General features: G+C 68.2%; 88 protein-coding genes, 2 tRNA genes and 4 pseudogenes (1 of these 94 running past the window's edge). 43 read left to right on the top strand and 51 right to left on the bottom strand.

Annotated features, from left to right (window positions below; all coding sequences use genetic code 11):
- Together ABZ297_RS04825 and ABZ297_RS04820 are read left to right on the top strand one after the other, a co-directional pair.
- On the top strand, positions 1 to 271 hold a 271-nt coding region (locus ABZ297_RS04825), incomplete at its 5' end, for a hypothetical protein (RefSeq protein WP_355339434.1).
- 156 nt (positions 272 to 427) lie between these two features.
- A complete protein-coding gene (locus ABZ297_RS04820) occupies positions 428 to 1,579 on the top strand; it encodes a DUF418 domain-containing protein (RefSeq protein ID WP_355339431.1) in 1,152 nt (383 codons plus the stop codon).
- A 233-nt stretch (positions 1,580 to 1,812) separates the two neighbouring features.
- Here the strand turns inward: ABZ297_RS04820 and ABZ297_RS04815 are convergent.
- Positions 1,813 to 1,895: transfer RNA gene (locus tag ABZ297_RS04815), tRNA-Leu, on the bottom strand.
- Positions 1,896 to 2,090: 195 nt separating this feature from the next.
- Here ABZ297_RS04815 and ABZ297_RS04810 point away from each other — a divergent pair.
- From ABZ297_RS04810 to pknB, 7 genes are all read left to right on the top strand, one after another.
- Positions 2,091 to 2,831 (top strand): DUF3662 and FHA domain-containing protein, encoded by a 741-nt coding sequence (locus ABZ297_RS04810; RefSeq protein ID WP_350809742.1) that lies wholly within the window; start codon positions 2,091 to 2,093, stop codon positions 2,829 to 2,831.
- Between the two features lie 17 nt (positions 2,832 to 2,848).
- Positions 2,849 to 3,319 (top strand): FHA domain-containing protein, encoded by a 471-nt coding sequence (locus ABZ297_RS04805; protein ID WP_355339427.1) that lies wholly within the window; start codon positions 2,849 to 2,851, stop codon positions 3,317 to 3,319.
- Positions 3,316 to 4,602 (top strand): Stp1/IreP family PP2C-type Ser/Thr phosphatase, encoded by a 1,287-nt coding sequence (locus ABZ297_RS04800; RefSeq protein WP_355339424.1) that lies wholly within the window; start codon positions 3,316 to 3,318, stop codon positions 4,600 to 4,602. The genes ABZ297_RS04805 and ABZ297_RS04800 overlap by 4 nt, the downstream gene beginning before the upstream one ends.
- Positions 4,603 to 5,982, top strand: a complete 1,380-nt coding sequence (locus tag ABZ297_RS04795; protein WP_355339421.1) for an FtsW/RodA/SpoVE family cell cycle protein — start codon at positions 4,603 to 4,605, stop codon at positions 5,980 to 5,982.
- Positions 5,979 to 7,442: a penicillin-binding protein 2 gene (locus ABZ297_RS04790; RefSeq protein ID WP_355339418.1), complete on the top strand. Its 1,464-nt coding sequence runs from the start codon at positions 5,979 to 5,981 to the stop codon at positions 7,440 to 7,442. Before ABZ297_RS04795 ends, ABZ297_RS04790 begins: the two co-directional genes overlap by 4 nt.
- Before the next feature lie 21 nt (positions 7,443 to 7,463).
- Complete coding sequence (locus ABZ297_RS04785; RefSeq protein ID WP_355339415.1) at positions 7,464 to 8,867, top strand: serine/threonine-protein kinase; 1,404 nt, start codon at positions 7,464 to 7,466, stop codon at positions 8,865 to 8,867.
- Positions 8,868 to 8,987: 120 nt separating this feature from the next.
- On the top strand, positions 8,988 to 10,844 hold the full coding sequence (pknB, locus tag ABZ297_RS04780) for a Stk1 family PASTA domain-containing Ser/Thr kinase (RefSeq protein ID WP_355339412.1): 1,857 nt from the start codon (positions 8,988 to 8,990) through the stop codon (positions 10,842 to 10,844).
- A gap of 121 nt (positions 10,845 to 10,965) precedes the next feature.
- Here the strand turns inward: pknB and ABZ297_RS04775 are convergent, their stop codons facing one another.
- From ABZ297_RS04775 to ABZ297_RS04765, 3 genes are read right to left on the bottom strand one after another with little or no spacing between them, the layout of a single operon-like run.
- Positions 10,966 to 11,538: a gamma-glutamyl-gamma-aminobutyrate hydrolase family protein gene (locus ABZ297_RS04775; protein WP_355339409.1), complete on the bottom strand. Its 573-nt coding sequence runs from the start codon at positions 11,536 to 11,538 to the stop codon at positions 10,966 to 10,968.
- Complete coding sequence (locus ABZ297_RS04770) at positions 11,535 to 11,693, bottom strand: hypothetical protein (RefSeq protein ID WP_355339406.1); 159 nt, start codon at positions 11,691 to 11,693, stop codon at positions 11,535 to 11,537. Before ABZ297_RS04770 ends, ABZ297_RS04775 begins: the two co-directional genes overlap by 4 nt.
- A gap of 1 nt (position 11,694) precedes the next feature.
- Complete coding sequence (locus ABZ297_RS04765; protein WP_355339403.1) at positions 11,695 to 12,309, bottom strand: class E sortase; 615 nt, start codon at positions 12,307 to 12,309, stop codon at positions 11,695 to 11,697.
- Positions 12,310 to 12,453: 144 nt separating this feature from the next.
- On the opposite strand from ABZ297_RS04765, the gene ABZ297_RS04760 reads away from it, so the two are divergent.
- On the top strand, positions 12,454 to 12,699 hold the full coding sequence (locus ABZ297_RS04760) for a cell division protein CrgA (protein WP_355339442.1): 246 nt from the start codon (positions 12,454 to 12,456) through the stop codon (positions 12,697 to 12,699).
- Positions 12,700 to 12,741: 42 nt separating this feature from the next.
- On the opposite strand, the gene ABZ297_RS04755 is transcribed toward ABZ297_RS04760, so the two are convergent.
- On the bottom strand, positions 12,742 to 13,620 hold the full coding sequence (locus ABZ297_RS04755) for a rhomboid family intramembrane serine protease (protein ID WP_355339400.1): 879 nt from the start codon (positions 13,618 to 13,620) through the stop codon (positions 12,742 to 12,744).
- Between the two features lie 198 nt (positions 13,621 to 13,818).
- On the bottom strand, positions 13,819 to 14,394 hold the full coding sequence (locus tag ABZ297_RS04750) for a peptidylprolyl isomerase (protein WP_355339397.1): 576 nt from the start codon (positions 14,392 to 14,394) through the stop codon (positions 13,819 to 13,821).
- A gap of 146 nt (positions 14,395 to 14,540) precedes the next feature.
- On the opposite strand from ABZ297_RS04750, the gene ABZ297_RS04745 reads away from it, so the two are divergent.
- Positions 14,541 to 15,017, top strand: a complete 477-nt coding sequence (locus tag ABZ297_RS04745) for a hypothetical protein (protein ID WP_355339394.1) — start codon at positions 14,541 to 14,543, stop codon at positions 15,015 to 15,017.
- Between the two features lie 97 nt (positions 15,018 to 15,114).
- Positions 15,115 to 16,191 (top strand): hypothetical protein, encoded by a 1,077-nt coding sequence (locus ABZ297_RS04740; RefSeq protein ID WP_355339391.1) that lies wholly within the window; start codon positions 15,115 to 15,117, stop codon positions 16,189 to 16,191.
- 415 nt (positions 16,192 to 16,606) lie between these two features.
- On the opposite strand, the gene ABZ297_RS04735 is transcribed toward ABZ297_RS04740, so the two are convergent.
- Positions 16,607 to 17,086 (bottom strand): hypothetical protein, encoded by a 480-nt coding sequence (locus ABZ297_RS04735; protein ID WP_355339388.1) that lies wholly within the window; start codon positions 17,084 to 17,086, stop codon positions 16,607 to 16,609.
- Positions 17,087 to 17,210: 124 nt separating this feature from the next.
- On the opposite strand from ABZ297_RS04735, the gene ABZ297_RS04730 reads away from it, so the two are divergent.
- From ABZ297_RS04730 to ABZ297_RS04720, 3 genes are read left to right on the top strand one after another with little or no spacing between them, the layout of a single operon-like run.
- Complete coding sequence (locus tag ABZ297_RS04730; protein WP_355339385.1) at positions 17,211 to 17,882, top strand: response regulator transcription factor; 672 nt, start codon at positions 17,211 to 17,213, stop codon at positions 17,880 to 17,882.
- Positions 17,879 to 19,561 carry an ATP-binding protein gene (locus ABZ297_RS04725; RefSeq protein WP_355339382.1) on the top strand — a complete coding sequence of 561 codons (1,683 nt, stop codon included), beginning with the start codon at positions 17,879 to 17,881 and terminating at the stop codon, positions 19,559 to 19,561. The genes ABZ297_RS04730 and ABZ297_RS04725 overlap by 4 nt, the downstream gene beginning before the upstream one ends.
- Positions 19,540 to 19,932 (top strand): Rieske (2Fe-2S) protein, encoded by a 393-nt coding sequence (locus ABZ297_RS04720; RefSeq protein ID WP_355339379.1) that lies wholly within the window; start codon positions 19,540 to 19,542, stop codon positions 19,930 to 19,932. Before ABZ297_RS04725 ends, ABZ297_RS04720 begins: the two co-directional genes overlap by 22 nt.
- 113 nt (positions 19,933 to 20,045) lie before the next feature.
- On the opposite strand, the gene ABZ297_RS04715 is transcribed toward ABZ297_RS04720, so the two are convergent.
- The 6 genes from ABZ297_RS04715 to ABZ297_RS04690 all read right to left on the bottom strand — a co-directional run bounded on the left by ABZ297_RS04715 (position 20,046) and on the right by ABZ297_RS04690 (position 24,196).
- Positions 20,046 to 20,411, bottom strand: a complete 366-nt coding sequence (locus ABZ297_RS04715) for a hypothetical protein (protein ID WP_355339377.1) — start codon at positions 20,409 to 20,411, stop codon at positions 20,046 to 20,048.
- Entirely contained in the window at positions 20,408 to 20,785 is a 378-nt protein-coding gene (locus tag ABZ297_RS04710; RefSeq protein ID WP_355339374.1) for an SgcJ/EcaC family oxidoreductase, read from the bottom strand. Before ABZ297_RS04710 ends, ABZ297_RS04715 begins: the two co-directional genes overlap by 4 nt.
- Before the next feature lie 121 nt (positions 20,786 to 20,906).
- Entirely contained in the window at positions 20,907 to 21,506 is a 600-nt protein-coding gene (locus ABZ297_RS04705) for a PadR family transcriptional regulator (protein ID WP_355339371.1), read from the bottom strand.
- 101 nt (positions 21,507 to 21,607) lie between these two features.
- A complete protein-coding gene (locus tag ABZ297_RS04700; protein ID WP_355339368.1) occupies positions 21,608 to 22,414 on the bottom strand; it encodes an MBL fold metallo-hydrolase in 807 nt (268 codons plus the stop codon).
- Between the two features lie 71 nt (positions 22,415 to 22,485).
- On the bottom strand, positions 22,486 to 23,127 hold the full coding sequence (locus tag ABZ297_RS04695) for a response regulator transcription factor (protein ID WP_355339365.1): 642 nt from the start codon (positions 23,125 to 23,127) through the stop codon (positions 22,486 to 22,488).
- A gap of 163 nt (positions 23,128 to 23,290) precedes the next feature.
- Positions 23,291 to 24,196, bottom strand: coding sequence for an alpha/beta hydrolase (locus ABZ297_RS04690; RefSeq protein ID WP_355339362.1), 906 nt, complete (start codon positions 24,194 to 24,196; stop codon positions 23,291 to 23,293).
- Between the two features lie 245 nt (positions 24,197 to 24,441).
- Between ABZ297_RS04690 and ABZ297_RS04685 the strand changes: the two genes are divergently transcribed.
- Positions 24,442 to 25,134 carry a DUF4097 family beta strand repeat-containing protein gene (locus tag ABZ297_RS04685; protein ID WP_355339359.1) on the top strand — a complete coding sequence of 231 codons (693 nt, stop codon included), beginning with the start codon at positions 24,442 to 24,444 and terminating at the stop codon, positions 25,132 to 25,134.
- 86 nt (positions 25,135 to 25,220) lie between these two features.
- Entirely contained in the window at positions 25,221 to 26,189 is a 969-nt protein-coding gene (locus ABZ297_RS04680) for a hypothetical protein (protein WP_355339356.1), read from the top strand.
- A gap of 153 nt (positions 26,190 to 26,342) precedes the next feature.
- Here the strand turns inward: ABZ297_RS04680 and ABZ297_RS04675 are convergent, their stop codons facing one another.
- From ABZ297_RS04675 to ABZ297_RS04665, 3 genes are read right to left on the bottom strand one after another with little or no spacing between them, the layout of a single operon-like run.
- Complete coding sequence (locus tag ABZ297_RS04675; protein ID WP_355339353.1) at positions 26,343 to 27,230, bottom strand: CDP-alcohol phosphatidyltransferase family protein; 888 nt, start codon at positions 27,228 to 27,230, stop codon at positions 26,343 to 26,345.
- Between the two features lie 14 nt (positions 27,231 to 27,244).
- Positions 27,245 to 28,396: a CU044_5270 family protein gene (locus ABZ297_RS04670; protein ID WP_355339350.1), complete on the bottom strand. Its 1,152-nt coding sequence runs from the start codon at positions 28,394 to 28,396 to the stop codon at positions 27,245 to 27,247.
- Positions 28,389 to 28,985: an RNA polymerase sigma factor gene (locus ABZ297_RS04665; RefSeq protein ID WP_355339347.1), complete on the bottom strand. Its 597-nt coding sequence runs from the start codon at positions 28,983 to 28,985 to the stop codon at positions 28,389 to 28,391. The genes ABZ297_RS04670 and ABZ297_RS04665 overlap by 8 nt, the downstream gene beginning before the upstream one ends.
- A 161-nt stretch (positions 28,986 to 29,146) precedes the next feature.
- Here ABZ297_RS04665 and ABZ297_RS04660 point away from each other — a divergent pair, with 161 nt between their 5' ends.
- The 4 genes from ABZ297_RS04660 (at position 29,147) to ABZ297_RS04645 (ending at position 32,231) form a co-directional block, all read left to right on the top strand.
- On the top strand, positions 29,147 to 29,605 hold the full coding sequence (locus ABZ297_RS04660; protein ID WP_355339344.1) for a GNAT family N-acetyltransferase: 459 nt from the start codon (positions 29,147 to 29,149) through the stop codon (positions 29,603 to 29,605).
- A gap of 121 nt (positions 29,606 to 29,726) precedes the next feature.
- Positions 29,727 to 30,659 carry an ATP-binding cassette domain-containing protein gene (locus ABZ297_RS04655; protein ID WP_355339341.1) on the top strand — a complete coding sequence of 311 codons (933 nt, stop codon included), beginning with the start codon at positions 29,727 to 29,729 and terminating at the stop codon, positions 30,657 to 30,659.
- Positions 30,656 to 31,438 carry an ABC-2 family transporter protein gene (locus ABZ297_RS04650; RefSeq protein WP_355339338.1) on the top strand — a complete coding sequence of 261 codons (783 nt, stop codon included), beginning with the start codon at positions 30,656 to 30,658 and terminating at the stop codon, positions 31,436 to 31,438. Before ABZ297_RS04655 ends, ABZ297_RS04650 begins: the two co-directional genes overlap by 4 nt.
- A 4-nt stretch (positions 31,439 to 31,442) precedes the next feature.
- Positions 31,443 to 32,231: an ABC-2 family transporter protein gene (locus ABZ297_RS04645; RefSeq protein ID WP_355339335.1), complete on the top strand. Its 789-nt coding sequence runs from the start codon at positions 31,443 to 31,445 to the stop codon at positions 32,229 to 32,231.
- A 1,402-nt stretch (positions 32,232 to 33,633) separates the two neighbouring features.
- Here ABZ297_RS04645 and ABZ297_RS04640 read toward each other — a convergent pair.
- Positions 33,634 to 34,485: a DUF72 domain-containing protein gene (locus ABZ297_RS04640; protein ID WP_355339332.1), complete on the bottom strand. Its 852-nt coding sequence runs from the start codon at positions 34,483 to 34,485 to the stop codon at positions 33,634 to 33,636.
- 169 nt (positions 34,486 to 34,654) lie between these two features.
- Positions 34,655 to 34,909: a hypothetical protein gene (locus ABZ297_RS04635; RefSeq protein WP_355339329.1), complete on the bottom strand. Its 255-nt coding sequence runs from the start codon at positions 34,907 to 34,909 to the stop codon at positions 34,655 to 34,657.
- A gap of 230 nt (positions 34,910 to 35,139) precedes the next feature.
- Between ABZ297_RS04635 and ABZ297_RS04630 the strand changes: the two genes are divergently transcribed.
- Positions 35,140 to 36,039 carry a M23 family metallopeptidase gene (locus ABZ297_RS04630; RefSeq protein WP_355339440.1) on the top strand — a complete coding sequence of 300 codons (900 nt, stop codon included), beginning with the start codon at positions 35,140 to 35,142 and terminating at the stop codon, positions 36,037 to 36,039.
- A gap of 151 nt (positions 36,040 to 36,190) precedes the next feature.
- On the opposite strand, the gene ABZ297_RS04625 is transcribed toward ABZ297_RS04630, so the two are convergent.
- From ABZ297_RS04625 to ABZ297_RS04580, 10 genes are all read right to left on the bottom strand, one after another.
- Positions 36,191 to 37,240: a hypothetical protein gene (locus ABZ297_RS04625; RefSeq protein ID WP_355339326.1), complete on the bottom strand. Its 1,050-nt coding sequence runs from the start codon at positions 37,238 to 37,240 to the stop codon at positions 36,191 to 36,193.
- Positions 37,237 to 37,782: a SigE family RNA polymerase sigma factor gene (locus tag ABZ297_RS04620; protein WP_355339438.1), complete on the bottom strand. Its 546-nt coding sequence runs from the start codon at positions 37,780 to 37,782 to the stop codon at positions 37,237 to 37,239. The genes ABZ297_RS04625 and ABZ297_RS04620 overlap by 4 nt, the downstream gene beginning before the upstream one ends.
- A gap of 200 nt (positions 37,783 to 37,982) precedes the next feature.
- Positions 37,983 to 38,582 carry an ATP/GTP-binding protein gene (locus ABZ297_RS04615; protein WP_355339323.1) on the bottom strand — a complete coding sequence of 200 codons (600 nt, stop codon included), beginning with the start codon at positions 38,580 to 38,582 and terminating at the stop codon, positions 37,983 to 37,985.
- Complete coding sequence (locus ABZ297_RS04610; protein ID WP_355339320.1) at positions 38,563 to 38,958, bottom strand: DUF742 domain-containing protein; 396 nt, start codon at positions 38,956 to 38,958, stop codon at positions 38,563 to 38,565. Before ABZ297_RS04610 ends, ABZ297_RS04615 begins: the two co-directional genes overlap by 20 nt.
- A complete protein-coding gene (locus tag ABZ297_RS04605) occupies positions 38,955 to 39,386 on the bottom strand; it encodes a roadblock/LC7 domain-containing protein (RefSeq protein ID WP_355339436.1) in 432 nt (143 codons plus the stop codon). Before ABZ297_RS04605 ends, ABZ297_RS04610 begins: the two co-directional genes overlap by 4 nt.
- Entirely contained in the window at positions 39,386 to 41,662 is a 2,277-nt protein-coding gene (locus tag ABZ297_RS04600; protein ID WP_355339318.1) for a nitrate- and nitrite sensing domain-containing protein, read from the bottom strand. Before ABZ297_RS04600 ends, ABZ297_RS04605 begins: the two co-directional genes overlap by 1 nt.
- 560 nt (positions 41,663 to 42,222) lie before the next feature.
- Positions 42,223 to 43,014 (bottom strand): hypothetical protein, encoded by a 792-nt coding sequence (locus ABZ297_RS04595; RefSeq protein ID WP_355339315.1) that lies wholly within the window; start codon positions 43,012 to 43,014, stop codon positions 42,223 to 42,225.
- A 120-nt stretch (positions 43,015 to 43,134) separates the two neighbouring features.
- Positions 43,135 to 44,376 carry a VWA-like domain-containing protein gene (locus ABZ297_RS04590; protein ID WP_355339312.1) on the bottom strand — a complete coding sequence of 414 codons (1,242 nt, stop codon included), beginning with the start codon at positions 44,374 to 44,376 and terminating at the stop codon, positions 43,135 to 43,137.
- Positions 44,373 to 45,632: an AAA family ATPase gene (locus tag ABZ297_RS04585; protein WP_355339309.1), complete on the bottom strand. Its 1,260-nt coding sequence runs from the start codon at positions 45,630 to 45,632 to the stop codon at positions 44,373 to 44,375. Before ABZ297_RS04585 ends, ABZ297_RS04590 begins: the two co-directional genes overlap by 4 nt.
- A 74-nt stretch (positions 45,633 to 45,706) precedes the next feature.
- Positions 45,707 to 47,092, bottom strand: a complete 1,386-nt coding sequence (locus ABZ297_RS04580) for a hypothetical protein (protein ID WP_355339306.1) — start codon at positions 47,090 to 47,092, stop codon at positions 45,707 to 45,709.
- Positions 47,093 to 47,620: 528 nt separating this feature from the next.
- On the opposite strand from ABZ297_RS04580, the gene ABZ297_RS04575 reads away from it, so the two are divergent.
- From ABZ297_RS04575 to ABZ297_RS04565, 3 genes are read left to right on the top strand one after another with little or no spacing between them, the layout of a single operon-like run.
- Complete coding sequence (locus tag ABZ297_RS04575) at positions 47,621 to 49,483, top strand: serine hydrolase domain-containing protein (RefSeq protein ID WP_355339303.1); 1,863 nt, start codon at positions 47,621 to 47,623, stop codon at positions 49,481 to 49,483.
- 18 nt (positions 49,484 to 49,501) lie between these two features.
- Positions 49,502 to 50,641 carry a sensor histidine kinase gene (locus tag ABZ297_RS04570; RefSeq protein ID WP_355339300.1) on the top strand — a complete coding sequence of 380 codons (1,140 nt, stop codon included), beginning with the start codon at positions 49,502 to 49,504 and terminating at the stop codon, positions 50,639 to 50,641.
- Positions 50,638 to 51,294 carry a response regulator transcription factor gene (locus ABZ297_RS04565; RefSeq protein WP_355339297.1) on the top strand — a complete coding sequence of 219 codons (657 nt, stop codon included), beginning with the start codon at positions 50,638 to 50,640 and terminating at the stop codon, positions 51,292 to 51,294. The genes ABZ297_RS04570 and ABZ297_RS04565 overlap by 4 nt, the downstream gene beginning before the upstream one ends.
- A 114-nt stretch (positions 51,295 to 51,408) precedes the next feature.
- On the opposite strand, the pseudogene ABZ297_RS04560 reads toward ABZ297_RS04565, so the two are convergent.
- From ABZ297_RS04560 to ABZ297_RS04545, 4 genes and pseudogenes are all read right to left on the bottom strand, one after another.
- A pseudogene (locus ABZ297_RS04560) lies at positions 51,409 to 51,564 on the bottom strand (IS5/IS1182 family transposase); the annotation flags it as partial.
- Between the two features lie 12 nt (positions 51,565 to 51,576).
- Positions 51,577 to 52,614, bottom strand: a complete 1,038-nt coding sequence (locus ABZ297_RS04555) for a hypothetical protein (RefSeq protein WP_355339294.1) — start codon at positions 52,612 to 52,614, stop codon at positions 51,577 to 51,579.
- Between the two features lie 891 nt (positions 52,615 to 53,505).
- Positions 53,506 to 54,297: a hypothetical protein gene (locus ABZ297_RS04550; protein ID WP_355339291.1), complete on the bottom strand. Its 792-nt coding sequence runs from the start codon at positions 54,295 to 54,297 to the stop codon at positions 53,506 to 53,508.
- 334 nt (positions 54,298 to 54,631) lie between these two features.
- Positions 54,632 to 54,952 carry a GYD domain-containing protein gene (locus ABZ297_RS04545; protein WP_355339288.1) on the bottom strand — a complete coding sequence of 107 codons (321 nt, stop codon included), beginning with the start codon at positions 54,950 to 54,952 and terminating at the stop codon, positions 54,632 to 54,634.
- 259 nt (positions 54,953 to 55,211) lie between these two features.
- On the opposite strand from ABZ297_RS04545, the gene ABZ297_RS04540 reads away from it, so the two are divergent.
- On the top strand, positions 55,212 to 55,760 hold the full coding sequence (locus ABZ297_RS04540) for a hypothetical protein (RefSeq protein ID WP_355339285.1): 549 nt from the start codon (positions 55,212 to 55,214) through the stop codon (positions 55,758 to 55,760).
- Positions 55,761 to 55,919: 159 nt separating this feature from the next.
- On the opposite strand, the gene ABZ297_RS04535 is transcribed toward ABZ297_RS04540, so the two are convergent.
- From ABZ297_RS04535 to ABZ297_RS04510, 6 genes are all read right to left on the bottom strand, one after another.
- A complete protein-coding gene (locus ABZ297_RS04535; RefSeq protein ID WP_355339282.1) occupies positions 55,920 to 56,402 on the bottom strand; it encodes a GNAT family N-acetyltransferase in 483 nt (160 codons plus the stop codon).
- Between the two features lie 372 nt (positions 56,403 to 56,774).
- Complete coding sequence (locus tag ABZ297_RS04530; protein ID WP_355339279.1) at positions 56,775 to 57,905, bottom strand: serine hydrolase domain-containing protein; 1,131 nt, start codon at positions 57,903 to 57,905, stop codon at positions 56,775 to 56,777.
- A 527-nt stretch (positions 57,906 to 58,432) separates the two neighbouring features.
- Positions 58,433 to 58,897, bottom strand: coding sequence for a hypothetical protein (locus ABZ297_RS04525; protein ID WP_355339276.1), 465 nt, complete (start codon positions 58,895 to 58,897; stop codon positions 58,433 to 58,435).
- A gap of 72 nt (positions 58,898 to 58,969) precedes the next feature.
- Positions 58,970 to 59,230 (bottom strand): hypothetical protein, encoded by a 261-nt coding sequence (locus tag ABZ297_RS04520; protein ID WP_355339273.1) that lies wholly within the window; start codon positions 59,228 to 59,230, stop codon positions 58,970 to 58,972.
- A complete protein-coding gene (locus ABZ297_RS04515; protein WP_355339270.1) occupies positions 59,187 to 60,527 on the bottom strand; it encodes an erythromycin esterase family protein in 1,341 nt (446 codons plus the stop codon). The genes ABZ297_RS04520 and ABZ297_RS04515 overlap by 44 nt, the downstream gene beginning before the upstream one ends.
- A gap of 106 nt (positions 60,528 to 60,633) precedes the next feature.
- Complete coding sequence (locus tag ABZ297_RS04510; protein ID WP_355339267.1) at positions 60,634 to 61,407, bottom strand: SDR family oxidoreductase; 774 nt, start codon at positions 61,405 to 61,407, stop codon at positions 60,634 to 60,636.
- Between the two features lie 120 nt (positions 61,408 to 61,527).
- On the opposite strand from ABZ297_RS04510, the gene ABZ297_RS04505 reads away from it, so the two are divergent.
- Both ABZ297_RS04505 and ABZ297_RS04500 read left to right on the top strand, forming a co-directional pair.
- Positions 61,528 to 62,424, top strand: a complete 897-nt coding sequence (locus ABZ297_RS04505) for a LysR family transcriptional regulator (protein ID WP_355339264.1) — start codon at positions 61,528 to 61,530, stop codon at positions 62,422 to 62,424.
- 242 nt (positions 62,425 to 62,666) lie between these two features.
- Positions 62,667 to 62,909 (top strand): annotated as a pseudogene (locus ABZ297_RS04500) (transposase family protein); the annotation flags it as partial.
- Here ABZ297_RS04500 and ABZ297_RS04495 read toward each other — a convergent pair.
- Positions 62,796 to 63,101 (bottom strand): hypothetical protein, encoded by a 306-nt coding sequence (locus ABZ297_RS04495; protein WP_355339261.1) that lies wholly within the window; start codon positions 63,099 to 63,101, stop codon positions 62,796 to 62,798. The pseudogene ABZ297_RS04500 and the gene ABZ297_RS04495 overlap by 114 nt on opposite strands.
- Before the next feature lie 674 nt (positions 63,102 to 63,775).
- Between ABZ297_RS04495 and ABZ297_RS04490 the strand changes: the two genes are divergently transcribed.
- Positions 63,776 to 65,749, top strand: a complete 1,974-nt coding sequence (locus ABZ297_RS04490) for a WD40 repeat domain-containing protein (protein ID WP_355339258.1) — start codon at positions 63,776 to 63,778, stop codon at positions 65,747 to 65,749.
- Between the two features lie 540 nt (positions 65,750 to 66,289).
- Positions 66,290 to 66,937, top strand: a complete 648-nt coding sequence (locus tag ABZ297_RS04485) for a class I SAM-dependent methyltransferase (RefSeq protein ID WP_355339255.1) — start codon at positions 66,290 to 66,292, stop codon at positions 66,935 to 66,937.
- A gap of 320 nt (positions 66,938 to 67,257) precedes the next feature.
- On the opposite strand, the gene ABZ297_RS04480 is transcribed toward ABZ297_RS04485, so the two are convergent.
- The 3 genes from ABZ297_RS04480 to ABZ297_RS04470 all read right to left on the bottom strand — a co-directional run bounded on the left by ABZ297_RS04480 (position 67,258) and on the right by ABZ297_RS04470 (position 69,590).
- The gene (locus ABZ297_RS04480; protein WP_355339252.1) at positions 67,258 to 67,929 is read right to left on the bottom strand and encodes a response regulator transcription factor; all 672 of its coding nucleotides are present in this window, start codon (positions 67,927 to 67,929) and stop codon (positions 67,258 to 67,260) included.
- Positions 67,930 to 67,952: 23 nt separating this feature from the next.
- Positions 67,953 to 69,074, bottom strand: a complete 1,122-nt coding sequence (locus ABZ297_RS04475; RefSeq protein ID WP_355339249.1) for a sensor histidine kinase — start codon at positions 69,072 to 69,074, stop codon at positions 67,953 to 67,955.
- A gap of 333 nt (positions 69,075 to 69,407) precedes the next feature.
- Positions 69,408 to 69,590: a hypothetical protein gene (locus tag ABZ297_RS04470; RefSeq protein WP_355339246.1), complete on the bottom strand. Its 183-nt coding sequence runs from the start codon at positions 69,588 to 69,590 to the stop codon at positions 69,408 to 69,410.
- Between the two features lie 137 nt (positions 69,591 to 69,727).
- On the opposite strand from ABZ297_RS04470, the gene ABZ297_RS04465 reads away from it, so the two are divergent.
- A complete protein-coding gene (locus ABZ297_RS04465; RefSeq protein WP_355339243.1) occupies positions 69,728 to 70,447 on the top strand; it encodes a site-specific integrase in 720 nt (239 codons plus the stop codon).
- A gap of 1,522 nt (positions 70,448 to 71,969) precedes the next feature.
- Here the strand turns inward: ABZ297_RS04465 and ABZ297_RS04460 are convergent.
- Entirely contained in the window at positions 71,970 to 72,671 is a 702-nt protein-coding gene (locus tag ABZ297_RS04460) for an SDR family oxidoreductase (RefSeq protein WP_355339240.1), read from the bottom strand.
- Positions 72,672 to 72,962: 291 nt separating this feature from the next.
- On the opposite strand from ABZ297_RS04460, the gene ABZ297_RS04455 reads away from it, so the two are divergent.
- The gene (locus tag ABZ297_RS04455; protein WP_355339238.1) at positions 72,963 to 73,589 is read left to right on the top strand and encodes a helix-turn-helix domain-containing protein; all 627 of its coding nucleotides are present in this window, start codon (positions 72,963 to 72,965) and stop codon (positions 73,587 to 73,589) included.
- A 474-nt stretch (positions 73,590 to 74,063) separates the two neighbouring features.
- Here ABZ297_RS04455 and ABZ297_RS04450 read toward each other — a convergent pair whose 3' ends face one another.
- A complete protein-coding gene (locus ABZ297_RS04450) occupies positions 74,064 to 74,924 on the bottom strand; it encodes a hypothetical protein (protein WP_355339236.1) in 861 nt (286 codons plus the stop codon).
- 555 nt (positions 74,925 to 75,479) lie between these two features.
- Between ABZ297_RS04450 and ABZ297_RS04445 the strand changes: the two genes are divergently transcribed.
- The 5 genes and pseudogenes from ABZ297_RS04445 (at position 75,480) to ABZ297_RS04425 (ending at position 78,698) form a co-directional block, all read left to right on the top strand.
- Complete coding sequence (locus ABZ297_RS04445; RefSeq protein ID WP_355339233.1) at positions 75,480 to 76,274, top strand: RDD family protein; 795 nt, start codon at positions 75,480 to 75,482, stop codon at positions 76,272 to 76,274.
- Positions 76,275 to 76,419: 145 nt separating this feature from the next.
- Positions 76,420 to 76,746 (top strand): annotated as a pseudogene (locus ABZ297_RS04440) (DUF6461 domain-containing protein); the annotation flags it as partial.
- A gap of 28 nt (positions 76,747 to 76,774) precedes the next feature.
- Positions 76,775 to 76,882, top strand: a pseudogene (locus tag ABZ297_RS04435) (hypothetical protein); the annotation flags it as partial.
- Between the two features lie 156 nt (positions 76,883 to 77,038).
- Positions 77,039 to 77,758: a site-specific integrase gene (locus tag ABZ297_RS04430; protein ID WP_355339230.1), complete on the top strand. Its 720-nt coding sequence runs from the start codon at positions 77,039 to 77,041 to the stop codon at positions 77,756 to 77,758.
- Between the two features lie 148 nt (positions 77,759 to 77,906).
- Positions 77,907 to 78,698, top strand: a complete 792-nt coding sequence (locus ABZ297_RS04425) for a hypothetical protein (protein WP_355339228.1) — start codon at positions 77,907 to 77,909, stop codon at positions 78,696 to 78,698.
- Between the two features lie 110 nt (positions 78,699 to 78,808).
- Here the strand turns inward: ABZ297_RS04425 and ABZ297_RS04420 are convergent.
- From ABZ297_RS04420 to ABZ297_RS04410, 3 genes are all read right to left on the bottom strand, one after another.
- Positions 78,809 to 78,881, bottom strand: a tRNA-Ala gene (locus tag ABZ297_RS04420).
- Positions 78,882 to 78,976: 95 nt separating this feature from the next.
- On the bottom strand, positions 78,977 to 79,702 hold the full coding sequence (locus ABZ297_RS04415) for an HAD-IA family hydrolase (protein ID WP_355339225.1): 726 nt from the start codon (positions 79,700 to 79,702) through the stop codon (positions 78,977 to 78,979).
- Between the two features lie 16 nt (positions 79,703 to 79,718).
- Complete coding sequence (locus tag ABZ297_RS04410) at positions 79,719 to 79,838, bottom strand: DLW-39 family protein (RefSeq protein WP_020542320.1); 120 nt, start codon at positions 79,836 to 79,838, stop codon at positions 79,719 to 79,721.
- A 229-nt stretch (positions 79,839 to 80,067) separates the two neighbouring features.
- Here ABZ297_RS04410 and ABZ297_RS04405 point away from each other — a divergent pair, with 229 nt between their 5' ends.
- From ABZ297_RS04405 to ABZ297_RS04390, 4 genes are all read left to right on the top strand, one after another.
- A complete protein-coding gene (locus tag ABZ297_RS04405) occupies positions 80,068 to 81,432 on the top strand; it encodes an MFS transporter (RefSeq protein WP_355339222.1) in 1,365 nt (454 codons plus the stop codon).
- Between the two features lie 213 nt (positions 81,433 to 81,645).
- Entirely contained in the window at positions 81,646 to 81,858 is a 213-nt protein-coding gene (locus tag ABZ297_RS04400; protein WP_355339219.1) for a heavy-metal-associated domain-containing protein, read from the top strand.
- Complete coding sequence (locus ABZ297_RS04395; protein ID WP_355339216.1) at positions 81,855 to 82,748, top strand: hypothetical protein; 894 nt, start codon at positions 81,855 to 81,857, stop codon at positions 82,746 to 82,748. Before ABZ297_RS04400 ends, ABZ297_RS04395 begins: the two co-directional genes overlap by 4 nt.
- Positions 82,749 to 82,767: 19 nt before the next feature.
- Positions 82,768 to 84,978, top strand: a complete 2,211-nt coding sequence (locus ABZ297_RS04390; RefSeq protein WP_355339213.1) for a heavy metal translocating P-type ATPase — start codon at positions 82,768 to 82,770, stop codon at positions 84,976 to 84,978.
- A gap of 63 nt (positions 84,979 to 85,041) precedes the next feature.
- Here ABZ297_RS04390 and ABZ297_RS04385 read toward each other — a convergent pair whose 3' ends face one another.
- Positions 85,042 to 85,491 carry a carboxymuconolactone decarboxylase family protein gene (locus ABZ297_RS04385; RefSeq protein WP_355339210.1) on the bottom strand — a complete coding sequence of 150 codons (450 nt, stop codon included), beginning with the start codon at positions 85,489 to 85,491 and terminating at the stop codon, positions 85,042 to 85,044.
- Positions 85,492 to 85,558: 67 nt separating this feature from the next.
- Between ABZ297_RS04385 and ABZ297_RS04380 the strand changes: the two genes are divergently transcribed.
- Entirely contained in the window at positions 85,559 to 87,019 is a 1,461-nt protein-coding gene (locus tag ABZ297_RS04380) for a PLP-dependent aminotransferase family protein (RefSeq protein WP_355339207.1), read from the top strand.
- Here ABZ297_RS04380 and ABZ297_RS04375 read toward each other — a convergent pair.
- Both ABZ297_RS04375 and ABZ297_RS04370 read right to left on the bottom strand, forming a co-directional pair.
- Entirely contained in the window at positions 86,975 to 87,523 is a 549-nt protein-coding gene (locus ABZ297_RS04375; protein WP_355339204.1) for a universal stress protein, read from the bottom strand. The two genes, ABZ297_RS04380 and ABZ297_RS04375, sit on opposite strands and share 45 nt — an antisense overlap.
- Positions 87,524 to 88,004: 481 nt before the next feature.
- Positions 88,005 to 88,613, bottom strand: coding sequence for a hypothetical protein (locus ABZ297_RS04370; protein ID WP_355339201.1), 609 nt, complete (start codon positions 88,611 to 88,613; stop codon positions 88,005 to 88,007).
- Positions 88,614 to 88,980: 367 nt separating this feature from the next.
- On the opposite strand from ABZ297_RS04370, the gene ABZ297_RS04365 reads away from it, so the two are divergent.
- Positions 88,981 to 90,222 (top strand): serine hydrolase domain-containing protein, encoded by a 1,242-nt coding sequence (locus tag ABZ297_RS04365; protein ID WP_355339198.1) that lies wholly within the window; start codon positions 88,981 to 88,983, stop codon positions 90,220 to 90,222.
- Here ABZ297_RS04365 and ABZ297_RS04360 read toward each other — a convergent pair.
- On the bottom strand, positions 90,219 to 90,580 hold the 3' portion of the coding sequence (locus ABZ297_RS04360) for a hypothetical protein (RefSeq protein ID WP_355339195.1). It continues 358 nt past the right edge of the window; the window shows 362 of its 720 coding nt (coding positions 359-720); its start codon lies off the right edge, out of view; the stop codon is at positions 90,219 to 90,221. The two genes, ABZ297_RS04365 and ABZ297_RS04360, sit on opposite strands and share 4 nt — an antisense overlap.

Raw genomic sequence — 90,580 nt, 5'->3', positions numbered from 1 at the left:
GTTCGCCAAGCGCGACGCCGCGCGGGCCGCGGAGCTGCTGGCCGGGCTGCTCCTGCTGGAAGGCGATCCGGCCGGGGCGGCGACCTCGCTCGGGATGAGCCAGGTCATCCGCGGCGTGTTCGACGAGGGCAACCCGGAGCTGCGCGACCTGGTCGCCGAGCTCAGGGCGCGGCTCGGCGACGCGGAGTACAGGGAGGCGTACCGCCAGGGGGCCGGGCTGCCGAGGGACGTCGCGATGAACCGGTTGACGGAGGCCGCCGGCTCGTCCTGACGGGCTCGCGCAGGACCGCCAGGCCCGCGTGGGGCTGTCAGCCACGCTTAGGACCGCCAGGCCCGCGTAGGGAGCGTCAGGCACCTGACGGCCTCGCGTGGCGGATGTCAGGCCGTTGTCGGGTGCCTATCAGCGCGGCCGGACATCGTTGGCGCCATGACCAGCCCCCTCCCCGCCGTGGCGCCCACGAGCGCCACCGCTCGATCGCTCGCGCCGGACCTGGCACGCGGCTTCATGCTGCTGCTGATCGCCTTGGCGCACGCGCCCGCGTTCGTCAGCCACCGGGATCTCGGCCCGTCCGCGCTCAACACCGCCGCCGAGTTCGTCAGGTCCCTGCTCGCCGAGAACCAGGCCCGCCCGATGTTCGTCTTCCTCTTCGGCTATGGGCTGGGACAGCTGTACCAGCGCCGGCGCGCGCGGGGCGGCGACTGGACGTCCACCAGGAAGCTGTTGCGCCGCAGGAGTCTCTGGCTGATCGTCATCGGCTTCGCGAACACGGTGGTGCTGGTGCCGTTCGACGTCGTCGCGGTCTACGGGCTGACGCTGCTCGTGCTCGCGCCGCTCGTCCGGGCCCGCGACTCGGTGCTGTGGTGGACGAGCGCTCTGACCCTCGTCCCCGCGACCGCCCTGCTCGCGTGGCAGAGCGTGACGGCCCTGGCCGCCGCCGCCGGCGGCACCCCCATCACCATGGCGCAGTACATGGAGCCCGACCTCGTCGCCCATCTCGTCGCCAGCATCCCGTCCTGGCCGGTGGAGACTGCCGTGTCGACCGTCATGGTGGTGCCGGGCATGCTGATGGGCATCTGGGCCTCCCGGCGCCGGATCCTCGACGAGCCCGAGCGCCACGCGCCGCTGCTGCGTCGCGTCACCGTGATCTTCATCGGGGTGTCCGTCATCGGCAGGCTCCCCATGGCCCTGCTGCTGACCGGCGCGTGGACGACCGCCTCCACGCCCGTGGCCTGGGCGGTCGCCGTCGCGCACGACCTGACCGGCTACCTCGGCGGCATCGGCATGGCCGCCGCCGTCGGGCTCGTCGCGATCAGGCTCGGCCGCGGCCACGGCCCCCTCACCACCGCCCTCACGGCGCTGGGCCAGCGGTCGTTGACGTTCTACCTGCTCCAGTCGGTGGTGTGGCTGGCCCTGTTCTACCCGTTCACCCTGGACCTGCGGGACGACATGGGCTCCGCCGCCACCTTCGGGATCGCCGTCGCCCTCTGGGCGGTCTCGGTCCTGCTGGCCGAGTGGATGCGCCGGGCGGGCCACCGCGGCCCGGCCGAGGTGCTGCTGCGACGGCTGTCATACCGATGACGCGCTCGTGCGCTAGCCGCTCGCTGCCTGCTCCATGAGCGACTTCACGCAGAAACTGTGGTCGAAATCACGCAAGCCGCACGAAAGTAATCTGCAAGCGCACCCGTCTACCGTCTACCAGCGGAGCGTCAGCGGTACTGAAAAGTTCTTGAACAACGAAGAGGCCCCGGCTCTTGCGAACCGAGGCCTTCTTTCGTCAGTGTGGGTCTGCCGATTTCATCGGTGACCCGAAGTGGGCGAGGAGGGATTTGAACCCTCACGTCCTTTCGGACACACGGACCTGAACCGTGCGCGTCTGCCGTTCCGCCACCCGCCCTTGTGGGTGCTGAGAAACAGTAGCACGGAACAGCCGGTGCTACTGAACCCGGATACGATCGCATAAGACACGGGAGCGGAGGAGCTGGGCGCGACGCCGACGAGCGCCGGGATCGCCGCCGCGTGGTAGAGCGGAAACCAGGCGTCCAGCCTGCCTGGGGCCGCGATCATATGCACGGAGGAAGGGAGGTACCCGGTGGGAGTCCTTCAGCGCTTCGAGCGAAGGCTCGAAGGCTTGGTTGAGGGGGCCTTTGCGCGGGCGTTCAAATCTGACCTTCAACCGGTCGAGGTCGCCAGCGCGGTTCAGCGGGAGATGGACGAGCGCGCGGCGATCGTCGCCCAGGGTCGAACGCTCGTGCCCAACGACTTCGTGGTCGAACTGTCCACGACCGACAGCGAACGGCTTGAGGTCTACACCGACAGCATCAGCCATGAGCTGGCCAACCTCGCCAGGGAGTACGCCAAGGAACAGGGCTACTCCTTCGTGGGACCGGTCCGGGTCCGCTTCGAGACCGCCGCAGACCTGGCTGTGGGCTTGTTCCGCATCCGGTCGGGCGTCATCCGCGGCGCGACGGTCGAGCAGGACGAGATCCGCCAGCCGGCGAGCGACCTGCCCCCATCACGTCCCAACGCGTTCAACGGGCGGCCCAGGCTGCTCGTATCCACTCAGGACGACCCGCAGGGCGACCGCTCCTACGAGCTCACCACTCCGGTGACGTTGCTCGGCAGGGGCACCGACTGCGATCTTCGTCTCGTCGACCCCGGCGTCTCGCGGCACCACGCGGAGCTGCGCGTCGAGGGTCACCAGGTGGCTCTCGTCGATCTAGGGTCGACGAACGGCACCTTCGTCAACGGCCAGCCGGTACGCAGGATCGAGCTCCAGAACGGCACGCGAGTGACTCTGGGGCGCACGACTCTGGTGTTCCGGCGCGATTAGGGGTAGACAAACGGTCCATGTCCGAGCTCACGCTGCTGCTGATCCGGCTCGCCTTCCTGGCGGTGCTGTGGTTCTTCGTCATTGCCGCAGTCGGCGTGATCCGGACAGACTTGTTCGGATCACGTACGGCTCCGGCGGGTCCGCGAAAGAGTGCGAAACCCGCCAAACCGGCGGCCAAGCCCAAGAGCAAGAAGGGCGAGCCACGCCAGCTCGTTGTGACAGGTGGCCCGCTGCAGGGCACCACCATTAACCTCACGGAGACGCCCATCACCATTGGCCGGGCGAACAACGCCACGCTGGTAGTCAGCGATGACTACGCTTCCAGCCAGCATGCCCGGCTCTTCCCTCAGGACGGTCAGTGGATCGTGGAAGATCTCGGCTCGACCAACGGCACGTATCTTGACCGCTCGAAAGTCACCCGTCCGACCCCGGTGCCGCTCGGTGTTCCGATCCGCGTCGGCAAGACAGTCATTGAATTGCGCAAATGACCATCGCACTCCGCTACGCCGCCCGCTCGGACGTCGGCCTCCTCCGCGAAGGGAACGAGGACTCGGCGTACGCTAGCGGCCGCCTGCTTGCCGTCGCCGACGGCATGGGCGGGCACGCACACGGCGAGGTGGCGAGCTCCGTCGCCATCGCCGCAATGGCCTCTCTGGAAGAGGCCCAGCCGGGGGGTGACCTGCTCAACGCCATCGAGGCAGCGGTACGCGACGCCAACCGCAAGCTGCACGAGATGGTGGGGCGGGATCCCAGCCTCAAGGGCATGGGCACGACACTCACCGCCATGCTCTGGCACGGCACCCAGGTCGCTCTGGTGCACGTCGGCGACTCGCGCGCCTACCTGCTCAGACGCGGGGAGCTGTACCAGATCACCCACGACCACACGCTGGTGCAGCAGCTGGTCGACGACGGGCGCATCACCCCCGAGGAGGCGGCCACCCACCCGCAGCGGTCGATCCTGCTGCGGGCGCTCGACGGCAGCGGTGAGGTCGATCCCGATCTCAGCCTGCGCGAGGCGCAGGTGGGCGACCGCTATCTGCTGTGCTCCGACGGCCTGTCGGGCGTGGTGAGCGCGGAGACGCTGCACGCCACGCTCACCAACATCGACGACCCGGAGGAGGTCGTCCGCCAGCTCATCGACCTGGCCAACAGGGGCGGCGGGCCCGACAACATCACCTGCGTGCTCGCCGACGTGGTGGAGTTGACGGAGGGGCAGCAGGTGCCCACCGAGGCCGCCGTCGTCGGCGCGGCGGGCATGAACCGCCTGCGGGCGAACTCTCCCGACAACACCTCGCCGGGGCGGGCGAGCGCGGTGACCGCGCCCCAGCCGGTGATGGCCGTCGACGACGACTACGACGAGCCGGAGCCGGAGGTGGCCCGGCGACCGGCCAAGCGCCGCCGGGCGTGGCCTCTCCTGGTCTCCGTCTTCGGTGTGGCCGTCGTCGCGGTCGGCGCCGGCGGCTACTTCGGCTGGCAGTGGACCCAGGACCAGTTCTACGTCGGGGCGAGGGGCGACGAGGTCGTCGTCTTCCAGGGGATCCAGCAGGAGGTCGGGCCGATCCGGTTCTTCTCGGTCGTGCAGAGCACCGGCAAGGCGCTGTCCAAACTCTCGCCCCTCGACCAGGCGCTGATCAAGGACGGCATCCCGGTCACCAACGTCGCCGAAGGCATGACGAGGATCAACAACTTGAAGTTCTCGACGGACCAGAAGGACGCTTCCACGGCGAGCCCGTCGCCGGACCCCAGCGCGACGAAGGCGAAGCCGCAGTAGATGAGTGACCTGGCAGCCCCCTCCGTCGCCATGCCCGCCAAGCGGCGCGTGACCCAGCTGGTCATGCTCGGGTTCGCGGTCCTGATCACCATGGCCGCCTACGCCAACGTCGGGCTCGCCGTCGACGGCAAGATCCCCTCGGGCATGCTGACCTACGGCCTGGGCCTGGGCGTGTTCATGCTGGCCGCGTACCTGGTGCTGGCCAAGTTCGCGCCGTGGGCCGACCCTCTCCTCCTTCCTCTGGTCACGCTGGTCAACGGCATCGGCCTGGTGATGATCTACCGGCTCGAGGTCGCGGGCGCCGGCGGCGCCTCCGCCACCAACCAGCTCATCATGACCGGCGCGGGCGTGGTTCTGTTCGCCATCACGCTGATCGTGCTGCGCGACCACCGCGTGCTGCAGCGGCTGACGTACACCGCGGGCTTCGCCGGGCTGTTCCTGCTGGTCTCGCCGCTGATCCCCGGGCTGGGCAAGAGCGTCAACGGCGCCAGGATCTGGATCGGCTTCGGCGCCGCCAGCATCCAGCCCGCAGAGCTGGCCAAGATCGCGCTCGTCGTCTTCTTCGCGGGCTACCTCGTGGCCAAGCGCGACGTGCTGGCCCTGGCCGGGCGCCGGTTGCTCTTCATCGACCTGCCCCGCGCCCGCGACCTCGGCCCGGTGCTCATCACCTGGGCGGTCAGCCTGGGCGTGCTGGTGCTGCAGAAGGACCTCGGCTCCTCGCTGCTGCTGTTCGGCACGTTCATCGTGATGCTGTACATCGCCACCCAGCGCACGTCCTGGGTGCTGATCGGCATCCTGCTGTTCGTCGGCGGCGCGTTCATCGCCAGCCAGATCTTCGACCACGTGCACGCCCGCATCGAGGTCTGGCTCGACCCCGGCAACCAGCAGTTCTTCGACCGCGAGCTCGGCGGCAGCGCCCAGCTCATGCAGGGCATGTTCGCGATGGGCGCGGGCGGCATCCTCGGCACGGGCCTGGGCCAGGGCCACCCCTCCCTCATCCCGCTGTCGTTCTCCGACTTCATCTTCGCCGCCACCGGCGAGGAGCTCGGCCTGACCGGCCTGATGGCGCTGCTCATGGTCTACGCGCTGATCGTGGAGCGGGGGCTGCGCACCGCGATCGCGGCGCGCGAGCCGTACACCAAGTTGCTGGCGGGCGGCCTGTCGTTCATTCTGGCCTGGCAGGTGTTCATCATCGTCGGCGGCGTGACGAACCTCATCCCGCTGACCGGCCTGGTCACCCCGTTCATGTCCCAGGGCGGCTCGGCGTTGCTGGCTAACTGGGTGCTTATCGCCCTCTTGGTACGCATGTCTGATGCGGCCAGGCGGCCTCCGCCCCAGGCGATCCAGAACGAGGGAATGACGCAGGTGTTCCAGCGATGAACGGCACTCTGAAGCGCGCGGCCGTGGCCTGCCTGGCCATGTTCGCGCTCCTCATGATCAACGTGAACTACGTTCAGGCCTACAAAGCGGACGAGCTGAGTTCCGACGCGCGCAACAGGCGTAACTTCTACGAGCGCTACGCCGTGGAGCGCGGCCGGATCACCGCGAGCGGCAAGGCGATCCTCGCGCAGTCGGTGGAGACCAAGGACAAGCAGTTCAGGTTCATCAGGGAGTACTCCGACGGCAAGCTGTACGCGCACGTCACCGGCTTCTTCTCGCCGGAGAGCGAGTCAGCCATCGAGCGGTCGGAGAACGCGCTGCTCGACGGGTCCAGCCCCGACCTGCTGCTGAGGCGGAGCATCGACCTGTTCACCGGCGAGCCCACCAAGGGCGCCAACGTCGACCTGACCATCAACCCCAAGGCGCAGAAGGCGGCCTACGACGCGCTGCGCCAGAGCGGCAAGCGCGGCGCGCTGGTCGCGCTGAACCCCAAGACCGGGGCCATCCTGGCGATGGTGTCGCTGCCGACGTACGACCCGGCCGAGCTGTCGGGCACCGACAAGAGCAAGGTGTTCCCCCGGTACGACGAGCTGGCCAAGGCCGACGGCCAGCCGCTGCTGAACCGGACGATCGCCCAGACCTACCCGCCCGGCTCCACGTTCAAGGTCGTGACGGCCGCCGCGTACCTGGAGGACGACTCCGGCCGCGGCCCGCAGACGGTCGTCCCCGCGCCGCAGCGCCTCCCGCTGCCCGGCACCACCATCAGCCTGCCCAACTACGGCGGCGCGGCCTGCGGCGCCGGGCAGGTGCCGCTGGTGTTCGCGCTGGAGAAGTCCTGCAACACGCCGTTCGGCAAGATCGGCATGGACCTCGGCTACGACAAGATGCGGGAGCAGACCGAGAAGTTCGGCATGGGCCAGCCGATCTCCGTCCCGATGTCGGTGACCAACAGCGACTTCGGGCCCGAGGAGGACAAGGCGGCGCTCGCCATGGCCTCCATCGGCCAGCGCAGCAACCGGATGACGCCGTTGCAGATGGCCATGATCGCCGCGGGCATCGCCAACGACGGCAAGGTGATGAAGCCGTACCTGGTCAACAAGATCAGCGACGCCAAGGGCGACTCGATCAACGAGGCCAAGCCCGAGGAGCTGTCGGAGGCGGTCAGCTCCGAGACGGCGGGCAAGCTGCGCGAGATGATGGTCAGCGTCGTCAACAACGGCACCGCCAACCTGGCGCAGGTCCCGGGCGTCCAGGTGGCGGGCAAGACAGGCACCGCGGAGACCAGCGACGGCAAGCCCCCGCACGCCTGGTTCATCTCCTTCGCGCCCGCCAACGACCCGCAGATCGCGCTCGCGGTCATCGTCGAGTCCGGCGCGGCCAACGTCGGCGCGGAGGCGACAGGCGGCCACACGGCCGCTCCGATCGCGAAGGCCGTGATGGAGGCGGTGCTGTCCCGGTGATTGACGGTAACGTGCTGGGTCATGCGGCTGGGTAACCGCTACCTCCTGCTCTCCCGCATCGCCTCGGGCGGTATGGGGGACGTCTGGCGTGCCCGTGACGAGCTGCTCGGCCGCGAGGTCGCCGTCAAGGTGCTGCGCAGCCACATGCACGCCGACCACACCTTCCTCGACCGCTTCCGCAACGAGGCCCGCATCACCGCCGCCCTGGCCGACCCGGCCATCGCCCAGATCTTCGACTACGGCGAGCAGAGCGACCTGGCCTACCTGGTGATGGAGCTGGTGCACGGCGAGCCGCTGTCGGCCATCCTGGCGCGCAACCGCTCCCTCGGCCCCGAGGTGACGCTGGACGTCGTCCACCAGACCGCCAAGGCGCTGCACGCCGCGCACACCGCCGCGGTGATCCACCGCGACATCAAGCCGGGCAACCTGCTCGTCACGCCCGAAGGCGCGATCAAGGTGACCGACTTCGGCATCGCCCGCGCGCTGGAGGCGGCGCCGGTGACGCAGACGGGCACCGTGCTCGGCACCGCCCAGTACGTCAGCCCCGAACAGGCGCAGGGCCTGCCGCTCACGCCGTCCACCGACCTGTACTCGCTCGGCGTGGTGGCCTACGAGTGCCTGGCCGGGCGCACCCCGTTCAGGGGCGACACCCAGGTGGCGATCGCGCTCCAGCACCTGAACGAGCCGCCGCCACCGCTCGGCGTCGACGTGCCCGCCGCGGTGCGCGAGCTGGTCATGGCGCTGCTGGCGAAGGAGCCGGGGCAGCGTCCGGGCTCCGCCCTGGAGGTCGCCGACCGGGCGTACGTGCTGCGCGATTCGCTGGCCAGCGTCGAGCAGGGCGCCGACCTGAGCATGCTCACCGACCCGGGCGGCTTCCGCGTCCGCCAGCCGCAGACCGAGCCGACCACCGACGACCTCGGCAGAGCCGACACCGAGCTGCATGAGCCGCCCACCATGCCGCCCACCATGCCGCCCACCATGCCGCCCGCCTCGCCCTCGCCCCGGCGGTCGAGGGGCAGGCGGACCCTGGCGCTGGTGGCGGCGGCGGGCTGCGTGGCGGCGGTGGGGCTCAGCGCCATCACGCTGGCGCAGAGCCGGCCGACGACACCGACGCCGCCGGATGTCGCCGACCCCACCGAGTCTGTACTGTTCACACCGGTGCAGAAGCCGCCGCGCACCAAGACACCGCACACGCGCAGACCCCCTGCGGTTCCGGCAAAGTCGACGCGGCCGGTAACCTCACGGTCGGCTACCGTAAGCACGTCGGCTTCTCCGACCAAGAAGCCGACACCCAAACCGACCCCGACCATTCGTACCCCGACCCCAACACCAACCCCAACGCCCACCACCACGCCGACAACACCGACACCGAGCGCCTCACCAGACCCGGGTCACACAAACCCGGCTGATGGCGGGACGTCATGAAACGCGGGGTCGATGATGGAGACCGGTGGCCCCCGATCAGGGCCGGATGCCGGAGGCGTACACCGGAGGCGAAAGCCGGAGGCCGGTACTCAAGATGAACGGTAAGGGACAGTGCAGGAAATGACTCAGCCTCGGCGACTCGGAGGCCGTTACGAGCTCGACGGTGTCGTCGGGCGTGGCGGCATGGCCGAGGTGTATCGCGCCCGAGACATCCGACTGGACCGCATAGTCGCGATCAAGACGCTCCGATCGGACCTGGCGCGAGACCACACCTTCCAGGCCCGTTTCCGTCGTGAGGCGCAGTCGGCGGCTTCGCTGAACCACCCGGCCGTCGTCGCGGTCTACGACACCGGCGAGGACGTCACCGACGGCACTCCCGTGCCCTACATCGTGATGGAGTACGTCGACGGGCGCACGCTGCGCGACCTGTTGCGCCAGGACCGGCGGCTGCTGCCCGAACGCGCCTCCGAGCTGGTCGACGGCATCCTGCGCGCTCTCGACTACAGCCACCGCGGCGGCATCGTGCACCGCGACATCAAGCCCGCGAACGTCATGATCACCCGCAACGGCGACGTCAAGGTGATGGACTTCGGCATCGCCAGGGCGATGGCCGACTCGGCCGCGACGATGACGCAGACCGCGCAGGTGATAGGGACCGCCCAGTACCTGTCGCCCGAGCAGGCCCGCGGCGAACGCGTCGACGCCCGCAGTGACATCTACTCCACCGGCTGTGTGCTGTACGAGCTGCTCACCGGGCAGCCCCCCTTCACCGGCGACTCCCCGGTGGCGATCGCCTATCAGCACGTCCGCGAAGAGCCGATCCCGCCGTCCCAGATCGACCCGCAGATCCCGCCGTGGGCCGACGCCATCGTGCTCAAGGCCATGGCCAAGGACCCTGCGCACCGCTACCAGAGCGCGGGCGAGATGCGGGCCGACATCCAGCGGGCGATGTCCGGCATGCCGGTCGACGCGCAGACGACGGCGATGACGACCAACTACAACGCCGGCACCCGTATGATGACGGCCACCCAGTCGGCCGCCGGCCCCGCCACCCAGCGCACCGGCGCCGTCCCGCCGTACGAGTACGACGACGAGGGCGGCGGCGGCAGGCACGGCGGGCGCAGGCGGGCCAGCGGCGGAGGCAACAAGGCGGTCAAGACGGCCGCCTGGATCCTCGTCCCGCTGCTGGTCATCGGCGCGTTCATCGGCGTCGGCTACGCGTTCCTCAGCTCCGACGAGAACACGACCGGGCAGCAGATCTCGATCCCTGAGCTGGCCACTCAGGACGCCAAGGCCGCGGCCGCCCAGCTCACCAATCTGAAGCTGAAGCCCGAGGTGGTCGAGCAGAACAGCGACGAGGACCCCAAGGGCACGGTGATCAAGACCGATCCCCCTGCGGGCACCAAGGTCGACGAGGGCGCCACGGTCAAGCTGATCGTGTCCAAGGGGCCGGAGAAGGTGAAGGTGCCCGACGGCCTGGTCGGCGTGACCGTCGAAGAGGCCAAGAGCATCCTCGACCAGGCCAAGCTGGTCGGCTCCGTCAAGTTCATGACGTCGAGCAAGCCGCAGGGCAAGGTCATCAAGACCGACCCGCCGGCGGGCGAGTCGATCGAGAAGAACGGCACCGTCGCGCTCTACGTGCCCAAGGAGCTGACCGAGGTCCCCGACGTGAGCGGGCTGACCGAGCAGGACGCCGTCAAGGCCGTCAGAGGCGCGGGCTTCCGGGCGCAGGTCCGCAAGATGGCCAGCGACCAGCCCGAAGGCACGGTGATCCAGCAGAACCCGCCTGGAGGCACCAAGCTCAACCCGGGCACCACCATCACGATCGTGGTCTCCACCGGCCCTGACACGCAGCAGCCGACGGAGCAGCCCACTGATCAGCCGACGGACCTGCCGACCGAGCAGCCGACCGACACGAACACGGATGACCCCACCCAGGACGAACCGCCTGGCGACGACGGCGTCCTGAACGGCTGACGAGCGTGAGAAGGGCCGCCCTCCCCGTGGAGGGCGGCCCTTTCACATGAAGAAGCGTCCCCGCCGCTCGGGGGCGACGGCGGGGACGCTCATCTGTGTGTCGTTCGCGGGCCGACCGGCGTTACACGATCCGGCGCAACCAGTTCGCCAGGAGCGTGTGGCCGTGCTCCGACAGCACCGACTCGGGGTGGAACTGCACGCCCTCGACGGGGGCCGTGCGGTGGCGCAGGCCCATGATGACGCCGTCGTCGGTGCGGGCGGTCACGTCCAGCACCTCGGGGACGGTGTCGGGACGCACGGCGAGCGAGTGGTAGCGGGTCATCCGCACCGGGGAGGGCAGCGTGTCGAACACGCCCAGACCGTCGTGGACGATCGCGCTCGTGCTGCCGTGGACGAGCTCGGGGGCGCGGGACACGGTCGCCCCGAAGGCCACGGCGATCGCCTGGTGCCCCAGGCAGACGCCGAGCAGCGGCAGGCCACTCTCGGCGGCGCGCTGGACGAGCGGGACGCTCACGCCTGCCGCCTCCGGCGTGCCGGGGCCCGGGCTGACGAGAACGCCGTCGAAGCCGTCGGCGTCGCTCACGCTGACCTCGTCGCGGGGGCGCACGTCGCAGGTGGCGCCCAGCTCGCGCAGGTACTGCACGATGGTGTGGACGAAGCTGTCGTGGTTGTCGACGACGAGCACGCGGGTCATGTTCTTACGGTCACCTCGTCGAGTGTCACCGCGGGTTCCAGGAGCGGGAACACCGCATACCAGAGTACGACGCCGACGGCGATGACCAGCACCGCGGCCGTGAGCAGCCGGGTGCCCGTGTTGCCGGGCAGCCTGCGCCAGATCCAGCCGTACATGTCAGTCCTTTCTCGGCTCGGTCTTCTCGAGCACGCCGTAGACGATGAGCCGCTCGGCCGCCGAGTACTCGGGATGGCAGGTGGACAGCGTGATGTAGGCCCTGATCGGCTTGGTGTCCGGCTTGCCGGGGACAGGGGCGATGGCGCTGATCTCGCTGGGATCCACGATGTTCTGCGCGGTGACGCGGTAGGTGTAGCGGGCCTCGCGGGCGTCCACGATGATCTCGTCGTCGCGTTGCAGCTTGTCGATCTCGTTGAAGGGGGCCGCGTAGGTGGTCCGGTGCCCTGAGATGACGAAGTTTCCGATCTGGCCCGGCAGGGCGCTGCCCGGATAGTGGCCTGGGCCCTTCTTGAGGTGCTCGGCGTCGACGCCCTCGACCACGGCGTACTTGTAGTCGCGGCCGAGCCTGGGGATGCGCAGCATGGCCACGGCCCGGCCCAGCTCGATCTTGCCGAGCTTCTGCGCGCCCTGCTCCTCGGCCAGTTCCTTCTGGAGGACGACCTGCTGGCTCTCGGTGTAGACGCCGGTGCCCCACAGCAGGTAGGCGCAGAAGAGCATCAGGATCAGCCCTGCGGTGATGGTCAGCTCGCCTACGGAGCGTAGCAATGTCCTCACCGAATCAGCGTATGTGTGACCTACCGCGTCGCCTGGGATCGCCATGTCGTGCGCGTGGCGGCTATCCTTGGGCACACTTCAACTACGCTTAACGCAGAGCCTGCGGACGATCCGGATGCCCAGGCCCTCAGCAGGAGTTATCCAGTGCCCAAGTCGAAGGCTCGTAAGAAAGCGGTCTACACCCCGCCGCAGAGGTCTCAGCAGGTCAAGATCAGCCCTCGTTGGCTGGCGCCGACCATGGTGGTGTCATGGATCATCGGCGTCCTCTGGATCGCCGTGTACTACGTGGCGCCCCAGGCGAAGTTCATCGGCGACCTGCACAACTGGAACCTGCTGATCGGGTTCGTTTTCATCATCTTCGGTGTGGTTCTTTCCACCCGCTGGCGTTAGTTCTTTCCACAGCCTTTTCCACACCCTGTGGAAGCGGCGCGCTCAGCCTGTCAGCTGGAGGCCCATCGGCTGCACGAGGAGCACGATCAGCACCAACACAGCCAGGATCGCGACCCCGGCCACCAGCTGCGTGACGTTGCGCTGCTTGGCCGGCGCGTACGCGAAGGCGGCGGCCACCGCGGTGCCCGTCACCAGGCCGCCCAGGTGGCCCTCCCAGCTGATGCCGGAGACGACGAAGGTCAGCACGACGTTGATGCCGATCAGCCAGAGCACCCCGCGGGCGTCGTAGCCGAGCCGCCTGCTGACCACGAACAGCGCGCCGAACAGGCCGTAGATCGCGCCTGACGCGCCCACCGCGGTCGCGCCGAAGATGTAGACGGCCACCGAGCCGCCGAGCGCCGAGAGCAGATACAGCGCCAGGAAGCGCAGGTGGCCGAGACGGCTCTCCAGCGCCGGGCCGATCGCGTACAGCGCCCACATGTTGAACAGGATGTGGGTGAGCGCGAAACCGCCCGCCGTGAGCGGCAGGTGGAGGAACGCGCCGGTGATCAATCGCCACCACTGGCCGAAGTAGACGCCGTCGGCCCACATCGCGAAGCGCGACACCACGTACTCGGGCGCGAGCAGCTCCACGCCGTAGGCCAGGACGTTGACCGCCAGCAGGACCCAGGTGACGATCGGGGTCGCGACCGCCTGGCCGCCGAACGTCGCCTGCGCCTGCCGCGCTCCCTTGTTGCCCTCGGCCACGCACTCGGGGCACTGGAAGCCCACGGCTGCGTCGCGCATGCAGTCGGGGCAGATGGGCCGTTCGCAGCGCTGGCAGCGGACCCAGGTCTCCCTTCCGGGATGCCGGTAGCACGTCGGCACGGCCTCTGCAGGCTGCTCAGGCTGCGGGGGCGGGCTGGGCGGCAGGCTCGTCATGACCGAAGCCTACGGCCTGCGCGTGTATGCCGCGCCTGCCCGCGCGCCGGTGTGCGCACGCGCTTGCGCCGGCCCGCGCGCCGGTGTGGTGCGGCGACCTGAGCGCTGGGGACGTACACGCATGCGTATGTGCCGCCCCCGCGCGTCGGTGTGCGCCGACCTGGGTGGTTGACCAGCCCGCCCCTGCGGTGCTCCTGGTCAGGCGGGCACGCGCTCGATCGTGACCGACTCGATGATGACGTCCTCGACCGGCCGGTCGCGCCTGTCGGTCTGGGTCTTGGCGATGGCGTCGATGACGTCCTGGCCCTCGACGACCTCACCGAAGATGGAGTGCTTGCCGTTGAGGTGCGGCGTCGGCACGACCGTGATGAAGAACTGCGAGCCGTTCGTGCCCTTGCCGAAGCGGATGCCGGCGTTGGCCATGGCGAGCAGGTACGGCCGGTTGAAGTACAGGTCGGGATGGATCTCGTCGTCGAACTCGTAGCCGGGGCCGCCGATGCCCTGGCCGAGCGGGTCGCCGCCCTGGATCATGAACCCGGAGATCACCCGGTGGAAGATCGTGCCGTCGTAGTACTTGTCGGTGCTCTTCTCACCGGTGCCAGGGTGTGTCCACTCGCGCGTGCCCTCAGCCAGTTCGACGAAGTTCCGAACGGTTTTCGGAGCCTTGTTGGGAAAGAGTTCTACCTTGACGTTTCCGCGATTCGTCTTCAGATTCGCGATCAGCTTCTCAGCCACGAGACAGCTGCCCCCCTCTATGTACAGGGTCGATTCCATGATGTGGTGATGCCTGCGGTCATCAGGCCGTCAAGTTCATCCTCCCACGACCGGCCATGATTGAGCCGCCTTGTACCGGGAAGGTCAGGCTCGGGGCCCCAACGACAGGGGAGGTTGTCGTGTCCCTGACACTGAGAAAACGCCGCGTGACCATTGTGGTGCCGACCACCACGCTGATGGGCCGGATGAAGGCCCAGGCCACGAGAGCCGGCGTACGCGTGATGCCGATGGCGGACCAGGCCAAGGTGGTCGCCGCCCAGCGCATCGAGGACGCCCGTTACTGGGCGGCACCGAAGCTGGAGGAGGCCGCCCTTCGGGTGGAGGACACTCTCGCCCCCAAAGTCAGCTCGATGCTGACAGCGGCTGCCGGGAAGATCGACCCCACACCGACCAGATCGCGTCGGTGGCCGGTGATCATCCTGCTGACCGGGATCGCCATGGGCGCGGCCGGATACATGTACCGCCGCAACGCCCAGCAGTGGACCGAGCATATGAAGGACTCCGCGTCCGACGCGTCCCGCTGGGCCGGCGAGAAGGCCGAGCGCACCACTGGTGAGGCCGCCCAGGAGGCCACCTCGAAGGTGTCCGAGAAGGCGGACGAGGCGTCGAAAAAGATGCCGTGATCCGAGCACGAAAGTGCGCCCTCGCAGGAACGGGGGCGCACTTTCGTCTTCCTGGGGGCCGTTGACGTCCGACCAAGCGCTTGTTACAACCGGCTGCATGACGCTGTCACCGCTCGACGACTACCCCGTCCACCAGGCAGCCCAGGTCATGCGGCACGTGACCACGTCCGACCGCAACTTCTACGACCGCTACTACTTCAACTGCCACGCGGGCACCGACGAGCTGATGCTGATCGTCGGGCTCGGCCAGTACCCCAACCTCGGCGTCACCGACGCCTTCGCCTGCGTGCGCCACCGGGAGCTGCACCGGGTCGTGCGCGCCTCGCGCGAACTGGGCGCCGACCGGATGGACACCAGGATCGGCCCGTTCCGGGTGGAGGTCCTCGAAGGGCTCAAACGGCTCAGGGTGGTGCTGGAGCCGAATGAGCACGGGCTGTCCTTCGACCTCACCTGGGAGGGCACGATCCCGGCGACGGTCGAGCCCCGGCACTTCGTGCGCTGGCAGGAGCGGGCTGTCTTCGATTCGCTGCGGATGGCCCAGACGGGCGTCTGGTCCGGAAATATCAGGATCGGTTCCGAGGACGTGCAGGTCACCCCTGACCGCTGGCAGGGCACCCGCGACCGGTCATGGGGCATCCGGCCGGTCGGCGAACCCGAGCCGCCCGGCATCCAGGCGAAGAACCCCGGCACGTTCTACTGGCTGTACGCGCCCATGCGCTTCGACGACCACGCGATCCTGTGCATCGTCCAGGAGGACGAGCAGGGCCGCCGCGTCCTGGAGGAGGCCACCAGGGTCTGGTCCGACGGGCGCCGCGAGGAGTACCTGGGCAGGCCCGAGTACCACCCCGTCTACGCCCCCGGCACCCGCGACGTCGTCGAGGCCACGATCACCTTCGCCCCGCCGCGCGGCAAACCGTTCGACGTGCGCTGCACGCCGATACTGCCCGTCCACTTGATGGTCGGCACCGGCTACGGGCTCGAACCGGACTGGAAGCACGGCATGTACCAGGGCGAGGGGCCCGTCGTGCAGGGCGTCACGTACACGCTGCCCGACGACGTCGCGCGGATGTGGGGGATGGTCGACGCGGTGGGACGCTTCGAGTACGACGGGCTGGTCGGGCACGGGCTCTTCGAGTACTGGGCCCTCGGCCCCCACCCGTCGTTCCCGTCCTGACATGCCCTGTCTCTGGTTCGTGTCGGTCAGCAACTCCCCATGGTCACCAACTGCCCGACAGAGACATCGTGATCACCTTCAGCCAGGAGGCCGCCGGCTTCACCGGCCAGAGCGCCCGCTCAGTGCAGGAGTGACATCAACGCCGGGGACGGACCCCGGCCCGCGTGCCGTCCGGCGTCTCGCCCAGGAGCACGGCGGGCACAGGGTGATCACGTGATGGCCTTCAAGGGAGCTGCGTGACCGTGCAGGTCACGGCGGTTTCCTCGCACGTTAGCGATCACCCCATGCGCGTCGGCTCCACAACAGTCGCATGGACGCGCCCATGCGACGGGACGCGGTCCCGGGCATCGTCACGAGGACGAGTACCGCTGACGTGCCCGCCGCGTTCCCCGGTGGCGCAGCGGGCACGCGGGGCCTACTTGACCTGGCAGCTAATGGTTTCGGCGCCCACCGGCGGCTCGGTCAGTTCGGGCGCGTCCTTGCCGTCGGCCCTCGTGGCAGGAACGGTCTTCGTCGCGGGGATCGCCTCGAGACGCTGGACCCCCTCCGTCTGGCCCGCCTCACGGTGACCGGTCTTCACCGTCTCGTCGTCGGCCGGAATGCTCGCCACCCCCGACTCCACCGCCTTGATGGGCTGGCCCTCCGTCGGCGCCGCGATCGTCTCCGGGGCGACGCTGCTCACCGTCCCGTCAGCGTCGCGCTTGATCGCCACGGCCGAGCTGGCGTCGGCCGCGCGCACCGCGGTGAGCTCGACGGTCTTGCCGTCGCTCGTGGTGCACGTCACCTTCTGACCGGCGGTGGGCGGCACGTTGTCGGCCGCCATCGCCGAGCCGGCCAGGCCCGTCAGCACGAGCACGCCGACCGCGGCGAGGGTCGCGACACGTCGCTTGAACATGGAAACTCCTTGCTGGAAGACGATCTGACGGCTCCGAGACTGGCGTGCCGCACCTGAAGCCAGGCTGAAGGCGGCCAAAATGATCTTCAGGTTGGCTTTAGGTGCGGTGCGGCACGCTGGTCGCGTGCGAGTTTTACTGGTGGAGGACGAGCAGCGGCTGGCCGACCTCGTCAAGGGCGGCCTGGCGGGCGAGGGGTTCGCGGTCGACGTGGCCTACGACGGGCGCGACGGTCTCTGGATGGCCACGGAGAACGACTACGACGTGATCGTCCTGGACGTGATGCTGCCCCGGATGAACGGCTACACGATCTGCTCGCGGCTGCGCGAGGCGAGCGACTGGACGCCGATCATGATGCTCACCGCCAAGGACGGCGTCCACGACGAGGCCGAGGCGCTCGACAACGGCGCCGACGACTACCTCGCCAAGCCGTTCTCCTACGTGGTGCTGCTCGCCAGGCTGCGCGCGCTGGTACGGCGCGGCGGCCGGGAACGGCCCGTGTCGATCACGGTCGGCGACCTGGTCATCGACCCCGCCGGGCTGCGCTGCCACAGGGGCGGAGTGGAGATCGGGCTGACGCCGAAGGAGTTCGCGGTGCTGCACGGGTTGGCGCGGCGGGCCGGTGAGGTCGTCTCCAAGCGCGAGCTGCTCGCCCAGGCCTGGGACTTCTCCTACGACGGCGACCCGAACATCGTCGAGGTGTACATCAGCGCGCTCCGCCGCAAGATCGACCAGCCGTTCGGCCGGTCGTCGCTGGTGACGGTCCGTGGTGCGGGTTACCGGCTGGAGGCGGCATGACCTGGCGGCGTCCTCACAACCCGGCGTACTCCCCGCGCCGGCGGCCCTCCCTGCTCTGGCGACGTGCTCGCGGCCTGGCGTCTTCTCGGCTCTGGCGGCGCGCTCGCGATCTGGCGTCCACGCCGCTTCCGGCGGGGGCGGCGTCCGTGCGGTTGCGCGCCACCGTGGCGGCGACGCTGGTGGTGGCCGTCGCGCTGGGGGCGGCGGCGGCCATCCTGGCGACGGTCCTCAGGGGCAGCCTGCAAAACAGCGCGGACGCCGACGCCGCCCGGCGGGCGGTCGCGGCGATGCCCATGGCCCAGACCGTCACCCTGGCGTCGCCCGTGGAGAGCACCGATCCCTCGCACACCACCAGGCTCCCCACGACCACCGCCACACCTGAGACGAGCGCAAGCCCCGCCACGCCTGGTACGGCCGCGCGCGACGCCACGTCAAGCACGACCACGATCCCCGCCACTCCCGGCACGACCAGGAGCGACGCCAGGTCCGAGGGCACCGCGGAAGCGATCGAGCCCGCCCTGCCCCTCGGCGTCGTTTCCGGGACGGCCCAGCGCGTGTCCGACCCCGACGTGTGGCTGACCAGGGACGACATCTCCGTCGAGGCGGCGCAGACGCAGAACTTCGCGGTCGCGGGCATGCAGGTGAACACCCGCAACGGGCCCGCGATGCTGTGGGCCAGGGCCTCGCTGGACGGTGCCGACCAGGCGCTCGACACGCTCAACAGGGCGCTGCTCCCGGGCGTGCCCGCGCTGCTGCTGGTGGTCGCGGGGATGACCTGGTTCTCGGTCGGACGCGCGCTGGCCCCGGTCGCCGCGATCAGGGCCAAGGTCGCCGACATCACCGCCCGCGACCTGCACCAGCGCGTTCCCGTCCCGCGCTCGGGGGACGAGATCGCCGCGCTGGCCACGACCGTGAACGGCACCCTCGACCGGCTGGAGACGGCGGTCGAGACGCACAAGCGGTTCGTCGCCGACGCCGCGCACGAGCTGCGCAGCCCGATGGCGACCCTCCGCGCCCGCCTGGAGCTGGCCGAGCCGAGCGAGCTCACCCGCGAGGCCCTGGCGGACGTCGAACGTCTGCAGTCCCTGGCCGCCGACCTGCTCCTGCTGGCCAAGCTGGACGCCGGAGAGCCCCTGCGCGCCAAGGACCTCGACCTCGGCCAGGTGGCGGCGGAGGAGTCGCTGCGTCGCGTCCACACCGAGACGGGGGCGGGGCGGGCAGGTCACGACGGGGTGGCGGTCCGCGGCCGGCCGGAGGTCGGGCTGCGGCTGGAGGTCGAGCCGGACGTCGTGATCCAGGGCGCCCAGGGGCATGTGGGGCGGCTCGTCACGAATCTGGTGGACAACGCCGTCCGGCACGCGGCCTCGATGGTGCGCGTCCGGGTGCGGCGGGACGGGGCCGAGGCGGTCCTGGAGGTGCTGGACGACGGGCCGGGGATTCCCGTCGAGCAGCGCGAGGCGGTGTTCGACCGCTTCACCAGGCTCGACGAGGCGCGGGCGCGGGACGCGGGCGGGGCGGGGCTCGGGCTGGCGATCGCGAGGGACATCGCGGTGCTCCACGGCGGGACGCTGGAAGCGGTCGATGGCGGACTTGTCGCGAAATTTCCGTTGAACCAGGAGATCACCACTGAACGTGTGAATGGTGGAAGGAGGCAATCATGCTCACACGCCGTGCACTGATCACCCGAGGCGGCGCCGCCGGCACAGGAGTCCTGTTCCTGTGGACGGCGCGCCCGGCGGAGGCCGCAGCGTCCGAGGAGGCCGCCGCTCCGGTCCTCGCCAGCACGAAGAGCATCCCGCTCGGCGGCGGGAAGATCGTCCAGGGCAAGTACGTGATCACCCAACCGAAGAAGGGCGTCTTCAAGTGCTTCAGCGCCAAGTGCACCCACATGGGGTGCACGGTGGCGAGCGTCAGCAACGGCAGGATCAACTGCCCCTGCCACGGCAGCCAGTACAACGCCTCGACGGGCGCCGTGGTGCGGGGCCCGGCGAAGCGTGCGCTGTCCCGTAAGCGGATCAAGGTGGTGAAGGGCAAGATCAGCCTGGCGTGACCGGAACCCGGCCGGTGTGGCCGGCTGGGCGCTCCCGTCGGAACGCCCGCGTCCACACCGGGCCGGGTGATGCCTCCTCGCGTGCTCGGCGGTAACGGGCCCCTGGGCAGCGGCTAGGTGAGACGCGCCGGGCAGCCCAGCTCCTCGCCGAGCTGGTTGATGCCCTTGGAGAAGCTGTCGCGGGTGGCCTCGTCGTAGCCGATGAAGAATCTGTTGGCGAGCGAAACTCCCCAGCGCATCGACTCCGCCACGTTGTAGACGCGGTGGGTGACCAGCGTGCCCTGGGGGTGCTCGGACAGCGTCCACTCGCCCCGGTACCACCAGCCGCCCTGGTAGGCGATCATGCGCTCGGTGACCTCGACGGTGCCGGGGTGGTCGGGAACCTCGTCGGGAGTGAACCTCCTGGCCAGCGCCTCGTGGACGCGGGCCGGCGGCGCTTCGACCACTCCCGACACCTCGGTGATCAGCGTCTTCTTCACGGACGGCTCACCCGCGTGTTCTGGAAGGAGGCGAAGCGCCAGCCGTCGGACGTCCGCACGGCGGTGAAGGAGACGATCGCGTCACGTCCGGGGTCCGGACGGCCGCCGACGGTCGAGCCGCCTCCACTGATCACCAGCGCGACGCCGTCGCCCAGGAACCTGACGTCCGGCTCGCCGCCGCCGCCCGTGAGCTTGATCGGGGTCTTGAACAGCTCGCGGTGCGCGTCCTCGATGGCCTGCCTGCCGCGCAGGCGCAGGCCGAAGAAGGTGATGTAGTCGGCGTCCGGTGTGAACAGGGACGCGTACGCGGCCGCGTCGCCGCGGTTCCAGGCTTCGCCGAGACCGGCGAGCAGATCCTTGATCTCTGTGGACATGGCACAGCTCCTCGTGTCGCGGCGCCTATCCTGAGACGTGCGAGTCCTGGCAGGGCAGGCGCCTTGTTCGGATTTCCGGCCGCCGGGGTGTTGGCGCACCCCGGCGGTCGCCTGTGGGGGTTCAGCCGTCGATGACCTGCTCCATCAGCGCCTGCTTGACCGTGCCCGGCCAGTCGAGCTCGCCGCTCTCCAGCCGGTCCAGGACGGTACGCACCCAGGCCAGCTCGGCCGCGTACAGGGCGCGCTCGCACTCCAGCTCGAGCATGAGCACGTCGGGCAGCCCGTTGCCGGTCATGACCCGCATGTGCGCCTCGATGCCGCTGATCGTGCCCTCGATCGAGGCCGTGCGGGTGCTCAGGGCCGTGCGCGCGTCGCGTACCGGGAGCGCGCCGATCAGCGAGACCGCCGCCACCAGTGTGCGGCGGTCGGGGTGCGGCTCCTCCAGCAGTCTGCGCAGCTTGGTCGCCAGCTCCTGCCTGCCGTCGTCGGTGATCTCGTAGACGGTCCGTTCCGGTCTGCGGCCCTCGCGGTCGGTCTTCGCCGGGACGATCAGCTCGGCCTCCGCCAGCCGTTCCACCGCGTGGTAGAGGCTTCTCGGCAGGCCGGTCACGTAGTCCTTGTGGGTGTCGACGATGAATCGGTGCAGCTCGTAGGGGTGGCTGGCGCGTACCGAGAGCATGGCCAGCACGGTGAGACCGACCAGGTCGTGGCGTCGCGCCATGATGCCTCCTTCTATATTGCAATTTGCACTATAGCAAGCGGCCTGTCGAGAAGGGAGAGGTGCGGCGCGCGGAAAGTTCGGGCGAGTGTGGGGAGGGGTGGTCAGAGGGTGAGGGCGTCGAGTTGCAGGAAGGCCCGTTCGATGGCCTGCCTGGTGACGTCCTCGGGGTACGGGAACTGCCTGATGAGGTCGCGCAGGCCCTCGACGTGCGCCCGCCTGGCCAGGTCGGCGACGGCCGACAGCTCGGCGTGCTGATCGATGACGAACTCCCGGCCCACCACGGCGCCGTGGCCGGGCACGATCACCGGTTCGGGCAGCTCGGCCAGCATCGCGGCGGTCGTGGCGGGCCAGTCGAGCGGGTAGGAGTCGCTGAACGCCGGCGGCGCGCCCTCCTCCACGAGGTCACCGGCGAACACCACGCCCGCGTCGGGCACGTGCGCGACGATGTCGTTGCTGCTGTGGCCGAGCCCGAAGTGGCGCAGGTGCACGCTGCGTCCGCCGATGTCGAGCGTGGCCGAGATGGTGAACGTGTGGTCGGGCGGGACGATCTCCACCTCCTCCACCTCCGCGCGCCTGTCAGCAGGCTCGCGGCCGGCGACCTTGGCGCGCTGCTCGACGCCGTCGCGCTCGATCTCCTCGGCGCACCTGGCGTGCCCCCAGATCTCGGCGGGCAGGAACATCGCGTTGCCGAAGTAGTGGTCGAAGTGGGAGTGGGTGTTGACCACCGTCCACGGGCTGCTCGTGATCCGCCTGATCGCCTCGATCAGGTCGGACGCCTCGCGGTGCGACATCCGCGTGTCGAGCACCAGACAGTGCCCGTCACCGACCACCAGCCCGATGTTCAGGTCGTACGCCACATGGCGGCGGACGTACACACGGTCGCCGACTTCCTGCCACTTCTCACCCATAGCAGAACCCTACTTAGGATCCCTTCGTGGGATATGACTTCCAGACCGTGCCCGCGCTCCGCCTCGCCTGATCAGGCCCTCAGGTAGGCCAGGACGGCGAGCACCCGCCGGTGGCCGTCCGCCTGTGGAGGCAGGTCCAGCTTGGTGAAGATGCCGGCGATGTGCTTGGCCACGGCCGCCTCGGTGACGAACAACTCGCGGGCGATCGAGGCGTTCGAGCGCCCCTCGGCGATCAGGCCCAGCACCTCCTGCTCCCTGGGCGTGAGCCGACGCAGAGGGTCGCGGCGGCGGCTGAGCAGCTGCCTGACCACCTCCGGATCGACGACCGTGCCGCCCCCGCTCACCCTGTCGAGCGCGTCGACGAACTCGCGGACGTCCCCGATGCGGTCCTTGAGCAGGTAGCCGATGCGCGCGCCGCCTCCGGAGTCGAGGAGTTCCGTCGCGTACGTCTGCTCGACGTACTGGCTGAGCACCAGGACGGCCAGCTCCGGGTTCCTCCTGCGCAGTTCCAGGGCGGCGCGCAGGCCCTCGTCGGTGAAGCCGGGAGGCATCCGCACGTCGGTCACCACGGCGTCCGGATCGTGCTCGGCCACCGCTTCGACCAGCGCGGGCGCGTCGCCCACAGAGGCGACGACGGTGTGCCCGAAGCGTTCGAGCAGCCCGGCCAGGCCCTCGCGCAGCAGGACGGCGTCCTCGGCGATCACCACCCGCACGACGTCTCCCCTGTGAGCGCTTCCAGCGCGATCCTGTGCACCACACCTGCGACGGTATCCACTGGTGGAGCGGGTGGGCAGTAGTGCTGGGTCCACCTTGCCCGCCGCGCCCGGCGATCCGGGGTGATCGTGGTCCCGCTACCGCACCGCCTCGTACTGAGGTCTACGCGGAGAAACCGTCCAGGATCGCGGTCAGCCGAGCGGTGAACTCCTCCGGATCCGTCTGGTACGCGACGTGCCCGCCGGGGAACTCCTCGCACGGCACCCCGAGCCGCTCGCTCAGGACGTGCGCGGGCCGGTGGTAGGGACGGCCCACGCTGTCGCGGCCGGTGGCGAAGCACCACGGCACCGTGACCGCCTCCAGCGCGGCGAGGTCCGGGTCGTACTCGTACAGGAACGCGGGCAGCTCGCGCCGCAGCAGGATCTCGGTGTTGCCCACGAGCCGCGTCATCCCGCCGGGCTGCCTGCCCGTGATCCCCCGTGCCAGCGCGGCGCCGCCTGCGAACACCCGCATCGCGCCGGCGGTCACGGCCCGGCCCGCGCGGCTGCCGAACAGCTTCGGCGGGTCGGGCAGGATCATGGCCGAGAATCCGGCGAACGCCTGCATCACCCCTTCCTGCTCGGCCATCCTGAAGAGCTCCGCCATGGCGCGCTCCTCGGGGCTGTCGGGGCTGTCGGGCAGGAGCCGGACGAGCGGCGGTTCGTGGACGACGGCGCCGAGTAGCCGACCGGCGTGACGTGCCAGGACCTCCAGCGCGATGATCGCGCCGCTGCTGTTGCCGAAGACGAAGGCGCGCTCGACGCCGTAGTGGTCGAGGATCGCGACGACGTCGGCGGCCTGCTGTGAGACCGCGACGGACGCGTCCGGGCTCGCCAGCGGGCTTCGGGAGTTGCCGCGCCTGTCGTATGTGATCACGGTGAACCGGTCCGCCAGCCGGGGCACGACGTCCTCGTACATCGCGGCGTCTCCCCCGCCGCCGGGGATCAGCACCAGGGCGGGGCCCGTACCGGCCCGCTCGGTGTGCAGCCGGGCCCCGGGCACCTCGACAGTCTCCTGCCGCGCGTCCATCTCGCCTCCAGTTTCTACGTTGTAGATCTACCCTACAGCGTAGAAACGTCTAGCCGGCGCAGGCCCTCGGACAGTTCCGCGAGGTCGTCGGTGGCCGCGAACCCGAGCCGGAGGTAGGCCGCCGGCGGCTCGGCGGCGAAGTAGCGGCGCCCGGCCGCGCCAGGCTGGTCTTAGGGCGGGCCTCAGGGGTGTTTCAGGGACCTCCCTGAGGCTGTTTCACCCGGGCCACGGAAGACTTGGCTGCCATGGACGTGAAGAGGACGATTGTGATCGCGGGTCTGCTGGGGCTCGGGGCCCTGTTGACGGGGTGCGGGCTCGGCGGAACCCTCAAGCAGGACAAGGCGTCCTACGATGTCGCCGACAAGGTGGCCGGGCTTCAGGTCGAGGCCGACTCGGGCACCGTCGAGGTGGTCGGGTCCGACCGGCAGGGCATCCACGTGACCGAGAGCCTCAGCTGGCGCGGGGAGCGGCCTGCCGCCAGCCACGACGTGCAGGGCGACACGCTGACCCTGAAGTTCACCTGCCCTCCCAGCCTGGCCGGCTCGAACTGCGAGGTGAGCTACCAGGTGGAGGTGCCCAGGGGGTTGCGCGTCAAGGCCACCACCGACTCGGGGAAGGTGACACTGAAGACGCTGTCGGGGGACGTCGAGGCGCAGAGCGACTCCGGGGCGATCGACGCGAGCGGGTTGACCAGCAAGCAGGGGGTCGCCGCGACCGACTCGGGCGACATCACGCTCGTCTTCACCGACGCGCCCGACAAGGTGGAAACGTCGACGGATTCGGGCAGGAGCGTCGTGCACGTCCCCCAGGGCCCGTACAACATCGTCACCCGGACGGACTCGGGCGGCAAGAAGGTCACCGCGACCCACGACCCCTCGTCGCAGCGTTCGATCAGCCTGATCAGCGACTCGGGCGACCTGGAGGCCGTGACCCCCTGAGCCGCCTGGAAACCCTGTTGAGGCCCCGGCGCCACTTTGCCAGACTTGACGGCAAAAGCGACGCCCAGCCGTGAGAGAAGCAGGCAGTGACATTCGCATCCAGCGGCCTTGAGATAGCCTGCGACGAGTCCGGGTCCGAGGGCGAGAAACTCATCGGTGGAAATACCGACGTGTTCGCGCACGCCAGCGTGCGACTGGAGATCGAATCGGCGGCCGACTGCATCGAGGAAACACGGAACAGGGCGCCTTCTCCCACCATTGAATACAAATCCGACGTCATCCGCCGAAAAAAGCACCGGGAAGCCCTCAAATGGCTGCTCGGGCCGTCGAGCCCGCTCCACGGAAACGCGCACGTCTACCTGATCGACAAAGCCTTCCTCGTCGTAGCGAAGGTCGTCGAGCTGCTCGCGGCGGAGACCTCCGGGCCCCGGCAGGCCGTCACCCTGTATCGCGAGGGCCCGAGCGCGTTCGGACGCGACCGATGGCACGACTTCCTGGAGTCGTTCAACGACGTGCTGCGCGCCAAGAACGGCCGGGGCCCGGTCGCGTCCGTCGACTCGGCCTTCGAGCTGGTCGACTCCCTGCGCCTCGCGCCGGGCCCGACAGGCGAGATCATGGAGCAGCTCTGGCAGGCCAGGCCGCGCGTGGACGCCTTCCGGGCGCGGCTGCTCGACGACCCAGCCGTGATGCCGCCGCTGGACCCGTTGCTCCCGGCCATCGTCCAGGCGGTCGTCCACTGGGGCGCGGGCGGAGAGCCGGTTTCGATCGTGCACGATCGGCAGACCATGTTGACGGAAGAGCGCGTCACCCAGCTCAAGGGGATCTTCGCCGCTTCGCCGACCGGCGGGCTGACCGGCCTGCGGCTGGTCGTCTCGCGCACTGATCCACGGGTGCAGGTCGCCGACCTGCTCGTCGGGGCGGCCCGGCAGATAGCGGAGGACGAGCTCAACGGCCAGGGCGACGCGGAGCTGACCGCGTTGCTGCGGCCGTACGTCGACGCGTTCTCGATCTGGGGTGACGAGCGCAGCTGGGCTCTGCTGGGGCCCGCGTCCTGAGGTCGGCTACTGGCCGGCTCTCCCTGGCGATGTCGCGCGTCCAGGGCCCCCAGCCGACCGAATCGTAGAGCTGGAAGATCTCGTCCTCGTCGAACGACGTCTCCCGAGAGATGATCACCTGCTTGACCTCCTGGATTCCGGCGTGAGCGGCGGTCAGAGCCCGGTGGTCATCGGGGACGAGCGGATCTCCGCCAGCGCCCGGGTGAGGTCCCGGGAGGACAGCCAGAGCTTGAACATGATCGCAAGCTCGAAGACCAGCAGGAGCACCGCCGTGCCGATCGTCACCGGCGCGATCGCACCTGTGAGCGGGCCGACGATGAACACCGCCATCTGGAACTCGATGCCGCTGATCAGGTGTGCCCGGACGCGGTGGTCGCGCAGCCAGTCGCGGATGCGGATGTACCAGGCGAAGTGCGCGCGGAAGTGCTGCTGGAGGTCCACCGAGTCCGCCGAGGGGATCTCGTCGGGCTCTGAAACCTGGGGACGGTCGCTGGCCGGCACTCCGGTGGCCTCCTCGATCGCTTCGTCCAGTTTGCGGCGCATCTGGCGGCGTACCTTCGCCACCTGGAGCGCGTCCACGTACCGGAGCATGTCGAGGAAGACGACGAGGACGCCGAGCACCAGGTAGAACTCCGCGCCTGTCGCCTTGAACTGGCCCCACATGAGCGCCAGGGCGCAGGTGAGCACGCGGATCCGATCGAAGACGTAGTCGAGCCAGCCGCCCAGCACGGTGCCGGTGCCCTTAAGACGGGCGATCTTGCCGTCCATGCAGTCCAGGACGAAGCTCAGGTGGTACAGGACGGCCCCGGCGACCAGCCACGACCAGTCGGCCATCAGGAAGCACGCGGCCGAGCCGAGCCCGAGTAAGAAGGCGCCCCAGGTGATCTGGTTCGGCGTGACAGAGGTGCGATTCGCCACGCCGACCACCAGGCGTCCGGCGAGCGGATCGACCAGGAACACCGTCCACCAGGCGTCCCGCGGTTTGTACGTCTGCGTGCGCACGTCGTTCAGGGTGAATCTGGGCATGCCGAATACCGCCATGGTCGAACTCCGTATCAGTGAGTGGGTGCTTGGTCGGTCCAGCCGATTTCCTGGTATGCGGTGAAGGTGCCGGTCTCGACGTCCCGTCCGTCGGCGAGCTTGGTGGCGCTCTTCGTCTCCACGGCCAGCGGCAGCCCGCTCGCCGGGTCGATCACGAACCGCTCGTCGCTGAGCTGCCCGTCGTGGCCGACCTGGTAGCTCAGGGCCTGGCCGGTGCGTCCGAGCGGGTCGGTGACCTCGCCCTCCGCCTTCATACCGGGCATGGAGGCCAGGATCTGGTACGCCGAGGACCGCACCTCGGGCGAGACGGGCAACCCGGAGATGATCTCCAGGCAGCTCTCGCGCAGCTCGGCTTCCATCTCGCGGCCGACGTACGCGCCGTACTCCCGCGCGATGCGGGCCACGAGGAACGCGCGCAGCCGCGTGGGGTCGCTCGGGATCGTGCGCAGCGCCTTCCAGCTGACGAGTTGCTTGGTCAGGATGCCGTCCGCGTTCCGCCAGCCGACGCGGTGCGGCCCGGTCCGCGGCTCGCCGGGCGCCGACTCCACCAGCGCCTTGGAGGGGACGCGGCCCAGCCCGCTCACGTCGGCCGGGTACTGCCAGCTGCTCGGCGAGCCCGCGGCCCGCCACGCCGTCTCGTCCTGGGGTGTCGCCGGTTCGGCGCCGAGGTAGCGGCCCGTCCACCGGTCCCGCCCGCCGTCCTGCTTGGAGAGCCAGATCTCGCGGGTGGACTCGCGCCTGAGGACGTAGCCGCGGTCCGGGGAGAGGATCAGCTGCCCGGAGACGACCCTGGTACGCCAGTAGGCCCCATCGGACGGCGTCCTGGCCATGGCGCTCGCCGCGGCGAGCAGGATCTGCCTGGCGGTCGGCCCGGCGGGGCCGGACACGACGGGATCGGGCGAGATGCGCACCAGCGAGCCGGACGACAGGGCCACGGCGAGCGCCAGCGCGGCCGCCGCCGTCGCGCCGATCAGCCCGTTGCGGACCGGCGCCCACCACCGCGACCTGCGGGGCGGTTCTTCCCGAGGTACGCCGACCGCCAGCGCCCCCAGGAGTCTGGCCCGGCCGGAGTCGACGACGTCGGGCGAGGGGCCGGGCATGGACAGGAGGTCGCGCACGGCGGTCAGCTCGTTCGCGTCGGCCTGGTTGCCGTTCAGCTCATCCATCGAACCCTCCGATCATGGGGTTGACGCCGCCCAGGGCTCTGCGGAGTTTCTTGCGCACCCGGTTGAGCCGGGAGCCGACCGTCCCGAACGGAATGTCGAGGGTCTGCGCGACCTCCTCGTAGCTGAGGTCGGCGAGCGCGACGAGGAGCAGCACGTCGCGGTCACCGACAGAAAGGCGTCCCAGTGCCGCCGCGAGCCGCCCCTGTGCGTTCGCGGCGGCCACCCTGGCCGTCACCCTGTCCTCGTGCCCGTCGTCTGCCACTTCGCCGACAGGTGCCCGCTGGAACGCCTCCAGCCTGCGCGTCTCGCTCCTCCTGTGCTGGGCGAGCAGGTTGGTGGCGATCCCGTAGAGCCAGGGCCGCACGGCGCCCCGGGCGGGGTCGAACGTCTGCCGTTTCCTGAACGCCACCAGGAACGTCTCGGCGGCCAGATCGTCGGCGATCTGCGTGCCGAGCCGTCCGGCGACGTAGCGGTGTATCTCGTCGAAGTAGCGGTCGTAGAGCACGGCGAACGATTCCGGGTGGTGCCCGGACTGCTCGATGAGCGCGGCGTCATCGGCTGCCACGGGCACGTCCGGGGGAGCTGCCATGCGCATGGTGTCCCTTCTGTGGGTTACACCTCTATTCCGCCGCAGCCCCGATCTCTCTTCACACTTTTTTCGGGATCAGCCCACTCTTTCGGTGAATGTCGGCTTACGGGCGCCTCAGACGACCGTGGGAATTGTCAGGGTCGGATGCCAGACTGCCCCGCATGAGCCACGACGTGCAGCTGAGGGACGTCCAGGAGGCCGACCTGGAGACCTTCTTCCAGCAGGAGCAGGACCCCGAGGCGGCCAGGCGGTCGCAGTTCCCTCCCCGTGAGCGAGACCGCTTCATGACCCACTGGACCACGAAGATCCTCGATGATCCGACCGTCTACGTGCAGGCGGTCACCGTCGACGGCGAGTTGGCCGGCAACATCATCGCCTGGTGGGAGGAGGACGAACGCTTCATCGGCTACTGGTTCGGCCGCGAGTACTGGGGCCGCGGCATCGGCACCAGGGCGCTCACGCTCTTCCTGCAGCAGGAGAAGGCCCGCCCCCTCTACGCCGACCCGTATATCGGGAACACCGGCTCGGTGCGGCTGCTGGAAAGGTGCGGCTTTCGCCGCACCGCGACCGTCATGCACGGCGAGAACGAGCACGTCATGCTCGTGCTGGGCGAGAAGTAGGCGCCAGGTGATCACGTCCGCAGGACGTACCAGTGCGGCGAGGAGGTCTCGCGCACGTAGAGGGAGCCTGCCCGGCAGAAACTAGTTGCCAGATGAGGTCGTCCGAACGAAGGTTGTCGTCATGATCAGGGTTGAGTCGTTGACGAAGGTCTTTCGCCGCCCCCGTACCTTTCCTGGCGTTCTCGGTTCGCTGCGCACGCTCGTGACCCGGCAGTACGAGGAGCGGGTCGCGGTCGACGACGTCAGCTTCGAGATCCCGCGCGGCGAGGTCGTCGGGTACCTCGGCGCGAACGGCGCCGGCAAGTCCACCACGGTGAAGATGCTGACCGGAATCCTCACCCCCACCAGCGGCCTGGTCGAGGTCGACGGCCGGGTGCCGTGGCGGGAGCGGACGGCCAACGCGCGCGCCGTCGGCGTGGTCTTCGGGCAGCGCAGCCAGCTGTGGTGGGATCTGCCGCTGATCGAGTCGTTACGCCTGGTCGGCGACCTGTACGACGTGCCCGCCGACCGTTTCACCGCTTCGCTGCGCCGCATGCGCGACCTGCTCGGCCTCGACGACTTCCTCGACACCCCGGTCCGCCAGCTCAGCCTGGGCCAGCGGATGCGCGGCGACCTGGCCGCGGCCATGCTGTACGAGCCGCCCATCCTCTACCTCGACGAGCCCACCGTCGGCCTCGACGTGCTCGCCAAGCAGGCCGTACGCGAGTTCATCGCCGACACCAACAGGGACGGCCGCACCACCGTCGTGCTGACCACCCACGACCTGGCCGACGTCGAGGCCCTCTGCAAGCGCATCATCCTCATCGACAAGGGCCGCGTGCTGTACGACGGCGGCATCGACGCGCTCGTCACCGCGTACGCTCCGCCCCGGCGGCTGGTCGTCCACCTCGCGGGGGCCGCCGAGGACACCCGTACCTTCGACCTCTCCGGCGACACGCCGGTGCCGGAGCTGATCGGCCAGATCGCCGCCGAGCATACGATCCGCGACCTGTCGATCGAGGAACCTGGCCTGGAAGACGTGCTCAAGCGCATCTACGCCGAGAGCGCCGGATGATCCGCCCGCTGACCGGGACGGCCCGCATCGGCCTGCGCTACCAGTTCGCCTACCGCAGCGACGTGCTGATGGCGGTGCTTGCGCTGGTCGCGCAGGTGTTCCTGTTACGCATGGTGTGGACGGCCGTGTACGGCGAGCGCCAGCAGGCTCAGGGCCTCACGCTGGAGGCGCTGCTCGCCTACCTGACACTGGCCAACCTCCAGGCGTTCGCCATCACCCCGATCATCACGCGTATCGCCCACTTCCGGATCCGTACCGGCATGGTGTTCTTCGACCTGTCCCGGCCGACCGGCTACCTGCCGCAGCTGGCCGCATTCCAGGCGGGCCACACGCTGGGCGGGCTGCTCCTGATGGCGCCGGCCGTCCCGGTGGTGCTGCTGGTCGGCTCGATCACGCCGACCGCGCAGCCGCTCGGCTACGCGGCGACGCTGATCCTCGGCTATGTGATCTCGATGATGATGTCGCTGCTCATCTGCATGATCGGTTTCTGGACGCTGGAAACGGGGGCGATCTCGCTGCTGTACCGGCTGATCAGCCAGTTCTTCGCGGGCACCATGGTGCCGCTGTCCTTCTTCCCTGGCGCGCTCGGCGCGTTCGCCCAGGCGCTGCCGTTCCAGTACATGGGGTACGTCCCGGCCGCCGTCTACGTCGGCAGGCTGACCGGCCCGGACGTGCTCCAGGCCGTGCTGGTCGAACTGGCCTGGATCGCCGCGCTGACCGCGTTGCTGTGGCTGGTCTGGCGGCGCGCGCACCGCAGGGTGGTGATCAACGGTGGCTGAGGTCATGCGTACCCTGCGCCTGTACGTGCGGCTGCAGCGGGCGACCGCGCGCGGCGCGCTGCAGTACCGGCTGAACACGCTGATCGGCGTCGCCACCGGCGTGGTCTACCAGGGCAGCGGCTTCGCCTTCGTCTGGGTCGTCATGCACACCTTCCCCACGATGGCGGGCTGGAGCCTGCGCGAGATCGCCTTCCTGTACGGCCTGCGGCTGACGGCGCACGCGCTGTGCATGCTGCCGCTGAGCAGCCTCATCGGCATGGAGTGGCTGGTACGCGAGGGCGAAATGGACCGCGTGCTGCTGCGTCCGCTCAATCCGCTCGTCCAGGTGATGGCCAAGCGCATGGGCGTGGGCCAGGTCGGCGACCTGCTGACCGGGCTCGTCCTGCTGCTCGTCGCGGCGCCACCCTGGACGCTCGGCATGATCGCCTTCTCCCTGCTGACCGTGGTGGGCGGCGCGCTGGTGGAGGCGTCGATCCACCTGTCGCTGGCGTCCCTGTCGTTGCGCATGCTGGAGACCTTCGCGCTGCGCGGCTTCCTGGACGACGTGTTCAGCAAGTTCGGCTCGTACCCGATGAGCGTGTTCGGCGGGGTCACGCAGTGGTTGCTGACCTTCGTGCTGCCGGTGGCCTTCGTCGCGTACGTGCCGGCGAGCGTGCTGCTGGGCAGGGCGGACGAGTTGAACGTGCCAGTCCTCGCGGCGTACGGGAGCCCGCTCCTGGGGCTCGCCCTCTTCACCCTCGCCTACCGCTTCTGGGAGCGCCAACTGCGGCACTACCACAGCGTCGGCAGCTAGCCGTGACCTGCGCGGTGACAGCTCCGCGCAGGACTGAGGCTAGGGTGAAGTCCGGTTCACACGAGGAAGCGGCGTCGCATTGGCTCATCGCGCATTGGCTCATCGCGCACTGGTCATCGCCGTGGTGCCCGCGATCGGGTTACGGCTGCTCACGGTGCTCGGGTTCCCGCCGGCGTTGCTCTTCTACGGCGACTCGTTCGCCTTCCTGCGCGCCGAACTGGCGCCAGGAACGACCAGGCCGTCCGGATACTCCCTGCTCCTGGCGCTGCTCCGGCCCGCGCACAGCCTGACGCTGGTGACGGTCCTGCAGCACCTGCTGGTCCTGGCGCTGGCGGTGGCCATCTACGCGCTGCTGCGGCGGCGCGGCCTGCCGGGCTGGGGGGCCACCCTCCTGGTCACTCCGCTGCTGTTCGACGAGTTCCTCGTGCTGCTCGAACACATGATCATGGCGGACGCCGTCTTCATCGTGCTGGTGACCGGCGCGATCGTGCTCATCGTGTGGCGCGTCACCCCGGCGACGGCCGCCGCCGGCGGGATGCTGCTCGGCCTGGCCGGGATCACCAGGACGGTCGGCCTGCCGCTGCTGCTCCTGACCGCCGCGTACCTGCTGCTCAGAAGGTACGGCTGGCGCCCGCTGCTGGCGCTGGTCGTGGCGGGCGCGATCCCCCTGGGGGCGTACGCCACCTGGACGAAGGTGGAGAAGGGGAAGTTCGGGCTGACCGAGGCCGACGGCAACTTCCTGTGGTCCAGGACCATGAGCTTCGCCGACTGCGCCGTGATCAAGCCTCCCGAGCGGCTCGCCGTGCTCTGCCCCGGCATGCCGGTGGAGCAGCGCCCCTACCCGCCCTACTGGTTGTGGGAGAGCTTCTCCCCGCTGCTCAAGGTGCCCGGCGCCGCGAACCGCAACCAGCTCGCCGGAGAGTTCGCCAGAGCGGCCATCCTCGCCCAGCCGGGCGGCTACCTGGACTCGGTCGCGACCGACCTGAAGCAGTTGCTGCGCTGGGAGCGCACGGCCGCCGACGAGAAGACGCCCTACAAGTTCCCCCAGGACGAGCGGCCGCTGACCGGCTCGGTGCGCGACATCGCGGAGTCGTACGAGGCGGGCCCGGCCACCACCCGGGTCGTCGAGCCGTTCGCCGGCTGGCTGCGCGCCTACCAGCGGTTCGGCTACGTCCCCTTCCCTCTGCTGATGACAGCCCTGGTCGGGGCGCTGGTGGCCGCCCTGGTGAGACGGCGCCTCGACGCGCTGCTGCCTGGGCTCGCGGCGCTCGCGCTGATCGTCTCCCCGCCCTTCCTGGCGGCCTACGACGTGCGGTACGTGATCCCGGCGATTCCGCTGATCTGCCTGGCACTGGGCCTGTCGCTCGGCGCCCGGTCGCCCCAGGATCAGAAGCCTGCGGGATCAGAAGAGGGTCAGCGGCTCGGCCGGCATGGGCTCGGGCAGCGGCTCGATCCCGGGCAGCCGGGCTCGGACGTCGTCGTGGAAGCGACGGGCGAGCAGCAGCGCGTCGGCGTTGTCGGGCGTGTGGATGAACACCGTCGGTGAGCGGCCCTCGCGCAGCCACTCCGTGACCGTGCCGACCCAGTGCTGCCAGCCCTCGATCGTGCGCTCCGTGGCGTCCCGGCCGATGTAGCGCACGATCGGACGGTCGGTGAGAGCGGACGACCGGCGCGGGACCCGCGGCTTCTTCGTCCACGCGTCTCGTTCGGCGTCGCTGGTCGGCGGGGTCTGGAAGAGCGCGGTCGTGTCGAACGGCACCCACTCGGCGCCGGCGCCGGCGAGAACCCTTTCGAGCAGCCCCTCGGACCGCGCGTCGTCGAAGAAGGCGCGGTGGCGGACTTCGACGGCGTACCGGCACGAGCGGGGCAGCCCGCGCAGGAAGCCCGCCAGGACGCCGAGGTCGGCCGGGCTGAAAGACCCCGGCAGCTGGATCCGGAGAGCGTGCGCCCGCGTCCCGAGCGGCTCGATCGTGTCCAGGAACGACCGAAGTTCCTCGTCGACGCCGGAAAGGCGGCGCTCGTGGGTGATCGACTTGGGCAGCTTGACCACGAAACGGAAGTCGGGGCCGGTCTGCCGTGCCCACGACTCCACCGTGCTCCTCGCCGGTGTCGCGTAGAACGTGGTGTTGCCCTCCACCGCGTTGCACCAGGTCGCATAGGCCCGCAGGCGCTCCCCGGGAGGGAGCGGATGGGGCAGGAGGCGTCCCTGCCATGGCGCGTGAGTCCACATCGCGCATCCCACATGAAGCCGCATGACCCTCGACGTTATCCATGCTTCGCCCAGAGGCAAGTCACTGCCCCGTATCGTCGCCCTTGAGCGGCCCATCGCGTGGAAACCGGGACGAGCTTTCCGGTGTCGCCGGCCGAGTACATCTGGGCAGGAAGACCCGCACGTGGGTCTACGGCAACCCACGAGACGCGGCTCAGGCTGCGGCGAGCTTGCCCAGCGAATGAAGGTCCTGCAGACCGTTGAGGCGGAGTTCGATCCGCTGCCCTTCGATGACACCGCAGCCCGCGAGTACGGCCAGTTGCGGACCGTAGTGATCGCCTGTCGGTGAGGCGAGGCCGAGCGGAGCCGGGTCGAATAAGAGGCGACAAAATCTATGATTTTGAGCGTACATAAAGGCATGCCCCTCATTGGCCGGTTCGGATTCGACGCCGAGCTCTAAGAGCCGCAAAATTTCATGTCACAGAGATTGATGAAGAGAACTTTCAGGGATATGTTCACGATCAACCCGTCCTCCTCTATAGGCGGTGAGATGTCGAAATGTCCCCTGACGGCGGCCTTTCCCTTCCGGCGAGATTGATCACCATGCCGCCAACGTAGTTCCGTCGCCACAGGGCTCATCGACATCAAGGAGCTGGGCGCTCAACCGCACCCCCCACACGCACCTTCAGAGAGGTGAGCATGCCCACAACCAGCAGGCCGACCTGGCCGAAGACCCTCAGATCCACGATCACTGCCCTGTTAGTCACCCTCGCGGCCGCGCTGATTCCCCAGGCCGCCTCGGCGCAGGGCACCAGCGCCCTGGCCGTGTCGCACAAGAGCCCGTTCAACTGCGGAAAGACCTTCTACGCCAACAACTGGTCCCCCGGCCACAGCCCCTCAGGTGCCATCGACTGGCAGAACTATGGGGGCGACGACATCAACGGTGAAACCGTGCGCGCCACCGCTTCGGGCACCGCGTACTTCTCCGACGCAGGCAGCACGAGCTACGGCAAGTGGGTGGAGGTCCGTCACAGTGACGGAACCAAAACCCGCTATGCCCACCTCGCGACCATGGTCAGGGCGGCCGGCGACTCGATGAGCGTCAGCCAGGGCACCACGATCGGGACTGTCGGCTCGACGGGCGGCTCCACCGCTCCGCACCTGCACTACGAGCAGCGGACCTCCACCGGTGCGGTGGACACCAGCCCGACCGTGGACGGCGTGACGGTGTCCTTGGGCGAGAAGAAGGCCATCACCAGCACCAACACCTGCAGCAGCAACCCCTACACCCCTGAGGAGGTCTGCGGCAGCGGTTACGCGGTCATCGACTCCGCCGGCCTCACCGGTGGTCGCACCTACCTGCTCTACAACTCCGGCAACGGCTACAACTGCGTCGTGACGCTGAAGACGACGAACCTCGGCTCACCGTCGTCGACGTCGGCCTTCCTGGAGCCGCAAGGGGAGAGCAGGACGACCGACTCCGGCAGCTACGACTACTACGCGGGGCCGGTCAAGCGCAACGCGGCCAGTCAATGCGTCAAGTGGGGCGGCTCGGTCGGCAGCAGCTCATACACCAGCCCCTTCGAACACTGCGGCTAAGAGCGTGACGGCCGGTCGCTGAAAAGCGTTCTACCAGCGACCGGTTTCTCAGCTGCGCAAGACGTCAAAGGCCACTACCCGATCACGGGAAGTGGCCTTTGACCTGGGTGGAGCCTTATCACCGGCCGCGAAGGGTCGCTGGGCGGCCCGCCTACTGCGCCGGGGGAACGGCGGCCAGATTCACCACACGCACCCCGCCGTTCTGCGGCCAGAAGATCACGCCTTGGCCCACCGACCACCGCTCCCCGTTGGCAGTGTGGAAGGGGACGAGCACGTCGGCGTGGGCGTCATAGACGACCATGGCGGCTCCGGTGAAGAACCGATCCTGGTACGGATACGCAGAGGGATAACCGTGGAGCAACCTGCGGACGCGGACCTGGCTGCCGTCGATTCGCTGCACCACGGAGTCGTCACCCCGAGCCCCGAGGCACCACGTGGGCCCGCAACGCAACCCTTCCACCCCGCGCGCCGCCGTGATCGCGGCAGTCCGACCAGTCTCCAGGTTGACGACCCTGGTGGGATTGGTCCGGATGTCGAGAGGCTCGTCGATCGCCCACGGCCATGCGGCGAGCTGCAACCCCTTGGACTTGGCCACCATCTCGGGTACCCCTCCGTCGATACTCATCCGCCACACCCCGCCGAGCGGCGAGGACCAGGCGACATGGTCGCCCGCGAGCGCGATCCGATCGACCGCCTCGCCCTTGACCGGCCCGACCCGTCTGGCCTGCCCGCTACCGCGCACGGGCGCGACCCACACATATCCCTCGGCCAGCCAGGCGACCCGCTCGACATCCACGGCCACGCTCTGCGGAGCTTGGAGCAGCGTGGCCACCACTCTCGAACGGCGCGTGGTGACGTCATAGACCTCGATCGTCCCCGGCTCCGCGAGCACCAGCACCTGCGTAGCGCTGATCGCAGCCAGAGGCCGGTATCTCCCCGGAACGGTGAGCACGGCCTGCGGCCATATCTGCTCGATCGTCTTGTCCGGGGTCGTCGTCCCCACGGTGGGCCTGGGGCGCGTAGGCCACACGACCAGCGCGCCCCACCCCAGCACGGCCACGCAGACCGACGCGAGCAGGACGCGAACTCTCCTCTGCCTCCGGTGGCGTCGCTTCGCCGCCATGCCGGGCAGCAGATCCACGTCCTGCGCCCGCTCGGCAATCGTCCGCAAAGCCTTGGCCAGCTCTTCCTCCGTCTTCATCCCCACCTCCCGATGAGCGCCTGCGCCCTGACGCGGAGTGTGGCGAGCGCGCGTGAGGCTTGGCTGCGGACGGTCGCCTGCGAAATGCCGAGAATCGCGGCGATCTCGTCGTCGGCGAGGTCTTCGTAGTAGCGCAGCACCAGCACCGCGCGCTGCTTGGACGGCAAGGCGCGCAAGCGCTGCCAGACGTCCTTGAGATCGTGCTCGTCCTCCCGGACTGGCGCAGGGACCTCGTCGGTGAGCTGCTCCTTCCGCCGTCTGCGCCACCAGCTCACGTGCTGCCTGGCCATGATCGTTCGGACATAGCCCTCGGGATCGTCCTTGTTCCTGACCCGCCGCCAGGAGGAGCTCAGCTTGAGTAACGCCTCCTGGACCAGGTCGGCGGCGTCATCGGCATTGCCGGTCAACACCAGGCCATACCGCAGTAACGCCGGCCCTCGGGCGCGGACGAAATCCTCGAACTCCACCTTCCAGGGACGTACGGGCCCCTGCTTTCGTTGCAAAAACCTTTGCCGGCGATGTGACGAAGCCCAACCCCCCATGCAACGGCAGGTTGACATCTGGAACGTCCGCATCGAGCCCCGGAGCCACTCGCCCCGTAACCCTGCGGGTGACGGCCGCGGATCGCCGTGTCCCCCTGACCGGCCAGTACGTGTGACGTGGCGGCCGACGTCCCCGCCACGACCTCCTGGCGTCCTTGACGTGGCGGGCTCGGCCGGGACCGCAACCTGGGGCGGCGCGGTCAGGCCACGGGGTGCGGTGCGGTGCGAGACTGAGCGGCCATCAGGTGGTCGATGAGCGCCAGCAGCACATCGCGGCCCGCCGTCCGGTCGCGGGCGTCACAGAGCACCAGCGGCACCTGCGGATCGAGATCGAGTGCCTTGCGGATCTCCTCCTCGGTCCGGTCCCTGACGCCGTGGAAGCAGTTGACGCCGACCACGAAGGGGATACCGCGGCTCTCGAAGAAGTCGATCGACGCGAAGCTCACATCCAGCCGTCGGGTGTCGACCAGGACGACCGCGCCCATCGCTCCGTTGACGAGGTCGTTCCACATGAACCAGAAGCGTTCCTGCCCAGGGGTGCCAAACAGGTAGAGCACGAGTTCGCTGTTGATGGTGATGCGCCCGAAGTCCAGCGCGACGGTGGTGGTGGACTTGCCACTCAGCCCTTCGAGATCGTCGACGCCGACGCTGGCATGGGTCAGATACTCCTCGGTACGCAGTGGGGCGACTTCGCTCACCGCGCCGACCATGGTCGTCTTCCCGACGCCGAAACCACCGGCGATAAGGACCTTCACCGCCAGGGGAGCAGCGTCGCCGTGGTCAGAGGTTGCGTAGTCCATCCCTCACCGCCTCAAGGATTTTCATTCCGGGAAGGCCGCTTGCCTGCGCGAAGGCCAGCGGTGGCCGGGCGCGCAGCTGACCGGCCCCGATCAGATCGCCGATGAGGATCTTGGTCACTGACACCGGGAGGTTCAGCGCGGAGGCGACTTCGGCCACCGCCAGGGGCCGCTTGCACAGAGCGAGGATGGTGCGGTGCTCCGGCTGCATCCTCCGCAGGCCGTGCTCCGAAGAGATCTCGGAGATCGCCGTCACCAGAGTGATCAGCGTCAGGTCGTCCCGCTCGGGGGCGGTTCGTCCGCCGGTGATCGTATAGGGACGAACAAGGGACCCGTCGGCGTCATCGTCGTCGTCGAAACCCTCCGTCCAGTGCTTCATCCGTGTCTCCCCGCGTCGTCGACCTGCGGGGCACGCGCGTCGGTTCCCAGCTTCTGCCCGACCTGCTGGATCAGGGTGTGCATCGCGACGGCCATCAGTTCGGCGTCGACCTCCTGGGACGCGACCACGGCCAGATGGGTGCCGCGGCCCGCGGCTGTGACGAACAGCCACAGGTCGGCCATCTCGATGATGACCTGGTGTACCGGCCCGCCGCTGAACAGCTGCCCGACACCGCGAGCCAGGCTCTGCTGGCCGGTGGCGATCGCGGCGAGGCGCTCGGCGTCCGAGCGTTCGATCGTCTTGGACCGGCTGATCACCAGGCCGTCGTCCGACAGCACGATGGCGTGCCGGGTGCCCGCGACCTGATCGACCAGGCCGTCCAGGAGCCAGTCCAGGTCTGTGTCGGTGGCGGTGGTTCGCTGCGTCATCATCGATCTTCCGTCGTAGGGGAGCTGAGCTCGGGGGATCCGTTCGGCTGGAGGGCCTCGTCACCGGTCCGGCGCCTGCGGGACTGTCTCTGGAACGCGCCGATCGTGGCACTGGATCGGCTGGGCTGGTCACGTACGGCCCAGGGTTTCTGGTCGCTCTGTTCAGCCCTGTCCGCCGGGACTTTGAGCTCGGTAACCAGGCTGGCCTGGCGCACCCGCTGGGGCAGCGGCCGGCGGTCGGACGACAGGGGTGCGTCGCCCAGATCCGGTGATCCGGCGGCGGGTGCCGTTACGTACGCCATCGCGCGTCCCCTGGAGCGAGTCGGCAACTGCGCGTCCTCGTGGGCCGGTTCCTGCGGGTGGGGCTGCGGACCGGTGAGATTCTGGGGGACCTCCTCGGGGCGCGCGGCCGGCTCGGGCACCGCGCGGGGGCGGTCCACCACCAGCGCTTCCGGGAGCAGCACGATGACACGGGTGCCGCCGAAGGCCGACGGCCGCAGTTCCACCTGGAGGCCCAGGCCCGCGGAGAGCCGGGCGACCACGTACAGACCGAGACGCACGTCGTCGGCGTGGGTCATCACATCGAGCTCCGCCGGTGACTGCATCAGGTCGTTGGCGGCGGCGTACTGCTCGGGTTCCATGCCCAGACCGCGGTCCTCGATCTCCACGGCGAGACCCCGGCTGACCAGTGCGGCCCGCACCTCGACGGGGGTCGGCGGTTTGGAGAAGGCGGTGGCGTTCTCCATGAGTTCCGCCAGGACGTGGACCAGCGGTCCCACCGCGCGCTCGGCTACCCAGGGTTCGCCCTCGACCTCGATCGAGATCCGTCGGTAGTCCTGGACCTCGCCCTGCGCGGCGCGCAGTACATCGAGCAGGCGTACCGGCTTGCGCCAGCGACGCTGCGGCTGGCCGCCGCCGAGGATCACCAGGTTCTCCTCGTAGCGGCGCAGCCGAGCGGTGAGGTGGTCCAGGTCGAACAGGCCCTCCAGCACCTCGGGGTCCTCGTGCCTACGTTCCAGTTCGTCCAGCTTCTTCAGCTGAAGGCCGATGAGGATCTGGGTACGGCGGGCGATGCGCTGGAGCATGCGTTGGAAGCCACGGTGTTGTTCGGCCTGCCGCACGGCGGTGAAGACAGCGCTGCGACTGGCCAGATTGAGGGCCTGGCCGAGCTCGCCGAGCTCGTCGGGGGTGGGCTCGAGCATGCGTACTTCCGCGTCCACGTCGACGTCCTCGCCGCGTCCCAGCCGGGCGACCACGTCGGGCAGCCGCTCCTGGAGTTCATGAGCCTCCTCGCGCAGGCGGAGGATGCGCCGACGAAGAACGGCGGTGAGGCGCCAGCTGGTGACGATGACCAGGCCCAAGGCGAGCAGGCCCACGCTGGTGACACTGATGAAGACCACGAAGAGCTGATCGGAGTGGCTGCCGCCGATCCTGCTGACGTTGTCGAGCCGGAGGCGGAGGAGTTGCAGCAGTTGCGGGGTGATCGCGTCCACCGAAGAGCGCCACGCGGAGCCGTCTTCGCGGAGTTTCACCTGGTTGCCATCGGTGCTGACCCCGGAGGCGACCAGCCGCCCCTCCAACGCGGTCATGGTCTCCCACGCCTTGCTGGTCGTCAGCGTTCCGTACTGGCTCTCGTTGCCCATGAGACTGGGGAGCACCCGGGACTGGAGGAGGTGCTTCCTGGTGCCGATGGCGTCGGCGACAAGGCCGTACTCGTCCCTCGTCAGGTGCCCCTTCTCCCAGCCACGGGCCAGAATGGCGTCCTCGCGGCCGATCATGTCGACGACCCAGAAAAGGTCGACCAGCGTCTGCGCCTTACTACTCACCTCGCCGTGATCGGTCTCGCTGAGGACGGTCAACACGCTGAGGTCTGACTCAAGGACGCCGCTGTAGTAGGCGAACGCCTCTTGCTCGCTGGACCAACCGGCGTCCACCGCCCGGCGCTGCTGGTCGAGGAGGCCGAGGCCGCGCTCGGTCCGGGCGATGGCGTCGCTGAGCCCCTCCTGTCCGTCGGTGGTGTCCAGGGCTACCAGCGGACGGAAGGCGTTCACGGCCTGATCGGTCACCGCGCGTTGCTTGGCAAGCTTGTCGCGGGAGGCGCTTCGGGGGCCGGCCTGCGCCTCCGCAGTGAGCCGTCGCTCCTGATCAAGGCTGAAGAACAGGTTGGCCGCAGGCATGCCGACGGTATTGGCGGCCAGATCCATCTGGGCCTTCTCCGCCTGCCACTGAGTGGCCAGTTGGTACATGCCCGAACCCAGCAGTGGGGCGAAAGTCATGCTCGGCACGAACACGACAATGATCAGTACGGTACGCAAGGGCAGCCGGCGGGCACCGGCCGGTCGCGGCGGCCCGCCGCCGGCTGACCCCGATAACCCGTTCCCGTCGCCCACGGTGCTCGTTCGTCGTCGCCCGACCCTGCCCCATCCAGCCATGTGCAGGACACTCTCCTCACAGATCGGTGCGCCCATGACGAAGAGCGCCAAAGTAGGCGATTAGTGGCCTGATAGTAGCCATACGGCAGTTGCCCCGAAAGCCCCCGCGTCGCCGGCCTGCTTGCGGGACGCTCTCGCACGTCGCGGATCCAGCGGGGCGGCCCCGGCGGAGTGCTTCGACCGGTTCTCATGTCGCGAGACCGAGGGCGATGCGTGGGTTGCGGAAGTCGTCGCGTGCCCAGCGGGTGCCCTCGGCGATGTCGGTGTGGTTGAGCAGGCGTAACGCACCGATCGCATGACTGCCCACCCGTACGCGGCCGGTGGATCTCTGCTCGTCCCACAGCCGAACAGAGATCCACCGGACACGCCCTCAGCATCGGGTTCCGAACGGTGACCGGGGACGGCTAGTTGACGCAGCCCGGAATGGTGTTCATCGGGCTGCAGTTATCGGGGATGTTGTCACGGATATTCAAGTTCCGGATGCTGACATTGGTATTGCCGGTGGCGATTCCACCGCCGCCGGACCCCTTGTTCCCTGTGACCGGGACGCGATCGAGCGTGGTAGTTCCCAGGTTGGAGATGCCTCCTCCCAGGCTGCCGGATATGTTGTTTTCCACGGTGCTCTGAATGAGGTGCGACACGCCGTTCGGCTGGGTGTTCAGTCCATCGCCGTTGATTGGTGCACTGTTACCGGCCAGGACGCTCTTGGACATCGTCAACGTCCCCGCGTTGAGGATCGCACCGCCTCCGACGCTCGATGTCGAGTTCGCGTTGAACCGGCTCAGGAAGATCGTCGCTTCGGCGCCCGAGTTATTAGCGAACGCGCCGCCGTTTGCTGCGTGGTTGCCGGCAAGGGTGGTCTGGTCCAGAACCACGGTGCCGGCGTTGAGGATTCCACCGCCGAAGCCCGCCGTGCTTCCGCCCAGAATGGAGATCCTTTCGACGTGGAGCGTCGCCCCGGATGCGACCTCCAGGACGCGGAAGGCGTCAGGTGCGGCCGAATCGCGCCTGATCTTCGTACTCGGCCCGCCCACCAGGGTGATGTCGCCCGTGATGATCGGTAGTGCGTCGCCGGGGGCGGTCGCGGTGGTGTAGTTGTAGACGCAGCGCGACGCGAGAATGAGCCTGGCGACTCCGATCCCGTTGGCTGTTCGGATCGCCGTGACGAGCGCGTTCGGGTCGCACGCGACGTTCACGACCTTCTCCAGACCAGGCATCGCCGCCGATCGAGGCCATCTCACGCCCGGCCGGCCACCACGGCACCACCCATCACCGACTGGACTTTCAGCACCCGTAACCCCAGCTCCACAGCCTCTCTAGCCGATGTCGACCACCCGCGCCCATTCGGGCGGCGCGTCCGGCGTGTAGTCAGGATCGTTCTCGTCCCACGACCGGGCCGCCCTCCTCCGCGAGAACAGCCCCACCACTGTCCGGCATGGTGGCCGCGCGTCCGGCCAGGGGGTCTGCCCGTCGGTCAGGATCACGATGACGTCTGGCCGCAGCCTTGCTCGCAGCGCCTTGGCGAAGCCCGTACGCAGGTCGGTCCCGCCACCGCCCACCAGCGTGACTCCCTCGGCGCGGCACAGCGGTTGCACGACCCGGGCCGCCGCGTCGCACGACAGCACGCTGACCAGGTCGCGCCGGCCGCCCACGGCGCGGACGATCGCGGCGACCTCGAGAAGCGCGCTGCCCAGTTCGGCGTCGCTGACCGACCCGGATGTGTCGATGACCACGGAGACTCGAGGCGGCCTGCGCCTGAGGCTCGGCAGGATGACGCCGGGCAGGCCGGCGGAGCGCCGCGACGGCCGGCCGTAGGTGTAGTCCTCACCCGCACCCGGGCCGGACACCGCCGAGCGGACCGCCGCGCCGAGCAGTTCCCGCCATGGCTGTGACGGATGGAACGCCTCCTCCGCCCACCGCCGCCACCCCTTCGGGACGTCCCCAGGTCGGGCGGTGATGCCCTGCGCCACCCGGAACCGGACCGCGTCTCGCTCCTGCGCGCTGAGCCCGTTCGCACCCTCCGGTCCGATCTCCCACTCCCGCTCCAGTCCGTCGGCGCCGCTGCCGCAATCCAGCCAGACCAGCCCCTGTGTGTACGGCCCGAGCCGGAACTGGCGCAGGTAGTCCTCCATGAGCTCCCCCTCGGGCAGCCCCAGCATCCCCGGTTCGACGACGCCCTCGGGCCGGGCCAGCCCATCCCCGAACACGTCGTCGTTGATCTCGAAGTCCGCGGCGATGTTCATCCGCAGCCGCTCCCCCGACCCGGTCAGTCCCCGCTCCGACGCGACCCGGTCGCTTCGACCGTGGTGGTCGCGCAGCAGGTGGGAGACTTCGTGCACCCACACCCCTGCCAGCTCCTCCACGGAGGTCCGGGCGACGAACGCCGGCGAGACGTAGCACCGCCAGTGCCGGTCCACGGCCATCGTGGGCACGAGCCGCGACTCCACCGTGTGCAGCGCGAACAGCGCCGTCGCCAGGTAGGGCCGGACCCGGGCGGCGTGTAGCCGGGCGGCGAAGAGCTTCTCGAGGTCCAGTGCCCCCGCTACGCCGGGCGTCATCGTCCCGTCCCAGCGCCGGCCGCGACCCGCGCCGCAGCCTTGTCCGCCCGCCTGCCCAAGGACACCACCCCGGTGAGCTGCTCGATCGACGCCGGGACATCCCAATCCGGGCGGCGCAGCGCGGCGAGCGTTGACGCGGGTACGACCACCAGGTCCGGGGCCCCGGTCTCCAACGCCCGCACCAGCAGTTCCCACGCCGCGTCCCAGCGGGACTTCTCCGGCCGCCTCCGGACCGCCTCGACCACGCCGTCGAGCACGGCCTGGCGCAGGTCGCCCCGCTCGGGCAGGTCGGCCGCCGCCGGGTCGGCCAGCAGCGCCTCAGGATCCGGGAGGTCCATCCGGTCCATGGCGGCCAGCAGCTCAAGCCCTGGACCGTCCCCCACCGTCCCCCGGACCAGCATGGACAGCACCTCCCTGGACGTGTTCGCCGCGGTGGCGAAGGCGATCAGACACAGCGCCATCTCCCAGCTGCGGGGTGAGGGCCATGGACCGCCCCGGTGGGCCTCGTTGCTCGGCAGCCGATGCACAAGGGCGGGGCGGGCGGTGAGGAGGCCGCACACCGCACGTCGGGCGAACGTCACAGCCTCTGACAGCCGCTCCGGGTCGAGCCGTGGCAGCGACGCCCGCGGCCAGGTTCCGCCAAGGCCGCGCACCACGACCTCGTGGTCATGCATCCACTGCAGATGAACGAACCGGTTCGCCAGGGGCGGACTCAGCTCCCAGCCGTCGGCCGCGGACGACCGCGGATTGGCAGCCGCCACGATCCGGACACCGGCCGGTAGCCGCAGGGCGCCGACCCGCCGCTCCAGCACGAGGCGGAGCAGAGCGGCCTGGACGGCCGGCGGCGCCGTGGACAACTCGTCCAGAAAGAGCAGCCCACGGCCGGCCTGGGCCAGGCGCACGGCCCAGTCCGGCGGAGCCATAGGGACGCCCTGCACCGCGGGGTCGTCACCGACCACGGGCAGGCCGGAGAAGTCGGACGGCTCGTGCACGCTGGCGATCACCGTGGTCAGCGGCAGGTCAAGGGCCGCGGCGAGCTGCTTCAGAGCCGCGGTCTTGCCGATCCCCGGCTCTCCCGACAGCAGCACCGGCAGGTCGGCCGCCACGGCCAGGGTCAGGGCCTCCAACTGCGTGTCGACGCGGGGCTCCGTGGCGGTGTCGTGGAGCAGGGCAAGGAGGTCGGCGGCGATGTCCAGCCGGGAGCCGTGAGCTGGACCGGAGGACGCGCCGACGGTGACAGACGAAGATGCGGGCATGCTGGATCACCTTTGAGGTCTGGTTGGGCCGGGACAGGAAGGCGGTGGGACAGCGCGAGGATGAGCTCGCGGCGTCAGCGGAATGTCGTGTGGCGCGGGCGTGCCCGGTCGCCGCGGGAGCGGCGCCCTGGCCGGGCGGCCGGGCCTTGCCCGAGCTCGGCCAGTTCGGCCCGGAACAGCCCATATTCGATGCGCCGCTGCGCCGCCGTCTCCAACTCGTCCCGCAGAGCGCCCCTGGGCAGCGGCGCACCGGGGCCGAGGAGACCTTCAACGGCGGCCAGAGCGCCGGCAGTGTCGCCGTGGTCCAGGCGTGCCCGGACGTCGATCAGACAGTCCGGGGCACGGTGGGCCTCGTCGATCACCTGCAGGCAGGGCAGCGGGGTGCCGGTCAGTGCGGCCAGCAACCTCTCGCGGCGGATCTCGGCAGGGCCGTGGTCCAGCGGGACCAGCACCTCGTTCACGAGACCGATCCGGTGCTGGGCGCCACGGCACTCGACCAGGCGCGGACCGCCTCCCCCTTCAGGGCTCCGCGGCCCGCCGACCGGCGAACGGCCAAGTACGAGCGCCGACGCGACGAGCGGGTGCAGCCGGTCGGCCTCGATCAGCCCGGCGCGAAGCAACGCCAGGTCGGGCAGCACCCACGTCGCCGCATCGGGCAACACCGGCAGCGCGGACGCGTCACCCCTCGTAGGAGCCGTCCTGATCCGTAGCGCCGGGAGCCCGGAGGTATCCCCGTCCACGGCCAGATCCAGTACCAGTCGACGCCGCCCCCCGAGCCGTACGGCGACCGCGCCACCGGCCCGCCCTATCGTGCGGAGCAGCATCCACGCCTCGGGCGCCCACCGGTCCACGGCGCAGTCACGCGCCAGCGGCATATCCAGGTTCGGAGTGGGACGTCCGTCGTCGGGTGGCCGATCCGCCCCAGAACGGACCCGGAGCTCACCGACCCTGCGGACATCCCACAGGTGGCGGTGCAGATCGAGGCGGAAGCGCCGATGAGGGCGGGGATGCGGATGCAGACCGGCCCCGAGCCGGGACCCGTCCCACAGAGCCAGGCTGATCCGTTGACCGGCATCCGCCCAAGCCGGCGGCGTCCGGGCCACGAGGTGCACCGTGCCGCCGTCGCCACGCCCCATCGGGTCGTACCGGGCCAGCGAGACGGTCAGGCCCGGACGCATCAGCCCGTCCGGCGCGATCCTCGGCATGTGCCAGCGCAGCAGGTCAGGAGCCAGATGGCGGAGATCGGCCCGGAGGCAGGCGGCGAACTCCTGGCCGTAGGCGTGAGCCGCACAGCGCAGATTCAGATCGACGTCGACGTGTGCCGCAGCACACGCTCCCGCCCAATCTCCGGTGGCACGGCGGGCGGTCGCAGATTCAATCATGGAGGGCGGCACGGCGAACTCGCGCACGCGCAGCCAGCAGGAAAGACGGGAATCCCCGTTCGCAGCCGAGTAGTGCATCAGCACTCACCTTGTGCGAACAGGACCCCCGATCTTCTGAAGGAGGTGTTCATCTGGAGGAGCGTACAACTTCGCGCAGTGGATCCGCCACGCTGTTTCGTGAGGAACCACCCCTGGCTCACGGTCCGCCCCAAGCACGTGCGGCGGCCGGCCATGCAGCGCCTTCGCAGCGCCGCGTCGGCGGGACACCGCAGGCTGGCGGACGCTCTCGCTGTTGCTGCACGCGGGCGTCCGTTTCCACAAGAGTTGTTGTGGCGGCCCCGGCTACCGTCCGCGCACGCTCGGCGAGGTACGCGCGCGGATGGCGTACGCCCGGACCACAGGAGAGCCCTGATCACCAAGGGAAACGGCCGCGACCTGGGCAGGGGGCAGACCGCGAGAGCCCGTGACCGCCCTGTTGGCCGGCTTTGATGGCACGGCGATCAGGCTCGCTACCTGCCCGGCTGGAGCATTTCCCCCGCGCGAGGGAGGCCAAGATGGGTGGCTTCGGCGATGTGCCTCATGTTCCGTTCCAGGAATCTGGACAGCATGTTGAGCAGCCTCATCGCCGTTGTGTCGTCGGCGGTCATCACCATGGGGGTGGCGATCGCTCCAGCGCATGCCTCCGAACCGCCGGATCTCTCGGGCATCGGCGGACTGATCGACGGATACGTCGCCCGCTCGATGGCCGAGGAGAAGGTGCCCGGCGCGGCGGTCACCGTGGTGGCAGGCGGTCGGCAGGTGTACTCGAAGGGGTACGGCCTGGCGGACGTCGAGCGCGGAATCCCCGTGGACCCGGAGCGCACTCGCTTCCTCGTCGGATCAGAGACGAAGCTGTTCACCGCGCAGGCGGCGCTGCAGATGGTCCAGGCAGGCAAGCTCAACCTGGACGCCGACGTCAACACCTACCTTACGACCTTCAAGATCAAGAACACGTATCCCGGCTGGCCGGTCACCTTGCGGAACCTGCTGACGCATACGGCGGGGTTCGACGAGGACTACCTGGTGGGGAGCGGAGGCGAGGACCCGAAGGACGTCGAACCACTTGGCCGGGCTCTGGCCGACACCCAGCCTGCGCGGGTCCGTCCGCCTGGCACGGTGACCTACAGCAACTACGGCATCGCGCTCGCCGGTTACCTGGTCGAGACCGTGTCGGGCCTGCCGTACGCCGACTATGTCCAGCGCAACGTATTCGCCCCTCTCGATATGGAGAACTCGGCCATCGCCTGCGGCGGCCAAGCCGTGGCCGAGGCGTATACCTCCGACGGCGCACCCACCAAGGTCACCTGCGCCAACTACTCCGCCTCCGGTGCGGGTCCGGTGTCGACGGCCGCGGACATGGGTCGTTACATGATCGCCCAGCTGTCCGGCGACCCCCGGCTCGGTCCGGGGATCGCCGAGCAGATGCAACGGCAGCAGCACACTGAGGATCCGCGGCTGTCCGGGATGGGCTACGTATTCGAGGAGATGCCTTATAAGGGGCATCGGCTGCTGTTCAAGGGCGGCGACATGCCGGGCATGCACGCCTTCATGGTCCTGCTGCCCGATCAGGACATCGGCCTCCAAGTCCTCTCCAACGGGGACGGCAAGGGCCGGGACGGCGTTGACGGCATCGGACTGGCCGAACAGATCGTCGACCACTACTTGCCGGCCCTGTCTCCGCCCGCGGCCAAGCCCTTGGCGGGTGCGACCTCCGAACAGTACGAGGGCTGGTACCTCAGTAGCCGGACCAGCCACGGCAGCATCTTCAAGCTGCGGTCACTGCTCGGCACACCCGTGCACGTGACGCCGGCCGGTGACGGCCGTCTTCGCACGACGGGCATCGAGGGCAAGCCGACGTACTGGACACAGATCGAGCCTGGCGTGTTCCAGCAAAGCGGCGGCTGGAGTCGAATCGCCTTTCCTCAACCCGGTGTGCTGGCGATCAGCGGTAGCACAGTCGTCTTCGACAGGATCGGTCTTCTCGATCACCCCTGGGTTCACCTGGGCCTGGCGGCCTTCGGCATCGTCGTACTCGCGGCGACCTTGATCGGGATGCCCGCGGTGGCGGTCGTCAGGCGGGCGCGCAGGCGTCCGGCGCATCCCCGAGCCGCCAGGATCGCCCGACTGCTCGCCTGGCTGACCAGTGTGACCGTGATCGTGTCCATTGTGGGCCTGGGAACGCTCATGGCGGACCAGAGCCGCGCGCTGCCCATCGTTCTCGAAGGCTCGCCATCGCTGATCACCATGTTGGGGCTGGCGTCGCTGTCGGTCCCGCTCGCTGCCTGCGTGGTGTTCTGCGCCGCCGCCGCGTGGTGGAAGCGGTGGTGGCGGCTGCCCGGAAGGCTCTCGTACATGGTGAGCGCGCTGGCCGCAACGTCGTTCGCGACCGTCGCGACCATCTACAACCTCGTCGGCCCTCCGTACACGTAAATTATGATTTCTACCCTTATGTCGCTTTCCCGTGGTGTGCTGCGTCAGATTCCGCCACCTGTCCTCGATGTCGCGATCGCGCTGGCCGTGCTCGTGGCTCATACGGCGCCCTTCCTGGCGACGTCCAGGGTTGCGGATCTGGTGGAGGGATGGACCCTCTCGCAGTACCTGCCGGTCCTCGGGCAGGCGTTGCCGCTGATCTGGCGGCGGCGCGCACCGGTCCCCGTCCTCGTCGTGGTGCTGCTCGCGACCGTCGTCTACGGCCTGAGGGCCGACACGGCGCCGCAACCGGTCGCCTACGCGGTGCTGGTCGCGATCTACACGGTGGCCGCAACCGGAGCGCGACGGGAACGCGCATGGGCGGCCACGATCCTCCTCGGCGGCATCGGCCTGCAGATCACGGGCCTTGTCCTGAAAGAACCCGGCGCGGACACGATCACACGCGGATTGGTCATGTACGGCGCAGCGTGGGCCATAGGGCGATCGGCGGCGAACCGGCAGGCCTACGCCCGCCAACTCGAGCGAGAGAAGGAGTTGGAGGCTCAGCGCGTGGCCGTACGTGAACGTGCGGCGATCGCCAGAGACATGCATGACATCCTGGGACATGCGATCAGTTTGATGATCGTTCAGGCCGAGTCCGGGCCGCTGATCGTCCGCTCAGAGCCTGAACGGGCCGAGGCGGCGTTCGACACCATCGCTTCGGCCGGGCGGAGCGCGATGACACAGGTTCGCCGGCTACTGGGACTGCTGAAGGACGATCCAGCCGGAGGGGTCCCCCTCTTGGATCAGATCCCGGCCCTGGTTGAGGGTGTCGATCGCGCCGGAACGCGCGCCACGATCAAGATCTCCGGCGTCCCGGGAACATTGCCGCCCGACGCCGAGGCCACGGCCTATCGGGTAGTACAGGAAGCGCTCACCAACACGGTCAAACACGCCAGCGCCACCCTGGTCACGGTTCTCCTGGACTGGAGGAAGGACGCCTTGCTCATCCACGTCATCGACGACGGCCGCGGACACTCCGAAGGCACCGACGGAGGTCACGGCCTCAAGGGCATTCGGGAACGGGCGATGGCCTGCGGCGGCACCGCTTCGTTCGGCCCCGGCCCGGGCCATCAGGGTTTCTCCGTTTCTGTACGGCTACCGCTGGCGGCCTCATGACGATCAACGTCGTACTCGCCGACGACCAGGAACTCGTCCGCAGCGGCTTCGCACTGATCCTCAACACCCAACCCGACATCTCGGTGTCCGCTGAAGCAGGCGACGGCGTCCAGGCGGTCGAGGCGGTACGCGCCCACCAACCAGACGTGGCTCTCCTCGACATCCACATGCCCACCATGAACGGCATCGAGGCGGCCAAGGTCATCTGCGCCGAGACCTCCACCAAGGTCGTCATCCTGACCACGTTCGACCAGGACGAATACGTCTACGAGGCGCTGCACGCGGGAGCCAGCGGATTCCTGCTGAAAGACGTCCGCCGCGACGATCTCGTCCATGCCGTACGCGTCGTGAACGCCGGGGAGTCCCTGCTCGCCCCGGCCGTGACTCGGCGGCTCATCGACGACATCGTCCGGCGGAACGCACGTCCTCCCGTCTGGAACAAGAACGTGGAGGCCCTGAGCGGCCGCGAACAGGAAACCCTGATTCTCCTCGGCCGCGGGCTGTCCAATCCGGAAATCGCCTCCGAATTGGTGCTCAGCGAGCACACAGTGAAGAGCCATGTCAGCGCCGTACTGACCAAGCTCGGCCTACGCGACCGAATCCAGGCGGTCATCTTCGCCTACGAGTCCGGGATCATCCAACCCGGCAGTTGACCTGGACACCTCAAGAACGGCTCAGGCACGGAAAGCGCGACAAGTCCGAACAGAGATCAAAGCCCAGGCGGGGAAACCATCCCTCACCTGGGCTTTCGTACGAGTGAGCCATTTTCATCGTGGCCGACGGGCGGTCTCGGTGTAGTGCAGGACGAGGATGGCCTGCACGATCGCGGTCGTGCGGCGAGGGCAGCAGTGCTGCTTGGTCAATATCTTCCCGGCCTTGAGGGTGGCGACAGCACGTTCGCCGAGTGCCAGGGCCTTGGCGTGGAGCCCATTGAATCATTCCCTGTGTGGCAGGTTCCACAGGTGAAGGGTGGTCTGGTCCTTGGAGACTGTGTACCAGGCGCCCTGCCCCGCCGATCGGGGAGATCCCGAGACGGAGAAGGGGTAGGCAATCCGGCCGCGCAGGGCCATCGTGCGTGGGTCGACAAGCCAGTGGCGGGGGGCCTCCGCGTGGTACTCGGTGCCGACCACGGCGGTGTCGTCGTATGGGAACGCCGCCTCGTAGTCCCACCGAGCGCGGTCGTCGTCCTCGTTTGAGGGAGGAGGCACAGCGTCCTCGGCGTCCAGATGCCGCAGTTCCATGCCATCCTCCGCCCGGTGCAGGTAGAGGGACCACTGCCCCAGATCCGTGGTCAGGAAGTACTCCCCGGACGGGCTCACGCAGAGGAGGACCTCCTCAATGAACCACTGGACAGTGAGCCTCGCGCCATCCCAGTGTCCCCACAGCACGGGTGAGTTCTCCTCGCCCTCGCCGACCGTCAGCCCCATGTACGCCGGGTTCGGGTGGGGGAAGTGGGTGGAGCCCGATCCCACGGTCATCGTCTCGGCCCGGGTCAGCACCGTGCCGTCGGCGGGGTCGAGGATCAGCCATTCCTCCTTGGTGTCGCGCCCCGCGTGGTTGCGGATGTGGGCCCAGAGGAGCCGGCCGTCCGAGGAGAAGGCCGCCGAGCCGCTGTCCGCGTGGCCGTGGTGGTAGTCGTCGGCGTACTCGGAGAACGAGGCATGGGCCTTGGTGCACACGGCGGCGGACCAACAACCGTGCCGGATCTCCCATCGCACGGCGCCGGTCGAATCCACGGCTCGTAGCGCGTGCACGCCGGCGAACACGGCGAGATCACCCGTGGGAGAGACCGCCACCGAGCCGTACCGGCGGGGCCAGGGCGCGGGGAAGCGGACCTCTGTCTCATCCCCGTCCAGGTTGTGGACGGCCAGCTCGGCGTCCCCGCGCTGCACCAGAAGCCTGCGCCTGGGCCAGTGCAACACCTGCGGGGCGTCCGCCGACGCGAGGTCGAGCGGAGCAGTGGCGGTGGCCATGAGACGAGCGGCGAACTGGTTCGAACTCCCGTGGATAGCATCGTTTGGCACAGTCGTATGGTTTCACGCGCCTCGGATGGTGCAGGTGACCTGAAGTCAGCCGCTTTGTCCAGGGTTTCTGCACCGTGTCTCTGGCCTCACTTTGCGTAGTGAAGCCCTCGGAGATTCGAACTCCTGACACCCTGCTTGCGAAACGGTCTGTTCTTCAAGGGCGACGGCCCCGACCTGCGTGGAGAATCGATCCGCGAGTGACCACGATTGACCGCTGCTGACCGCCCTCAATGGCACGACGATCAAGCCCGCCACCTAAGCACTTCCGCGCGACGCGCGCACCCCTCGCCCTGATCATCCCGTCTGCCGCCGACCCGCCCGAAGGCTCGGCTTTGCCCCGGTCCATGGCGGGCGGGAGAGCAGGCGCGCCGGCTCGAAACCGTGGGAACCAAGCACAGCGCAGCCGCTGCAGAGGTCGCCGCAGCACGCGTACGTGGATCGTCGTCGGACAAGCAGCGCAGGACTGGGTCCACCAGGGCGGGAGCGATGCTCCTGCACCCCATGACGGCGTCGTACGCCCAGGCCGGCGTTTCGATGTCTCACGGTTCATCCGGGTCCCGCTGCCGAGGATTGTGGTAGATCGACCAGAGTTCACTCTCACTTCGGTCCGGCTCGGTGCCCTCGGCCACTGCTGCGAGAAAGTCGAGCAGGTGTGCCCGAACCGGCTGCGGCTCCCGCCAGCTGTATGCGATCGGACGATCGAACCCCGGTTCCTGAAGCAACCCGGCGACTACCATCGCGACTGGGGCCGTAGCGGCGAACTGGAAGATGCCTACCCAGTCGCGTGAGAAGCCGTCACCGGCGCGCTTCGGGCCGCCGCGAGCCGACCCACGTGTAGCGTCAGGCAGTTTGCGTACTGCCATGAAAGAAGGATTCGATCTGCTCCGCCACAGAGAAGTCCACGGTGCAGGCCGGGCACGTCGTGCGCCCGAACAGGTAGGTCAGGTGCTCGGCGGCCGCGGCTTGCCCGGCCTTGACGGCCATGCGATACAGCCGGGAGGCCAGCGGCTGGAGGTCGGCAGGCTCCGCCGGGCGGATGCCGGTCACCGTCGGCCCCTTGAAGTTGAGCTTCCGCACGCTCTCGTGTGGGTCACGACGGCGAGTGCCGGGGTCGGGGCTGTGGTGGAGGTCGATCTCCAGACACTCTGAGCAGGATGGGCAGATCACGTCGTGGAGGTTCGGGAGTAGGCATTCGCTCCACACCGGTACGCCCTCGAAGGCCAGGAGGTCCTCCAGCGGGTAGAGGTAGTCGTGTTCGTCGCCCTCGAACGGCTCCTCTGTCAGGTGGCGCTGAACGATCCGGTGCAGCTCGTCGATCTCGGCCGGGTAGCGCTGACGGCAGTATCCCGGCCGGTGAAGCTGCGTTTCCTCGGCGACGATACGGCCGGCCAACGAAATCGCTGCCCGCTGATCGCCGGGCATGCGGCTGCTGGCGATGTCCGCCAGGACAGGCAGGGCGGCAAAGCTTGCCGGGTACACGGTTCCCTGATGGCAGAGGCTGGACCAGAGTTCATGCCAGGCGTTGGGAGCCAACTCCGGATCCCCGACCTCTTCGAAGAGTTGTGGGAGGTCGGTCGCGACACCGTAGGCGTGCTCAAGGCGTGACCAATCCGTCGACATGCCCACGATCATCCCAACGGCGCCTGCGGAGTGAAATGGCACGGGACAGCCCGTAGGAAAAGGCTGCAAGCAGCACCGGCACGAACCCGATTGCAAGCCCGACTGCAAGAAGCGTTCTCATCGATGCTGCAAGCGACCACGCCCGAAGGAATGCGCGAGGCATGCGGGCAAGCGCCCGAAGCGTACGGGCGGCGGTCTCGTGCCCGTCGACGGGCACGGAGGGCCGTGAAACCGCAGGGGACGACTGGCAGGAGACTGGCCTGGTCTTCACCACTGCGAGCGGCCGGGAAGTCGAACCGTCGGCAAGGACCGGGCTGCTGGTGTCCGCTCCGCAATCGCCCGGCTCTCACGCGCCAGGAGCCCGGTATGCCACCTCCATCCGTGCGGCATCGTCGATCTCCTCTGGCGTCAGCAGGACAGCCGTCTTCGTTCGTACCGCCCCAGACGCCGATATTGTGAGACCCAAAGCGGCCGAAGCCGCATTGCTCGGCAGGTCGACGAGCACATACGTGTCTGTCTCGCCGAACGCGAAATACATCTGCTCGACCCGGCCGCCGACGCTTTCCGCCATGCGCTCCACCGCTTGCCGGCGTCCGGTGCCGCCATCTTGCAACACTCCTTTGAGGCCATCTGCGGTGTAGGTCGCCTGAATCAGATACTTGGGCATGGTCGAGTCCCTCTTCTCGTGCCGCCCACCCTGCGCTGGGGCGGCCGTTGCGGTCACGGGTCGAAGTTCTCAGCTTAGGGTGACGGTAACCCCACCCGCTGTACTGGTTTTCCCTGTCGAAGTCTTACGCTGCGAAGCCTGCAGCGGTCTTACAGCGCGTGACCGTTACGGCGAGCGCACGGCCTTCCACCTAGGACGGAGCCATATCGGTACCCTTCATCGGACGATCTTGCGATCCCATCCCGACGGAGCAGCAGCCATGAACGACACATACTCTCCCGTGCCGGAACTGAATCAGCTTAACGAGCTTCAAGAACGACTAGAGGGCGAGTTCATCTCGGACGGGTTCGAGCTGATCGAGTTCGGAGAGTCTCGACATGATGGCTGGTCGGAGGCTCCGGAGTTCCTCGATGGTTTTCTCCCTTTCGCTTACGCCAACAGCTCCGGTTCGTTCTACGCCCTCTGGCGTGTGGACGACCGCACGGACCTGTCGACTTTGCCCGTTGCGGTGTTCGGGGATGAGGGAGGGATTCATCTCATCGCCTGCACCCCCCGGGATCTGTTTCGGCAGCTCGCGTGCGACAGACCACTGTGGGTCGACTGGGGAGGGGTCGGCTTCGGCGCGTACGAGGGGTATCACCGCGACGGTGACCGCCGCCGTCGAGCCCACGAGACGTATCTTGCGTGGCTGGATCAAACCTTCGACCTCGCTCCACCAGACGATCCCAACGAGTTGGTCCGTGCAGCTGAAAGGGAGCTGGGAGCCCGGTTCACGAGCTGGGTAGGGCGTTTCGTGGAAGGGGTCTGATCACATCGCCGGCGACGGAGATCCAAGCTCGTCTTCGCGTGAACGTATATCTATCGCCGGTTCAGGGGCCGCAAGGAGAGCATGCCGACGGCCACAGACGGCTTCCCTCGGAGAACGTCCGCCAAGTCTCGGGCCGGCAGAGATCTCCGCCGGAGGCATCTATGGCGCGAGGAGATCAGGTGCGACGCCCGTGTGCGCCAAGGCTTGGACGGCGTCTGGGCTCCAGGTGTACTCGACTACGGGTAGTTCAAAGCCTGCCGGGAAGCGTTCCATGAACTCTCGTGTGGCCTGGCCGCCGCTTCGCTCGTAGAAGCCGATGGCCGGCGCGTTATCACGGAGCACCTCGAGGTAGATGGCCTTACCGGAATGATGGGCGACTGCCCAGGTGAAGGCGTGACGCATGAGCTGACGACCGATGCCCGAGCGTTTGCGTGTGGGGAGAACATGGAGGTTTTCCAGCAGGACCCGGCCGTCAGGCTGCAGGCACAGGTAGACGAACCCCTGAAGCGCGATGCCCTCTACCGCTACGAGCAGCAAGACGGAGTTCTCACCTACAAACTCAAGCGTGGACCACGAGAGTCGCGTGGTCCAGAAGACCCTGCGCGCTTCCTGCAGCGGTCCGTTGAGGTAGGTGGCGGGCATGATTCCAGCGTAGGCAGTCTGCCAGCTCTCGGTTTGCAGCGCTGCGATAGGTTCGGCGTCATCCGTTGTGCCTGTCCTGAAGTGCATGGACTTAGAGGGTGCCATAGCCACGAATGGGCCTGACGGCGAGGTCGATGTTGGCACGAACGCCCCGCACCGTGATCGGTTGCGGGGCATTTAACGAGGTGGAGCCTAGGAGATTCGAACTCCTGACATCCTGCCTGCATATCGGGCCGATCACCAGGGGAAACACCCGCGACCTGAGCGAGAGGCAGTCCGCGAGTGACCATGACTGCCCCCTGCTGACCGCCCTTAATGGCCCGCTAATGGCCCGGCGACCACGTCCATGATCGGCGGAGTGTCATGTGCGGCTTAAGTCGCGGGGCAGAACACCGATTTGAGGGCGTTGGTGATGCGTCGGTCCGTGGTCATGCGCTCGTCATTGTCCATGGCCAGTGTCATGGACACGGCGAACTGTAGGCGGCCGTCGGAGGATGTGTAGGTCGAGGCGAAGAAGCCGGGGGCGCTGCCCCCGCCTCCTGGGGCGAACTCGGGGTTGCCGGCGCACGGGCCGCCTGAGGGCTGCGGCGGCCGGCCAGGCGGCGGGTCGGTGAGCAGTTTGTTCAGGGACTCCGGCAGGAGCCTGCCCTGACGAAGGGCGCGCTTGAAGGCGCCGACGTCGTGCGCGGTGGAGACCACGCCGCCGGCGCCGAGCATGGTGGTGGCGTTGATCTTGTCGACATCGCGCAGCGTGCCCGTCTCGTCCGGGGCGTAGCCGTGCCCGTGCGGGCCCTTGATGCCCTCGGTCGCCTTTGCGGGCAGGTAGGTATCGCGCATTCCGAGCGGGGCGAAGAGGCTCCGGTTGAGTTCGGCCTCCAGTGACCTTCCGGACAGTTTCTCGATGATCATGCCGAGCAGGATGTAGTCGGTGTTGGAGTGGTTGAAGGTCCCGATCTCCACCGGCCGAGGGTTCTTGCGCGAGGCCGCCAGCAGGTCGGTCGGGCGGTAGTTACGGGTGGGGTCCATGGTGTCCGCGCCGATGTACTCGGGGATGCCCGAGGTCATCTGGATCAGGTTGAGCACCGTGATCTCGTCGGCCCGCTCCACCAGGTCCTTCTCCGCCACCTCCGGCAGGACCGCGCTGAGTTTGTCGTCCAGGCTCAGCTTGCCCTCCTTGACCAGTTGCAGCACCACGGCGGCGGTCATGCCCTTGGTCTGCGAGCCGATCCGGTAGCGGGCGTTCGACGGGATCGCGCCGCCCTTGCCATAGAGCAGGCGGGACCCGGCCGCCCCCTTCCCGACCCGCTTGCCGTCCACGTACACCTCGCCGATGGCGCCCACCACGTGGCCCGTCTTCACCAAGTCTTCCATCGCCTTCTGCACGTCCCCGACCTTGACGGCGCCGGCAGATACCGAGGCGGCGGCGGGCCCTGCTGCGCTCAAGACCAGCGCCGCGCACGCCAGCGACGCGACGCCAGTCAATGTCGCTCGACGTAAAGTCATGAAGTCTCCCTCTGCGAAGTCCGAATGCTCAGCTGTCGAGCCACAAGTTCTAGTGAGGGCAGTGCTAGATCGGCATAAGCCCCTAAGGTGCGGTCCAGCGCGCCGGTGCGTGGTGCTTCTCCGCGCGAACGGCGGGGGTGGCTGACAGTTCCGCACTTTCCAACCGGGTCTACCGGGCGACTGCGGTTGATGGGCTCAACGCTTCCGCCAACGTTCGTGATCGACCACGGCGATTGTCACGCAGTCTGTCACTCAGCCGACCTCGTGGCAGGCGACGGATTCCAGTGTCATCACACCAGGGACACAGCCATGTACTGCCGAAGTGTTCCTGCAGGACCGTCCGAGCAGGACCGGCGAGCCCTCGCCGAGCTGATCAACCAGTTCGCGCAGGAGGAAACTGACCCCGAACAGCATCTGACGGCCTGGAAAACGCCCGAAATCCTAGGTCTCCTGGCCTGAGGGCACCCCGGCTCAAAGCATCCACGAAGAAGATCAACAGCTAGTGCAGAGAATTCGCCGGGGCGCAGTCAGGTGCCCTCACCCAACTGTTCGGCCAGCCGCTCCAGGCCGCCCCTGATGAGCTGCCCATACTCGTCGTCGCCAAGCGCGCCGATCTCGGCCCGCGCCTGCTGGAGATGCTCACGGGCGCGGCCGAAATCGCCCAGCTTGCGATAGCACTCACTCACGTTCAGGTGTAACGACGGATACAGGCCAGCCACTGAAAGGGGCACCCCAGCTTGGGCCACCCGCTCATCGGTGACCAGATCGGCGGCGGCAAGCGCTCGCAGATCCCACATCAGCTCCTGGTGCACGTCGTCCTGCACGTCGGCCATCGAGTGGGCAAGGACGCAAACATGCAACGGGTCGCCTTGCTCACCGCCGATGTCGTCCCAGATCTGCGCGAACAAGTCGCGAGCAGCGTCACGCTGGCCTTGGTGGTGATGCAACTCCACTCCCTGGCCGATCCGGGTCATCGTTGGGTCGGTGGTCATGAGCAGCTCCTTCACAAGCCCTTCCGACAAGAACAACTAGATCCTGATGTAGAGAACATCAGGATGCGTGAGTTAGGGCTTCTGCCGCAGCCGGTCCAGCGGCAGATCCTTGCGCAGCCGCCGCGAGCAGATCACCGCCAGCACCTTGGCCACGTCGGCGGCCGAAGCCGGGCGCGGCAGGCTCTTGGGCACCTTGACGGTGTCGATCCGGTCCATCGGATTGGCGTCCAGGAGGTCGTGGCGGACGGCCCACTTGGCGAAGGAGGCGACGGCGGCGCGTTTGCCGATCTTAGGGCAGGAGTGCGGCGGCCTTGACCTGGTGGAGGTGGACAACCAGGTCGAAGGATCGGCCCAGGGAGGCCTGGACAGCCTGGTCGGGTGACCAGAAGCCGCCGCCGATCAGGCGGGTGGGGCGGGCCTTGGCTAGCCACTCCCGAGCGGCCGCCGGCGCGGTGCGGGTGTCGAGGATGAAGTCGCGGTAGCGGACCTGGTCCAGGACGTACTCGTTGTAGTCCGCGCCCGCCGCGCTGACGGTGCCCTTGCACGCCGAGGGACGTTCGGCGGGCTTGGATCCCTTCGGGCAGGTGCCGTCGGTGAGGAAGTTGTAGCCGCCCCGGTCGAAGCTGGTACCGACGGTGACGAACCGGTCGCCGAGCCGCTTGTGCAGCTTCCCGCCCATCGGGCTGGGGACGAACGCGGTGTCGATCGGGGTGTAGCTGAGGTGCGCGTTCAGTCCCGACACCTGGATCTTGTTGCCGGTGGTCCGGTTCCACCAGGTCACGTTGTCGGCCAGTACGGCGTCCCGGTAATCCTGCGCCTGCCGCCGTCCCTCCGCCGTACCCTGATCGAAGGCGAAGTCGGTGAAGGTCTGTGACAGGGCGCGGGCGTGCTGCACCACCCACCGGTCGGCGCCCTGCTTCTGGAGCAGCTTCAGCGCCCGGGTGGCCCGCCGCGCGTTGTCCTGCCGCTTGTCCAGCGGTACGGCCAACGCCTGCGCCATGTACTCGCCCGCGTTCTTCGTGGTGGGGCGCAACCCGTCATATAGCTTGGTGGCCTCGGGTAGCAGGTCGGCGTGGTGCTGCTTGACGTAGGCCAGCACCTTGTCGAACAGGATGTCGCCGGGGTAGAGCAGGTCGGCGCCCATGAACTGGACCTTGTCGGCGTGGCCGGTGTTGTAGGCGCGCATCCACTGGACCAGGTCGAGGAACTCGCGGTTGTCGAACAGGTCGTAGGGGCCCTTGACCTCGTCGTGGAAGATCGCGCGGGGGTCGCCCTTGCCGTCCAGGACGTAGTCGTTGAGCCGCACGCCGGTGCTCCAGCTCAGCTCGCGGGCGAAGGTGGTGAAGCCTTTCTCGGTCACCAGGTAGCGAAACACCCGCTGGTTGAGGGTGTAGAACTCGGCGGTGCTGTGCGTGGCCTCCCCAACGCCGACCACCTGGGCGTTGCCGATCATGGCGCCGAAGGCGTCCAGGTCGTGCGCATGGGTACCAGACGAGGTGGAGGCCAGCGGCTTGGCCACCGTGTTGAGCGCAGCCACGACGTCCGCGTCACCGGTGTCAGCGAACGCCGGGGTGGCGGTCCCCGCGATGGTCGCGGCGGCAAGGCTGAGGGCAAGAATCTTGGTCTTCATGGCATCTTCCGAAGAATGAGGGGCTTGCTTGGGCACGTCTGAGACTTCCGGGGTGCGCTGACAGTCCGACGACGGTGTGCTGACAGCGGGCCGGGGCGCTGTCGGCTCAGATCCGCGGGCCGAGGAAACAACCGCCGGAGGCGTCGATGACCTGCCCGGTCACCCAGCGGCCTGCCTCGGAGGTCAGGAAGGCGACCACGTCGGCGATGTCGTCGGGCTGCCCGACCCGCGGGATGGCGTTGCCGGTGCCGACCATCTGCTGGACCTCGGGGTTGCCGAGCATCCACGGGTTCATGTCGGTCACCGTCGGCCCGGGCGCCACGGCGTTGACGGTGATGCCACGCGCCCCGACAGTCTGGGCCAGCGAACGGCTGAGCACCTCGATGCCGACCTTGCTCATCGCGTACGGCGCCTCGGGCATCGCGATCCGGGTCGCCGCAGTGGTCACGTTGACGATCCGACCGCCGTCGTTGAGCAGCGGCAGCGCCCGCTGGATGATGAACAGCGGCGCCTTGGTGTTGATCGCGATCAGGCGGTCGAAGGCTTCGGGGGTGATGGCGTCGATCGGGCCCCCGGTGTTGATGGCGGCGTTGTTGACCAGAATGTCCAGCCGTACCCGGCCGGTCCACGCGGCAAGGCCCGCCTCCAGTCCGGCGAACAGGGCATCCACGTCCCCGGGCACGCCCAGCTCGGCCCGCACGGGGAAGGCCCGGCCGCCGTCCTTCTCGATCAGCTGCACGGTCTCCAGGGCCGCGTTCTCGTTGTTGCCGTAATGCACGGCTACCAGCGCGCCCGCGGCCGCCAGCCGCTGCGCGATGGCCCGGCCGATCCCGCGCGAGGCCCCGGTCACCAGCGCTGTCTTACCCGTCACGTGCGTCATGTCGTTACTCCAGAATCATCTGATTTCGTCCGGCGACTAGGATCCAGCCAGGGAACCACCCGAAACAACGACAAAATGTGCAATGCAGAATTAACCCCCAAGGCAACGTGAGGGAGGCTCGTGGAGCTTCGCGACATCGAGATCTTCCTGACCCTGGCCGAAGAGCTCCACTTCGCCCGCACCGCCGAACGGCTGCGCGTCACCCCGGCCCGGATCACCAAGGCGATCCAGAAGCAGGAACGCCAGATCGGCGCCCCGCTCTTCGAGCGGACTCCGCGGGCGGTACGGCTGACGCCGCTCGGTCGGCAGCTCCGCGACGATCTCTGGCCGGTGTACACCGGCCTCCAGGACGGTATGCGCCGGGCCAAGCTGGCAGCCCAGGGCATCACGGGCATGCTGCGGGTGGGCATGATCCCGCACAATGCCCACGACCTGCGGCGCTACTGGGACACGTTCTGCAGCCGCCACCCCCAGTGGAAGCTGCAGATCCGGATCGCTCCCTTCGTTGACCCGTTCGCCGGGTTGCGTCGCGGCGACATCGACGTCCTGGTCGCGTGGCTACCCGTCGAGGAACCCGATCTGACCACGGGGCCGGTCCTGTTCACCGACCCGCGCCTGCTGGGCGTGGCCGCCGATCACGAACTCACCCGGCACGCCACCGGCTCGCTGGAGATGCTCGCCGATTTCCTGCACCATGACGCTCCGGCCAGGCCCGACTACTGGGCAGACGGCTTCATCCCATCTCACACTCCTGCGGGCCATCGGATCGAGCGCGGCCCCTTGGCGAGAAGTACCGAGGAGATCCTTTCCCTGGTCACCACCGGAGAGACTGTCAGCCTCTTTGCCCACCACATGACCCGTTACTACATCCGACCCGACATCGCCTACCTGCCTGTCCGGGATATCGATCCTCTGAAGTTCGCGCTGGTGTGGTCGGCCGAGGCGGAGAACGACATGATCCGCGCCCTCGCCCAGACCGTCCGCGACCTCGGCTCCCTCGACCTGCTCAGCCTCTGAAGGGCCAGCAGCCTCGTACCCCATACACGCCGCCGCAGCTGCGAGGGCGTTGTCGCAGGTGAGGCGGCTCTGTCGCACTCATGTCTGAGTGACCAACTGAGTGACAACCCGCTAAGTTGATCACGGACCTGCACAGACGTTAGCGGACGGTTAGGCGCAGGTCAGGGGAGTCGTCACCATGATCGGAACACGTGTTTGCTGCCTGAAAAGCGGAAGGTCAGCAGTTCGACCCTGCCCCTGACCACCAGCAGCACGGGATGAACGTGCAAGTACTGGCTGACCCCATGGGGCGGCTGGTGTGGGCCTCGCCCGCGCTGCCGGGCGCCGTGCACGCTGTGAGCCCCGCTCCGACGGCCGGCCTGATCGGCGCCCTACCCGCCGCTAGCGTGAAGACCTTTGCGGACAAGGGCTATCAAGGCGCGGGCGGCACGATCCGCACGCCGTTCAAGCGGCATCGCCATCGTCCCTTGTTGTCGCGCGGGCAGCGGGACGGCCGCGAAGGTCCAGAGTCCCGCCCAGAGCCATCCGAAACCGATCACCAGCCAAGTGAACAGCCAGATCGTGTGGAAGATCGGTATGAATAGGTAGTACGTGACTGTCAGGAACAACCAGCCGAGAAGTGCCATCAGAACCGGCAACCTCCACCAAGGAGGCGCCTTTGTCATGGACAGTGCCATGACGTGAAGTTTGACGGCTCGACAGACGTCCGTACCACACTATGATCGATAGTTTCACGCTATTTGCACCGTATCTCTACATTTAGCGCCGGCTTCCGCGCCCCTTGCGCAGAGGAGTATGTGCAGGCCGAGCAGAAGGCGCGTACGAAAGGAGACGATGACGCTGGTTAATGGCCCGTTAATAGCCCGGAACGCCCCGCACCAAGATCGGTTGCGGGGTGTTTCAAGAGATGGAGCCTAGGAGATTCGAACTCCTGACATCCTGCTTGCAAATCGGCCTGATCTTGAAGGATGTGGCCGTCGACGTGCGCGAACAGGCTCCCGCGAGTGACCGTGATTGACCGCTGTTCACAGCCCTTAATGGCACGCTAATGGCACGGCGATCACGCCTCAATACGCCTCCTCCTACGGCCCTGTGCCCGACACTGCCCAGCGGGCGGATGCTGAGGAGCAAAGCCATGGACCGTCGATCGCCCAGGCCACGTACAAGCGATCGTGAGGGGCGTATCAGTGCGGTGCATACCACTCACCAAACCGTATTAGCAGGTCAGGAAGGACCGTCCCATGTTGTCCATGGGGCCCTGCCAGCTCCGGCCACGCACCGCCACCCGGGAAGACGACCACCCCGGGTTTCTTGGAGACGCGTCCCGGTGCCAGCAACTACTATGCGCGGCATGTCGTCACTGTCCCGCCATGAGGTCCCGGTTGTTCGTCCTGCTGCCTGGCGTGTGCAGCAGACTTGGACCAGTCTGCTGTCGAAGGGCGTGACGTCATGCCCACCGTTAGGCACCACCGACGGTCACACCAATTGGGTGGCGGCGGTGACGACCGCGGTCTTCGACGGCCGTGCCGTAGCGGTCACCGGAGGCGGCGACGACACCGTACGGGTCTGGGATCTGTCAACAGGCGAGCGGGTCGGTGCCTCATGGGCTGGTCACACGAACGCAGTGCGGGCGCTGGCTATGTCAGTTCTGGACGGTCGCCCTGTTGTGGTCAGCGGTGGTGACGACGACACCGTACGGGTGTGGGAACTCGCGTCCGGTAGGCCGGTGGGTGAGCCGTTCCACCTTCAGGCTGACAGTGTGGAGGCCCTCGCGATCGCGGAACGCCATGGCCGCCGGGTGGTGGTCGCCGGTTGCTACGACACGACGGTACGGGTATGGGATCTGGAAACGCGCCAGGAGGTGATGGCACCGATCCGCGGTCACACCGGCCCGGTGTACGCGGTGGCGACCGCGGTGCTGGACGGTCGCTGGGTAGCTGTCACGGGCGGCGACCGAACGGTCCGGGTATGGGACCTGGATACCGGTGATCCGGTGGGTAGCCCGTTCACTGGCCACAGTGGACACGTGGGCGCGGTTGCGGTCGCGGAGCTGGCTGCCGGCCATCTGGTGGTCGTCTCTGGTGGCTACCAGACGACCACACGCGTGTCGGACCTAGCCACCGGACTTCCCGTCGGTGACCTCCCCCGATCTGCGGACCTAGAGGCCGTGACGACCACGGTTGTGCACGGCCGACTGGTGGCGATCACCTGCAACTCCAACGAGCCGACCATCCAGGTGTGGGACCTGGAAACGGCCGAGCTGGTCGGTGAGCTGTTCCCTCAGCATCCCCGCACGGTGCATGCGGTGGCGACGGCAGTGGTGGATGGCCGGCAGGTGGTGGTGTCGAGTTGCGACGGCGGGTCGGTCCGGGTGTCCGATCTGGTCGTCGGCGAACCAGCCGACAAACCAGTTCGCCACGACGCCGCGATCACGGCGGTGGCCACCACTTCAGTGGCTGGCCGACCGGTGGCGGTCACGGGCAGCGATGACGAAACCGTACGAGTATGGGATCTGGACACCGGCGATCAGGTGTGCCCGCCACTCACGGACAACACCGGCGCCGTCACTGCTGTGGCCGCGACCCAAGTGGACGGTCGCGCGGTGGCGATCACCGGAGGCAAGGACGGCAATGTCCGACTCTGGGACCTCACACTGGGGAAAGCGGCCGGAGCACCGTTGACCACCCACCGCCGCCCGATAACCGCCGTCGCGGCCGACAACACGGGCGACCCACCCCGGGCCATCACCGCCAGCGACGACAAGACCATCCGGGTATGGGATCTCCGCACCGGCGAAGAGACCGGCAACCCCCGCAAGAGCGACCATCGATGGGTACACGACCTCGCCACCACCACGCTCGACGACCAGCCCGTCGCCCTACTCGGACGGTGGGGCGGCGGCTTCCGGGTCCGTGACCTCACCATCAACCGCGACACCGGACTCCAGACCACCGGAAGCAACGGCAAACCGGTACGCCTCGTGGCCGCCACCATCGTGGACGGACGACCCATCGCCATCACCACGAACGATGACTGGCGCGACCCACCGATGAAGGTATGGGACGTCGCCACCGCTCAGCAGATCGGCCAACTTTCCACGGGAACCGTGGACGCGCTCGCCGCCACCACGGTCGACGGCCACCCCATCGCAGTTGCCGCCAGCCACAGAACGGTAGCGGCATGGAGCCTCACCACCTTCGACAAGATCAGCCCTGACATCGAATTCCCCGGCTTAGTCAATGCCGTCGCTGCCACCCCACAAGGCCACGTCATCGTCTGCTTCGACCGTCACATAGCCGTACTCACCGCAACCCGATCGAGCTGACCATGGCATGGTTCGACAGGACTGTAGAGAACCGGCAGCCACCATCCTGAGAAGGTAAAGATCAACCACAGCTCCCATCGGGGATGGGATCATGTCTGCCACACGGGGAACCGCGGCCTTGGCCGTCACGCGCGGATCGCTCGATCTCCTCGCGATCCACGGATGAGCGTCAGCGGGAGATGGCCGAGAAGCTCGACCAGTGGGCCGCTCGGCGCTGAAGAAGCGATCGGGCATGTAACGAGCACGGCCCTAAAGAACAAGCCCTAGAAAGATCAAGAGCCCAGGCGTCTGACCTGGGCTTTTGTGTGTGGAGCCTAGGAGATTCGAACTCCTGACATCCTGCTTGCAAAACGGCCTGATCTTCAGGCGTTACGGCCTCGACCAGCGCTTAGGACGGTCCGTAAGTGACCGCTGCTGACCGCCCTTAATGGCACGACGACCACGCTTGCCGGTAGACCGCTAAACATGGCCAGCGGGCACGCTGGTGCTCGGACAGACACCCATGAAGGGGCGAGCGAGAGGCCCACGTACAGTACCTCCATGAAGGATCTTGGTCGTCAGATCGCGTACTGGGACACTGTCGGCGCTGAGAAGACGTTCACCCACCCCGTGAATCTCGACTGGCTGGCGACCGTGAGTCGGCAGGCTCGAATCCTGGACTACGGCTGCGGGTACGGCCGTGTCATGGCTGAGTTGAGTGAGCATGGCTTCTCCGACGTATCCGGAGTGGACCTGTCTCTCGCTCTGATCGCACGAGGCCGCCAGTTGCACCCTGACCTGCGCCTCGCAGTGCTGGACTCCCCGCCCAGCCTCCCATACCCGCCAACGAGCTTCGATGTCGTGGTGTTGTTTGCGGTGCTGACCTGCATTCCCGACGACGACGCACAGCGGGCACTCATCGCCGAAGTAGTCCGTGTCCTGACACCCGGCGGGCTCCTCTATGTCAGTGACATGGTGCTGCAGGACGACGAGCGAAACCGGAGCCGCTACGCCACCCATGTTCAGCAGTTCAAAACGCCGTACGGGGTGTTCGCCACCGACGACGGCGCGGTGGTGCGACACCATGACATAACCGAACTGCACGCCCTCCTGCCTGACTTCGATCTCACGGAAGAGCGTCAGATCTCCGTGGTCACGATGAACGGTCACCCATCGCGAGCAGTGCAACTGCTGGCCCGTAAACGGTGATCCGGTGAGCCGTGCTGAGGAACGAAGCACGGATCGTCGATCGCCCCTAGCAATCTACGGCGACTGGGACGACAAGCGCCAGCGCTGGATCGCCACCGCAAGTCTCGGCTACGGACCCGACGGCAAGCGCATCGTGAAGCGGGGCAGCGGCAAGACGAAGACCGAAGCCAAGAACAAACTGAAGGAGATCCTGCTGGACTACGAGGACGGTTTTGCCATCGCCCCCGCCGGCTACACCGTGACCGACGCCGTCACGTACTGGCTTCAGCACGGGGTCATAGGGCGCGACGACAAGACTGTGGAGCTCTGCGGTGATCTGATTAGGGATCTTCCGGCCGGGCCGTCTGGAGGTAGGCGAGGACCGCCAGGACGCGCCGGTTGCCATCCTGCGCTTGGAGACCCAGCTTGGCGAAGATGTTGCCGATGTGCTTGACCACCGCACCCTCGGTGACGTGCAGGCCCGCGGCGATGTGGGCGTTGCTCTCCCCGGTCGCCATCCGGCCCAGGACCTCGTGTTCGCGCTCGCTGAGCGTGTCGAGCGCGTGCGGGCGCCCGGAGGACATGAGGTGCCCGATGACCTTGGGGTCGATGACGATGCCGCCGCCTGCGATGACGTCGAGGGACTGCATGAAGTCGGCGACCCTGCCGACGCGATCCTTGAGGAGATAGCCGGCGCCGCCGCCGCGAGGCCCGTTCGCGGGCTCGGCGATCAATTTGGCCGCGTAGGCGTCACCGAGATACTGCGACAGCACCAGGATGCCGATGTCCGGATGCTCGGCGCGGATCGCCAGTGCGGCCCGCAGTCCGTCGTCGACGTTGCGCGGCGGCATCCGTACATCGGTGATCACGACGTCGGGGCGGTGGACGGCGACGGCCTCCAGCAGTTCGTCGGCGTCCTCCGCCGCGTGCACGACCTGGTGGCCGAAGCGTTGCAGCAGTGCTACCAGGCCTTCCCGCATCAGGGCCGCGTCTTCGGCGATCACTACACGCATGACGCCATTGTGCGTCATATTGATCAGTACGGGCGCGGGATATCGGCGATGATCCTGGTCGGCCCGCCCGGTGGGCTGTCGACGATGAGCTCGCCCGAGAGCAGGACGGCCCGCTCGTACATGCCGACCATTCCGGTGCCGTGCGCCGAATTCGCGCCACCGAGGCCATCGTCGGACACCGTCAGCCTGATCCTGTCGAGAGTCTGTGCCAGCTCGATGTGAATGCGGTCCGGCGTCGCGTGCTTGATCGCGTTGGTGACGGCCTCGCTGGCGATGTAGTACAGCGACGACTCCACCGGCAGGGAGAAGCGCCCGACGCCCTCGGCGTCGACGGTGGTTTTGATGGGTACGCGGCGTGCCAGCTCGCGCAGGGCGGCGCCGAGGCCGTCGTCGATCAGCGTGCGTGGCCGTAGCCCGTGTACGACGTCGCGCAACGTGTCCAGCGCCAGCTCGGTCTCTCTCCTGACCGCCTCCAGCGACTCCAGCGCCGAGTCCTGCTCCGGCCCTGGCGGGAACATCTCACGTACTTCCAGTTCGAGCATGCCCAGGCGCATCGCCGAAGTGGCCAGGTGCTGCTGGGTGCCGTCGTGCAGGTCGCGTTCGATCCGCTGCCGCTCGCCCTCGAACCGGTCCAGTTCGGCGATGTTGGCCCTGGCCAGGGACGCCACCTGCGTCTGTAGTTCCTCCACCCGGGGCGAGAGCAGTGCGGTGGCCAGCGCCCCCTGCACATTGGCCAGCAGCGTCACCACGTAGGGCGAAACGACCAGGATTACCATCCCCAACAGGGCCAGGAACAGGGGTTCCGTGTGGTTCCGCCCCAGCGGCGCATCCACGCCCGCCATGACGAGCACTGCCATGAGCCCCGCGAAGACCAAGACAGTGGCCACGATCAGGATGACGAAAGAGAAGAAGCCGATCAGCATGTGTGCCAGTGCGTACGCGACCTCCCGCCACAGCACCGGCTCTTGCAGACCAGGGAGACCCGGAGGGCGGCCGGCGATCGACCGGTACCCAGCCAGTCGCACCAGGCGGCGCTCAGCGTTGGCGAGCCCGTGCGCCCAGTAGGGGATGGTGCCGATGAACGCGAAGGCCAGCAAGGTCACGAGCCAAAGCGCGGCGCCGATCGCCAGATACACCAGCGACATCCAGGGCCAGCGCGTGAACGGAAACCGGATGGGGGCCCTTCGTAGCGCGGTCAGTGCCGCCGATTGGTACATGCCTGGAGACGCTACGCACTCCGGAATCTCTGGGCAGTGAGGGAACCCCATCACTTCCAGGTAGCTTTTAGCCTACTTCGGAGCGGTCGGCGCCCCCGGGTCATGGCGGCTCTTCGAATTTGATCGGGGTGAGTCCCGCCGAAGAGCCGTTATCCCCGCCCCGCGGTTCCGTGCGGGCGACGTCGCAGGGCTCGCACCGGGTGGGCGTTCCGCAGTGTCCGGAACGACTCCGAACCTTGCCGCGATAACGACTCTTGCCGGTCACGTCGGCTTTGCCAGGCCCGGCAACCGGTCCATGAAGATGATGGCTCGGCGGAGCAGCGGCACTGTGACCGAACCGGCTCCTACCATCGCTATATGCAGTGCCTCCAGCACCTGCTCCCGGTCGACGCCTTCCTGCTCGCATTGCTCCAGGTGGTAATAGACGCACTCCTCGTTCGTCACTACGTCGCTCGTGCCAGTGCTGCGACCAGGGCAAGGACGCCGCCCGTCCCAAGGCCCACAGCAACCCAAAGCGGCGTCAGCACTGCTGCGCGGTTGGCAAATGCTGTCCCTCGGACTGGACCGTTCACGACGCGTACATGACGCTGCGCGCCGCGCTGAGCAACGCGGTCCGCGAGGAGACCCTGACACGCAACGTCGCGGCCGACATCAAAATGCCCGTCCCCCGCAAGCGCAAGGTCAAGCCCTGGTCCGTCGACGAAGCCAGGACCTTCCTGGAATCGGCGCGCACCCGCGAAGACCCGATGTACCTGGCCTACGTCCTGGTGCTCGTCCTCGGACTCCGCCTCGGCGAAGCGCTCGGGCTGCGCTGGGAGGACGTCGACCTCGACCAGGCCGAGATGACGATCGGCTGGCAGATCCAGCGAGTCGCGGGCAAGCTGCTGCACCGCCGCACCAAGACCGACGCCTCCGACGCCACCCTGCCATTCCCCGAGATCGTCACGGCGGCTCTCCGTGCCCGTCAGCGGGCACGCAACGCGGCCCGCGAAGCCGCAGGCGAAGATTGGCAGGAAACGGGCCTCGTCTTCACCACCGCGAGCGGCCGGCCAGTCGAACCGTCCAACTTCCGCCGCAGCTTCGCCAACTCCTGCGACAAGGCGGGCGTCCGCAAGGTCCACGTCCACGCGACCCGAAAGACCTGCGCATCCCTGCTGGTGGCCCTTGACATCCATCCGCGCGTCGCCATGCACATCCTGCGCCACTCCCAGATCTCCGTCACCATGAACGTCTACGCCGAGGTCTCGTCAGAGGAGACGCGCAAGGCCTTGAAGAGGCTGGGCGATCGTTTGGACTCGTAGCTAGATCGCAGCAACACAAGATCGAAAAGGCCGCTTCCTGATCATAGAGAGCGGCCTTTACCTAGGATGGAGCTAGAAGATTCGAACCTCTGCTCGGGGCTGTAGCGACGGCTTGGCATTAGCTGGCTGCTGACCGACAGTAGGGCTCCTGGCCAGCAGCCACTGCCTACTTGTCGTTCCCTCTCCCCTTGCGAATGATGATGTCCCCCAACAGAGCGGCCACCGCTACGCCAGTGCCGATCGGGATGGACCAGGCCGGTTGTGCGGCGACGGCGAGGCCGACCACCGCAGCGGTTCCTGCGACGGCGGCGAGTCGCCACCAACGAAACCGGTGGCGTGAGACGGGTTCGCCATCCTCTTCGGACGTTTGTAAGCCCATAGACTGAAACCTTTCTTCGGGCAGAGGAAAAGGACGGCTTCCAGTTGCCACTGGAAGCCGTCGCCATTTCTGGCGACACTCATGCCGCCTGTACACCGATTATGGCGGTTTGGCACACGTGGCGCCCATGCAAATGCACGTGCAGGTAGAGATTTTCTCTCTACGGATGAGGATCCTCGCCCCAAAGGAAGGCTGGATTCCCGTCATTGAGGTCTTTTCAGGGCATAACATGATCGTTTTTAACGTAGAATAATGATCCAGTACTTTATGTAGCTGCACGTGCAGCTACATAAAGTCGCCACCGCAGCAGACACGACCAGCTTGGCTATGGGGAAACGGCCCAGTCCTTGAGCCGTCTTCAGGGTGGGTCTTCGCCTTGAGACGAGACCGCGGAAGACCACGGGACGCCATCGCGAAGAGGCTCAGCAGCCCGAGCAACTGGCACGCGGAACACCCGAAGAGAAGTCGAGATGGCCCCTAGGAGATCAATTTCTGGCCACTGACCTGGGCTTTTGTATAGGTGGATCCCAGGAGATTCGACTCCTGCCATCCTGCTTGCCACAGCGGGCCAATCACCAGGGCAGACAGCCCAACCTTGGCGAGAGGCAGTCCGCGAGTGACCGTGACTGCCCCATCTGCACCACCTCCGAATGCCACGCCAGTACCACGGCGATCAAGCTGCGCCCTAGCAAGCGGGCCGAGGGGTGGAACAGCTTCAGGTCCTTGCAAGGCCCTCAAGAGGCTGAACGATCGTCTGGGCTCGTAGCTGTATTTTGTGTACAAGATCGAAAAGGCCACTTCCCGATCATGGGATGTGGCCTTTGACATGGGGTGGAGCCTAGGAGATTCGAACTCCTGACATCCTGCTTGCAAACGGGAGCCAGTCACGACGTCGATGGGTCTTCTTCCTGGTCAAGCGGCAGACGGTGGCTGGCGACGCGTGCTCATGTGTGTCGGCGTTGCTGTACCAAGCTGCTGTACAGCGCCCTGCTCCAGTACGCATACCTGCGTGAACTACCAGGTCTCTGATGCCTCACATGGCGCCAGTCACTCGTATACCTCGGCGGCCAAACCCCCTACGAACGCCTCAAGCAGAAGATCCAGACCCAGGCGTAAACGATCAACGTCGGTCACACAGTAGAGCTAGGGCCGCCCGCCGACGCGGAGCGCTTCCTTCAGGAACACGCGGTAGACGCTCGGGGTGCCCTCGGTGGTGAGGACCTCCACGATGGCGCAAACGTGGCGATCCTCGACGGCCTCCCGGATGAGCGCGTCCGCCAGGTCGCGCCGGGAGGTGAACCGGCCCACCATCTGCGGCGGGCCGACGGTGTAATCGGTGACTCGGCCACCGTCGAACAGTCCTGAGGGGCGGATGACGGTCCAGTCCAGGCCGCTGCCGGCCACGATCTCCTCCATGCGCCCGCAGTCCTCGTACAGCGGGCGCCCCATCCTGAGCAGCAGCGGCACGATCACCTTGCGGTAGACGAGGGTCTCCCCGGGCGGGGGCGTCATCGGCACGCCGGTCGAGGTCACGCACACCAGGCGCCGGACGCCGTGCGCGATCATGGCCGCGACGATGTGAGTGGCGGACTGGGAGCACGTCGTGGGCGCCTCGGAGCCGTAGGGGACGCCGAGGGTCGAGATCACCGCGTCGTGCCCGGCCACCGCCCGGTTCACCGCCTCGGGATCCAGGGCGTCCGCCTTGACGACGTCCAGCGCGGGATCACTGAGGGGGAACGCCTCCGGGTGCCGGGTGACCGCGGTGACGGTGTGGCCCTTGGCGAGCGCCTGCCCGGTCGCGAGCCGCCCTGTCGGGCCGTTGGCCCCGAAGATCACGAGTTTCACGTGCCTGCCTCTCACGAACTGCTGAGTCGGATGCCGATACTTGACGCATCTAATATTCATTATAAGTCCCGTAAACTCAAGTGTTCCAGCAGAGGAACGGCGGCAGGGCCGCCACGGCCGCAAGCGCGAATCCGAGACCGGCGACGACATGGCCTTCCGTGCCGGCAGAAAGGTGCACTGCGCCGCTCCCTTCGTCGGAGGGGCGAGCGAAGGCGGCGGCCTCCTATCGCGTCCTGCCATGATCAGAAGACAGGCCAAACCGATGACGACGGTGCGGCTATGGTGCACAGCATGGGAGCACAGGTGGAGCGACGTCGCTACGACTCGATACGCCGTACGGCACAAGCGCTGGAAACGCGGGCCGAGATCGCCGACGCCGCACGCCGGCTCTTCGTCAGCCGCGGCTGGGCCGCCACCACCGTGCGGGACGTGGCGCGGGAGGCCGGAGTCTCCGTGCCGACGGTTTATGCGGTGTACGGCAACAAGGCCGGGCTGACCCAGGCGCTGGCCGACGCCGCCGACCTGTCGGCCGACCCGGCCCAGCAGCTCGCGGAACTGAAGGCCGCCAAGGGCGACCCCGAACGGCAGCTTGCCGCGATGGCCGGTTTCGACCGGCGCCTGTACGAGCGCGCCGGGGACGTCATCATGCTGCTGCGCGAGGCCGGACGGGCCGAGCCCGAGCTGGCGGCGGTCTACCACGACGGCCGCGGCAGGGCCGACCAGACCCGCCTCGCCGTGTTCTCCTCATGGCCCGCCGGCATCTTGCGCGAGGGACTGGACGTGCCGACGGCCGTCGACACCTATGCGGGCCTGTGCAACGTCGACGTCTACCGCACGCTCACTGACGAACGCGGCTGGTCGCCCGATCGAGTCGAGCAGTGGTGGGCCGAAACGCTGGCCCGGCAACTGCTGAATTGACCCCTGGCGCCCACGACTCTGCTCCTGCCGGGCGTGCCCGTTCATGTCGTTGCGGCCCGCCTTGGTCCCGCCGACCCGTCGATCACACTCCGCGTATACGCGCACGTGATCCGAGCCACTGAAGCGTCGGCGGCGGACAACTTCGCGCAGGCGATCCGCGAGTAGTGGGAGCCACCCGGGGGCCAACCTGTTAGCAAAGGTGTTAGCAAGATCTGCAGGTTGTCCTGACGAACAAAGTGGCCCGCTCCAGGTTTGCACTGGTGGTGGGCCTTTCTGCTGTGCGCGGCCGAGAGAGGACTCGAACCCCCTAACCTTCTGATCCGTAGGGAAGGGCAGACGTCCTGTCAACGCGCGGCTGTCCTGCTCAAGTGATGATCGCGGAGAGTCGGCATGCGGTCGGGTACGACGGCGTTGCTGTACGTACTGCCGTACAGCCCGCGCATCTCTGCGTCGCCGCATGTGGTCGCCGGGCCGTCAGCGCCTGTTCAGTCCCCGCAGCACCGGCAGCCCCGTGCCGGAGTCAAGTACGAGGCGGTCGCCGAGCGGTCGGGCGAGCGTGACGGTGGTCGTCGCCGTCTTGAGAATCGCCGGGCAAGGCTTGCCAGAGCTGGAGTCCTCCTCGTCCATGTCGACCACGACCAGTTGGTCGGTCTCGTAAGCGCGCGGCCCGTGAACGGTGTCGCAGGCGCCGAATCCGTAGCGAAGAAGCAGCTCGTCAGGCTTGCCGGCGACGAGGTCGAACGCCATCACCTCTTCGATGCCTCCCTGTATCCGTTCGGGACGGACGGTGACGGCCGAGGGGTCTACCGCCACGTGGACCTTCTTCTGCTCGACTCCCTCGACGGTGAACATCCAGACGGGCACCTGAATTGTGCCGCGGCTGGTCTCCAGCGGGACCTTGCCCAATCTGGCGCCGGTGACCCGGAGCGGGCGGCATCCCTTGGCCGGGCACTCCTCTTCGATGAGGTCGGCCGGTTTGCTGAAATCCTCGTACGCGCTCGCCGCCGAGATGAGCGGCACCTGCGACACCTCGCCGTCCGGCCATCGCACGTCGGCATCGCCCGGGGAGTTCGCAGGCAGCTTGGCGGCCAGCCGCCAGGCGCCGTTGTGCGAGCTTCTGTTCACCCAGGCCGGAATCCGGCCCACGTGAGCCCATCCTTGTGGGTTCAGCACTTCCAGTGCGACGAACCCTTTGCGCCAGGCGCGGTCGTCGGCCGAGCCCTGCCAACGCTCCGCCACCTCCCGGGCACGATCCTCGAACTCGTCAGACGAGGCGCCGTGGGACTCGCCGGGCGAGGCATGAGGGACCCCGCCGCAGGAGGACAGGAGCAGCACCAGGGATAGGCACGTGATCATTCTTCGCACGAGACCTCCTCCACCCCATGATCAGCCAACGCCCGACGCCTCCGCTTGGCTTTCCGGGTTCTGACGATCTTCTCCTGGGGACGCACTCGACCAGCCCCCTCGACGGTGAGCATCGGAGTCGGCAATCGTCACGGCCTCAGACAGTTCACGGCGAACCCTGGTGTGCGCACCAGGCTGATCCGTAGCCAGTTCGAAATCGTCTTTGGACGTCCGCCACTGTCACGAATGCCTGCTCAGCGGCCCCTCCTGCTTGATCGGCTTCCAGGTTCGCACACCGGCGTCCAGGCACGTTGTAAGCAACAGCGTTAGCAAGATCCCCGGGCTAGGGCCTCTTCAGACGGCCATCACCACGGTGCCACGGGTGGATATGGAGGGTTGCCCATACCGCTAGGGTGTCGTGAAACGGAGATCATCTTGTCACGATTAGCCCAACTCGCATGGGCGGCCGCCCTAGCCGCCGCAGCGTACTCAACCTGGGACGCCTGGCAAGTCGAGTACGGGTCCTCCTATGCCGTCCTCGGCTGCGTGAGGTCCTTCGACACCGGTGGCTTCGGCCTCACCAGACTGGCGTCGGCCCCTCTGGGGGACGCCTACGAGATCGCAGACCTGGCCGTCCTATGGGGCGTGCCCTCTGTCCTCGTCCTCACGGGGTTCCTGATGTCGGCCGCCACCGGGAACGGAGCGATCATCGGGCACCGGGTGGCCGGCCTGCTCGTCCTTCTCGCGATCGTCGGACCGGCCGCCCCTTCGTACATGGCTGAGGACGGCTGCTCGATGATCCCCGTACTCAGCGGCGAATGGTTCGCGACCGTAGCGAGCGCCTATGGGCCTGCGCAGTCGGCCCTCCTGCTCTCCGCGTTGCTGGTGCTGCTGACCCCTCGGACCGCGAGGGATACCTGGCCGAGCGGGTTCGCCGGGCGCCGGGCGGTGGCATCCACCCTCGATTACTTGATCTTCGTCGCCTTACTGAGTCTCTTCGAGGGAGGGCTCAGCAGCTTGGACTACGGCCTCCTGAACTGGATCAGGGGCAACGAACCGACATCGCTGCTTGGCGCCGTGCCTGCGTTCTTTTACGTCCTGACAGGACGGACGTTCGGCAAGCGGCTCATGCGCCTCCGCGTCGTCTCCTCCGACACCGGCCACTGGCCGGGTTGGCGCAGGGCCGCGGTCCGCACGCTCGTCTTCCCCGTCCTCGTCTGCATGCCGCAGTACGGGCTGATCGTGCTCCTGGTGGACATTCTGTGGTCGGTGGCCGACCCGGCCGCTCGCACCTTGCACGACCGCCTCGCTGCTACTCGGGTCGTGCGCGACCTGCTGTAGCTGCGGCAACTGCAGCGCAGCGGCTCCGGCGCTCGACAAGCCGACCTGAGCCCCGATCGTTCGCCTGGGCCGTCGCAACCTGCGCGGAGAACGATCCGCAAGTGACCTTGATTGACCGTTGCTGACCGCCCTTAATGGCACGCTAATGGCACGACGATCAACAGATGAGGTGTTGCGGATGGCGTTTACCTACGCCGATGTTGCCTGGCTCGCCGAAGACGACAGGTTGGGCGATCTGTGGTGCCTGACCTTCGTGCGTGGAGTCAGCGAGGTGGAGGCGCTTCTCCGACTGGGTGCTGACCAAGAGAGCATCCGGCCGCTCACCTATGACGAGTTGATAGACGACGGCCTCTTTCCTGAGACCGTGCTCGCGGGGCGAGCAGGCGACTGGACCGTGCTCATCGAGGAGAGCGGGTGGACGTGCACGGAAGCCGACAAGGCAAAGGTACTTTCAGCCGGGACCGTGACCGTGGCGGTGCTACGGCACGGAACCCAACCTCGCCCCCAAGACCGCCGCGAACTACGAGATGTTCGCCCGGCTCTACATCACGCCAGCGCTGGGTTCCAAGAGGCTGGACAAGCTGACCGTGCGGGACGTCCAGACCTGGGTGAACAAGATCCGCCGCTCCTGCCAGTGCTGCGACCAGGGCAAGGACGCCGCCCGGCCCAAGGCTCACAGCAACCCCAAGCGGCGTCAGCACTGCTGCGCGGTCGGCAAATGCTGCAAGTCGGAGCCTTCGGAGTGGACCGTTCACGACGCGTACATGACTCTGCGCGCCGCGCTGAGTAACGCGGTCCGCGAGGAGACCCTGACGCGCAACGTCGCAACCAACATCAAGATGCCGGCCCCCCGCAAGCGCAAGGTCAAGCCCTGGTCCGTCGAGGAGGCGAGGACCTTCCTGGAAACTGCGCGCACGCGCGAGGACCCGATGTACCCGGCCTACGTCCTGGTGCTCGTCCTCGGCCTCCGCCTTGGCGAAGCACTCGGACTGCGCTGGGAGGACGTCGACCTCAACCAGGCCGAGATGACGATCGGCTGGCAGATCCAGAGAGTCGCGGGGAAGCTGCTACACCGCCGTACCAAGACCGACGCGTCCGACGCCACCCTGCCGTTCCCCGAGATCGTCACGACCGCCCTCCGTGCCCGACGACGGTCACGCGACGCGGCCCGCGAAGCCGCAGGCGACCACTGGCAGGAGACCGGCCTCGTCTTCACGACCGCGAGCGGCCGGCCTATCGAACCGTCGAACTTCCGGCGCAGCTTCGCCAACGCTTGTGACAAGGCGGGCGTCCGCAAGGTGCACGTCCACGCCACCCGAAAAACCTGCGCGAGCCTGCTCGTCGCCCTCGACGTCCACCCGCGCGTGGCCATGCAGATCCTGCGCCACTCGCAGATCTCCGTAACCATGAACGTCTACGCCGAAGTCTCATCGGAAGAGACGCGAAAGGCCCTCAAGCAACTCGGCGATCACCTGGACTCGTAGCTGCATTTCGCAGCCATACAGAATTTAGGTGTCAGATGGTGTCGCTGTGTCCCGCGGCAGTAACGGTCTTGCGCCCCTGCATTGCCTGCAGCACCAGCCAATGCGCCAGATATCTTGACCTTCTTTCGAAGGAAGGGAAACGTGCTGGATGGGAGCCTGGGGTCCCGCGCTGTTCTCGGACGACGTCGCTTGTGACGTCCGAGACAACTATCGCGAACTCATCGAAGACGGGGCGACGGACGAGGACGCCCAACGCCTCATCCTGGAGTCCTACACCGAGGTGTTGGACGATCCCGACGACGGCCCGGTCTTCTGGCTGGCTCTTGCCGTCACCCAGTCGAAGATCGGCCGGTTGAACCCGGCGGTGCGCGACCGGGCGCTCGCGATCATCGAGCAGGGTGAAGGGCTATCGCATTGGACAGACGAGGGCGCCAAAGCCCTGGCCAATAGGCAAGCCGCACTCCACAAAGTCCAGATCCAGCTCACCGGCCCTCAGCCGGAACGAAAGCGTCTGCGCCGCCCGTGGCGTCACGTCACCGACCTGGCACCTGGAGCGGTGCTGGCATACCGAGCCCCCTCCGGGGGCGTTGTTCTCCTGCGTGTCGCGCGAATCGATGATCACCGAGTGGGCTGCGCCCCGATCATGTCGATCATGCGCTTTCTGGGCGACGCGCTTCCTTCGCTGCGAGACCTCAACCGGCTCCCTGATGCTATGGCAGGTTCCTCCCCGTTGGGCCTTCCCATCAGCGGAATGATGAACAGCACAGTCTTTCGCGTTTCGGTGCACCGAAGGAAAGACCCCGACTACCGTGACCTCGGCTTCGAGGTGCTGGAAGGGAGGATCGACTCACGCCCTGGAGATGAGCGGCTCGACGCTCGGGTATACACGCACTGGCAGGGGCTCGCAACGACCGTGAAACGGTATGCGGGCTGTGGGTGACAAGGCCCGCGAGCAGCTCGGCAATCGTCTGGACTTGTAGCTGTATTTTGCAGCTGTACAAGATCGAAAAGGCCACTTCCCGATCACGGAAAGTGGCCTTTGACGTGGAGTGGAGCCTAGGAGATTCGAACTCCTGACTTCCTGCTTGCAAAGCAGGCGCTCTGCCAACTGAGCTAAGGCCCCGGGAGGTGATCGGTAGCTGTGCGTGCTCCGGTCGTACACCGTAGCAACAGCATAGTCGCCGCCGCCACCTGGTTGATCCGTGGCAGCGGCGCGGGTCAGCGGGGTGTGGAGGCCGCGTAGGTGCCCAGGTCGTCGGTGAGGATCAGGTCGGGGAACTCGGCGATCGAGTTGAGGATGTGGGTGGCGCCGCCCTTGAGGAGGCGTTCGCGGCTGTGGGCGCCGGTCATGACGCCCGCCACCAGGGACGCTCCCGCGCGCCGCCCGCAGAGCATGTCGCTTTCGGAGTCGCCTGCGACGGCTACCTGGCGGACGTCGTCGATGCCGAGGCGGAGTACCGCGTGCAGGACCATGTCGGGCCAGGGACGGCCGCGGCCGCCTGCGTCCTCTGGGCAGATGGCCAGGTCGATGTGGTCGTCCCAGTTCAGGAAGCTCAGGATGCGGCCGAGGGTGGCGCGGCTGAAGCCGGTGATGATGGCCAGTTTCACCCCGGAGCCGTGGAGCTTGTCGAGGACTTCCTGGACTCCGGGCATGGGTACGAGACCCGCGCGGTCGAGCGCACCCTCGTACGAGCGCTCGAAGGTCAGGTTGGCCGCCTGGGCCTGCGCCTCGTTGCCGGGGAAGATGCCCCGGAACACGTCGATCTTGGGGCAGCCCCGGGACCGGTGCACGTGGACCATGGCACGCGCGTACGCACCTGTCCCGGGGACTATGCCCTGAGTCGCGATCGCCTCGGCGAAGGCGCGTTCGACCATGGCGATGTCACCGACTGTTGTGCCGGCCAGGTCCAGGCACACCAGTTTGATGGGGACGACGTCACTCATCGCCTCGCCAGGTCAGTTAGTTCTCGCTGCCGGTGGCTTCGGTCCAGAGATCGAGCTCAGCTCGGTCGGCCTGCACCTTGCGCCAGATCAGCAGCCCCCCAAGAGCGATCAGCGCCAGAACGAGCAGCTTCTTCACGGTGTGACCCCACTTCTTCGACGGCCTCACCTGCCGGGGTGAGGCCCAACGGTTGACTTGCAGCCTAGCAAGGGATGGCTGCGCTCCCTGTGTTGCGCACGAACCAGATGTACCGAATGCGCAAAGAACCAGCATAGTCGGACGGGGATAGACATACCCCCCACAGGTATGTTACTTTCTCGCTCGCGAGATACCCCCTGTAGGTATCGGCAAGGCTGAGGAGGATGTCATGGAGACGGTTGATCCGCGCAGGTGGTGGGCGCTTGTCGTGCTCGCCGCCGCGCAGTTCATGGTGATCATGGATACGTCGATCATCGGGGTGGCGCTGCCCGACATGCAGCGGGAGCTCGGGTTCTCTCAGAGCGGACTGCAGTGGGTGTTCAACGCCTACGTGGTCGCGTTCGGGGGGTTGCTGCTGCTCGGCGGTCGGCTGTCCGACCTGCTCGGAGCCAGGAAGGTGTTCACGTCCGGCTGGGTGATCCTGATCGCGGGGTCCGTCGTGGCCGCGGCGGCGGGAAGCGCCTGGGTCGAGATCGTCGGACGGGCCGTGCAGGGGGTCGGCGGAGCGCTCATCGCCCCCGCGTCGATGACGCTGCTGATGATGCTGTTCGGCGCCGATCAGAAGGAACTGGGCAAGGCCATGGCCCTGTACGGGGCCGCGGCGCCGGCCGGCGGGACGGCGGGCGTGTTCCTCGGCGGGGTGATCACCGAGTACCTGAGCTGGCCCTGGGTGTTCATCGTGTACGTGCCGATCGGGGTGGCCACGCTGGCCGCCACCGGCCTGCTGCCCGCGGTGCAGGGCAGACGGGGCTCCGTGGACGTGGTCGGGGCCGTGTCCGTGACCGCCGGCATCGCGCTGGTCGTCTACGCCATCGTGAGCGCGAACTGGATCGCGGGCGCGGGCGGGGTGGCCCTGCTGGCCCTCTTCCTGATCGTCCAGCGGACCGTCAGGGAGCCGCTGATGCCGCTGTCCATCTGGCGGACCCCGGGGCTCGCCCCGTCCAACCTGGCGATGGGCCTGCTCGGCGGCGCCTGGATCCCGATGTGGTACTTCCTGAACCTGTACCTCCAGCAGGGGCTCGGCTACGGCGCGTTCGCCAGCGGGGCGGCGCTGCTGCCGATGACCGTCGCCGTCATGATCTTCATGGTCGGCATCACGGCCAGGCTGCTGCAGAGGTTCGGGGCCAAGCCGCTCATCGTGCTCGGGCTGGCCGTGCTGGCGGCGGGCGTGGCAGGGCTGTCGTTCGCCAGGCCCGACGGGACGTTCGCCGTGGACGTGCTGCCCGCCAGTCTGGTCGCGGCGGTCGGCATGTCGCTGGCCTACATCCCGGCGATGATGTCGGCCATGTCCGGCGCCCGTCCGGAGGAGGCGGGCCTGGCCTCGGGGATCGTCAACACGACCTACCAGGTCGGCTCGGCGATCGGACTGGCGGTGATGACCGCCGTCGCCACGAGCCGCGACATCGAGAGCGCCTTCATGGGGGCGGCCGTCGTGGCCGCGCTCGGCGCGGTGCTGACGGTGGCGTTGATGCGGACGCGGCGAGCCTCCGCAGCCCAGGACGCGTCTCAGAAGGCAGCCCAGGAAGCCGCCTAGCAGGCCGCTCACGAAGCCGCCTGGAAGGCCGTTCAGGAAGCCTCCTGGCAAGAGGCCGGAGAAGGCTCTCTGGGAGACAGGGAGCAGGAACCTGTCCAGGAAAGAAGAGGCGGCCCAGGAACGGCAAGTGTGACCTGGCTCGCATAGCCCTCCGAAATACCCTAGGGGGGTACGGTGTTAGTATCGTTAGAGCGAACGAAAAGGGAGAGAGTCATGAGCACCGCCACCTTCACCGTCAAGGGCATGACCTGCGGCCACTGCGTGAGCTCGGTCAAGGAAGAGGTGAGCGAGGTCGCCGGCGTCACCTCCGTGGAGGTCGACCTGGCCAGCGGCCTGCTGACCGTCGGCAGCGAGGGCCCGGTCGACGCGGCGAGCATCAGCACCGCCGTAAAGGAGGCGGGCTACGAGCTGGTGCCCAGCTCATGAACACGGTATCGAAGCTCGGCCTCTACACGGCGGGGCTGGCGGTGGTCTTCGCCGCGGCGCTGGGAGCCGGCAGCGCCGTCGGCGAAGTCGCCCCCGTCGAGCAGGCAAACCATCACCGAGCAGCAGCACAACCAAGCAAGAGCGATACCCCCGGGGGGCTCCAAGTGTCACAGGACGGCTACACCCTCAACCCGCTGACCGCCGACGAAGACTTCCGGTTCACGGTGACAGGTCCCGACGGGAGGCCGGTCACCGAGTACGAGGTCCAGCACGACAAGAAGCTTCACTTCATCGTGGTGTCACGCGATCTGTCCTCCTTCCAGCACGTCCACCCGGAGATGGGCCCTGACGGCGTCTGGTCGGTCAAGCTGTCCTTCCCGCAGGCGGGCGACTACCGCGCCTTCGCCGACTTCGCCCCCAAGGGCGGCAGCGGGCTGACGCTCGGCGCGGACGTCCAGGTAGCGGGTGACTTCCGGCCGAAGCCGCTGCCCCAGGTCAGCCGCACGGCCGAGGTCGACGGCTACACTGTCACCCTCGACGGCGACCTCGCCTCCGGGCGGTCGAGCAAGCTGACGCTGAAGGTGAGCAAGGACGGCAGGCCGGTCACCGACCTGCAGCCCTACCTGGGCGCGTACGGCCACCTGGTCGCGCTGCGCGCCGGCGACCTGGCGTACCTGCACGTCCACCCCGAGGCGAGCGACACGCCCGGCCCGGACATCACGTTCTACGCCGAGGCTCCCAGCGCGGGCGACTACCGCCTGTTCCTCGACTTCAAGCACGACGGCAAGGTCCGCACGGCCGCCTTCACGGCGAAGGCCACGGGCAGGCCGGTTACCACCACTGCCCCCACCACTGCCCCCACCACTGAACACAGCCACCACACGCACTGATCGCGGGAAAGGAGAGGTGATGTCTTCGCTCACTGACGACAAAGCTGTCGAACTCTCGATCGGTGGCATGACGTGCGCGTCCTGCGCCAACCGGATCGAGCGCAAACTGAACAAGCTCGAGGGCGTGACCGCGACGGTCAACTACGCGACGGAGAAGGCGAAGGTCACCTTTCCCGACGGCCTCGACCCTCAGGAGCTGATCGCCACGGTCGAGTCGGCCGGCTACACGGCCGCGCTGCCGAAGCCGCCCGAGGCTCGGGACGAGCAGGCGGCGGAGCCTGACGACGAGTTGCGCCCGCTGCGCCATCGGCTGGTGACCTCTGTCGCGTTGAGCGTCCCGGTGGTGGCGATGGCGATGGTCCCCGCGTTGCAGTTCACGAACTGGCAGTGGCTGTCGCTGACGCTGGCCGCGCCGGTGGTGTTCTACGCGGGCTGGCCCTTCCACAAGGCGGCTTGGACGAACCTGCGGCACGGCGCGGCGACCATGGACACGCTGATCTCGATCGGCACGCTGGCCGCGTTCCTCTGGTCGCTGTGGGCGCTGTTCTTCGGGTCGGCGGGCACGCCGGGCATGACGCACCCGTTCGAGTTCACGATCGAGCGGACCGACGGCTCGGGCAACATCTACCTGGAGACCGCGGCGGCCGTCACGGCGTTCATCCTGGCGGGGCGCTATTTCGAGTCGCGCTCGAAGCGCCGGGCGGGGGCGGCCCTGCGGGCGCTGCTGGAGCTGGGCGCGAAGGACGTGGAGCTGGTCGACGGCCGACGCGTCCCCGCCGACCAGCTCTCGGTGGGCGACAGGTTCGTCGTCCGGCCCGGCGAGAAGATCGCCACGGACGGCGTGATCGAGGAGGGCACCTCGGCGGTCGACGCCTCGATGCTGACGGGTGAGTCCGTGCCGGTGGAGGTGGCTCCCGGCGACCAGGTCACGGGCGCCACGGTGAACGCGGGCGGCAGGCTGATCGTCAGGGCCACCAGGGTCGGCGCCGACACGCAGCTGTCCCAGATGGCCAGGCTGGTGGAGGAGGCGCAGACCGGCAAGGCGGCCGTGCAGCGGCTGGCCGACAGGATCTCGGGGGTGTTCGTCCCGATCGTGATCGCGCTGGCGATCGGCACGCTGGGTTTCTGGCTCGGGACGGGAACGGGTACGGGGGCCGCGTTCACGGCGGCCGTGGCGGTGCTGATCATCGCCTGCCCGTGCGCGCTCGGTCTGGCCACGCCCACGGCGCTGCTGGTCGGCACCGGGCGGGGAGCCCAGCTCGGCATCCTGATCAAGGGCCCTGAGGTGCTGGAGTCGACGCGCAGGATCGACACGATCGTCCTGGACAAGACCGGCACGGTCACCGAGGGGCGGATGACGCTCACCGGCGTCCACCTGGCGGAGGGGGAGAACCGCGACGAGGTGCTGCGACTCGCGGGCGCGCTGGAGCACGCCTCCGAGCACCCGATCGCCCAGGCCATCGCCAAGGCGGCCCGGTCCAGCGCCACCGTCGAGGACTTCGCCAACGTCGAGGGCCTCGGGGTCCAGGGCATCGTCGACGGGCACGCGGTGCTGGTCGGCCGGCCGAGGCTGCTGGCGGAGTGGTCGCAGCACCTGCCGGTGGAGCTGGAGCGCAAGCTGGCCGAGGAGCAGGCCGCCGGTCGCACGGCGGTGGCGGTCGGCTGGGACGGCAGGGCCCGCGCGGTGCTCGTGGTCGCCGACGTGGTCAAGCCCACCAGCAGGGCGGCCATCGAGCAGCTGCGCGCGCTCGGCCTCACCCCGGTGCTGCTGACCGGCGACAACGAGGCGGTCGCGCGGACGGTCGCCGCGGAGGTCGGCATCGACGAGGTGATCGCCGAGGTGCTGCCCGCCGACAAGGTCGACGCGGTCAAGGAGTTGCAGGCCAAGGGCAGGGTCGTGGCCATGGTGGGTGACGGCGTCAACGACGCGGCCGCGCTCGCCCAGGCCGACCTGGGGCTGGCCATGGGCACCGGCACCGACGCGGCGATCGAGGCGGCCGACCTCACGCTGGTGCGGGGCGACCTGCGGGTGACGGCCGACGCTCTGCGTCTGTCACGCAGGACGCTCGGCACGATCAAGGGCAACCTGTTCTGGGCGTTCGCCTACAACGTGGCCGCCCTGCCGCTGGCCGCGCTCGGCCTGCTCAACCCGATGATCGCCGGTGCGGCGATGGCGTTCTCCAGCGTCTTCGTGGTGAGCAACAGCCTGCGGCTGCGCAGGTTCAGCTAACCGGGACCCATCCGACGGCCGGTGCCTTCGCGGCACCGGCCGTCCTGGCGTCCTGGCGACATATCAGGACTTGTACGACTCGGGTGTCATGCGGGTGGGCACGGCGATCCGGTTCCAGGCGTTGATCGTGGCGACGGCCACGATGAGCGCGGCCAGTTCCTCCTCGGTGAAGTGGCGGGAGGCCTGCTCCCAGATCTCGTCCGTGACGTCGTCGGTGGAGAGCCTGGTCGCGGCCTCGGTGAAGGCCAGGGCGGCGCGTTCCTGGTCGGTGAAGAAGGGCGCCTCCTGCCAGACGGCGACGGCGTGCAGCCTGGCGTCGCTCTCGCCCGCCTGCTTGGCGTCGGAGCTGTGCGTGTCGACGCAGTAGACGCAGCCGTTGATCTGGCTGGCGCGCAACCAGACGAGTTCGAGGAGCGGCTTGGGGAGGGTGCTGTCCGACACGAAGGCGTCCAGGCCGGCCATGGCCTTGTATGCGGGACCTGCGAGCTTCCCGACGTTCATTCTCTGAGTCATGGGGTCAATCTAGGAGGGTCTTGTCCCAGGGATAAGCTCCAATTTCCGGCTAAACGATTGGGCCAAGATGGACGTCCACATAACCCTGCAGGGGCGGGGTGACCTGGCCGCTCAGGTGTACCGGCAGTTGCTGGACGCCGTCCTCGACGGGCGGCTCAGGTCGGGCGAGCGGCTGCCGCCGACGCGGGAGCTGGCGCGACGGCTGGAGATCTCCAGGAACACGGTCGCCGTGGCCTACGACCGGCTGGTGGCCGACGGCTTCCTCGTCGGACGCGCAGGAGCGGGGACGTTCGTGGCCGCCCAGCCGGTGCGCGGGCGGGCCGCGCCGAAGGGCGTGGTGCAGCCGAGGGCGGTGTGGCGGTCGATCCCGGTGCCGTCGCGGACGGGGCCCGCGGGGTTCAGGTTGACCACCGGTCCCGCCGCGTACGACTTCCGCGTGGGTGTGCCGGATCCGCGGCTCTTTCCGATCGAGGCGTGGCGCAGGCTGGTGGCGCGCGAGCTGCGGGTCGGCTCGGCCGGATACGGCGACCCGTCCGGGCACTCCGGCCTCAGGGAGGCCATCTCCCGGCACATCGGCATCAGCCGCTCGGTGCGCGCGGGCGCCGACGACGTCCTCATCACCCACGGAGCCCAGCAGGCGCTGGACCTCATCGGCCGTGTGCTGATCGAGCCGGGAACGTGCGTGGCGGTCGAGGAGCCCGGCTACCCGCCCGCCCGGCTGCTGTTCCGCTCGCTCGGCGCCCGCGTCGTCGGGGTCCCCGTGGACGAGGAGGGCCTCGACGTGTCGGCCATCCCCGACTCGGCCCGGCTGGTGTACGTCACCCCCTCGCACCAGTTCCCGCTAGGCACGCCGATGTCGCCGGCCCGCAGGAACGCCCTGCTCTGGTGGGCGGAACGCCGCCACGCGGTCGTCATCGAGGACGACTACGACAGCGAGTTCCGCTTCGGCGACCGGCCGCTGGAGCCGCTACAGAGCCTCGACCGCGCGGGCCGGGTCGTCTACGTCGGCTCGTTCTCCAAGACACTGCTGCCGATGCTCCGCCTCGGCTTCCTGGTGGCCCCGGCCTCGCTCGGTCCGGCGCTGCGCACCGCCAAGCAGCTCACCGACTGGCACGGCGAGCTGCCCACCCAGGCCGCGCTGGCCCGCTTCATCGACGAGGGCCTGCTGTCGAGGCACATCAGGAAGGCGACCCGCGAGTACGCCGCCAGGCACGCGATGATCGCCGAGGCGCTGGCAGGCGACGACCGCCTGGAGCCTGTCCCGTCGGCGGCGGGCCTGCACCTGTGCGCCCGGCTCGCGCCGGGCGTGACGCTGCGGCCCGCGCCGGGCCTGGCGCTGGAGAGCCTGGAGCAGTACTTCGGCAGCGCGCCCGCGCAGCCCGGCCTGGTACTCGGCTACGGCGCGATCACCCGCGACACCATTCCCGAAGGCCTGCGCCTGCTCGACACCTCGCTGTCACGGGTGCCTGGGGAGTCCGAACGGTCAGGTGTGCTTGCGGGACCAGAACCGGCGGGCCCGCACGCCTGACAGCTCCGGCTCGTCGGGCAGCGACGGCTGCTGCACGATGACGACCGTCGCCCTGGCGTGCCGCGCGCAGTACATGCTGGTGGACGGCAGCAGGAACCGGCTGATCATGCCCCTCCGGCTCCGGCCGAGCACGAGCAGGTCGCCCTCCCTGGCCAGGTCCACCAGGTGGTAGCCGGGGTCGCCGACCTTGCCGACCACGGCCATGGTCAGGTCTTCGGGGACGCCTCCCGCGACGTCCTCGAACACGCCCGCCACCACCTCGGCGCAGCGTGCCTCCTCCCCCGCCCTGACCGTGTGCTGCACGGGCAGCGCCTCGGGGAAGGGATGGGCAGGGGCCCGGCTCACGTGCACCGCGAGCAGCGCCATGCGATGCAGCCTGGCCGCGCCGATGGCCCAGGCGAGCGCCCACCGTGAGGCGGGAGATTCATCCAGCCCCACGATCAGCCTCGCTCCGACGGGCAGTTCATGGTCCACGGCGCCCTCCTCGACGAGGTACTCGACCATAGTGCTCCACGCGCCCGGTTACCGGGAGGTGGCACTTTCCGAACTATGGAGTCACGCGTGAACCCGGGCGTGGCATGCGGGAGTGGAACGCGGGTGGGTGCAGCCACGTCCCGCTCTCGACCGGCGGCTCGACGGTGCTCTTACACACAGGCTCTCCACTTTGGTGGCCGCCACGGGGTACGGCAAGTCCATCGCGCTCGCGGGCTGGTGCGAGGCCGTCGGCGGCGTGCACAACCAGCTCGGTCCCGCCGACTGCGGCCGTGGGCGGCGGCGGCCGCCAGGCCGGGGTGTGTCCAGCGGCGCGGGGAGCGCCGCTATCCGATCCTGCTGGCGCTGGTCGCCCAGTCGGCGGTCGATCAGATGGACGAGGTCGCTGATCCCGAGGCCATCCACCTGTTGGGGATCATGAGCGGTCAAACCGATGCTCACCAGGGCGAACGCTCAGCGCACGATCCGGTTCCGATGTTCCTCAGGCCCCTCCTCACACCAGGGTCGGAGTGGCCTCGATGGTCGAGGGAACCGGCCGATAGGTGGGCGAAAAGGCTCGGCGGGAGATGGAGACGAAGGAGACGAGCAGGAGGATGGCGCCGAGCGGGATGAGGTCCTTGTCGATGTTGGGCATGATGAGGTCGCACAGGACCAGGAAGGGCGTCCACACCTTGATCCGGCGCATGACCGCGAGCTGGACGACGAGAGCGAACTGCCCGACGTAGAAGAGGTATGGGCCGACGTCGTAGGCGGCGGGGGTGATCCCCGGGGTGTCGCGGATCTCACGGGTGAGAAGGCTCATGCTCAGGTTGTCGTCGGACAGCAGTCCGGCCACGATGTCGATGGTGAACTGCGTGGTCAGAGCCAGGGCGCCGGCAGTGGCGATCACCGCGATCACGGTGGACAGCGCGTTGCCTCCCGCCATCCGGCGCATCTGCCAGAAGATGTACACGAACAGCCCCATCGCCGCGATGAAGGCCAGATGGCCGGTGGTCCAGGCGGGGCCGGGGCCACGGCTGCCGTCGAGCCCGTCAAGTATCCGAATCACCCCGTAGGTGAGCGTGAGCAGCGGGGCGGCGACGAATGCGATGCGCGGGTTCATCCGAGGGACTCCTTGGCGAGGGGTTCTTACGCCCTTAATCCTGGATTTTCACCCGCCGGAAGTGATCGCCCACGAGGGCCATCTCCGCCCTCCCTCTCACGAGGGATCGGACGTCCTACGCTCTCCCTCGTAGCTCGTAGCTCGTAGCTCGTAGCTCGAGCCCTCCGCGTGGAGCGGCTGTCCCCGCGGCGATCTGCCGGTTGGTCAGCCCGGCCGCCGCGTTCGCTCCCGTCCGCCGAGCCGCTGACACGGGCGCGTGGCCAGCGGCTCCTGCCAGAAACCGTCCCGAGCGAGTGTCTTGCGCGAAATGTCCGTAAGATACGGCCCCAGCTTTGTTACGGACGTTATCTGGGAGTCAGAAGTGACGATGCTTAGTCGTAGGAGCCTGCTCAAGGCGGGTGCCGTGGCGGTGCCCGCCGCAACCTTGACGGCCCGCCCCGCGCTGGCCGCGCCCGTCCCTGTGGTGCAGACGTCCGGCGTCGCCCCGGCGTCGCTGGCCGGGTTCGACAACGTCATAAAGACGTACGTCAAGGAGCGGAAGATCTCCTGCGCCCAGCTCGCCGTCATGAAAAGCGGCAAGATCGTGCTCGCTCGCGGCTATCGCTACACCGACGGCTCGCACGCCGTGCCCACCGTCAGCCCGACGTCGCTGTTCCGCATCGCCAGCCTGAGCAAGAACATCACCTCGGCGGCGATCATGCGCCTGGTGCAGGACGGCAAGCTGAGCCTGTCGGCCAAGGTCACCACGTTGCTCGGCCTCAACCCGGCCGACGCCCGGATGAACCAGGTGACCGTACTCCGGCTGATGCAGCACCTCGGCGGCTGGGACAGGGACACCAGCAAGCAGGACCAGCTCTGGCTGGACCACACGATCTCCGCCGCGCTCGACGTGCCGCTCCCGATCGGGCACGCCGAGATCATCAAGTACGCGACGGCCAGGCAGCTCGACTTCGCGCCCGGCTCGAAGATGGTCTACAGCAACTACGGCTACATGCTGCTCGGCCGGATCATCGCGAAGGTGTCGGGCATGCCGTACGAGACGTACGTGCAGACCAAGCTGCTCAGGCCGCTCGGCATCACCCGGATGCGGCTCGGCAAGAGCCTCAGGAGCGAGGCCTTCCCCGGCGAGGTCGTCTACGAGTCGCAGTACACCAACAAGAGCGTCGTCGACGACTCGGGCACCGTCGTGCCGTACCCGTACGGCGGGTTCAACATGCCCAACCAGGACGCCAACGGCGGCTGGCTGGCCTCGGCGGTGGACCTGGTGCGCTGGACGCTCGCCTTCGACAGGCCCGGCCTCGTGCTCAGCTCGGCGTCGATCGCGAAGCTGTTCGCCAAGCCGGAGACCGGGGTCAACTCCTACGGCTCGTGGTACGGCGGCGGCTGGTGGGTCCGGCAGGTGACCGGGCACCTCAACACCTGGCACAACGGCTCGATGCCCGGCACGTTCAGCTACCTCGCCCGGCTGCAGAACGGCTGGAGCTACGCGGCGACGTTCAACCACCGCGAGGAAGCCGGGACCCCCGACTACGACGTGATCGACGGCCAGATGAACAACGTCAAGGTGACGTCCTGGCCGACGACCGACCTCACCTCGAGGTACTTCTAGACCAGCGCGAGCAGGCCGTCGTGCAGCGCCTCCCGGTCGTCCGCTGAGAGGGCCAGGTACGGCTGGGCGGCGCGGCGGTTGGTGTCCGCCTCGACGGCCTCGCGCAGGGGACCGTCCCTCAGCGCGACGATCTCCCCGCTCGACAGGCCCGCGGCCCGCCAGGCGGCGGCGTGGGAGTCGGCCCGGTGGTAGCGGAGCGCGGCGAGGCGGTTGAACAGCAGGAGCCCCGCCGGGGAGCCGTCGGGCTCGTACGGCGGGGCCATCAGCACCAGCGCGCCGCCCGGCTCGCGTCCGGCCTGGTCCAGAACCCTTCCCACCAGGTCCGACAGGGTGGTGAGGTCGCGGCCGTTCCAGATGC

It is taken from the genome of Nonomuraea sp. NPDC005983 (genome assembly GCF_040614375.1).
Classification (GTDB): Bacteria; Actinomycetota; Actinomycetes; order Streptosporangiales; family Streptosporangiaceae; genus Nonomuraea.
This window is presented reverse-complemented; position numbering and strand designations above follow the sequence as displayed.

Excerpts from the sequence above, each read along its gene's own strand:
- ABZ297_RS04820 (WP_355339431.1), top strand. The coding sequence starts at position 428 with ATGACCAGCCCCCTCCCCGCCGTGGCGCCCACGAGCGCCACCGCTCGA.
- ABZ297_RS04805 (WP_355339427.1), top strand. The coding sequence starts at position 2,849 with ATGTCCGAGCTCACGCTGCTGCTGATCCGGCTCGCCTTCCTGGCGGTG.
- ABZ297_RS04800 (WP_355339424.1), top strand. The coding sequence starts at position 3,316 with ATGACCATCGCACTCCGCTACGCCGCCCGCTCGGACGTCGGCCTCCTC.
- ABZ297_RS04795 (WP_355339421.1), top strand. The coding sequence starts at position 4,603 with ATGAGTGACCTGGCAGCCCCCTCCGTCGCCATGCCCGCCAAGCGGCGC.
- ABZ297_RS04790 (WP_355339418.1), top strand. The coding sequence starts at position 5,979 with ATGAACGGCACTCTGAAGCGCGCGGCCGTGGCCTGCCTGGCCATGTTC.
- ABZ297_RS04785 (WP_355339415.1), top strand. The coding sequence starts at position 7,464 with ATGCGGCTGGGTAACCGCTACCTCCTGCTCTCCCGCATCGCCTCGGGC.
- pknB (WP_355339412.1), top strand. The coding sequence starts at position 8,988 with ATGACTCAGCCTCGGCGACTCGGAGGCCGTTACGAGCTCGACGGTGTC.
- ABZ297_RS04775 (WP_355339409.1), bottom strand. The coding sequence starts at position 11,538 with ATGACCCGCGTGCTCGTCGTCGACAACCACGACAGCTTCGTCCACACC.
- ABZ297_RS04770 (WP_355339406.1), bottom strand. The coding sequence starts at position 11,693 with ATGTACGGCTGGATCTGGCGCAGGCTGCCCGGCAACACGGGCACCCGG.
- ABZ297_RS04755 (WP_355339400.1), bottom strand. The coding sequence starts at position 13,620 with ATGACGAGCCTGCCGCCCAGCCCGCCCCCGCAGCCTGAGCAGCCTGCA.
- ABZ297_RS04750 (WP_355339397.1), bottom strand. The coding sequence starts at position 14,394 with ATGGAATCGACCCTGTACATAGAGGGGGGCAGCTGTCTCGTGGCTGAG.
- ABZ297_RS04740 (WP_355339391.1), top strand. The coding sequence starts at position 15,115 with ATGACGCTGTCACCGCTCGACGACTACCCCGTCCACCAGGCAGCCCAG.
- ABZ297_RS04735 (WP_355339388.1), bottom strand. The coding sequence starts at position 17,086 with ATGTTCAAGCGACGTGTCGCGACCCTCGCCGCGGTCGGCGTGCTCGTG.
- ABZ297_RS04725 (WP_355339382.1), top strand. The coding sequence starts at position 17,879 with ATGACCTGGCGGCGTCCTCACAACCCGGCGTACTCCCCGCGCCGGCGG.
- ABZ297_RS04720 (WP_355339379.1), top strand. The coding sequence starts at position 19,540 with ATGCTCACACGCCGTGCACTGATCACCCGAGGCGGCGCCGCCGGCACA.
- ABZ297_RS04710 (WP_355339374.1), bottom strand. The coding sequence starts at position 20,785 with ATGTCCACAGAGATCAAGGATCTGCTCGCCGGTCTCGGCGAAGCCTGG.
- ABZ297_RS04705 (WP_355339371.1), bottom strand. The coding sequence starts at position 21,506 with ATGGCGCGACGCCACGACCTGGTCGGTCTCACCGTGCTGGCCATGCTC.
- ABZ297_RS04700 (WP_355339368.1), bottom strand. The coding sequence starts at position 22,414 with ATGGGTGAGAAGTGGCAGGAAGTCGGCGACCGTGTGTACGTCCGCCGC.
- ABZ297_RS04690 (WP_355339362.1), bottom strand. The coding sequence starts at position 24,196 with ATGGACGCGCGGCAGGAGACTGTCGAGGTGCCCGGGGCCCGGCTGCAC.
- ABZ297_RS04685 (WP_355339359.1), top strand. The coding sequence starts at position 24,442 with ATGGACGTGAAGAGGACGATTGTGATCGCGGGTCTGCTGGGGCTCGGG.
- ABZ297_RS04675 (WP_355339353.1), bottom strand. The coding sequence starts at position 27,230 with ATGGCGGTATTCGGCATGCCCAGATTCACCCTGAACGACGTGCGCACG.
- ABZ297_RS04670 (WP_355339350.1), bottom strand. The coding sequence starts at position 28,396 with ATGGATGAGCTGAACGGCAACCAGGCCGACGCGAACGAGCTGACCGCC.
- ABZ297_RS04665 (WP_355339347.1), bottom strand. The coding sequence starts at position 28,985 with ATGGCAGCTCCCCCGGACGTGCCCGTGGCAGCCGATGACGCCGCGCTC.
- ABZ297_RS04660 (WP_355339344.1), top strand. The coding sequence starts at position 29,147 with ATGAGCCACGACGTGCAGCTGAGGGACGTCCAGGAGGCCGACCTGGAG.
- ABZ297_RS04655 (WP_355339341.1), top strand. The coding sequence starts at position 29,727 with ATGATCAGGGTTGAGTCGTTGACGAAGGTCTTTCGCCGCCCCCGTACC.
- ABZ297_RS04650 (WP_355339338.1), top strand. The coding sequence starts at position 30,656 with ATGATCCGCCCGCTGACCGGGACGGCCCGCATCGGCCTGCGCTACCAG.
- ABZ297_RS04645 (WP_355339335.1), top strand. The coding sequence starts at position 31,443 with ATGCGTACCCTGCGCCTGTACGTGCGGCTGCAGCGGGCGACCGCGCGC.
- ABZ297_RS04640 (WP_355339332.1), bottom strand. The coding sequence starts at position 34,485 with ATGCGGCTTCATGTGGGATGCGCGATGTGGACTCACGCGCCATGGCAG.
- ABZ297_RS04630 (WP_355339440.1), top strand. The coding sequence starts at position 35,140 with ATGCCCACAACCAGCAGGCCGACCTGGCCGAAGACCCTCAGATCCACG.
- ABZ297_RS04625 (WP_355339326.1), bottom strand. The coding sequence starts at position 37,240 with ATGAAGACGGAGGAAGAGCTGGCCAAGGCTTTGCGGACGATTGCCGAG.
- ABZ297_RS04620 (WP_355339438.1), bottom strand. The coding sequence starts at position 37,782 with ATGGGGGGTTGGGCTTCGTCACATCGCCGGCAAAGGTTTTTGCAACGA.
- ABZ297_RS04615 (WP_355339323.1), bottom strand. The coding sequence starts at position 38,582 with ATGGACTACGCAACCTCTGACCACGGCGACGCTGCTCCCCTGGCGGTG.
- ABZ297_RS04610 (WP_355339320.1), bottom strand. The coding sequence starts at position 38,958 with ATGAAGCACTGGACGGAGGGTTTCGACGACGACGATGACGCCGACGGG.
- ABZ297_RS04605 (WP_355339436.1), bottom strand. The coding sequence starts at position 39,386 with ATGACGCAGCGAACCACCGCCACCGACACAGACCTGGACTGGCTCCTG.
- ABZ297_RS04600 (WP_355339318.1), bottom strand. The coding sequence starts at position 41,662 with ATGACTTTCGCCCCACTGCTGGGTTCGGGCATGTACCAACTGGCCACT.
- ABZ297_RS04590 (WP_355339312.1), bottom strand. The coding sequence starts at position 44,376 with ATGACGCCCGGCGTAGCGGGGGCACTGGACCTCGAGAAGCTCTTCGCC.
- ABZ297_RS04585 (WP_355339309.1), bottom strand. The coding sequence starts at position 45,632 with ATGCCCGCATCTTCGTCTGTCACCGTCGGCGCGTCCTCCGGTCCAGCT.
- ABZ297_RS04580 (WP_355339306.1), bottom strand. The coding sequence starts at position 47,092 with ATGCACTACTCGGCTGCGAACGGGGATTCCCGTCTTTCCTGCTGGCTG.
- ABZ297_RS04575 (WP_355339303.1), top strand. The coding sequence starts at position 47,621 with ATGTTGAGCAGCCTCATCGCCGTTGTGTCGTCGGCGGTCATCACCATG.
- ABZ297_RS04570 (WP_355339300.1), top strand. The coding sequence starts at position 49,502 with ATGTCGCTTTCCCGTGGTGTGCTGCGTCAGATTCCGCCACCTGTCCTC.
- ABZ297_RS04565 (WP_355339297.1), top strand. The coding sequence starts at position 50,638 with ATGACGATCAACGTCGTACTCGCCGACGACCAGGAACTCGTCCGCAGC.
- ABZ297_RS04555 (WP_355339294.1), bottom strand. The coding sequence starts at position 52,614 with ATGGCCACCGCCACTGCTCCGCTCGACCTCGCGTCGGCGGACGCCCCG.
- ABZ297_RS04550 (WP_355339291.1), bottom strand. The coding sequence starts at position 54,297 with ATGATCGTGGGCATGTCGACGGATTGGTCACGCCTTGAGCACGCCTAC.
- ABZ297_RS04545 (WP_355339288.1), bottom strand. The coding sequence starts at position 54,952 with ATGCCCAAGTATCTGATTCAGGCGACCTACACCGCAGATGGCCTCAAA.
- ABZ297_RS04540 (WP_355339285.1), top strand. The coding sequence starts at position 55,212 with ATGAACGACACATACTCTCCCGTGCCGGAACTGAATCAGCTTAACGAG.
- ABZ297_RS04535 (WP_355339282.1), bottom strand. The coding sequence starts at position 56,402 with ATGCCCGCCACCTACCTCAACGGACCGCTGCAGGAAGCGCGCAGGGTC.
- ABZ297_RS04530 (WP_355339279.1), bottom strand. The coding sequence starts at position 57,905 with ATGACTTTACGTCGAGCGACATTGACTGGCGTCGCGTCGCTGGCGTGC.
- ABZ297_RS04525 (WP_355339276.1), bottom strand. The coding sequence starts at position 58,897 with ATGACCACCGACCCAACGATGACCCGGATCGGCCAGGGAGTGGAGTTG.
- ABZ297_RS04515 (WP_355339270.1), bottom strand. The coding sequence starts at position 60,527 with ATGAAGACCAAGATTCTTGCCCTCAGCCTTGCCGCCGCGACCATCGCG.
- ABZ297_RS04510 (WP_355339267.1), bottom strand. The coding sequence starts at position 61,407 with ATGACGCACGTGACGGGTAAGACAGCGCTGGTGACCGGGGCCTCGCGC.
- ABZ297_RS04495 (WP_355339261.1), bottom strand. The coding sequence starts at position 63,101 with ATGGCACTGTCCATGACAAAGGCGCCTCCTTGGTGGAGGTTGCCGGTT.
- ABZ297_RS04490 (WP_355339258.1), top strand. The coding sequence starts at position 63,776 with ATGTCGTCACTGTCCCGCCATGAGGTCCCGGTTGTTCGTCCTGCTGCC.
- ABZ297_RS04485 (WP_355339255.1), top strand. The coding sequence starts at position 66,290 with ATGAAGGATCTTGGTCGTCAGATCGCGTACTGGGACACTGTCGGCGCT.
- ABZ297_RS04480 (WP_355339252.1), bottom strand. The coding sequence starts at position 67,929 with ATGCGTGTAGTGATCGCCGAAGACGCGGCCCTGATGCGGGAAGGCCTG.
- ABZ297_RS04475 (WP_355339249.1), bottom strand. The coding sequence starts at position 69,074 with ATGTCGCTGGTGTATCTGGCGATCGGCGCCGCGCTTTGGCTCGTGACC.
- ABZ297_RS04465 (WP_355339243.1), top strand. The coding sequence starts at position 69,728 with ATGACGCTGCGCGCCGCGCTGAGCAACGCGGTCCGCGAGGAGACCCTG.
- ABZ297_RS04455 (WP_355339238.1), top strand. The coding sequence starts at position 72,963 with ATGGGAGCACAGGTGGAGCGACGTCGCTACGACTCGATACGCCGTACG.
- ABZ297_RS04430 (WP_355339230.1), top strand. The coding sequence starts at position 77,039 with ATGACTCTGCGCGCCGCGCTGAGTAACGCGGTCCGCGAGGAGACCCTG.
- ABZ297_RS04425 (WP_355339228.1), top strand. The coding sequence starts at position 77,907 with ATGGGAGCCTGGGGTCCCGCGCTGTTCTCGGACGACGTCGCTTGTGAC.
- ABZ297_RS04415 (WP_355339225.1), bottom strand. The coding sequence starts at position 79,702 with ATGAGTGACGTCGTCCCCATCAAACTGGTGTGCCTGGACCTGGCCGGC.
- ABZ297_RS04405 (WP_355339222.1), top strand. The coding sequence starts at position 80,068 with ATGGAGACGGTTGATCCGCGCAGGTGGTGGGCGCTTGTCGTGCTCGCC.
- ABZ297_RS04400 (WP_355339219.1), top strand. The coding sequence starts at position 81,646 with ATGAGCACCGCCACCTTCACCGTCAAGGGCATGACCTGCGGCCACTGC.
- ABZ297_RS04395 (WP_355339216.1), top strand. The coding sequence starts at position 81,855 with ATGAACACGGTATCGAAGCTCGGCCTCTACACGGCGGGGCTGGCGGTG.
- ABZ297_RS04390 (WP_355339213.1), top strand. The coding sequence starts at position 82,768 with ATGTCTTCGCTCACTGACGACAAAGCTGTCGAACTCTCGATCGGTGGC.
- ABZ297_RS04385 (WP_355339210.1), bottom strand. The coding sequence starts at position 85,491 with ATGACTCAGAGAATGAACGTCGGGAAGCTCGCAGGTCCCGCATACAAG.
- ABZ297_RS04380 (WP_355339207.1), top strand. The coding sequence starts at position 85,559 with ATGGACGTCCACATAACCCTGCAGGGGCGGGGTGACCTGGCCGCTCAG.
- ABZ297_RS04375 (WP_355339204.1), bottom strand. The coding sequence starts at position 87,523 with ATGGTCGAGTACCTCGTCGAGGAGGGCGCCGTGGACCATGAACTGCCC.
- ABZ297_RS04370 (WP_355339201.1), bottom strand. The coding sequence starts at position 88,613 with ATGAACCCGCGCATCGCATTCGTCGCCGCCCCGCTGCTCACGCTCACC.
- ABZ297_RS04365 (WP_355339198.1), top strand. The coding sequence starts at position 88,981 with ATGCTTAGTCGTAGGAGCCTGCTCAAGGCGGGTGCCGTGGCGGTGCCC.